The organism is Pandoraea sp. (assembly GCF_041919235.1).
Classification (GTDB): Bacteria; Pseudomonadota; Gammaproteobacteria; order Burkholderiales; family Burkholderiaceae; genus Pandoraea.
Map to the genome: position 1 here is coordinate 111,546 of NZ_JAYRUC010000001.1, position 93,847 is coordinate 205,392.

At 64.6% G+C, this 93,847-nt stretch carries 74 protein-coding genes and 4 pseudogenes; 36 read left to right on the forward strand and 42 right to left on the reverse strand.

The window, feature by feature from the left end; translation table 11 throughout:
• On the forward strand, positions 1-930 hold a 930-nt coding region (locus tag ACE3UG_RS00510), incomplete at its 5' end, for an MBL fold metallo-hydrolase RNA specificity domain-containing protein (protein WP_374618296.1).
• A complete protein-coding gene (locus ACE3UG_RS00515) occupies positions 920-1,219 on the forward strand; it encodes a DUF1488 domain-containing protein (protein WP_374618297.1) in 300 nt (99 codons plus the stop codon). The genes ACE3UG_RS00510 and ACE3UG_RS00515, both read left to right, overlap by 11 nt.
• Positions 1,220-1,274: 55 nt before the next feature.
• Here the strand turns inward: ACE3UG_RS00515 and ACE3UG_RS00520 are convergent, their stop codons facing one another.
• The 7 genes and pseudogenes from ACE3UG_RS00520 to ACE3UG_RS00550 form a co-directional block, all read right to left on the reverse strand.
• Positions 1,275-2,303, reverse strand: a complete 1,029-nt coding sequence (locus ACE3UG_RS00520; protein WP_374618299.1) for a zinc-binding dehydrogenase — start codon at positions 2,301-2,303, stop codon at positions 1,275-1,277.
• Between the two features lie 45 nt (positions 2,304-2,348).
• The gene (locus tag ACE3UG_RS00525; RefSeq protein ID WP_374618301.1) at positions 2,349-3,029 is read right to left on the reverse strand and encodes a hypothetical protein; all 681 of its coding nucleotides are present in this window, start codon (positions 3,027-3,029) and stop codon (positions 2,349-2,351) included.
• 33 nt (positions 3,030-3,062) lie between these two features.
• Positions 3,063-4,361, reverse strand: a complete 1,299-nt coding sequence (locus tag ACE3UG_RS00530) for an MFS transporter (RefSeq protein WP_374618303.1) — start codon at positions 4,359-4,361, stop codon at positions 3,063-3,065.
• Positions 4,362-4,458: 97 nt separating this feature from the next.
• Positions 4,459-5,601, reverse strand: a complete 1,143-nt coding sequence (locus ACE3UG_RS00535; RefSeq protein ID WP_374618304.1) for a porin — start codon at positions 5,599-5,601, stop codon at positions 4,459-4,461.
• Positions 5,602-5,844: 243 nt separating this feature from the next.
• Positions 5,845-6,756 carry a LysR substrate-binding domain-containing protein gene (locus ACE3UG_RS00540; protein ID WP_374618305.1) on the reverse strand — a complete coding sequence of 304 codons (912 nt, stop codon included), beginning with the start codon at positions 6,754-6,756 and terminating at the stop codon, positions 5,845-5,847.
• Between the two features lie 213 nt (positions 6,757-6,969).
• A pseudogene (narH, locus tag ACE3UG_RS00545) lies at positions 6,970-7,193 on the reverse strand (nitrate reductase subunit beta); the annotation flags it as partial.
• A gap of 191 nt (positions 7,194-7,384) precedes the next feature.
• Positions 7,385-10,546: a deaminase domain-containing protein gene (locus tag ACE3UG_RS00550; protein ID WP_374618635.1), complete on the reverse strand. Its 3,162-nt coding sequence runs from the start codon at positions 10,544-10,546 to the stop codon at positions 7,385-7,387.
• A 530-nt stretch (positions 10,547-11,076) separates the two neighbouring features.
• Here ACE3UG_RS00550 and chrA point away from each other — a divergent pair.
• Positions 11,077-12,312 (forward strand): chromate efflux transporter, encoded by a 1,236-nt coding sequence (gene chrA / locus ACE3UG_RS00555; RefSeq protein ID WP_374618307.1) that lies wholly within the window; start codon positions 11,077-11,079, stop codon positions 12,310-12,312.
• 140 nt (positions 12,313-12,452) lie between these two features.
• Here chrA and epsC read toward each other — a convergent pair whose 3' ends face one another.
• The 3 genes from epsC to ACE3UG_RS00570 form a co-directional block, all read right to left on the reverse strand.
• A complete protein-coding gene (epsC, locus tag ACE3UG_RS00560; protein ID WP_374618309.1) occupies positions 12,453-13,394 on the reverse strand; it encodes a serine O-acetyltransferase EpsC in 942 nt (313 codons plus the stop codon).
• A 652-nt stretch (positions 13,395-14,046) separates the two neighbouring features.
• Entirely contained in the window at positions 14,047-14,175 is a 129-nt protein-coding gene (locus ACE3UG_RS00565; RefSeq protein ID WP_374618311.1) for a hypothetical protein, read from the reverse strand.
• Between the two features lie 180 nt (positions 14,176-14,355).
• Positions 14,356-15,246, reverse strand: a complete 891-nt coding sequence (locus ACE3UG_RS00570) for a LysR substrate-binding domain-containing protein (protein WP_374618313.1) — start codon at positions 15,244-15,246, stop codon at positions 14,356-14,358.
• 94 nt (positions 15,247-15,340) lie between these two features.
• Between ACE3UG_RS00570 and ACE3UG_RS00575 the strand changes: the two genes are divergently transcribed.
• From ACE3UG_RS00575 to ACE3UG_RS00585, 3 genes are all read left to right on the forward strand, one after another.
• A complete protein-coding gene (locus tag ACE3UG_RS00575; protein ID WP_374618315.1) occupies positions 15,341-16,642 on the forward strand; it encodes an aspartate aminotransferase family protein in 1,302 nt (433 codons plus the stop codon).
• Positions 16,643-16,917: 275 nt separating this feature from the next.
• Entirely contained in the window at positions 16,918-17,265 is a 348-nt protein-coding gene (locus ACE3UG_RS00580; RefSeq protein ID WP_374618317.1) for a hypothetical protein, read from the forward strand.
• Between the two features lie 96 nt (positions 17,266-17,361).
• A complete protein-coding gene (locus tag ACE3UG_RS00585; RefSeq protein WP_374618318.1) occupies positions 17,362-19,560 on the forward strand; it encodes a TonB-dependent receptor in 2,199 nt (732 codons plus the stop codon).
• A gap of 75 nt (positions 19,561-19,635) precedes the next feature.
• Here the strand turns inward: ACE3UG_RS00585 and ACE3UG_RS00590 are convergent, their stop codons facing one another.
• Together ACE3UG_RS00590 and ACE3UG_RS00595 are read right to left on the reverse strand one after the other, a co-directional pair.
• Positions 19,636-19,857 carry a 4-oxalocrotonate tautomerase family protein gene (locus ACE3UG_RS00590; RefSeq protein ID WP_374618319.1) on the reverse strand — a complete coding sequence of 74 codons (222 nt, stop codon included), beginning with the start codon at positions 19,855-19,857 and terminating at the stop codon, positions 19,636-19,638.
• Between the two features lie 80 nt (positions 19,858-19,937).
• The gene (locus ACE3UG_RS00595) at positions 19,938-20,672 is read right to left on the reverse strand and encodes an SDR family NAD(P)-dependent oxidoreductase (protein WP_374618320.1); all 735 of its coding nucleotides are present in this window, start codon (positions 20,670-20,672) and stop codon (positions 19,938-19,940) included.
• Positions 20,673-20,813: 141 nt separating this feature from the next.
• Here ACE3UG_RS00595 and ACE3UG_RS00600 point away from each other — a divergent pair, with 141 nt between their 5' ends.
• The 12 genes from ACE3UG_RS00600 (at position 20,814) to ACE3UG_RS00655 (ending at position 34,297) form a co-directional block, all read left to right on the forward strand.
• The gene (locus ACE3UG_RS00600; protein ID WP_374618322.1) at positions 20,814-21,788 is read left to right on the forward strand and encodes a LysR substrate-binding domain-containing protein; all 975 of its coding nucleotides are present in this window, start codon (positions 20,814-20,816) and stop codon (positions 21,786-21,788) included.
• A 61-nt stretch (positions 21,789-21,849) separates the two neighbouring features.
• Positions 21,850-23,133 (forward strand): MFS transporter, encoded by a 1,284-nt coding sequence (locus tag ACE3UG_RS00605; protein ID WP_374618324.1) that lies wholly within the window; start codon positions 21,850-21,852, stop codon positions 23,131-23,133.
• Between the two features lie 206 nt (positions 23,134-23,339).
• Complete coding sequence (gene hutC, locus ACE3UG_RS00610; protein ID WP_374618326.1) at positions 23,340-24,095, forward strand: histidine utilization repressor; 756 nt, start codon at positions 23,340-23,342, stop codon at positions 24,093-24,095.
• Positions 24,096-24,235: 140 nt separating this feature from the next.
• Positions 24,236-25,915 (forward strand): urocanate hydratase, encoded by a 1,680-nt coding sequence (gene hutU / locus ACE3UG_RS00615; protein WP_374618327.1) that lies wholly within the window; start codon positions 24,236-24,238, stop codon positions 25,913-25,915.
• Positions 25,916-25,933: 18 nt separating this feature from the next.
• Positions 25,934-27,490 (forward strand): histidine ammonia-lyase, encoded by a 1,557-nt coding sequence (gene hutH, locus ACE3UG_RS00620; protein ID WP_374618329.1) that lies wholly within the window; start codon positions 25,934-25,936, stop codon positions 27,488-27,490.
• Positions 27,491-27,684: 194 nt separating this feature from the next.
• Positions 27,685-29,064, forward strand: a complete 1,380-nt coding sequence (locus ACE3UG_RS00625; RefSeq protein WP_374618331.1) for an amino acid permease — start codon at positions 27,685-27,687, stop codon at positions 29,062-29,064.
• A 7-nt stretch (positions 29,065-29,071) separates the two neighbouring features.
• Positions 29,072-30,289, forward strand: coding sequence for an imidazolonepropionase (hutI, locus tag ACE3UG_RS00630; protein WP_374618333.1), 1,218 nt, complete (start codon positions 29,072-29,074; stop codon positions 30,287-30,289).
• Between the two features lie 26 nt (positions 30,290-30,315).
• Entirely contained in the window at positions 30,316-31,278 is a 963-nt protein-coding gene (gene hutG, locus ACE3UG_RS00635) for a formimidoylglutamase (RefSeq protein ID WP_374618334.1), read from the forward strand.
• A gap of 129 nt (positions 31,279-31,407) precedes the next feature.
• Entirely contained in the window at positions 31,408-31,695 is a 288-nt protein-coding gene (locus ACE3UG_RS00640) for a YciI family protein (RefSeq protein ID WP_374618335.1), read from the forward strand.
• A gap of 367 nt (positions 31,696-32,062) precedes the next feature.
• Positions 32,063-32,566 carry an inclusion body family protein gene (locus ACE3UG_RS00645; RefSeq protein ID WP_374618337.1) on the forward strand — a complete coding sequence of 168 codons (504 nt, stop codon included), beginning with the start codon at positions 32,063-32,065 and terminating at the stop codon, positions 32,564-32,566.
• Positions 32,567-32,645: 79 nt separating this feature from the next.
• Positions 32,646-33,170: an AidA/PixA family protein gene (locus tag ACE3UG_RS00650; protein ID WP_374618339.1), complete on the forward strand. Its 525-nt coding sequence runs from the start codon at positions 32,646-32,648 to the stop codon at positions 33,168-33,170.
• 287 nt (positions 33,171-33,457) lie between these two features.
• Positions 33,458-34,297, forward strand: coding sequence for a bifunctional allantoicase/(S)-ureidoglycine aminohydrolase (locus ACE3UG_RS00655; protein WP_374618340.1), 840 nt, complete (start codon positions 33,458-33,460; stop codon positions 34,295-34,297).
• 56 nt (positions 34,298-34,353) lie between these two features.
• On the opposite strand, the gene ACE3UG_RS00660 is transcribed toward ACE3UG_RS00655, so the two are convergent.
• The 4 genes from ACE3UG_RS00660 to ACE3UG_RS00675 form a co-directional block, all read right to left on the reverse strand.
• Positions 34,354-35,244 (reverse strand): LysR substrate-binding domain-containing protein, encoded by an 891-nt coding sequence (locus tag ACE3UG_RS00660; protein ID WP_374618342.1) that lies wholly within the window; start codon positions 35,242-35,244, stop codon positions 34,354-34,356.
• A 139-nt stretch (positions 35,245-35,383) separates the two neighbouring features.
• Positions 35,384-37,009 (reverse strand): AAA family ATPase, encoded by a 1,626-nt coding sequence (locus ACE3UG_RS00665; protein WP_374618344.1) that lies wholly within the window; start codon positions 37,007-37,009, stop codon positions 35,384-35,386.
• 89 nt (positions 37,010-37,098) lie between these two features.
• Positions 37,099-37,857, reverse strand: coding sequence for an alpha/beta hydrolase (locus tag ACE3UG_RS00670; RefSeq protein ID WP_374618345.1), 759 nt, complete (start codon positions 37,855-37,857; stop codon positions 37,099-37,101).
• 94 nt (positions 37,858-37,951) lie between these two features.
• A complete protein-coding gene (locus tag ACE3UG_RS00675) occupies positions 37,952-38,842 on the reverse strand; it encodes a LysR family transcriptional regulator (protein WP_374618347.1) in 891 nt (296 codons plus the stop codon).
• A 96-nt stretch (positions 38,843-38,938) separates the two neighbouring features.
• Here ACE3UG_RS00675 and ACE3UG_RS00680 point away from each other — a divergent pair, with 96 nt between their 5' ends.
• The gene (locus ACE3UG_RS00680) at positions 38,939-39,973 is read left to right on the forward strand and encodes an NAD(P)H-binding protein (protein ID WP_374618349.1); all 1,035 of its coding nucleotides are present in this window, start codon (positions 38,939-38,941) and stop codon (positions 39,971-39,973) included.
• On the opposite strand, the gene ACE3UG_RS00685 is transcribed toward ACE3UG_RS00680, so the two are convergent.
• Both ACE3UG_RS00685 and ACE3UG_RS00690 read right to left on the reverse strand, forming a co-directional pair.
• Complete coding sequence (locus tag ACE3UG_RS00685) at positions 39,941-40,819, reverse strand: IclR family transcriptional regulator (protein WP_374618351.1); 879 nt, start codon at positions 40,817-40,819, stop codon at positions 39,941-39,943. The genes ACE3UG_RS00680 and ACE3UG_RS00685 overlap by 33 nt on opposite strands.
• 33 nt (positions 40,820-40,852) lie before the next feature.
• Positions 40,853-41,530 (reverse strand): hypothetical protein, encoded by a 678-nt coding sequence (locus ACE3UG_RS00690; RefSeq protein ID WP_374618353.1) that lies wholly within the window; start codon positions 41,528-41,530, stop codon positions 40,853-40,855.
• A 212-nt stretch (positions 41,531-41,742) separates the two neighbouring features.
• Here ACE3UG_RS00690 and ACE3UG_RS00695 point away from each other — a divergent pair, with 212 nt between their 5' ends.
• A complete protein-coding gene (locus ACE3UG_RS00695; RefSeq protein WP_374618354.1) occupies positions 41,743-43,005 on the forward strand; it encodes an MFS transporter in 1,263 nt (420 codons plus the stop codon).
• Positions 43,006-43,105: 100 nt separating this feature from the next.
• On the opposite strand, the gene ACE3UG_RS00700 is transcribed toward ACE3UG_RS00695, so the two are convergent.
• The 5 genes from ACE3UG_RS00700 to ACE3UG_RS00720 form a co-directional block, all read right to left on the reverse strand.
• Positions 43,106-44,977: a feruloyl-CoA synthase gene (locus ACE3UG_RS00700; RefSeq protein WP_374618356.1), complete on the reverse strand. Its 1,872-nt coding sequence runs from the start codon at positions 44,975-44,977 to the stop codon at positions 43,106-43,108.
• Positions 44,962-45,276 carry a hypothetical protein gene (locus ACE3UG_RS00705; RefSeq protein WP_374618357.1) on the reverse strand — a complete coding sequence of 105 codons (315 nt, stop codon included), beginning with the start codon at positions 45,274-45,276 and terminating at the stop codon, positions 44,962-44,964. Before ACE3UG_RS00705 ends, ACE3UG_RS00700 begins: the two co-directional genes overlap by 16 nt.
• Before the next feature lie 63 nt (positions 45,277-45,339).
• A complete protein-coding gene (locus tag ACE3UG_RS00710; protein ID WP_374618358.1) occupies positions 45,340-46,260 on the reverse strand; it encodes a 3-keto-5-aminohexanoate cleavage protein in 921 nt (306 codons plus the stop codon).
• A gap of 82 nt (positions 46,261-46,342) precedes the next feature.
• Complete coding sequence (locus ACE3UG_RS00715) at positions 46,343-47,278, reverse strand: 3-hydroxyacyl-CoA dehydrogenase NAD-binding domain-containing protein (RefSeq protein WP_374618360.1); 936 nt, start codon at positions 47,276-47,278, stop codon at positions 46,343-46,345.
• A 25-nt stretch (positions 47,279-47,303) separates the two neighbouring features.
• Entirely contained in the window at positions 47,304-48,071 is a 768-nt protein-coding gene (locus ACE3UG_RS00720) for a crotonase/enoyl-CoA hydratase family protein (RefSeq protein ID WP_374618362.1), read from the reverse strand.
• Positions 48,072-48,284: 213 nt separating this feature from the next.
• Here ACE3UG_RS00720 and ACE3UG_RS00725 point away from each other — a divergent pair, with 213 nt between their 5' ends.
• The 3 genes and pseudogenes from ACE3UG_RS00725 to ACE3UG_RS00735 form a co-directional block, all read left to right on the forward strand.
• Positions 48,285-49,202 (forward strand): helix-turn-helix transcriptional regulator, encoded by a 918-nt coding sequence (locus ACE3UG_RS00725; RefSeq protein ID WP_374618364.1) that lies wholly within the window; start codon positions 48,285-48,287, stop codon positions 49,200-49,202.
• Positions 49,202-49,345: pseudogene (locus ACE3UG_RS00730) on the forward strand (RNA polymerase subunit sigma); the annotation flags it as partial. The gene ACE3UG_RS00725 and the pseudogene ACE3UG_RS00730, both read left to right, overlap by 1 nt.
• A gap of 388 nt (positions 49,346-49,733) precedes the next feature.
• Positions 49,734-50,732: pseudogene (locus ACE3UG_RS00735) on the forward strand (collagen-like triple helix repeat-containing protein); the annotation flags it as partial.
• Between the two features lie 149 nt (positions 50,733-50,881).
• Here ACE3UG_RS00735 and ACE3UG_RS00740 read toward each other — a convergent pair.
• Positions 50,882-51,074: pseudogene (locus ACE3UG_RS00740) on the reverse strand (MerR family transcriptional regulator); the annotation flags it as partial.
• A 211-nt stretch (positions 51,075-51,285) separates the two neighbouring features.
• Between ACE3UG_RS00740 and ACE3UG_RS00745 the strand changes: the two are divergent.
• Complete coding sequence (locus ACE3UG_RS00745; RefSeq protein ID WP_374618365.1) at positions 51,286-52,071, forward strand: FRG domain-containing protein; 786 nt, start codon at positions 51,286-51,288, stop codon at positions 52,069-52,071.
• Positions 52,072-52,083: 12 nt separating this feature from the next.
• Here the strand turns inward: ACE3UG_RS00745 and ACE3UG_RS00750 are convergent, their stop codons facing one another.
• Together ACE3UG_RS00750 and ACE3UG_RS00755 are read right to left on the reverse strand one after the other, a co-directional pair.
• Positions 52,084-53,448 (reverse strand): diguanylate cyclase, encoded by a 1,365-nt coding sequence (locus ACE3UG_RS00750; RefSeq protein WP_374618366.1) that lies wholly within the window; start codon positions 53,446-53,448, stop codon positions 52,084-52,086.
• 157 nt (positions 53,449-53,605) lie between these two features.
• The gene (locus ACE3UG_RS00755; protein WP_374618368.1) at positions 53,606-53,854 is read right to left on the reverse strand and encodes a hypothetical protein; all 249 of its coding nucleotides are present in this window, start codon (positions 53,852-53,854) and stop codon (positions 53,606-53,608) included.
• 253 nt (positions 53,855-54,107) lie between these two features.
• Here ACE3UG_RS00755 and ACE3UG_RS00760 point away from each other — a divergent pair, with 253 nt between their 5' ends.
• Positions 54,108-54,581, forward strand: coding sequence for a VOC family protein (locus ACE3UG_RS00760; protein WP_374618369.1), 474 nt, complete (start codon positions 54,108-54,110; stop codon positions 54,579-54,581).
• Positions 54,582-54,720: 139 nt separating this feature from the next.
• Here ACE3UG_RS00760 and ACE3UG_RS00765 read toward each other — a convergent pair whose 3' ends face one another.
• Both ACE3UG_RS00765 and ACE3UG_RS00770 read right to left on the reverse strand, forming a co-directional pair.
• Positions 54,721-56,463, reverse strand: a complete 1,743-nt coding sequence (locus ACE3UG_RS00765; protein ID WP_374618371.1) for a methyl-accepting chemotaxis protein — start codon at positions 56,461-56,463, stop codon at positions 54,721-54,723.
• Between the two features lie 150 nt (positions 56,464-56,613).
• Positions 56,614-57,285: a glutathione S-transferase gene (locus ACE3UG_RS00770; RefSeq protein WP_374618372.1), complete on the reverse strand. Its 672-nt coding sequence runs from the start codon at positions 57,283-57,285 to the stop codon at positions 56,614-56,616.
• A 125-nt stretch (positions 57,286-57,410) separates the two neighbouring features.
• Between ACE3UG_RS00770 and ACE3UG_RS00775 the strand changes: the two genes are divergently transcribed.
• A complete protein-coding gene (locus ACE3UG_RS00775; RefSeq protein ID WP_374618374.1) occupies positions 57,411-58,337 on the forward strand; it encodes a LysR family transcriptional regulator in 927 nt (308 codons plus the stop codon).
• Positions 58,338-58,516: 179 nt separating this feature from the next.
• Positions 58,517-59,737: a YbfB/YjiJ family MFS transporter gene (locus ACE3UG_RS00780; protein WP_374618375.1), complete on the forward strand. Its 1,221-nt coding sequence runs from the start codon at positions 58,517-58,519 to the stop codon at positions 59,735-59,737.
• Positions 59,738-59,746: 9 nt separating this feature from the next.
• On the opposite strand, the gene ACE3UG_RS00785 is transcribed toward ACE3UG_RS00780, so the two are convergent.
• From ACE3UG_RS00785 to ACE3UG_RS00795, 3 genes are all read right to left on the reverse strand, one after another.
• Entirely contained in the window at positions 59,747-60,550 is an 804-nt protein-coding gene (locus ACE3UG_RS00785; RefSeq protein ID WP_374618376.1) for a helix-turn-helix domain-containing protein, read from the reverse strand.
• 247 nt (positions 60,551-60,797) lie between these two features.
• Entirely contained in the window at positions 60,798-61,595 is a 798-nt protein-coding gene (gene tam / locus ACE3UG_RS00790; protein ID WP_374618637.1) for a trans-aconitate 2-methyltransferase, read from the reverse strand.
• Positions 61,596-61,682: 87 nt separating this feature from the next.
• Positions 61,683-62,513, reverse strand: a complete 831-nt coding sequence (locus ACE3UG_RS00795; RefSeq protein ID WP_374618377.1) for a M23 family metallopeptidase — start codon at positions 62,511-62,513, stop codon at positions 61,683-61,685.
• Positions 62,514-62,916: 403 nt separating this feature from the next.
• Here ACE3UG_RS00795 and ACE3UG_RS00800 point away from each other — a divergent pair, with 403 nt between their 5' ends.
• Both ACE3UG_RS00800 and ACE3UG_RS00805 read left to right on the forward strand, forming a co-directional pair.
• The gene (locus tag ACE3UG_RS00800) at positions 62,917-63,591 is read left to right on the forward strand and encodes a phosphatase PAP2 family protein (protein ID WP_374618379.1); all 675 of its coding nucleotides are present in this window, start codon (positions 62,917-62,919) and stop codon (positions 63,589-63,591) included.
• 210 nt (positions 63,592-63,801) lie between these two features.
• Complete coding sequence (locus ACE3UG_RS00805; protein ID WP_374618381.1) at positions 63,802-65,784, forward strand: PHA/PHB synthase family protein; 1,983 nt, start codon at positions 63,802-63,804, stop codon at positions 65,782-65,784.
• On the opposite strand, the gene ACE3UG_RS00810 is transcribed toward ACE3UG_RS00805, so the two are convergent.
• Both ACE3UG_RS00810 and phbB read right to left on the reverse strand, forming a co-directional pair.
• On the reverse strand, positions 65,766-66,356 hold the full coding sequence (locus ACE3UG_RS00810) for a hypothetical protein (protein WP_374618382.1): 591 nt from the start codon (positions 66,354-66,356) through the stop codon (positions 65,766-65,768). The genes ACE3UG_RS00805 and ACE3UG_RS00810 overlap by 19 nt on opposite strands.
• A 36-nt stretch (positions 66,357-66,392) precedes the next feature.
• On the reverse strand, positions 66,393-67,136 hold the full coding sequence (gene phbB, locus ACE3UG_RS00815; RefSeq protein ID WP_374618384.1) for an acetoacetyl-CoA reductase: 744 nt from the start codon (positions 67,134-67,136) through the stop codon (positions 66,393-66,395).
• Positions 67,137-67,854: 718 nt separating this feature from the next.
• Here phbB and ACE3UG_RS00820 point away from each other — a divergent pair.
• From ACE3UG_RS00820 to ACE3UG_RS00835, 4 genes are read left to right on the forward strand one after another with little or no spacing between them, the layout of a single operon-like run.
• Entirely contained in the window at positions 67,855-69,072 is a 1,218-nt protein-coding gene (locus ACE3UG_RS00820) for an efflux RND transporter periplasmic adaptor subunit (protein WP_374618640.1), read from the forward strand.
• Positions 69,069-72,269: an efflux RND transporter permease subunit gene (locus tag ACE3UG_RS00825; RefSeq protein ID WP_374618385.1), complete on the forward strand. Its 3,201-nt coding sequence runs from the start codon at positions 69,069-69,071 to the stop codon at positions 72,267-72,269. Before ACE3UG_RS00820 ends, ACE3UG_RS00825 begins: the two co-directional genes overlap by 4 nt.
• Positions 72,266-73,876 (forward strand): efflux transporter outer membrane subunit, encoded by a 1,611-nt coding sequence (locus tag ACE3UG_RS00830; protein WP_374618387.1) that lies wholly within the window; start codon positions 72,266-72,268, stop codon positions 73,874-73,876. The genes ACE3UG_RS00825 and ACE3UG_RS00830 overlap by 4 nt, the downstream gene beginning before the upstream one ends.
• On the forward strand, positions 73,873-74,526 hold the full coding sequence (locus ACE3UG_RS00835; protein ID WP_374618388.1) for a TetR/AcrR family transcriptional regulator: 654 nt from the start codon (positions 73,873-73,875) through the stop codon (positions 74,524-74,526). Before ACE3UG_RS00830 ends, ACE3UG_RS00835 begins: the two co-directional genes overlap by 4 nt.
• A 50-nt stretch (positions 74,527-74,576) precedes the next feature.
• Here ACE3UG_RS00835 and ACE3UG_RS00840 read toward each other — a convergent pair whose 3' ends face one another.
• A complete protein-coding gene (locus ACE3UG_RS00840; protein ID WP_374618389.1) occupies positions 74,577-75,833 on the reverse strand; it encodes an MFS transporter in 1,257 nt (418 codons plus the stop codon).
• A 265-nt stretch (positions 75,834-76,098) separates the two neighbouring features.
• Here ACE3UG_RS00840 and ACE3UG_RS00845 point away from each other — a divergent pair, with 265 nt between their 5' ends.
• Positions 76,099-77,358, forward strand: coding sequence for an NAD(P)/FAD-dependent oxidoreductase (locus tag ACE3UG_RS00845; protein ID WP_374618391.1), 1,260 nt, complete (start codon positions 76,099-76,101; stop codon positions 77,356-77,358).
• A 117-nt stretch (positions 77,359-77,475) separates the two neighbouring features.
• Here the strand turns inward: ACE3UG_RS00845 and ACE3UG_RS00850 are convergent, their stop codons facing one another.
• The 8 genes from ACE3UG_RS00850 to bcsB all read right to left on the reverse strand — a co-directional run bounded on the left by ACE3UG_RS00850 (position 77,476) and on the right by bcsB (position 92,501).
• Positions 77,476-78,411 carry a universal stress protein gene (locus ACE3UG_RS00850; RefSeq protein ID WP_374618392.1) on the reverse strand — a complete coding sequence of 312 codons (936 nt, stop codon included), beginning with the start codon at positions 78,409-78,411 and terminating at the stop codon, positions 77,476-77,478.
• Between the two features lie 261 nt (positions 78,412-78,672).
• Entirely contained in the window at positions 78,673-79,671 is a 999-nt protein-coding gene (locus ACE3UG_RS00855; protein WP_374618394.1) for an aldo/keto reductase, read from the reverse strand.
• Positions 79,672-79,792: 121 nt separating this feature from the next.
• A complete protein-coding gene (gene bcsG / locus ACE3UG_RS00860) occupies positions 79,793-81,418 on the reverse strand; it encodes a cellulose biosynthesis protein BcsG (protein WP_374618395.1) in 1,626 nt (541 codons plus the stop codon).
• A gap of 142 nt (positions 81,419-81,560) precedes the next feature.
• Positions 81,561-84,218 (reverse strand): UDP-forming cellulose synthase catalytic subunit, encoded by a 2,658-nt coding sequence (gene bcsA, locus ACE3UG_RS00865; RefSeq protein WP_374618397.1) that lies wholly within the window; start codon positions 84,216-84,218, stop codon positions 81,561-81,563.
• The gene (locus tag ACE3UG_RS00870; protein ID WP_374618398.1) at positions 84,215-84,988 is read right to left on the reverse strand and encodes a cellulose synthase operon protein YhjQ/BcsQ; all 774 of its coding nucleotides are present in this window, start codon (positions 84,986-84,988) and stop codon (positions 84,215-84,217) included. The genes bcsA and ACE3UG_RS00870 overlap by 4 nt, the downstream gene beginning before the upstream one ends.
• Positions 84,989-85,068: 80 nt before the next feature.
• Positions 85,069-88,935 carry a cellulose synthase subunit BcsC-related outer membrane protein gene (locus ACE3UG_RS00875; protein ID WP_374618399.1) on the reverse strand — a complete coding sequence of 1,289 codons (3,867 nt, stop codon included), beginning with the start codon at positions 88,933-88,935 and terminating at the stop codon, positions 85,069-85,071.
• Positions 88,908-90,131, reverse strand: coding sequence for a cellulose synthase complex periplasmic endoglucanase BcsZ (gene bcsZ, locus ACE3UG_RS00880; RefSeq protein WP_374618400.1), 1,224 nt, complete (start codon positions 90,129-90,131; stop codon positions 88,908-88,910). Before bcsZ ends, ACE3UG_RS00875 begins: the two co-directional genes overlap by 28 nt.
• A complete protein-coding gene (gene bcsB / locus ACE3UG_RS00885) occupies positions 90,132-92,501 on the reverse strand; it encodes a cellulose biosynthesis cyclic di-GMP-binding regulatory protein BcsB (RefSeq protein WP_374618402.1) in 2,370 nt (789 codons plus the stop codon).
• Between the two features lie 297 nt (positions 92,502-92,798).
• Here bcsB and ACE3UG_RS00890 point away from each other — a divergent pair, with 297 nt between their 5' ends.
• Positions 92,799-93,083, forward strand: coding sequence for a hypothetical protein (locus ACE3UG_RS00890; RefSeq protein WP_374618403.1), 285 nt, complete (start codon positions 92,799-92,801; stop codon positions 93,081-93,083).
• A 6-nt stretch (positions 93,084-93,089) separates the two neighbouring features.
• Positions 93,090-93,740 carry an HAD-IB family hydrolase gene (locus ACE3UG_RS00895; protein WP_374618404.1) on the forward strand — a complete coding sequence of 217 codons (651 nt, stop codon included), beginning with the start codon at positions 93,090-93,092 and terminating at the stop codon, positions 93,738-93,740.
• Positions 93,741-93,847: the final 107 nt, after the last annotated feature.

Sequence of the window (93,847 nt, forward strand, 5' to 3'; positions counted from 1 at the left end):
TCGGGCGATCTGGGAAGGCGAGACGATCCCATCATGCCTGCACCGGCCATACCGGCCGCGCAAGTGGCGCCTGACTACCTGGTGCTGGAGTCGACCTACGGGGACCGCCTGCATGATCGGACCGACCCCGGCGCACAATTGGCCGAGATTCTGAACCGGACTTTCGCCCGGGGAGGCACGGTGATCGTTCCGGCGTTTGCCGTGGGGCGTGTGCAGAGCCTGCTCTATTGGATTGCGCGGCTGAAGGCGTCCGGAGGCATTCCGGACGTGCCGGTCTATCTCGATAGCCCGATGGCCATCAACGTCACGAATACGTATTCGGCGCATCTGGCGGATCACCGGCTTGGCCGGGCCGAATGTGCCGAGATGTGCGGCGCGGCGACGTTCGTCACCAGTGTCGATCAGTCGAAGTGGCTCGATACCCGTTCGGTGCCGCGCGTCATCATCGCCGGAAGCGGCATGGCCACGGGCGGTCGAGTCTTGCACCATCTCAAGGCGATGGCGGGCGATTGGCGCAACACGGTGCTCTTTACCGGGTTCCAGGCGCCTGGAACACGCGGAGCGACGATGGTCAATGGTGGTAGCGAGGTCAAGATCTTTGGCGATTACGTCCATGTAAACGCCGAGGTGGTTCAACTCGATACGCTGTCGGCACACGCCGACTATGGCGAGACGCTGGAATGGCTTTCGGCGTTTGCAAAGCCTGTTCGTCACATTTTCGTGAACCATGGAGAGCCGGCCGCCGCCGATAGTCTTCGCAGACGCATCGTGGAGCGCTTCGGCTGGCCTTGTCACGTCGTGGAGCCGATGGAGCAGGTACGCCTGGACGGAGCGAACGCCGTCGAGACCGAGACATCTGCCATGACCGGTGAACCTGGCGAGCGCCATCGCCGCCTTCGCGCATCCGAGGAGCCGGGTCATGAAGATTGAGTTTCCACACATTGCGCCGATTTATAACGCAGATGACCTGACGATCGAGTTTGCGGCCGACTTTAACCACAAGCGCGTTGTCTGTGCGATCTCTGCGGAGGCTCTCGAAGACCACTTTGGGGCCAAATCGTGCAACGCCGAAGATCTGATGGCCGCCTTCAGGGCGCATCGCGGGGCGATCGAGAAGATGACGGAGCGCTACCTCGGACTGTGCCTCGGTGCGCCCGTATTGCTGCACAGCGGGCATTTCCGTTGGGGAATGGAGTATCCTCCCTCGCGCGACAACTAGCAGGCCGCGCGCCCGGTCGCCCGCGGGGCGGCGCGGCGGAGTGCGCGAATCCGCGTCACGGAACCAACACGATCTTCGAGCCGATCTTGCGGCGCGCCATTTCAAAACCCTCGAGCGCCTGCGCAAGCGGCAACCGATGCGTCACCATCGGCGCCAGCGACGCATGATGCGCCACCAGGAAGTCGCGCACTTCATGCCAAGTTTCTCGTGACGCCCGGTACGTACCGCGAATCTGATGACGCATACGCACGAGCTTCGCACCGTCGAAGCTGATGGGCTTGCCGTGAATCCCGCAAACGACAAACACTCCCGAGGGTCGCAGGACGTCAAGCCCGGCCTGTACCGCAGCGCTGGCACCCGTCGCTTCGATCACGACATCGTACTCGCGGTCTCCGAGCAGCGCGCGCATGGCGCCTTCGGGCGCGCCTTCGATATCGAGCGTTGCATCGACGCCTAGCGTGCGTGCCGTGGCGAGGCGCTCCGCGTCGTTGTGTCCCACTATCGCCACCTGTGCGCCTTGTGCCTTCGCCAGCATGGCAATGGCTTGGCCGATCGTTCCTGGTCCCATCACCAGCACGCGGTCCCCGGCCTTCACCTGCGCCGTCTTGAGCGCTGAAAGCCCGATTGACAGCGGCTCCGCGAGCGATGCCACTGCGGCGTCGATCCCCGCCGGTAACGGCAGACAATTGCGGGCCGGCACGCGGACATGGGTCGCAAACGCGCCGTCACGCAGCATGCCGATACCGCGGCGATCGCGGCAATCGTCGAGGCGACCTGCGACGCAGTGCTTGCACACGCCGCACTCGACGGAGGGAATAACGACGACCGGTTCGCCTACGCTGAGCGAGCCGACATCGGCGCCCAGGATCGCTACTCGGCCTGCGAACTCGTGGCCGAGCGTGACGGGGAACGCGCCTCGCAGGAATTCGTAGCCACCCGACCAATCGTAGATGTGGACATCGCTGCCGCAAATGCCCGCAGCACTCACTGCCACGATGACCTCTTGCGCGCCGGGTTGTTCGGGTTCGGGGACGTCCCGCCACTCCAGGCCGAAGGCGGCGGTGATTTTTTGCAACGCTTGCATAAGGAAACTCCAGCTATCGCGGTTCGTTGCTGTCGACGCAGGCGCTTACCGTGTACGGCGCAGCGAGGCGTCGACGTCGGCGTGTCCGATCGCAAAGATCATGGAATACACGTCGACGTTGGGGGTATCCAAGACCGGTAGCGCATCGACGACTCGCGCGCCAATGCCCGCGCTCAAGTTACGCGCGACATCGATGTCTTCCGACTCGACGAGCAGGACATGTGTGGGCATTTCGGCCGCCGTCCAGCGCGCGAACGCATTCGGCTGGGCCGTGAAGACCTCGCCCAGATGGGCGGCGACTACGCCGTCGAGCGCAGCGCATGCCGCAAGCAACGTGGATACCGCTTGTGGCGCAGGCGCTGCGCCGTGAATCCGCACGCACGCGAGCGCTCCGCCCGTGCCGCTTCCCGCCGAGCCGAGTGTCCGGCACGGCGCACGCAGCACGTGGGTCAACGTCAAGCGCATGTTGACGGACCAGGGCGTGGGGTCTTCGATCACGTTCAGATAGGCCTGCGACCGGAAGACTTCGGGGGCGTTGGCGCCATAGACGGTGAAATATTCACGCTGCCCCGGCGTCGCATGCCGATACCGCCGTCCCTCGATGAAACCATCAATGCCAACGCGCTCCGGCACGTGCTCGCGGGTGTGCCAGCGGTTGTACTCGTGCGCGTGCTGCGGCGTTACGTCATTCCAGAGCGCCAGAAACGCCGGACCGGGAAATGCCATGAGTCTGCTATCCAGTTGTCGATAAGTGTGCGTTCAGGGGGTTCCGGGCGCCAGCACCGACGTTGGCTCGGTTTGGGAAGCTGGCATCGCGAACATACAGATTGCGGCAAACAGCGCGGGAACCCCGACGATCAGGAACAGCATCGGGTATGCCATGCCCGAGCCGAGCAACAGGCCGCCGACGCTTGAGCCCAGCATCGACCCGAAGCGGCCGATGCCCGTTGCCCACGCGACCCCCGTGGCACGATTCGCCGTAGGGTAATACGTCGCGCTCAGGCCATTCAGACCGACCTGGGTGCCACTGATGCAAACACCGGCCAGATAGACCAGCGGTGCAAGCATTGCGACATTGCCAAACGTCCGGCCAATGCAGACCACGGTGACAAACGCCACGACGTAGGCCGCCCCCAGCACCCGTGCCGGCCTGGCGCTATCCATCACACGCCCAAGCAGCAGCCCCCCGGTCGTGCCGCCGATGGACCACAAAGCGGTGATGAGCGCTGCATTGCGCATCGAGCCGCCGGAATTCGTGATGATGGTCGGCAGCCAGCTTGCCATCAAATACAGCACCGACAGTCCCATGAAGAACGCGGTCCACAGCAACAATGTGCCGCGCGCATACGGCGCCACGAGCAGCTCACGCACGGGCGAGCGGCTTGACTTCGCTTCGTGCGCGACGAATGTGGTCTGCGGCGAAACGTCATCGGGGGCGATCTGTCGTGCCAGTGCACGAAGGCGTACCTGGTCGTGGGGGCGGCGCAGCGCGAGAAAGCGCATCGACTCGGGCAGCAGTCCCCACAGGACAGGCAACAGCAGCAGCGGCAATACCGCACCCACGAGCACCATGGCGTGCCAGCCGTGTCGCTCGATGATTTGCGACGCGATCACACCGCCGAAGGCAGAACCCATCGAATTGCCACACATCATCAAGGTGATGATGGACAGCTTGCGCCGGCCTGAAGCGTACTCGGCCGTGAGCGTGACTGCGGCTGGCGAGGCGCCGCCAATGCCCGCTCCGGCGAGAAAGCGCAGGATCGAAAGTTCGGTGACATTGGTCGCGAACAGCGTGGCCAGTGTCGCGAGACCGAATGTCGCGACCGACGCCAGCAGCACGAAGCGGCGTCCGCGCCGGTCCGCAAGCGGCCCGAAGACCAGCGAGCCTGCCATCATGCCGAGTAGCGCGGATATGAAGATTGGCGAGAGTTCCGCGACCGACAGACCCCATTCGCGACGCACGGCGGGCGCGATATACGCCGCCAGTCCGATGTCGATGCCGTCGATGGCGACGATCAGAAAGCACAGGACGACCACGCGCCACTGCAGTCCTGACATTCGGCGCCCGTCAATAAAGGATTGCAGATCCAGCGACGCCGGCGCGTTTGGGAGAGAGATTGTGTTTCGCATGCGAGTTCAGGTCCCGTGGCTAAGGTCAGAACAGCTTGCGCAAACCGATGCGCACGGCCAATTGGTTGGGGGTGGTCGACGCGTTCAAGCCGAAAATGTCGGCCACGGCCTGTTTGCCGGTCGAATCGTGCCCGCTCGCATGCTGCCAGACGAGAATGCCGTAGACGTAGGTCAGCTTTGAGAAATTGTAGGCAGCCCCACTTTCGACCGACTGATAGTGCCCGCCCGGCGCAAAGCTGTATTGATACCCCACGCCGGCCATGGTTCTGGGAGAAAAGTGGTAGCCGTAGTTGATCTGATAGTTGTTGAAAACTGCATTGGGCGGGGCCAGGGGGTTGGCTGCGGTACGTACGATGTCGAGAAAGCGCACGTTCTCGTACATCGCCGAGATCTGAGAGCGCCCCCAGGAGTATTTCGCGCCGCCGCCGACGACCTGTTCACTCGTTGCGGTGACGTAATTCTGAAAAATCGGATTGGTGACCGGATTCGCATAGGCAGCGCCCGGCTGTGCCGCGCTTGCCGCACCGAAGATTGAAGTGCCGGGGGTGCGCATATTCATGTACGCGCCGGCGATCTGCAGGCCACCCTGCGTATACGAGCCGCCAAAGCCATACGTGCGGTCCTTCGCGAAGTCACCCGCCGTGTTGCCGAGCGAGAGCATCGTGCTGAACTTCACGCCACCGTACGTCTGGCTCTCGTATTTGATGACGTTGTTGATCTTGTTGTAATTCCAGGAGCCATCGATGTCGCCCAACGTCGCACCGAGACCGCCCGCGAACATGAACGAGCCGGAGAGCGGCACGAAGTAGTCGTTGGTCATCGAATATTGATGGCCGATCGTGAGCGTACCGAGCCGTTCGTCGGACAGCCCGACGAATGCCTGCCGGCCGAAGAAGGTGTTCGCCGGTTGGGCGACACCGCTCATGATATTGAAGCCAGCCTCGAGCGTGAAGATCGCAGACAGGCCGCCGCCGAGAGGCTCGACACCGCGCAAGCCGAACTTGTCGCCAGCGCGCCCGCCGCTGGTCGCCTGCCAGGCCGACTTGCCGCCGGTGTTGTTCACGTAGGTCATGGCGGCGTCAACCGCGCCGTAGAGAGTGACATTGCTTTGCGCGAGCGCGCTCAGCGAGCATGCCGCGAGCGGCAGGCAGGCGATCCAGTGCTTCAAGGTTGTCTCCTGTATCTCTTTTATTGTCTTGTCTGATCGCACCTGAAGGGCCCGGCGCTGCGCGCTCTGGCTGGCGGACAGACTGTCGACGGCGCCGTGCGTCTGGCTTGCCGTGCACCGTTCGGCCAGATAATGGCCGAACGCCGGGTGGCGACATAGAGGCGAAGTGGAAGTTCAGAACACGCGATTCGGAAATAATCGCGCAGCCGCCTCATGACGATCGGCGTGCCTCGGCTTGGGCGATCATAGGTAGGGGCCGTGTGCATTGAGCCGCTCAAGACCTTCGACGAGATAGTCCAGCAGGGCGTGGAACAGCTTGGGGTTGTGATGATTGGCCGGGCGTAGCACCTTGATCCAGTAGTCGGGCAGTCCAAAGCCGGGAAGTAGCTGAACGAGGCTTCCGGCCCCGACACTGCCGTTGGCGCGATATCGAGGGAGAATGGCTACCCCCATGCCGTCCACGCAGGCATTGTGCATGGCATCGATATCGTTGGTCGCGAAGCCCCCGTCCACGCTCACTTGAATGTCGCCAGAACGAGCATCGGTAAACGTCCACGTGCGCACCGTGTTCTGATACGAATAGAGCAGACAGCGATGGGCAGGCAGATCGGACGGATGCTCGGGGGTACCGTGGTGCGCCAGATAATCGGGCGACGCATAGACGTGGCGCTTGAACGGACAGAGCGGGAACTCGTCGACGCCTTCATAGGAGACAGGAAGCCCCGTGATCACAAAATCGAAGCTCTCGAGCACGGGGTCGACGGCACGGTTCGCCAGTTGCAGTTCGAGGCTGGCTTTGGGATGCGCGAGGAAGAACTCATTGAGCAGCCTGCCGAGGAAGTGGTTCGTGAACGACGCGGGCGCCTTGACGCGCAAACGCCCCCCGAGCGAACGTTCATCGGCCGAAGCGCGCTCCGACAGGCGCTCATAGGCGGCCAGGACGTCACGCGCAGCACCCAGCATTTCACGGCCCGAGGCGGTCAGACTGAGGCTGCGCGTGGTGCGTTGAAAGAGTAGCGTCTTCAGTTCCTTTTCCAGCGCACTGACCCGCTTTGTGACCACTGGCGCCGAAACGTCAAGTCTGCGCGCCGCGGCGGTGAAACTGCCCATCTCGGCGACCGCGAGAAAAGCTCGCACATTCTCTACACTGTCCATTGCTCCCCACCCTGTTTCGCTGCTTGTGAAGATCAATTGTATAGATTGAACCGTTCCGGTCGGCTCGCGAACGCCGACGCTCGAACAGAGCGTTGTGCCAAGCCACATCACGACGCGTGCGTCGCACTTCGAACAGATCGATCACGATCAGCGACACCCACACGATCCCGTAGATGAACACGAAGCATGCTCGCGCGGATCTTGAGGGCGTCGAGCAATGCGCCAGTCGACCGCCATCGTGGAGACGGGCGACGCCTGTGCGCCGTCGATCCATGCGTCCAGCACGCCGTCGCGCTTCGTCTGGTCGATCAGCGCCGGATCGATGGGGTCGAGAAAAACCGACAACTGGCTCCGTCGCGATCCTTCCCATCGAGCACGCCGGCCGCGTCGCCGATGCAGTCCGCGTCATACAGCAACACGCCGAGATAGCGAATGCGCCACCCGCGACGTCCGTAGTTCGCAATGAACAGAACGGGCACGACCTCGTCGTGCCCCCTCCACCCGCGTGAGATTCGACATAGCCCGCAGCGCACCGCAAGACGCCGTGAAGGGCGAAATGCGGCACACGGACGCGCCGGGCGTGGCGTCAAATGCGATCAATGAACGGAGGGTTGATCAAACGTCCCGATCATAACGAGGCGTGCTCATGGGGGTCTGCGCCGGCATTCGAACGCGCCCAGCTTTGCGCTGCGCCATGCGCACTTGCCGTCGTCGACGTCGACGGCCCAGTGCTTGCTACCGCTCTGCGGTCGCGCGGCGACGGTGCCACGTAGTAGAACCGCAACTCAGCGTCGGGATAGTGATAAGGGGCCATCGCGAGATTGACGGCACATGAGTCGCAGAACGGCAGCCGCGAACAAAGCACAATCGAGCGAACGACATTCTCACCCAACGGATGGTCCGCGTAGATCTGGGCCAGAATCATCCGTTCGGTGTCGAGCGTGCGGGACTGCGATCCGCCGGTCGCGGCGTTGTATGTCGGCAGATCGGCATCGGCCATCGCGAACCGCAGTTCGGGTGGCTCTGTGAAAATGCGATCGTCTTCGGAGCCCGATGCTTTTTCGTGTTGGTCGATAATGCTTTGCTCGCGCTGCGCATAGGCCCTGCCCGCATCCACGAACCGTACAGTCGGCGCATTCGTGGGCAATGGTGTTCGCTGAAGGCCTGACAGGCAGTAGTAGATCGTTCGGGAGCCGTCGACGAGTGTCACTTCCGCAACGGCAATATTGGCGTTGCGCGAAACGGCGCGTATCCGCTCGCCCACATCGCGCGCCGAGCGCGCCGTGCCACGCGCCAGCGCTTGCAGACCCGACATCCCGGGGAGCACCGTCTCGAAGATCGAAAGAACTTCGCGTGTTGTTTGCACGTCCCCGACGAACGGCAGTTGCGACCATGCCGCGAGCGGCGCGGGTCGCGAGACGAAGGCCCTTGAAACCGCGTTGATAAATGCCTCCGCATGCGCCGGATAGTGCTGCCAATGACTCCATAGGCGATTGAACATCGGCATCAGTGCTGCATCAACATCGGGCGCGGGCGACGATTCGCTTGCGTCCGGCGACGCCCGGAAAGCCGCCACCCGATGCTCGATGGCTTGCGTCAGGTCGCGAATCGCTTGCCTGGCCTGCACTACGGACAGCGAAATGTCCTCGAGGCCGCGCCATACATCCGCCGGCGACGGCGCCTGCTCCCAAACCTTCAGATACAGCTGAAGCAACGTCCGTGCCTCGCCGTAAGAAATCGTTGGCAGCACGATCGCGCTTTCCGCCGCCGCACGATGATGCTGCGCAATCCGATATGCGCGAATGTCGCGATGCGTCGCTGAGCGATAGTGCAGACGAACCTGATGTGCCGAATCACCGGCATCGCCATCGGGCAATGCAAATCGGTAGTACACGTCGGGCGAGAGTTGCACCACACCACGCAGCGCGTTGCTGCGGCTTCGATAGGTGCCGAACGGCGCCGAGACGCGCATGTTGCCGAGCGTAAGACTCACGCGACGCCCACCGACCGGGCCTTCGGTCGTCGGCTGTTCATAGTAGGTCAGTTCGCCATTGAGCACCGGCGTATAAACCGACGGATCGACGTGCGGCGAGTCCGCCGATACACGGGGTGTGCCCTGTGCATCAAGACTGCCTAAGCGCCCGAAGGCGAAAAACGTCGAACTGCCGTCCGCCGCCTGAAACAGTTGCGAACTGACGACGACGCGCAGCCGCACCAGCGGCGACGTTTCTACCACCTGATGCTGAGTCAGCGTTGCGCCCTGCTCCGTGACCGTCATCTCGCCTTCGCGCTCGGAGTGACATTCGAGACACATACCGTCGACATCGGCCCCCATGCCGCGCGAAATGCGGCACAGCGACTCTGGTCCCATTTCGCGACGAATGTCCTCGAGCGGCCGAAGATCGGAGGCATGCTTGCGGGTGCGCGCGACCATCGCACCGTAGCGCACGCCGTCGATTTCGAAGACTTTCACGCCATTCTGCGTCAGATCGGGAAGGTATTCGACGTAGACATCCGGCGGCAACACCCATTGCACGCCTCGGCCCAACTCCCCGGAAAACGATTCGTGCTTGATGACCGGCGGCAATGGCGTTTGCCGGAGCGCCACATCGCTGGATGGCTCGACCGATCTGGCGGGCCATAGGTGTTGCAGCAATGCGATGGCGTCCTCGTGGAGCCTATCGGCACGCACCACTGCGGCAAGACACTCGAGCCCCGCGCGCGTCAAACGCGAGGCCAAGGCTCCGAGCCGGCCGGCATCGCTCGCCGCTTGTCGGCGAGATCGCCCGCCGAACGTGTCGCCCGCCACCTCGCGACGGTCGCGAGGGGCGCGCTTCGTCACCGTATCGATCAGAAGCTCGGCGATTTCATTCAAATCCGGCGAGTCAAGGACCGACGAGTCGGGCGATGGCCACCCGGGCGAGATCGTCGCACCGGCGACATGGAAGGAGAATTTCGCCTCGTCGCCTTCTTCGATCCGTGACCGGATCGACGGCCAACGCTCGCCCCATAGCACCGGCCCATAAGTCGCGGCATAGCACCCGAGCGGACTGCACGACACCATCGGTATGACGAGTGCGGGCGCTTCGCGGGCGAGCGAAAGTGCGTATGCGCGCCATTTCCCCTGCTCGTCCCTGAGATGCAAGGAGATCGCGTGCGAGGCGGTGTGACTGGAGCGCGTCGGCGGCGACCCCGACTTCCCTGCACGCACAATAGTCACCCATGCACGTCCGGGAATCAGGACCTCGGCATCGGCAAATGCCGCACGCGTCTCCTCATCGGTGGCCGCGACCGCCTCTCGGATCATCGAGACAATGGCGCGCTGGATATCGCCGTGAAAGGCCGTCAGCCCCGTTCTCAGTGCTTCGCGGCTTTCCGCCGGCGCTGGCGAGACGCCAAGCGCTCTGGTGTTCGGCGCCGGGAGGCACTGCGCCATCACACCGCCGCCGTCGCGACGCGTTGGCCATACGCGCAACATCGCGCGAACGCCTGACACCGCCTCCGAATGAGACGGTGCGATGGGCGCGGCGCTTACCGGCGGCCCGATGCGTGCAGTTCTGCGAGCGAGCGAGCGCAGTCCGGTCGCGGGGCCGCCTGGCGCGACGGTCCCGGCAGCCACCCCGGTCGTACAGACAACGGCCAGCAGGCCCAGCGCGAACGCCGCATTGGACATCTCGCGGCGGGCTGGCGCAGCAGCACCGACATGCACGTCGGTGGCCCGCGCGGCTTGCGAGATCGAGCGTCGGTTCGTCTGCGAACGGGCATCGTTCCGGGATGCCCGCGGCGGCATCGGCACACTGGCGCGCCAATCTTCGGCGAACGCGCGGCGTTCAACGCGCGGTCTACCGGTGTGCACATGAACAGCCGGTCGATGGGCATGGTGCGACATTGCGTGGTGCAATCGTGTCATTGAGCGTATCTCCGTGAATTCTGCTGCGTTATGCCATTGCGCTGACTCGCAACCGCAGGGGCAACACTTGCAGCGAGGAGGAGAACGCTAACGCGGCACGACGCCGCGCGATTCCTGAAACGAACCGGTGACTGTGGCAGTTTCGACGACTCCCCCTGTCCTGGCGCAGAATTCGGAAATGGACGCGGCGGATGCGACACGTCAAGCGTGGCGAGCGAAGCTCACCGGCTCGGCGGCGGGCGCACGTCGACCTTTTACACGACGCACACACCGTCCGGAGGCAAACATCTTGCGTGCCCAAAATAGCGTGAACCGGCTGGTGATCGGCGCAGCAGCAGGTCACGGCGACGTCACCGCATTTCGGCTAAGCTTACGGCGCTGTCACGTTCCGCTAACGATCGTTGAATCCATTGAAAACAGATATCGAGACCGTTGTTTCCCCCTGCGTAACGAGACCGCGCGCCGTACTGGAAGTGCTGGGTGCGTTTCTCGTGCTGGGGCTCACGAGCTTTGGTGGGCCGGTCGCCCACATCGGCTATTTCCGACGTGAATTCGTGGAGCGCAGGCGGTGGCTCGACGATGAGCACTTCGTCGATCTCGTTGGACTGTGCCAGTTTCTTCCCGGGCCGGCGAGCAGTCAGGTCGGCTTCTCCATCGGTCTGCTGCGTGCTGGATGGCTCGGCGGCATTGCCGCGTGGTGCGGGTTCACACTGCCGTCGGTGCTGCTCCTGCTCGTATTCGCCATCGTTGCGCCGCACGTGGGTGGTCCGGTCGGCGACGGCGTGCTGCATGGGCTCAAGCTGGTGGCGGTCGCCGTTGTGGCGCAGGCCGTCTGGGACATGGCGAGACGGCTCTGTCCTGATACGCGTCGTGCGGGCATTGCGTTGACTGCGATGGCCGTGCTCGCGCTGGCAGCCACCCCATTTGCTCAGCTCATAGTGATCGTGCTCGGCGCGGGGCTCGGCTACTTGCTGCTGCGATCGGCTGATCGGAAGACGCCCGCATCGCCGCTGGCGCCGCATCGATTCCAGGTCTCTCGCACAGCGGGCGGGGTGGCGCTCGTACTCTTCTGCGCGATGCTGGCCGGACTTCCGGTACTGCACCAGATTACCGGCGACCGGACAGTGGCGATATTCGACGGTTTCTACCGCGCTGGAGCGCTGGTGTTTGGGGGCGGACATGTGGTGCTGCCGCTGCTTCAGGCGCAGACCGTCGCGACGGGGTGGGTAACGACAAACGACTTCCTTGCAGGATATGGTGCGGCGCAAGCCGTCCCGGGGCCGCTCTTCACATTCGCGGCGTTTCTGGGGTGGCTATCCGGGGGGCCTGCGCATCCGTGGCTCGGTGCTGCGCTTGCGACGGCGGGGATATTCTTGCCTGGGTTGTTGCTCGTGATTGCCGCTTTGCCGCATTGGCAGGCGCTACGCGCGCGCGCGCCTGCGGCGGCCGTGCTCGCTGGGGTAAATGCCGCCGTTGTGGGGATTTTGGCTTCGGCGTTGTACTCGCCTGTGTGGACGAGTGCTGTACACAGCCCTGCCGATTTCGCGGTCGCCGCCATTGCGTGCGTCCTGCTGACGCGCTGGAAAGCGCCGCCGCTTGCCGTGGTTGCGTTATGCGCCATGGCGGGCGCGACGGGGCTCGTGTGAGTGGTGGAGGTGCGGGACGGCGCGTTTTGCCGCCGTTCGAGCGCGGGGCGTTGAGCGACCTCCCCGCGCTATTCGGGTCATTTGCATCGTGGCGGGGAGCCGCGCAGCCGAGCTGCGTATGAGTGTGGAATGCGGGGGGTTCAGGACGGATCGTTATCGCAGCCGGATACTGGAGGCGATCCTGCTTCCGTGCGGGATCTGGCTTGTGTGATGTTGCTGTAAGGGGGCACATCCTGGGTCAGCCAGACGTTACCGCCGATGACGGAACCTTGGCCGATGGTGACTCGGCCGAGAATGGTTGCACCGGCGTAGATGACGACGTTGTCTTCCACGATGGGGTGGCGCGGGAGACCTTTACGGGGATTGCCGTCGTCGTCGGCCGGGAAGCGTTTGGCGCCGAGGGTGACGGCTTGATAGACGCGCACGCGTTCGCCGAGGATTGCGGTTTCGCCGATGACCACACCGGTGCCGTGATCGATGAAGAATCCGGCGCCGATCTGGGCGCCGGGGTGAATATCGATGCCGGTTTCCGAGTGTGCTTGTTCGGCGATGATACGGGCGAGCAGTGGCAATTTCAGCCGGTAGAGTTCGTGGGCGATGCGGTGGTGAATCATGGCGTGGATGCCTGGATAGCAGATCAGCACCTCGTCGACGCTGCCTGCGGCCGGATCGCCTTGATAGGCTGCGAGCACGTCTTGATCCAGGAGTTCGCGGATTTCCGGGAGTTTTCGTGCGAATTGTTGGATGGCTGCGTGGGCACGTTCTTCGGTGAGGGAGGACGTGATGCTTGGATCGTGGCGTGCTTTGTGGCGCCATTCGAGGCGGGCTTGTTCCGCGAGGCCGTTGAGGACGCTGGTGAGCGAATGGCCGACGAAATAATTCTCGCCTTGTTGGTGCAAGTCGGGTGGGCCGAGGCGCATCGGGAAGAGGACGCCTTTGATTTGGGAGATGATTTCTGCCAGCCGTTCGCGGGACGGCAGATCACGGCTGCCTGATTCGAGGGGGCGTCGTTGGCCGTCGCGCCAGCGCAGGCGAGCCGAGTGCAAGGAGGAGACAATATCGTCGATGTCGAAAGCGGCCACGAGGGGGGGCTCCTGAAAAGCGGGTGCTGGGGGCGGTATTGTCGCCGAGAGCAGGTGCGAACGAAGGGGGCGCGTGGGCGCCAACCGACAAAGGATAGCGGGTTTCCAAAGCACCGATGGCGATGTGGTTTTAGGGGGAGCCGGCGGAGCGATGGCGTGCGGTAGGCGGTAGACGTTGGGTGTTGGGTGTTGGGTGTTGGGTGTTGGGTGTTGGGTGTTGGGTGTTGGGTGGAAGTGGGGGAAGGCGTGGAGGGGGATGGACCGGAGCCCCTTTTTGCAGCGAGTTGGGTTTATGTCTGAGCGGCGGAAAGGGGCTGCGGTCCGTCTGGGGGGAGGTGTGGGGAAATCGGATTGACCGCCGCGAATCATGCGTGGCCAAAGGGGGGGGGAGTTCTGTTGGGAGATGGTCGGTTGATGTCTGACTTGCTGCAAGGTGCGTGGCGAAGGAGCTGGATTCGACGTGTGACGTTGGCCAAGGCGGAGACGATCGCCTGCGCGTAACATACGTCACGACGATTCGAGGGTTTGCTCGAAGACGAGTGCAGCGCGGGCAGGCGGGAATATCAAAGCGGGCGATCCAGCGTTTCAAACGAGTGGAACGGCCTATTGCGCTGATACGTCAGCCGGGCGACGCGTCACCCGGCGTGGGGCATTATAGCGCCCGCTTGACCGTGCGCGCCGCGCCCGAGATATCCTGCCCGACGCCGTCGACGGTATTGCAGCCAGCCAGAGAAAGCAGCGAACCGATTACCAGGAAAAACGCCACGAAACGCGCCAACATATCGACCTCGATACAAAAAAACGGAATAACCACGAGTCCACAGCCGCCGTTGGACCATCCAAAGGCCTGAGACCCGACTTTTTTGAAGGGCGTGAATGCCGCCCACGCCGCAAAACAACGCGCAATTGTGCTTCAAATTCGCCCGGATCGGCGCAGACTCGAATGCCCGACGTCTCCCCCCTACAACACCGCCAGCGTCCGCCGGATGTGATCGGCAAACGCCACGCTCAGATGGTTCGGGCGCGCGCGATCGAACTTTACCGTAATCCCAACCGATGGCAACGCCGGCAACGTATCACCTGTAACAATGCGTAAATCTGCAGGCACAGCGGTCTGCGTCATGACCGCAAACGCCTGCCCCGAGCGTGCCAGCGCCGTCAGCCCGGCCAGATTACTGCTTGCATAGGCAATACGGTACTCCCTCCCCACTCGGGTCAACGCCTCGCACGCCGCCATGTGGTCGAGCGTATCGGCGTCCGACAGCGCCAGCGGCAGTGGCACGTCCCGGTTGGCGCCCGCCGCCTCCAGTCCAGGCGTTGCGATCCACACCAACGGCTCCCGTCGAATCACACTGCCGTCCTCAACACCGTCCGGCACCGAAATCAACGCCAAATCCAACGCGTGGCGCGCCAGTTGCTCCAACAAACGCGGCGTCGGCTCGCAAATCACCTCGACCAGCGCATGCGGGTGCGCCACCGCAAACTCGCGCAACAAATCAGGCAGAAACGCGGCCGCATAGTCGTCCGGACACCCGAACCGAATCGTACCGCTCAGCCCTCGGCCCGACATATCGGCCATCGCTTCGTCGTGCGCTCGCAAAATACGCCTGGCATGCCCCAAAAGGCGCTCGCCCGAATGCGTCAACACCACGCCGCGACCGGTTCGCTGCAGCAGCGGCTGGTCGACAATCGCTTCCAGACGCTTCATCTGCTGACTTAATGCCGATTGCGTTCGCGCCATCCGCTGCGCCGCGCGGCTGAGCGAACCCGCTTGTGCAATCGCAACAAAGGAGCGCAGCAGATCGATTTCAAGCATCAAACTCACGATATTAGTCTCACTTATATCTTTCATTAGCATTATTCGCTTCTATGAAAGCAGAGCGATGCATAGACTGCAAGCGATGGTTGCGTATTCCCTGTCGCTGTTGTCTAACGGAGCTTCCCACGTGTCCAAGAACCAAGACCCTGACTTCTGGCGCAATGTTCAGCAACACCTGATCCGTTACGGCGGCACGTTCGAGCCGATGATTATCGAGCGCGCACAAGGCAGCTTCGTCTTTGACGCCGACGGGCGCGCGATCCTTGACTTCACGTCAGGTCAGATGAGCGCAGTGCTTGGCCATTGCCATCCCGACATCGTCGCGGTCGTCACCGAGTCCATCGGCAAACTCGACCACCTGTTCAGCGGCATGCTCTCGCGTCCGGTCGTCGATCTCGCCAAACGGCTGGCCGACATCACCCCCGAGGGCCTTGATCGGGTCATGCTCCTGAGCACCGGCGCCGAGTCGAACGAGGCCGCCATTCGCATGGCCAAGCTCGTCACCGGAAAGTTCGAAATCGTCGGGTTCGCGCAATCGTGGCACGGCATGACGGGCGCCGCTGCGTCTGCGACCTACAGCGCAGGACGCAAAGGTGTCGGACCGGCCGCCGTAGGCTCGTTTGCGATTCCCGCCCCATTCCCCTACCGCCCTCGCTTCGGCCCGGCCGATCAGTACGACTATCTCGCCGAACTGGACTACGCTTTCGACCTCGTCGATCGCCAGTCGAGCGGCAATCTGGCCGCCTTCATTGCAGAACCGATTCTCAGCTCGGGAGGCATCATCGAACTGCCGCCGGGGTATCTCGCCGCCCTCAAGCGCAAATGCGAAGAACGCGGCATGCTGCTGATTCTCGACGAAGCACAAACCGGCATCGGCCGCACCGGCACAATGTTCGCATTCGAGCGCGACGGCGTCACCCCGGACATCCTCACGCTCTCGAAAACCCTCGGCGCAGGGCTTCCGCTCGCCGCCATCGTAACGTCTGCCGAAATCGAGGAACGCGCGCACGCACGTGGCTACCTCTTCTACACCACGCACGTTTCCGACCCGCTACCAGCCGCCGTCGGCCTGCGCGTGCTCGACGTGGTCGCCCGCGACGCGCTCGTGGCACGCGCCAACGTCATGGGCGAACGCTTGCGCAACGGATTGCTTGGCCTGATGGAACGATTCGACTGCATCGGGGATGTGCGTGGTCGCGGCCTGCTGCTCGGAATGGAGATCGTCAAGGACCGACACACCAAAGCCCCCGCCAACGAACTCGGCGCAAAAATTACCCGCGAATGCATGAACCTCGGCCTCAGCATGAACATCGTGCAATTGCCCGGCATGGGCGGGGTCTTCCGCATCGCCCCGCCGCTCACGGTCAGCGAGGAAGAAATCGATCTCGGACTGTCCCGGCTCAGTCAGGCCATCGAACGCTCACTGTAACGCTCACCGCAACGCCCACCATCCCGCACTACGGTTCGCGTGGCCAACGCCGCGCGAACCGCGCCCATCCGATAACTCCCCCGCTCCCCCCCCCCCCCCCCGTACGCGCGCCCCCGCTGTGCGCACGTGGCCAAGCCCCCGCGGTTGTGACAGAATTCGCAACTCAGTTGCAATGCAATTGAGTTGCATTTGTTATTCCTGCCACGCGCTGCCCGCATCGATGTGCGGTGCGTCGTTGCTTTCGCGTCTCATTGTTCCATCGTCACCGTCAATTCATGCGTCGTCGCTGGTTACCGCTCTGGCTCGTCGTCTGCGTGCTGATCTCGCAGACCGCCCTTGCACGGCATGTCGTGTTGCACACGGTGGCCGCGCTTACTGGCGCCGTGTCCGGGGACTTGACCGATCTGCCCGCGCCACCTGATCGCGACCGCAGCACCGTGTGCGAGCAATGCCTCGCATTGATCGCCGTCGATGCGGCACTGCCGACGCTGCCGTTCTTCGCCCCGCTTCGCGACGCTTCCCCGTGGCGCTATCCGCCGCCTGTGCCGATGCGCATTTGCTCGGTCCCACCGGGGCCGACGCATATTCGCGATCCGCCCCGCCGTCCAGTCGCGCCCGTCTGAATCAGAACATTCGCCGTCGCCGCAACCGGCGCGCCCGCGTTCGCGTGGGCACGCGGGGCGAACGGCATCCACACGCAAAGCACAATGAGGATCGGCATGCTTGCCAACCCCACACGCCCGCGCTTCGGCGCGCTCACCCGTCACGCCCTCGCTGCTGCGGCGGCTTCCGCATTTGCCGTCAACGCGTACGCCCAAACTGCTTCGCCATCAACGGTTGCCGACGCCGACACCACGCCGGCGGACAAGACGAGCACGTCGCTCACGGCCACGACCGTCTCGGCCAGGCGCCTCGACGCAGCGCGCAATGCGCTCTCGCCCGAGACCGGCAGTTCCGTCTACAACTTCGACCAGACAGACATCCAGACGCTGCCGCTCGGCGCGAACACCCCGCTCAATCAGGTCATGCTGCAAGCGCCGGGCGTGGTGCAGGACTCGTATGGCCAATTGCACGTGCGCGGCGACCACGCCAATCTGCAGTACCGCATTGACGGCGTAATCATTCCGGAAGCCATCAGCGGCTTCGGACAAGCCATCGATGCGCGCATCGCCTCACAAATCAACCTGATCACCGGCGCGCTCCCCGCGCAGTTCGGGTACCGGACGGCAGGCATCGTCGACATCCGCACCAAAGGCTCGCCCGGCCTGGACGATGACACGGGCGAGCCCCCCAAGGCCTTCGCAGGCGAAGTGGGTGTCGTGTTCGGCAGCCATGCAGACCGCGAGGTCAACACACAGCTTTACGGGACCAAAGGAGCGCTAAGCTACTACCTCAGCACCCGAGTGTCGGCGAACGACATGGGTATCGAGAATCCGACAGGTGATCGCAACGCGATTCACAACCACACGAACCAGACGAACGCGTTCGGCATGATGTCGTATGTGCTCAATGCCGATAACCGCGTCTCCTTCATGTTCGGCACGGCCAACAACCGCTTCGAGATTCCGAACGTGCCGGGCGTCGCACCGGCGTATACGCTCGACAACGCCGCGATTCCCGATTCGGCGAGTCTCAATACCCATCAACAGGAGCGCACCGATTTTCAGGTGCTGTCGTGGCAAAGCCACCTGTCGCCGAAGCTCGACGCGCAGATCTCGCTATTCCACCGCACGAGCCGCGTCGATTACACCCCCGACCCCATCGGCGACCTCGTGTACAACGGCGTTGCGGCCGATATCACGCGGCGCAACGAAGCCTACGGCTTGCAAGCCGACAACAGCTACAAGCTCACCGATCGTCATACATTGCGTTTTGGTCTGTTCCTGCAGCAGGAACAGTTCGGCGTGGACAACACGTCGAGTGTGTTCCCCGCACTGGACGGCCAGCAGACGAGCGGCACCCCGCTGACCATTGTCGATAACGCCAGCGCGCGTGGCACCACCTATGGCATGTATCTGCAAGACGAATGGAAGGCCACCGAACGCCTCACCATCAACTACGGCGCGCGCTACGATCACGTCAACACAGTCACCGACGAGGGGCAGCTATCGCCGCGATTGGGTCTGACCTACGACCTGACAAGCCGCACCCGGGTTCATGCAGGCTACGCCCGGTACTTCACGCCACCGGCCACCGAGAAAATCGATACGACCTCGGTCTCGAAATTCCTCAACACCACCAACGCGTTGCCATCCGACGCGAACACCGCAGTCCTTGCCGAACGCTCCGACTACTTCGATCTCGGCATCTCGCATCAGTTGACGTCGTCGATCACCGTCGGCCTCGACGCCTACTATCGCCGTGTGCGTCATCTCCAGGACGAAGGGCAATTCGGCAACGCCCTCATCTATTCGACGTTCAACTACAACAAAGGCCGCATCTACGGCGTAGAAGGCACGCTCAACTATCGGCAGGGCAACGTCGGCGCGTATCTGAACGTGGCGATCTCGCGCGCCATGGGACAAGGCATCGAGACAGGCCAGTTCAACTTCGACGCCGACGAACTGGCCTACATCAACGGCCATTGGGTGCACCTGGATCACGACCAGCAAGTGACGGCGTCGGCGGGCGTGTCGTATCAGTGGGGGCGGACACTGCTCTCGGCCGACGCGCTTTTCGGCTCCGGCTTGCGCAGCGGGTTCGCCAACGCGGAACACCTGCCCGCCTACCTCCAGATCAACCTCGGCGTCGGGCAAAAGGTGAACATGCCGGGGCTAGGCCGCTTCAACGTGAAGCTCTCCGTCATCAACCTCTTCGACCGGGTCTACGAGCTGCGCGACGGCACCGGCATCGGCGTGGGCGCGCCGCAGTTCGGCCCTCGTCGTACGTTCTATCTGGCCATGTCCAAGCCGTTCTGATCGTTCTGATCGTTCTGATTGCGCACGCGCCGCTGCCCGCCACTTGGGCGGCGGCGCGTTGCGCAGCCCGTCTCGTCACGACATCGCTGACGCATCGGGTGGCGACTGTCGAATGACCGTCGTGGTTTGGCCGGCGTAGCCCCAGTTGTCAGTGTCGATCTCTTCGATCACGATGTGCGTGAGGTGCGGCGGCTTGTGCAACACGCGTTCGAGCGTGTCGGTGACTTCTCGAATCACCTGGGCTTTTTGTTCGGCGGTATTACCCTCGCGGGTGATACGAATGCTGACGAATGGCATGTCTGACTCCTTGAATCGGTGCGGGCGGCGCAATCGCCGCGCCGTGCTCCGCTGGGAATGACGGGAAGACCCCGTGTCGATCAGCGCCCGGCGCTGAAGCCGCCGTCCACCGGCAGAATCGTGCCGGTCACGAAATTGCTTTGCACGAGAAAGCGTACCGCCCGCGCGATGTCGGCAACGGCAGCAATGCGCCCGAGCGGGTGCATCCGGCCCAGCGCATCGTGCGTCTCGGGGGCGTGCATGGGCGTGTCCACGACGCCGGGCGCCACCGCGTTGACCGTCACACCGTAAGGCGCCAGCTCCAGCGCCAGCGCGCGCGTCGCCTGATTCATGCCGCCCTTGAGGGCCGCCGCCATCAACGCAGGCACGCCAGCGTGCGCCTGCAAGGCAATCGCCGCCGTCACGTTCACGATCTTGCCGCGACGGCGCTCGCTCATGTGCCGTGCCGCCGCCTGCGAGAAGTACAGCGCACCCTTGAGATTGGTGGCGATCTGCTCGTCAATCTCGTCCGGGGTGAAATCCACGAACGGCTTCGCAGTGAAGATGCCCGCGTTGTTGATGAGCACGTCCACATGTCCGAAAGCCTCGATGGCCTTGGCGAACACGACGTTGGCGACCGCCGGGTTGCCGACGTCCCCCGCGACCGGCAGGAATCGTTCGCCTGCCGCAAGACGCGTCGCCGTCTCTTCAAGCCGCGCACTGCTGCGCCCCGTGCCGACGACGTTGAAGCCGTCCTTCAGAAACGCTTGCGCCAGTCCGAGACCGATGCCGCTCGTGGCGCCCGTAATGATGACCGTGTGTTCCGACTTGCTCATGATGTCTGTCCTCGTCTTGAATCGCCCCGCCGGGACGGCGGCGTATCCGGGCGCCCCGCAGGTTGAGCACCACTCTATTCGTGATTCGAGACGCGAAAAACACATGCGATTACACTTGTCTTTTTACATCGTGTAATAAATATGCAACGCCAATTCGACGACGTTCTGCTCGGCAGCATCGAACTGTTCTGTCTGGCGGCCGAAGCGGGCAGCTTCACGGCGGCGGCCAATCTTGCGGGCGTGACGCCCGCCGCCGTGAGCCGGTCGATCGCCCGGCTCGAACAACGGCTGGGCGTCCGTCTGTTCGTGCGCTCGACGCGCAGCATCCGCCTGACCGAAGGCGGCGGCGCGTACTTCGACGAATGCCGGACCGCCCTCGCGCTGCTGGCCGAGGCCGAGCGCCGAGTCTCGGGTGCGCAGTCGCAGCCGTCCGGCACGCTTCGCATCAGTGTGCCGACGACCTATGCGCACTTCCGTCTGCTGCCGCTGTTGCCTGCGTTCCGGGCGCAATACCCGCTCATCAAGGTGCATGCCCACGTCGACAACCGGAACGTCGACCTGCACGAGGAGCGCTTCGATTTCGCCATCCGCTTTCGCGCCCAGCCCGAATCGCGCATGGTGGCACGTCATCTCGAGGATGCGGCGCTCGTCGTCGTCGCGCACCCCGACTACCTGCGTCGCGCCGGGATTCCGCAAACGCTCGACGATCTGGCCGCACACGATTGCATCGAATTCGATCTGCCAAGCACGGGCCGTGCGATACCGTGGCTGTTCCGCGAAGCGGGCCGCGACATCGAGCATCAGGCCCATGGCAACTTCCGTTGTTCGGACGACGTGCTCTCGGGAGTCACGCTCGCCAAGGCCGGCGCCGGCCTTTTCCAGACTTACCGCTTCATCGTCGAGACGGATCTGGCCGACGCTCGCCTGGTGGAGGTGCTGCCCGGCTATGCGGGGCGCTCGCGTCCGGTCAGCCTGATATATCCGCACGGCAAGTCGCTACCGTCGCGTGCGCGCGTCTTCGTCGATTTCCTGATGCAGACGTTGGCGCATTCATCCGCATCGCGTAAGAGTGACTTCCGCACAACGGCCATTCCGGCATCTCCGCACGCAGACTAGACTCGACGTACGGGCCATCGATGCCCGGTCGCGAACGCATTGCGCAACGCAGAGGTTTTTTGTGAGTCACCGCCCCGACGCAACACCGCACACCACGGCAGATGTCAGTGCCGCAAGTTACGCAGACCGTAACGCACCGTACTGGCGCCGCAATCTGGCCATCGCCGTTTTCGGCTCGTTCACCACGCTGGTGAGCCTGAGCATGTTGCTGCCGTTCTTGCCGCTCTACGTCCACCAGTTGGGCGTGGAATCGGAGGCGGCCGTGATTCAATGGTCGGGCGTCGCGTTCAGTGCAACGTTCCTTGGCACGGCCGTGACCGCGCCCCTCTGGGGCCATCTCGCCGACCGGTACGGCCGCAAGCCCATGCTCATCCGCGCGGCCGTGGGCATGGCGATCGTGATGTCGCTCATCGGCGTTGCGCACAACATCTATCAACTCGTGGGGCTACGCCTGATCGCGGGGCTGATCGGCGGCTACGCGTCGGCTTCGACCGTGATGGTGGGCACGCAGGCGCCACGCGAACGCGCGGGCTGGGCGCTGGGCGTGCTGTCGACGGGGGCGCTCGCAGGCAATTTGATCGGGCCGCTGGTCGGCGGGTTGCTGCCGCCGCTGCTCGGAATACGCGGCACTTTCTTCGCAGGCGGCGCGATGATCGCAATCACGGCGCTTCTAACGACCTTCGGGATTCGCGAAGCGTTCGATGCCTCGCGCGACGGCAATCGCCGCGCCGCCGCAACGACGCTCACGCCCATACATCGCGCACACCCCGGCATCATCGCCGCCATTCTCGTCACGGCGATGATGGTGCTGCTCGCGAACATGTCCATCGAGCCGATCATTACCGTCTATATCGGGCAATTGGGCGTGGACAGCGCGCATCTGACGCGCGTGGCCGGCGTCGTCATGGCCAGCTCGGCACTGGGCAGTATGCTGAGCGCCGCGCGATTGGGCGCACTGGCCGACCGTGTCGGAAGTTGGCGCGTCATCGTCGGGTGCCTCATCGCGACGGCACTGGTCATGGTGCCGCAGGCGTTTGTCACTTCCTGGTGGCAGTTGGCCGCGCTGCGCGTGTTGATGGGCATGACGCTGGCCGGCCTGCTACCGGCCATCGGAAAGCTCGCACGGCACGCCGTCGACGAACGCAGCACCGGCAAGATGCTCGGCTATCTCCAGTCGGCACAATTCAGCGGTCAGGTGGTCGGGCCCGTGATCGGCGGGCAAATTGCCGTGGTGTTCGGTCTGCCGGCGGTGTTCTTCGTGACGGCTGCGCTGCTGATGGCTTGCAGCTTGTTGGCGAATGGCGCCCGAGCGATGAGCGCCAGGTACGCCGCTCAACCTGCCTGAGCCATCCCGGCAACCTCGGCCACCTCAGCCACCTCAGCCGCTTTAGCCACTTGAACCTCCTGCCCCCCTGAACACGCGACACCGGACGCAGCGGCACCCACGCACCGCATTTGCAGGCGCGCCGCATTTTTCTCCTCTGCGGCAAGCGATTGGCTTATCCTTCAGGCTTTCCCACCTGCACATTCGTGACCGGAGAGGCCATCAAGGTGCCACGTCAAACCGCCCAGCCGAGCGTCGATACGCTTAACGAACAAGGGCCGGCGCCCCGCTATCTGCAGATAAAGCAATACATCTGCCGTCAGATCGACAGCGGCGCCTGGCCGCCGCATCACCGGGTGCCCTCGGAGAACGAACTGGTCGACGTCTCGGGCGTGAGCCGCATGACAATCAACCGGGCGCTCCGAGAACTCACCGCCGAGGGGCGACTCGTGCGCATGCAGGGCGTCGGGACTTTCGTCGCTGAGCCGAAGTCGCATTCTGCGCTGCTGGCCGTCAACAATATTGCCGACGAGATCGCCGAGCACGGCCACCGCCATCACGCCGAAGTGAAGCTGCTTCGCGAGGAACTCGCCGGGCCTGAACGCGCCCTCGCCATGGGCCTGCAGGAACGCGAGAAGCTGTTCCACTCGGTGATCGTCCACTATCAGGACAATGTGCCCGTACAGATCGAAGACCGCTTCGTCAATCCCGTGCTCGCACCGCACTACCTCGACCAGGACTTTACCCAGCTCACCCCGAACGCCTATTTGCAGCGTCTCGCACCGCTCACGTCGGGCGAGCATGTCGTCGAAGCCGTGACCGCCACGCCGGACGAAGCGCAATGGCTGCATATTCCGCGCGCCGAGCCGTGCCTGCTTATTCGCCGTCGTACGTGGTCGGGCAAACGCATCGTCTCCGTCGCCCGCCTGCTGCACCCCGGCTCACGCCACCGACTTGAAGGCCGCTTCGGCGAAGCCGTGTAAGCGAGTCCGCCCCGAAGTCCCTCGCCGTTCCTCTACACCGTCCGCCTCGATGCGCAGCTGTGCGTGAAAACCCTAGTTCACGATGACTTGTATATACAATACTGTACAAGCCAATATCTGCTCCGAACCCGAGGAATGTTGTGAGCCAATTCTCCCGATATCGCGACGCCACGATCCGCGCTCCGCGCGGCACGAAGCTCAATGCCCGTAGCTGGTTGACCGAAGCCCCGCTGCGTATGTTGATGAACAATCTCGACCCGGACGTCGCCGAAAACCCGAACGCGCTCGTCGTTTATGGCGGGATCGGGCGGGCCGCGCGTAACTGGGCGTGCTACGACACGATCGTCGAAACGCTCAAGACGCTCGGTGACGACGAGACGTTGCTCGTGCAGTCGGGCAAGCCCGTGGGGGTGTTCAAGACGCATGCCGACGCGCCGCGCGTGCTCATCGCCAACTCGAATCTGGTGCCGCACTGGGCCAACTGGGAGCACTTCAACGAACTCGACGCCAAGGGGCTGGCCATGTACGGCCAGATGACCGCCGGATCGTGGATCTACATCGGCAGTCAGGGCATCGTGCAAGGCACTTACGAGACGTTCGTCGAAGCCGGCCGCCAACACTATGGCGGCAACCTGAAGGGCCGCTGGGTACTCACCGCCGGTCTGGGCGGTATGGGCGGCGCGCAGCCGCTGGCGGCTACGCTGGCCGGCGCCTGCTCACTGAACATCGAGTGCCAGCAGTCCAGCATCGACTTCCGCCTGCGCACGCGTTATGTCGACGAACAAGCCGACGATCTGGACGACGCCCTCGCCCGTATCGCCAAATACACGGCCGCCGGCCAGGCCGTCTCGATCGCCCTGTGCGCCAATGCGGCCGAGATTCTGCCGGCCCTGGTGCGGCGTGGCGTACGCCCGGACATGGTCACCGACCAGACCAGCGCGCACGACCCGCTCAATGGCTACCTGCCGATCGGCTGGACATGGGACGACTACCGCGAACGCGCTCGCACCAAGCCCGCCGAGGTCGTCAAGGCGGCCAAGCAGTCGATGGCCGTGCACGTGCGCGCCATGCTCGACTTCAAGGCGATGGGTGTGCCGACGTTCGACTACGGCAACAACATCCGTCAAATGGCCAAGGACGAAGGGGTCGAGAACGCGTTCGATTTCCCCGGCTTCGTGCCCGCCTATATCCGCCCGCTCTTCTGCCGCGGCGTTGGCCCGTTCCGCTGGGTTGCCCTCTCGGGCGATCCGCAAGACATCTACAAGACCGATGCGAAGGTCAAGGAATTGATTCCCGACGACGCGCACCTGCACCGCTGGCTCGACATGGCGCGCGAGCGCATCCGCTTCCAGGGCCTGCCCGCACGGATCTGCTGGGTTGGGTTGGGGTTGCGCGCGAAGCTCGGACTGGCGTTCAACGAAATGGTACGCTCGGGAGAGCTTTCGGCACCAATCGTCATCGGCCGCGATCACCTGGACTCGGGGTCGGTCGCCAGCCCCAATCGCGAAACGGAAGCCATGCGCGATGGCTCTGACGCCGTCTCCGACTGGCCGCTGCTCAACGCCCTGCTCAACACCGCGAGTGGCGCGACCTGGGTCTCGCTGCATCACGGCGGTGGTGTCGGCATGGGCTTTTCGCAGCACTCGGGCGTGGTGATCGTGTGCGATGGCACCGACGCCGCCGCCGCGCGCATCGCGCGTGTGCTGAACAACGACCCGGCCACCGGGGTCATGCGCCATGCCGATGCGGGCTACGACGTCGCCGTCGAGTGCGCCCGCGAGCACGGCCTGAATTTGCCCATGCTGGGCACCGCGAAGTAAGCGAGATACCCCCCGAATATGTCGAATCAAGGAAATCCGTCCATGGCAAAACTGTTTGTGACGCCCGGCACGCTCACGCTCGCGCAACTGCGCGAGGTCTATCAGCACCCGACCACCGTCACGCTCGATGAGACCGCCTATGCGGCCATCGACAAGAGCGTAGCCTGCGTGGAAAACATCGTGGCCGAAGGCCGCACCGCATACGGCATCAACACCGGCTTCGGTCTGCTCGCCACGACGCGCATCGCAAAAGACGATCTCGAGAACCTGCAACGCTCTCTCGTGCTGTCGCACGCCGCCGGTGTCGGCGCCCCGCTTGACGACGCACTCGTGCGTCTCATCATGGTGCTCAAGATCAACAGCCTGGCGCGGGGCTACTCGGGCATTCGCCGCAAGGTCATCGATGCCCTCGTCACGTTGGTGAACGCCGAAGTCTATCCATGCATCCCGCTCAAGGGCTCGGTCGGCGCCTCGGGCGATCTCGCCCCGCTCGCCCATATGTCGCTGCTGTTGCTGGGCGAGGGCGAGGCGCGTTATCGCGGTCAGTGGATGAGCGCGCGTGAAGCGCTCGCCGTGGCCGGGCTCGCACCGCTTACGCTCGCCGCCAAGGAAGGGCTCGCGCTGCTCAACGGCACGCAGGTCTCGACGGCCTATGCACTGCGCGGCCTGTTCGAAGGCGAAGATCTGTTCGCCGCCGCCAGCGTCTGCGGCGCATTGACAGTCGAAGCCATGCTCGGCTCGCGCGCCCCGTTCGACCCCCGCATTCACGCCGCCCGAGGTCAACGCGGACAGATCGATGCCGCAGCGCTGTACCGTCATCTGCTCGGCGAGACGAGCGAAGTCGGCCAATCGCACGCCCATTGCGAAAAAGTCCAGGATCCGTATTCGCTGCGCTGCCAGCCGCAGGTCATGGGGGCCTGTCTCACGCAGATCCGTCAGGCCGCCGAGGTGCTCGCCGTGGAAGCGAACGCCGTGTCGGACAACCCGCTCGTGTTCTGGGAACAGGGCGACGTGATCTCGGGGGGCAACTTTCATGCCGAACCGGTCGCGATGGCCGCAGACAATCTCGCCCTGGCCATTGCCGAAATCGGCGCCCTGAGCGAGCGCCGCACGTCCCTCATGATGGACAAGCACATGTCGCAGTTGCCCGCATTTCTTGTGGCCAATGGCGGCGTGAACTCCGGATTCATGATCGCGCAGGTCACGGCCGCTGCGCTCGCCTCGGAGAACAAGGCGTTGGCGCATCCGGCCAGCGTCGACAGTCTGCCGACCTCGGCCAACCAGGAAGATCACGTATCGATGGCCCCGAATGCCGGGAAACGGCTTTGGGAGATGGCCGATAACGTAAAGGGCATTCTCGCGATCGAATGGCTTGGCGCCTGCCAGGGGCTTGACTTCCGCGAGGGTGTCAAATCGACGCCGGTCCTCGAGCGCGCCCGCGCCCTTCTGCGCCAATCGGTTCCGTTCTACGATAAGGACCGCTACTTCGCCCCCGACATCGAAGGCGCGAGCACCTTGATTGCACAGCGGCATCTGAGTGCGCTCGTGCCGTCCGGTACGTTGCCAAGCGTTTAACTCGCCTCGACTTTCCGCCCTGCCGGGGCGAAACGAACTGCGATTCGCGTTCCGGTGACGGGGTATATCGGGTCGTCCCCTCGTCCCTCGTCCGGCGGCCCATCGGTGCGCCGGTCCGAGCGTCGGACGGCCTTCCCGGAATTCACTTGCCGCCCGCGCGCGCGGGCAGGCTCATCACGCCTTCAGGAGACAGCTTGAAAAACCTGCAACGCAATCTGAGCGCACGGCACATCCGCTTTCTGGCGCTCGGCTCGGCCATCGGCACCGGCCTGTTCTACGGCTCGGCCTCGGCGATCCAACTCGCCGGTCCGGCGGTGATCCTGGCCTATATCGTGGGCGGTGCAGCCGTCTATATGGTAATGCGCGCGCTTGGCGAGATGGTCGTGCGTCAGCCGGTGTCCGGCTCGTTCGGCCGCTATGCGCGCGACAATCTCGGACCGCTGGCCGGTTTCCTCACGGGCTGGACCTACATCCTGGAGATGGCGATCGTTTGTCTCGCCGACGTGACGGCGTTCGGCATCTATATGGGATTCTGGTTCCCGGACGTGCCGCAATGGATCTGGGTGCTCGGCATCGTCATGCTGATCTGCGGGCTGAACCTGTGCAACGTGAAGGTGTACGGGGAGATGGAGTTCTGGCTGGCGCTGGTGAAGATTCTCGCCATCGTCGCCATGATTGTGGGCGGCGGCGTAATTTTGTTCGCCGGCGTGCAACTGCATGCGGAGCACGCCCCGGCGGTGAGCAATCTGTGGTCGCACGGCGGCTTCCTGCCCAATGGCTGGGGCGGACTTGTGGCGTCGCTGGCCGTGGTGATGTTCGCGTATGGCGGCATCGAGATCATCGGCATCACCGGTGGCGAAGCCAAGCATCCGGAAACGGTGATCCCGCGCGCCATCAACGCCGTGCCGGTGCGCATTCTGCTGTTTTACGTGCTGACGATGTGCGTGCTCATGGCGATCTTCCCGTGGACCGGCATCGGTCGCCAGGGTAGCCCGTTCGTGCAGATCTTCTCCGGCCTGGGCATCAGGTCGGCAGCGGCGATTCTCAATCTGATCGTGATTTCGGCCGCCATCTCCGCCATCAACAGCAATATTTTCGGCGCGGGCCGGATGATGTTCGGCATGGCCGAACACGGTCAGGCGCCTGCCGCCTTCTTCACCACGTCGCGCCATGGCGTACCCTGGGTCACGGTGCTCGTGATGACGGCCGCGCTGCTCGGCGGCGTCGTGCTCAACTATCTGATTCCGGAAGGCGTGTTTCTGATCATTGCCTCGATTGCCACGTTCGCGACCGTGTGGGTCTGGCTGATGATCCTGCTCTCGCAGGTCGCGATGCGCCGCCGCCTGTCGGCCGAGGAAGTCGCAGCCCTCAAGTTCAAGGTGCCGCTGTGGCCCGTCGCGCCAGGGCTGGCCATCGCGTTCATGCTCTTTGTGATTGGTGTGCTCGGCTATATGGACGACACCCGCATCGCGTTGTACGTCGGCGCAGGCTGGATCGTGCTGATGTCGATCGCCTATCGGTTCGGCGTCAAACCCAAGGAAGCGCAGGTGCGCAGCCAAATGAGCCTGGAATGAGCCTCACATGAAACGTACCTATTGGAAGCACTGCCACGTTGCCACCATGCGCGACGGCCGTTACCACGCCATCGAGGATGCAGCGATCGTCACGCTTGGCAAGCAGATCGAGTGGGTCGGCCCTCGCAGCGAGCGCGCCGCCGCCGGCGCGGATGAGTGCGTCGACCTGCACGGCGCCTGGGTCACGCCCGGCCTGATCGATTGCCATACGCATCTGGTGTTCGGCGGCAACCGCAGCCTCGAATTCGAGCAACGGCTGCAAGGCGTGAGCTATGCCGAAATCTCGGCGGCCGGTGGCGGCATCAAGCACACGGTGAGGCACACGCGCGACGCCACCGAAGATGCGCTCTTCGTGGCAGCGCGCAACCGTCTGCTGGCGCTGATGCGTGAGGGTGTCACCACGGTCGAGATCAAGTCCGGTTACGGTCTCGACCTGAACAGCGAACGCAAGATGCTGCGCGTGGCGCGTCGCCTCGGTGAAGCGCTGCCGGTCACGGTGAAAACCACCTGTCTGGCCGCGCACACGGTGCCCTCGGAGTTCGCGGGCAAACCGGACGAGTATGTGAACTACGTCTGCGCCGAGATCCTGCCGACGCTCGCCGAAGAACGTTTGGTCGACGCCGTCGATGCCTTCTGCGAAACCATCGCCTTCACACCGGCGCAGGTCATGCGCGTGCTGCTCCGCGCGCAGAAGCTGAAGTTGCCCGTCAAGCTGCACGCGGAGCAACTCTCCCCGCTCGGCGGCGCACGGCTGGCGGCGGAACTCGGCGCGCTCTCGGCAGACCACCTGGAATACATGACGGCCGACGACGCCGCCGCGATGGGACGTGCCGGCACGGTTGCCGTGCTGCTGCCCGGCGCGTTTCATATGCTGCAGGAGGCGCGGCGCCCGCCCGTCGATCTGCTGCGCCGCCACGGTGTCGATATCGCGGTGGCGTCCGATCTGAACCCCGGCACGTCCCCAGCACTGTCGCTGCGCCTGATGCTCAACATGGCCTGCACACTCTTTGGCCTCACGCCCGAAGAAGCGCTGGCCGGTGTCACGCGCAATGCAGCAAAAGCGCTGGGCATGCTCGCCACGCACGGCACGCTCGAAGCCGGAAAGGTGGCGGACTTCGTGGCGTGGGAGATCGAGCGCCCGGCAGAACTCGCTTACTGGCTGGGCGGCGAACTGCCCTCGCGCACGGTGCGCCACGGACAGTGGCGCGACGCCACCGCGAATTGAGCCCACCCCGCAAACAGGAGACGCTCATGGCGACCCCACTCAATCCCATTACCGGCGAGCCCCCGGTCTGGCACGGCCGTACCGATAGCGGCGAGCGTGGCGACACGCGTCGCCTCTTCAACGTCGTGCACCAGATCGACCCACCCACGGGCGCCTCGGCCCGAGGCGCGTCCGTGCTGCTTGGCTTTGTCTGCGATGCGGGTGTGAAACGCAATCAGGGGCGCATCGGCGCCGCGCAAGGGCCGCAGGCCATCCGGCGTGCGCTGGCGAACCTCCCTGCGCACGGCATCGCATGCTTGTTCGATGCGGGCGACATCGCCTGCGAAGGCGACGATCTGGAAGCCGCGCAAGCGGCGCTGGCCCAGGCCGTGCGCCGTCAGCTCGACGCTGGCGCGCATCCGGTCGTGCTTGGCGGCGGTCACGAAATCGCGTGGGGGACGTGGCAAGGATTGCGCGCGCATCTCGACGCGGCCGGCGACCGCTCGCGCGTGCTGATTCTGAATCTGGATGCACACTTCGATTTGCGCACGGCGCGTCCGGGCACGTCGGGAACGCCGTTCGACCAGATTGCGCAGGCCTGCGCGTCGGCCGAACGCCCGTTCGACTATGCGTGCATGGGTGTGAGCCGATTGAGCAACACAGCGTCGCTATTCGAACGAGCGCGCGAGCTAAAGGTGACGTACGTGGAGGACACCGATATGCAGGAGCGTCATCTGGAGGCCCGCCTCGCACAGATCGATGCGCTGATCGACGACGTCGCCCATGTCTATCTGACGATCGATCTCGACGTGCTTCCCGCATCGGTCATGCCGGGCGTATCTGCGCCCGCCGCGTATGGCGTGCCGATGTCCGTCGTCGAGGCCATCGTCACGCACGTACGGCGTTCGGGCAAGCTGCGTGTGGCCGATCTGGCCGAGTACAACCCGCACTTCGACGCGCAAGGCACTGGCGCGCGCGTCGCTGCCCGACTCGCGTATCGTCTGCTCTGAGGGCAACGTCGTTGTCGTGGGCGACCGTGGAATCGCAGACCGGTGCCGCTTGCCGCGCACAAAATACGCCGCGTTGCTACACTATCGTCAAGCGGCCAGAGGCCGCGCTTTTTTGACAAGGTCCGCAGCATGTACATCGTCGAATTGACTTACACGCAACCCATGAGCGCCATCGACGCGCATCTCGAAGCCCATCGCCAGTTTCTCGCCACGCAGTATGAGCGCGGTCTGTTCCTTGCGTCAGGGCCAAAGCAACCGCGCAATGGCGGTGTCATCATCGCCGCCGGCAAGGTCTCGCGCGACGAGCTCGATGCGATCCTCGCGCAGGACCCTTTCCACATTCATGGGTTGGCCGATTATCGCGTTGTCGTATTCGATCCGGTGAAGTCTCATCCCCAGGTCACGGCGCTGCTCTGATCCAACCAAGCGCTCCACGCGTTCCGACGGCGCGCCGGCCTCCAGCGAAGGCCGGGCGCCCGACACCTCCAGAACGGTGACGCAGCCCATGCACGCAGTGCGCGCATGGGCTGTTTTGGTTGCATGCCTCCAATTCTCCGATTGGTGAGTCCCGGCGCACCCGTGGCAACGCCAGTCGCGACGCCACTTTGCGCGCAATGTCACTCATATCGCGCAGCCCGCGCGAGGTTGAACATTCTCCCCCGCCTTTCTACGCTCGATCGGTGAAACGCACGCGAGCGTTTCGCACGCGGCCGACGAGCCGCGGCCTTTGAGGCCGTCATCGTCCGATCGACGGCATTCACCTTAGTCTTTCGTGGAGAATCTCATGTCGCAAATCACCGATGTGCTGGTCAGCATCGACACCAAGACGATTGTCGACCGGTACGGCAGGAACTCGAGCATGGCGAATCCGCCGCTCATCGACTTCAAGCACGTCTTCATGATCGTCACGCAAGGCAATGTGGTGAGCGGGCAGGCAGGCGGCGAGCTGGACGTCGCGGCGACCGTCGGCGACGTTATCCGGTGGCGCGAATGCTCGCTCTCGCTCGGCTTCGAGCAGTCGTGCATCTTCTACAAATTCGTCGGCAATCAGGGCAACGAGCTGATCTCGCCGCCGTCGCCGCGAGAAGCCGAAGTCACGATCCCGGTGCCGAACCCGCCCGATCCGACCCATCCGAAGAAGCAACAATGCTCGAACTACTTCTGGTCTTGCGAAACGCTCAAGACCGGCCGCGTCACCTACCACTTCCAGTTCATGATCCTCGATCGCAGCGGCAATCTGTGCGGCTGCTATCAATGGGATCCGTTCATCTCCATTCGCAACCATTGAGCAACGCCACGCCGCGATCCACGACGCCCAGGCATGGGCGCCGGATTGCGGCAACAGCGGCCCACGGCAAGGAATCCCCATGTCCGACGCACACACCTCCGACGCCGGTGGCGAGCGCCCTGCCATCGTCGATGTTCTGCTCGTCATCGATACGGTGACGCTGCTCGACCGGCACCCCGAAGCAGCAGACAACCCCGTGACCGTCGACGGCGACGGCTGCTACGCACTCGCGCCCGATGCCAATGCACTCGATGGCGTCAACGCAGCGCCATGGCCTGTCGATGTACACACCGGAGACCGTTTGCGGCTGCGCTGGACGCCTCTGGCCATGCGTGGCGAACATGCGGTACTGCTCCAGCTCTCGCTCGCCGACGCGTCGTCCCTGAGCGGCTTGCAGTTGCACGTTCATGAGCACGCCACCCGCTACGCGCCTCAGCCCGGCGACCCGCAGGTGAGCGTCGCCCGAGCAGCGCCCGATGCCTTCTGGCAGGCCGATGTCGTGGCCAGCGGCACGGCGCAGGTCGACGTCGAGGCGATCGTCACGGACCGCGATGCGAACGTCCTCGCCCGCTTGCGTTGGCCGCTGCGTGTCGTTGTGCCGTAATCATGCGCAGCGGCGCCGTCAACCGCCGTCAACCCCGTCAACCCCGTCAAAAGCGTCGCGCCCTGACTTGCACCGCGGCGCTTTTTGCTACCGACGCCGCGCCGCGGCAAGTCCGGCGCCCAATTATTCAATAAACGAATGATGGGCATTTTTATATTTAATTTGTCGATGCTTGACCGGTTCGCTATCTTGCTTTCGTGGGCGTGAACGACCGCCCACAATTCACCTCAGAACACTGCAAGGTCTCTCTGATCCGACGGATCGGAACGAGACAGGAGCCATCAGGTATGTCGAAGACCCCCTACTACGCGCCGCACGGCGGGCACCCGGGCCAAACGGAATTACTCACCGACCGCGCCATGTTTACCGAGGCGTACGCCGTCATCCCGAAGGGCGTGATGCGCGATATCGTCACGAGCCATCTGCCATTCTGGGACAACACCCGACTTTGGGTGCTCGCCCGTCCGCTCTCCGGCTTCGCCGAAACGTTCGCGCAATACATCATGGAAGTCGGCGCGGGCGGCGGCAGCGACAAACCCGAACAGGACGCAAACGCCGAAGCCGTGCTGTTTGTCGTCGAAGGCGAGATCACGGTGACGATCCAGGGCAAAGCGAACCCGCTCACCCCTGGCGGCTATGCGTTCATCCCGCCCGAGACCGACTGGCAACTGCGCAACCACAGCCAGAGCACCGCTCGCTTCCATTGGATTCGCAAGCGCTACCAGGCCGTCGCAGGTCTGGCACACCCCGAGCCGTTCGTGAAGAACGAGCGCGACGTCGAACCGATTCCGATGCCCGGCACCGACGGCCGGTGGGTCACGACGCGCTTCGTCGATATTCAGGACATGCGCCATGACATGCATGTGAATATCGTGACGTTCCAGCCGGGCGGTGTCATTCCGTTCGCGGAAACGCACGTAATGGAGCACGGCCTGTATGTACTGGAAGGCAAGGCCGTCTATCGCCTGAATCAGGATTGGGTGGAAGTCGAAGCCGGCGACTTCATGTGGTTGCGCGCATTCTGCCCGCAGGCCTGCTACGCCGGAGGCCCCGGACCGTTCCGCTACCTGCTGTACAAAGACGTCAACCGCCACATGCCCCTGACGCTGGGCACGCCGCCGAACTGAGCCCACGCCGCTCGCGCGCCGCCGTCATCGCGCGAACGCCGTCCCCGGCGCGTCGCTCACTTCGGTGCGCGCGGTGTCGGCGCGAGCATGCCCACCAATACTTTGGCGAGCGCCACCACCATCGGATCGGCGCTCGGGCGGTGAAACACGGCGAGTTCGAATGCGTCGATGACCGGCAGCCCCTGCGCCCGGCCAAGCACCGCATGCCCCGGCAGCACAGCGCGCTGGGGTACGAGACTGATCCCCATCCCGTCGGCAACCGCGCCCTGAATGCCGCTCAGACTGGAACTGGTAAAACTGATGCGCCAGTTGCGCCCCATCGTCTCGAGCGTGTGGATCATGTCGTCGCGATACAGCCCGCGGGTGGGAAAGGTCACGAGCGGCACCGGATCGCGCCCGAACGAGGGATGCGTTGCGCTGTCGATCCACGCGAGCTTTTCGGGGCGGGATACGACCGACTCGCGACTATCCCGGCGTTGCTTGACCAGCACGAGATCGAGGGCGCCACGATCGTAACTGCCCAACAGATCGCGGCTCAGGCCACTCGTCACTTCGAGCTTGACCTGCGGATATTGCCGATTGAATCGCGCAAGCACCTGCGTCGTGGCGCCGGTCGCGAAGTCTTCCGGCACGCCCAGACGCACCGTCACGCCCCCGACCGCGCCGGAGAGCGCTTCGAACATCTGGTCGTTGAGCGCGAGCATCTGGCGCGCGTGTGCAAGCAGCATCTCGCCCGCGTCGGTGGCGCGGACTTCTCGATTGCCGCGATCGAGCAACTTGTGTCCGACCATGTCTTCAAGACGCCGGACCTTCTGGCTCACCGTGGATTGGGTCGAATGCAGACGCGCCGCCGCCGTGGTGAAGCTGCCGCAATCGGCCACCACGATGATCGAGCGCAATAGATCCAGATCGAAGAGCGGTCGATTCGATTTCGGCCTGCCAGCCATAAACGGTATTGGAATGTGCGATGGATGGCCGACCTTTTATCACGCGCGGCGAGCGCCCGGCAACTGGGGTTTGCGGCGTCGCCCGGCACGGCCCGTCGCGTGGCAGGCCGACGCTGCCGCCAGCGCCGGCCCGGGCGATTCACGCGTCGTAGCCTCGGAATAGCCCGCAGAGCCGGAACACGTCTTCCGTGTAGGGCATGTCCCTGACCTTGCAATAGCGGCTCGCGAGCTTCATCAGCTCCTTGATGTCGCGACCGCTCACGTTCGGATACCGGCCGGCGAGCGTGTCGATCAGGGTCTCGTCGAGATACGCTCCGACCTGCTCGGCCTGCATGCGCCAGAGGCGCCGCGCGTCGGCCGGGCACGGCGTCTCATAATGGATCGTGGCGATGCAGCGCGACAGAATGGCGTCGTCGACGTCGCCGATACGATTCGTCGTCATGAACAGCAGGCCGTGAAAGTATTCCAGCGAGCGCAGAAATTCCGCCACGATGGCGTTGTGTTCCAGATCGTTGTCGCGCCGGCGGATGTACACGTCCGCCTCGTCGAGCAACAGGATGGCATTCCAGCGCATGGCACGCCGCAGAATGCCCGTGAGCGCTGCGCCCACCGACGCCGCCGTCGTCCCCAATTGCCCCGAATGCACACGGTACAGCGGCTTGCCGACGACCTCGGCGTAGATCTCCGCCGTGAGCGTCTTGCCCAGTCCCGGCGCGCCCTGGCAGAGAATCGTCGCACCGCCCGACTTGCCGGGGACAAAGTCCGGCATCATCACATCCATGTTCGATGTCAGGATATCGATCAGATCGTGATGGTGCGACGGCAGAACGAGCTTGTCGCGCAGGCCAGGTTGATATTCGTACTCCGTCATGTTCTGCACGTGCACCCAGAGATTGCGGTGCCAGTCCAGATGGAACACATGTACATAGCAGTGCAGCGGAATTGTCTCAAACGCCTGATCGATCTCGGCGTTACGCCAGAAGTCGGCGTCGCACGCCACCTCGAAATTGCGCTCGAGGCGTTCCTCGTCGTTCACGCACTTCGCCGCCGCGCCGTCCACTACACGAATCAACTCCGTCGCGCCCTTCGGATCCACAGAGAACGCCGCGCGGCGCAGCACGAACTGCGCACCGAACGCCCGCTGCACGCGCAAGAAGCGCTGCGCATGCTGCTCGTATTCATGCTTGAACTCGGCGCATTCCTTGTAGAAGCCGAACTCCGCAAGCAACGCCGGAATCGTGCGATTGGCAATGTCGTCGCGAGTAAAGACGAGCGACGTCGTCATTCCCGAGCGACGCAGGCGATGCTCGGTCAGCGTCGAGTTGGCCGACTGCATCGTGTTCGCCAGCATGTCCATGACGACGTAGGGCGAGCCCTGCTCCGGCTCGACGTAACGCAGGCGACGCACGAGCCACGGCAGCAGTGCGCCGTCGCGGTGGCGTTGATACACCCAGCCGTCGATGACATCGCGTGCAAGATACGCCACGAGACCCGGCACGAGCTTGTCCAGACTCGGAATCACTCGCGCTTGCGGCGCGTTGTAGACGTTGTCGAGCGCAAGCATCTGAAACATCAACGCGCGTTCGTTCTGGGTCTTGCTCAGGACGTAGAGCGTGTTGAGCGACTTGGCGTCGAACCATTCGCTCGAGACCCGCATGTTGCCTCGGCACACGCCATAAGTCGTGAGCTGTTTGCCCAGCGGAGAATCGGCGCCGATCAATTGCAGCAGCGGATGAATCAGTGATTCGGGAATTTCGAAATCCATGAACGGCACTCCCCGTAAGGCGTAAGACGTAAGAGGTAAGACGTAAGAGGTAAGGCCCGTGCGTACTTTGCCCCTTGGCTGTGCGCGTTTCAGGCGAGGAAGAAGTCGATGGCACGGGCCACGACGCCCGGCTCGATGATGTGCAGCCCGTCGAATTCGACGTACTGCACGTCGTAGCCCGCGGCCTTGAGCTTGTTGGCGTTCTGACGGCCACTTGTCTCGATGGGCAATTGTTCGTCGTCGCGCCCGTGCGCGATGAAGATCCGAGGCTGACCTTCCTGAACGAAGACCGACATGAATCCGCCCGAGAAAGCGATGACATGACTCGCAATGTCGCCGTTCGTCACGCCGATGGACAACGCGTAGCTCGCGCCGTCGGAGAAGCCCGCAAACGCCACGCGCCCGGTATCGATGCGATAACGCGCGGCAAGCGCGCCCAATGCGTGTTGCAAACGCTCCAGATCGGGACCGCTGCCGCCGATCACGATGTCCCACGTCGGGAAGGTCGAATGCGGTGCGAGCACGAGAAACTTGTGACGCTGCGCGTGTGGCTCGATGAACGGCAGCACCTTTTCCGGAAAGCCCCCCGCCCCATGAAACATCACAAAAATGGGCACCGGCCTGTCGGTGGGCAGATCCGGCGGTACGTAAAGCACCGCGTCGCGGGCCTCACTGAGTCCGAGTGAATGACGGCCGGCAGGCAACGGGAACTGGAACGAGGATGGGGACGAGGACGAGGACGAGGACAGCCCGGTTGCCGATTCAGACACCGGCGGTGACACCCGCACGGCAGAGGCAGACACAAGAACGTCCGGTGGCATGCGGCCGAACAAGGAAGGGTCGAGCATGGCGCGGTGATGGTCTCGTGATTGTCGATATTATTGATATATTGTATATCATTCAATTTCCCTGCGGTCATGCGGCGTTGTCGCGGGCCCGGCCTTATTCAGCCATGTAGGTGGACAATCCGGCCACGAGCGCGTCGAACGTGACTTTGCAGCGTGGACTCGTGCGGAGATCTTCATGCATCGTCACCCACGTCTGCAGCGTGAAGCGGAAGGCCTTCGGCAACACGCGCACGAGCCGTGCATCGCGCCGCGCCAGCGGTGCCTGACATGCGCCAATGCCGTAGCCGGCCCGAGTCATCGCCAGTTGCGCCAAGTCGCTATCGGCGCGAAACGCAAAGGCCTCGCGCGACCAGGCCGGCGTGCCGCGTGTCGCCTCCCGGAGGAACGGCGTGATTCGATCGAAACCGATCACCGTGTGATGCGCAAGATCGTCCATCGAGGTCGGCGCGCCGTAGCGCGCCAGGTAATCTTGGCGCGCATACAGGCCAACGTCGATGTTGCCCACCCGACGCGCAATCAACGCCTCCTGCTGCGGTGAGGCCATTCGGACCGCAATGTCGACTTCGCGATGCAGCAGATCCTGGATCCGGTTCGTGGGCACGAGTTCGAGCACCAGCTCCGGATGCGCGCGGCGCAGCGCGCTCAGGATCGGCGGCAGCACTTCTACACCGACGACCTCGCTCGCCGAGATACGCACGACGCCGTTCACCCCTGCCCCGTCGCTCGCTGCGGCCCGCTCGAAGGCAAGCGCCGTGTGCTGCATCGCCTGCGCATGTGGGCGCAGCGACGCCGCCGCCTCCGTTAGCAACAAGCCCGTCTGCGAACGCGTGAAGAGCGTTTGTCCCAGCGCGGCCTCCAGCGCGGCGATATGCCGGCCTGCGGTCGGCTGCGTGATGCCCAGCGCCCGCGCCGCGCCCGAGAGCGAACCCTCGGTCAGCACGGCGAGAAACGTGCGGTAGAGATCCCAGCTCAGATTGTTTGTCATACGAAAATGTATAGCCGATAGATGATTTTCGGCAATTTTATTTGAATCGCCTCACGCGGAGAATAGCGTCACTCTCAACGTTCAAGGAGCGACATCATGACCGACAGGTCCCAATCTCAGGGGTCTCGCGCGCTGGTACTCGGGGCGACGGGCGGTATCGGCGGCGAGGTGACGCGCCAACTGCTCGCCGAAGGCTGGCACGTACGTGCCCTGCGCCGTGGCGGGGCGCCGCGCCCCCCTTTTTCGGAGCCGGGTGTCGAGTGGCTCGACGGCGACGCCATGCGCACGAGCGACGTACTCGCGGCGGCACGCGACTGCGATGTGATCGTGCATGCTGTCAATCCGCCCGGTTATCGTCACTGGGACACCCAAGTGTTACCTATGCTCGATAACACGATCGCGGCCGCCACGATGCATCACGCTACCGTCGTCCTGCCGGGCACGGTCTACAACTACGGTCCCGAGACGTTCCCGTTGCTCCGCCACGATTCGCCGCAACAGCCGCGCACGCGCAAGGGACGCATTCGGGCGACGATGGAACGCCGTCTGCTGGACGCAAGCCGCAATGGGGTGCAGACGATCATCGTGCGCGCGGGAGACTTCTTCGGCCCTCAAACCCGCAATAGCTGGTTCGCACAAGGCTTGGTGAAGCCGGGACAGACGGCGCGCATCGTGCGGGTGCCGAATGCTCACGGCGTGGGTCATCAATGGTCCTATCTGCCTGACGTGGGCCGCACGATGGTCATGCTCATTGCGCGCCGTGGCACGCTCGACGCCTTCTCCAATTTCCACATGGCCGGGCATTGGGACGCCGACGGCACGCAGATGGCTGCCGCGATCGCCCGCGTCATGACGAAATACAACGTCGACGTCAAGACGCGCAGATTCCCGTGGTGGCTGGTGCGGGCGGCATCGCCCTTCGTCACGACCCTGCATGAATTGCGCGAAATGCGCTACTTGTGGCAACAACCGGTGCGCATGGATAACACCCACCTCGTCGAGACCCTCGGGCACGAACCCCACACGCCGCTCGACCTCGCGGTGCATGCCACGCTCGACGGGCTCGGATGCCTGCCCGGCAAGCCGGGCGCGAAAGGGTCAGTCCGCGCGAGCGCCGCCGAGCAGGCGTGAGATGCGCCGGGCGGCGTCGGTGAGCGCCGCCACGGTTTGCGGATTCGGATGCGCCGGCAGATAGTGAATCGAGCCGACGATGGCGAGCGTGCCGAACAGCGAACCGTCATCCTGCACGATGGGGGCGGCGAGCGCATTGACACCGAGGAATACTTCCTCGGGCGCATCGGCCCAGCCCCGCTCGCGCACCAGCGCGAGTTCGTGCGAGAGCCGCATCGGATCGGTAATGGTGTGTGGCGTGCACGCTTCGAGCGGACCCGCGAGCACCGCTTCGCGACGCTCCGCCGGACCGTAAGCCAGCGCGATCTTGCCCTGCGCTACGCTGTGCAACTTGAACTGCGTGCCCGGGTGCAGCAGGATTTCCAGCGGACTGCGCCCACGCATGACGTCGAGCACGACCACATTGGACTCGGTAAACGAGCTGATGACGATGGTCTGACCGACGGCGTCGCGCAATTCTTCCATCACCGGACGCGCAAGCCCCACCACGTCGAACTGCTTGACCAGCTTCTGCCCCAAGAGGAAGAGCCGCCAGCCGATGCGATATCGGCTGGTGCGCGGATTCTGCACGACGTAACCCTCGTGGCGCAGCGCCGTCAGATGCCGGTGCACGCGTGCCTTGGGCACGCCGAGCGCCTCCGCCAGATGGGTCACGCCGCACTCGGCATTGCGCTCGGCCAGCAACTCCAGAATGCGCAGGGAAATGACCGAAGTCGACGAGGTGTTGAGTTCGTCGCCGCCCGGCTCGCCTCGTTCACCTCGTTCACCTCGCTCGCCAGTCGCTGGCGCCGCAGCGACGCTCGCGCCGAGAATGACGTCGTTCGGGGTGTCCTTCGATCGTTTCACTGTGTGTCCTTTGTGACTGTCGTCGCGCCGAAACTATTGAGCGTCGAGCGTAATGAAGCGCTCGCCGAACACGTGATAGCGCTGCGGCTTGTTCCTGTTCGCATCCTCCGGGCGCACATAACGAATCGAGCTGCGATTACGGCACGCCCGCGGCAGGATGAAGCACCGGACGAAGGTCGTGTCGCGCGACTCGGTCGTCGGTGCGAGCACCGGCGCATGGCCGAGTTCGAGCCACGCCTGTCCCGGCCCGTGCGTGTGCGACGCCCCAAGCGTCTCGATCGTGATCTCGCCTTCGAGCGTGCAGCGCACGCCAGGCCCTTGATGCACATGCAGGTGCGCCACGCCGCCGGGGGGGAATTGTACCTTGTCGCAACGCATGAGCCAGCGTTGGCGCGGGTCGAGCTCGATCGGGGCCGCCAACTTGAGCGTCGACGATGCCCCCGGCGCCGAGGCAATTTCTCCCGGCATCGGCGTATCGCCCGACATCAGTTCCCAGCGCCACAGGGTTGCGCCTTCGTGTCCGGCACTCAGCGCCACGTCGTCCTCACCGAGCCACGCGCTCTGCGCCCCATGATGCTGCGCGCCCGTCTCGAACTCGATGGCGACGTCGCCATGCACAACATAAATCGCCCGCCGCGCGGCCGGCAGATAGACAGGCGCATGGTTCGGCGCGATGACATCCTCGTACAAACGCAATTGGAACGGCTTCACTTCTCGATCTCCTGTAACCAGTCGATTGCCCCGACCATCGAGACAACCCCGGAACGAAGTATCGATGATCGATACGCAAAGCACCATTTATCGTTTACCACGAGACAAAACGTCGAACAGGTTTGCTACCATTCAAACGAAATCATTTCCATGCGTATCGTTTATCGATACATAGGCATGACACTCAACTGAGTTCCATGAAGGAGACAAGAATGGACACTGGCACGACCGCTCTGAAGGCGGCGGGCACGGCACGTCGGCCGTGGTATCGCGGCGCGAGTCCGGCGCAATGGCGGGCATTTGGTTCGGCGTACATCGGCTGGATGCTCGACATCATGGATCTGATGCTGTTCGCGATGGTGATTCGCTACATCAGCGCCGATCTGCATTTCGACAAAGGCATGGCGGGCATGATTGCCTCGCTCACGCTGCTGGCGACGGCCTTCGGAGGCCTGTTCTTCGGCTTCCTCGCCGATCGTATCGGCCGCACCCGGTCGATGATTCTCTCGATCCTGTGCTACTCCATCGGTACCGCCTTGTGCGGCTTTGCCGACTCGGTGACACAGCTTCTCGTGTTTCGTTTCCTGCTCGGACTGGGCATCGGCGGCGAGTGGTCGGCCGGCGCGGCCCTCATCACCGAGACGTGGCCCGCCGAGCATCGCGCGAAGGTCATGGCCTGGGTGCAGAGCGCCTTTGCGCTCGGCTACGCGGTGGCGGCCATCGTGGCGGCCGTCATCCTGCCGTACTTCGGCTGGCGCTGGGTGTTCGCATTCGGACTTCTGCCGACGGTGCTCGCGTTCTGGGTGCGCCGCCATGTCGAAGAGCCGGCCATCTGGCGCGAGCAGCGCGTACGCCTCACGCTTGGCCAGACACTGGGCATGCTGTTCGGCCCCTATGCACGCAGTACGATGGTCGGGCTCGCCTTCACGGCAGCGGCCATGTGCGGCTACTGGGGGCTGTTCACGTGGATTCCTGCCTACCTGGCCACCCCGGTGGCGCAGGGCGGACCGGGCTTCGATCTGCTGCGCTCGACGACGTGGATCGTCGTCATGCAGGCCGGCGCAGCGGCAGGCTTCGTGTGCTTCGGCTACATTGCCGATCGCATCGGGTGCCGCAAGTCGTTTCTGCTCTTCTTTATCGTGTCGGCGGTCACGGTGCCGCTCTATGTCGTGATTCGCGATCCGATGCTATTGCTGGCGTTCGGCCCGGTGGTGGCGTTTTTCGGCACGGGCTTCTATAGCGGCTTCGCACCGACGTTCGCCGAGATGTTCCCGACGCAGGTGCGCGCCACCGCGCAAGGTTTCATCTACAACACGGGCCGCGCCACCAGCGCGCTCGCGCCCGCCGCCGTCGGCTTGCTCTCACGCGGCGAGAACGTCAGTGCCGCGTTGGGCGCAACGGCCGGCTTCTTCCTGCTCGCGGCGCTCATCGTGTACTTCTTCCTGCCGGAGAGCCGCGGCGAGGCACTCGCCTGACCCACCCCCTCCCCTCATCAAGCGACGTTGCGCGCCAGTGGTCCCTTAAACCACCGGCGCGCGCGCTCTCTCGCATCCACGACCTGCGCCTTCGTGGCCATCAACTTAACGGCAACGGCAGGCGGATGACCGACGGGCAATCCGAGTAAAGCCGCGCCACGTCGTCGGCACGCAAGGCCAGTACAGCCCGCTGATTGACATAACCCTTGTCGGTAATCTCCCCTTCTTCAAGCGACGGCGGCGACGCCAGAATCACGGCGCGCGCGGCCCGTTGGGAACTGCCCGCGTCCTGCGCCAGATGCGAGAGGGCCTCGGCCACCGCCGCGCGAACATCCGCTCGCATCGCCATCGCCTTGCCCGCATGCGGCGCGTCGATCGGCGCGGCCGTGGCCCGCCAAGCCGCGCCTGGGAAGATCAACAGCCCGATCTCGTCACGGTCGTGCCCCGCAATCACCACGTCCGACGCGTACCGTGTCAGCGCCGTCAAGGCGCGCAGGCGTAGTGCGCCGACCGACACCCAGGTCCCGCTCGTCAGCTTGAAATCTTCGGAGACGCGCCCATCGAAGATCACGCCCGCGCCCGGATCGTCCGGATCGGACAATCGGCCCGCATCGCCCGTGCGGTAGAACCCTTCCTCGTCGAACGCGCCGGCCGTGGCATCGGGGTCGCCCGCATAGCGCCGAAACACCGACGGGCCACGCACGCGCATCTCGAGCTTGTCGCCGTTGGGCACGAACTTGAGTTCGTTGCCCGGCGCCGGCACACCGATATTGCCCGCGCCCGGAATCGGGAAATGCACACTGGTGATGAGCGGCGCCGTCTCCGTCGCGCCCCACGCCGAGGTAAAGAACGGCATCGTGTCGCAGTGCCGCGACGCCAGCCGCTCGAAACGCTGCCACACCGCCGGCGGCAGGCTCGCCGCCGCGTAGAACAACACCTGAAGGCGGCCGAAGAAGCGCGCGGCGAAGGCGTCGTCCGCTTCCAGGCACGGCGCGAGCGCTTCGAAGCCCTTGGGCACGTTGAAGTGAAGCGTGGGTGACACGTCGCGAAGATTCTCGACGGAGCGGCCGATCAACTCGGGCACCGGACGCCCATCATCGACGTAGAACGCACCGCCGTTGCGCAGCACCATGTGGAAGTTGTGATTCGCCCCGAACGTATGACTCCACGGCAGCCAATCGACCACCACCGGCGCCGCCTCGTCGATGAAATGCCAGCATTGCGCGATCATCTGTTGGTTTGCGGCAAGCATTCCGTGCGTGTTGACGACGATTTTCGGCGTTCCCGTAGAGCCCGACGTCAGTAGCAACTTGGCCGTGTCGTCCGGACACACCTGCGCGAACGCCGCATCGACCGCGGGCGATGCAGGCGTTGCGGCGAGCGTGTCGAAGTGCAGCCAGCCTGTGCGGACATGGCGGGTGGCGACGATCGGACATCGGATCGGTGCGCCCGCCAGCGCCCTCGCGTAGGCCTCGCCGTCTTCCACGTACACCAGCGCCGGATCGAGGCGCGCGACAATCCCGTGCAGCTTGCCCATGTCCTTCGCCACGCGGGAATACGCCGACGATACGATGGCCGTCTGGCGCCCCGCCATCATCGCGCCGAGCACGAGCAACGCATGATTGACGCTGTTGTCCGACAGAATCACCACCGGCCGGTCACGGGGCACGTCAAGGTCGAGCAACGCTTGCCCGATGCTGCGCGTCAGGGTCAACGCCTCGCCGTACGTCACCCGCTGCCATAGATCGTCGGCGGCGACACGCTCGCCGGGGTGACGCCGTTGCGCAATGAATACCGCATCGGGCGTGCGCGTGGCCCACTGCACGAGCCAGTCGACCGGGCTGCGTGCGAACGCGCCCAGCGCCGCACGCGAGCGGATCACGAAGCTGCCGTCGGCCCGGGTCTCGCGCTCGATGTCCGGCACGGCGAGACGGCGCGCCCCGAATGCTGCTGCGCTTAGTCGATCGTCCACTTGCCGCCCTTCACGGTGACGAGCACGCAACCGTCTTCGCCATAAGCCGAATGGTCCTGTGCGCTGACGTTGATCATGCCGTGCGTTGCCGCAAGGCTGCGGGTCTTCTCGATGGCACCGACCAGGGCATCGCGAAACGCTTGCGTGCCGGGTTGCGCCTGCTTCGCCGCCACGCCAACGGCGCCGCGCTTGAGCACCCGATAGGTGTCGTAGGCATAGCCGGCAAACAGACATAACGACCATGCGCCGCGCCGGGCGCGCGAAGCAGCCAAACTGCGTGTGAACCTGCGTGCCGCCATGTGACATGTCTCCTTGTCTTCTCATTTTTGGGGGCTGTACAGCTTGCGACGCACGACCTGGGATCACCGCACCGCGAACTCCGGCAACACGTCGCGATTGCGTGGCAGGCCCATGATTTCTCGGGCTTCGGCGGGTGTGGCCGGCTCGTAGCCCATCTCCCGCACAAGCCGCACCACGCGCTCGGTCAGTTGTTGGTTCGTCGCCAGCACGCCTTGCTCGTAATACAGGTTGTCCTCGAGGCCGACGCGCACGTGGCCACCGAGCAGCAGGGAATTCATTGCCGACGGGAGTTGCGCGGGGCCGATGCCACTCACGCAGAAGATGCTGCCCTTGGGCAGCAGATCGACCATCGATTGCAGCACGCGCGGCGTGTACGGCATGGCGTTCTGAAAGCCCCGATGCACGCCGAGTACGAGGTTGACGAAGAACGGCTCGTCGTCGAAGCCAGCGGCGGTGAGCGTGGCGAGATCCTGCACGATATGGGTCGGACTGAAGACTTCCCACTCCGGCTTGATGCCGCGCTTCTTCATCTCGATGGCGAGATGCTTCGAGCGCTCCGGCGACGTATGCATGAGCAGTTCGTTGCCACCGAAGCTCGCGATGATCGTGGTGGCATCGAGCGTACACATCTCTGCACCGGCATCCATGCCCTTGAGCCGCTCCTCCCAGAGGATCTCCCAGTAACCGTTCTCGGCCTGACCGATCATGTCGCCGTGCACGCCACCGCCCGTCGAGTTGTTGATGACGATGTCGCACTTGTCGCGAACGCGGCGGTTGATGTCGCGGTAGATCGCCGGGTCGCACGTTGCACCGTCGTCGCCCGGGCGCCGTGCATGAATCGCCACGACGCTCGCCCCCGCGTTGTAGCAGTCGTAGACATCGCGCGCGATCTCGTCGGGCCGGGTGGGCAGATGAGGATTCTGCGATTTGTACGCCATGCCGCCTGTCGGCGCGATGGTCACGATGACTTTCGGTTTGCTCATGCCAGTCTCCTTGGGTCCTTGGGTCCCTGAATACGAGGGCTTCGAATGGAAAATTAGGTACGCCGAGGCGTGTTGGCGGCAATCACGAAGACGACGGCTTGCTCGCGAGAATGCCGAGAATGATGGCGTCGCGCTGCGCTTCGAGCTGCGCGTTGTCGCGCCCGGCGAGTTCGTCGCTCACGCCAGCCGTAATGCGCGCCTTCAGATCGTCGGTCAGCACCGGCTGACCGAGATCGGCCCACCACGATTCGATGGGCGGGCCGAGATGCTCCAGCAAATGCGCAATGCCGCCGGCGCCGCCCGAGAGTTGCAGGTTGAGGAACGGACCGAGCGCCGCCCAGCGCAAACCGGGCCCGTAGGCGATCGCGTCGTCGATGTCGGCCACCGACGCGACACCCGTGTCGACCAGGTGGATCGCCTCACGCCAAAGCGCGGCCTGCAGCCGGTTCGCGATGTGCCCCTTGACCTCTTTCTTCACGTGAATGGCGCGCTTGCCGATCGCGCGGTAGAACTGCATCGCCGTGTCGATGGCGGCCTGCGACGACTGTGCGCCGCCGATGACTTCCACCAGCGGAATCAAATGCGGCGGATTGAACGGGTGCCCAAGCACCACGCGCTCCGGATGTACGCACACCGACTGCACACGGCTCATCAGCAATCCCGAGGAGCTCGAGGCAATCACGACGCCGGGCGCCAGCGCAGCGTCCATCCGTCGAAAAAGATCCTGCTTCAGGTCCTCGCGCTCGGGACCGCTCTCCTGCACAAAGTCGGCGCCCGCCAGCGCGGCGTCGAGCGTGTCGTGAAAAGTCAGCGCGTCGCGCGAGGCATTCGCCGACAGGCCGATCCGGATCAGCGTGGGCCAATGAGCATCGACCGCCTCGCGCAAGCGCTCGCGCGCCCCCGGTGCCGGATCCCAGGCACTCACGCGCAGACCGCGCGCGAGGAAGTAAGCCGCCCAACTCGCGCCAATGACGCCGGTGCCGATGACGGCCACCTGTTCGATGTTGTCGTATTTCACATTCGTCTCCGTGGGGGCCGGGCGGCTACCGTGCCGCGTGGCCCAAAAAGCGTTCCATGCGCTCGCGCGCGTCGGGGGTGGCCAGCATCAGCGCACTCGTCACCGATTCGGTGAACAGACCGTCGGCCATGGACATATCGTGAATGCGCGAAAGCGCATGAATCGTCGCCCAGTTCGACAACGCACTGTTGGCCGCCGTCTCACGAGCGAGCTGCGTGGCGAGTGCCAGCCCCTCGCCCACTTCGGTCAGGTAGTGGCCAAGGCCCAGACGCTCGCCATCGACGGCATTGTAGCGACGGCCGGTGAGCATCATTTCCGTCATGCGGTCCGGCCCGAGAATACGTGCCACACGCACCGATGCACCGCCACCGACGAAAATGCCGCGCTTGCCTTCGGGCAACTGAAAGAAGGCGCTTCGTTCGATGACGCGCACATGGGCTGCCAGCGCGAGTTCCAGCCCCCCGCCGATAACCGCGCCATGCAGCAGCGCGACCACTGGCCGGGTGCCGAACTGGATCTCGTGGAACACCTTATGCCAGCGTTGCGAGACGCGCAGCACGTCGAACGGCTCGCGCGTACTGTTCTCTGACAAGTCCAAGCCGGCGCAGAAGTGCTCGCCCTCGCCACGCAATACCACGGCGCGCACGCTGTCGTCGAAATCGCGAAACGCCGCCTCAAGCGAGTCGATCGCCGCGTCGCAAAGGGCGTTGCGCTTGTCTGCGCGATCCAGTGTCACGAAGGCGATGGCGTCTTCAACGCTTACGCGCAGGTAGGGATAGGTCATTGTCTGCATTCACTCCAAGTCGTGAAAAGTATCTTATAAGATATTTTCAATGTTGCGGCGTTTGTGCAATGCGATTCAAGGTTAACAGGGATTAACGGGCGAAATAGGCAATTTACTGCATATCTTTACCCTGACGGTTCCTCGCAATGGGCGATGCACGGCCCCACGACGGGTATCTCATAGTATATTTATCGCTCACCTGCCTGCGCGCCATAGCCGTCCATGATCCAACCGCCTGCCGACAGCCTTCCCCCGGATCCGGCCGATGAAGCCGATGCCGGCGCGTCGTCGCATCTGGCGTCGCTGGCGCGGCAGGTGCGCACGTTGCGAGCCCAGCGCGGCATGACGCGCAAGCAGCTCGCCGGGCAATCGGGCGTCTCGCTCCCCTATCTTGCGCGCGTGGAAGCGGGCACCGGCAACGTGTCGCTGGCCGTTCTGCACAAGCTTGCAGACGCGCTGAACGTCGGCGTGGAGGCGCTCGTGGCCGAGCGCACCGCCTATGACGGCGATCTACTGATTCTCGTCGAGTATCTTCGTCAGCAACCGCCGGACGTCCTCGCCCGTCTGCGGCGCCAGATCGTGATGCCAGGTGCGGCCGATGCCCGCCGCACAGGACAGCGCATCGCCCTCATCGGGTTGCGCGGCGCAGGCAAGTCGACCCTCGGGCCGCGCTTGGCCGACGCCATCGGTGCACCGTTCATTGAACTGGACAAGGAAGTCGAGCGGGCGGCGGGCATCGCCATCGGCGAAGTCATCACACTCTATGGCCAGGCGGCGATGCGTCGCATCGAGCTGGAATGTATCGAGCGGATCATTGCGACGCACGAACACGTCGTGCTTGCCACGGGCGGCGGGATCGTGTCAGAGGCGCCGACTTACGAGCGTGTGCTCAGGGCGTTTCGTACCGTGTGGCTTCGCGCCCGCCCCGAGGTTCACTTCCAGCGGGTGATGCAGCAAAACGATGCACGTATCGCCACAGAAGCACTGCGTAACGAGGCGCTCGATCACATCCACCGCATGCTCGATGCCCGCGAGTCGCTCTACCGATTGGCCGACAGCACGCTCGATACCTCGGACCTCACGCCGGACGCGGCCCTCGCGGCACTCAAGCACGATCTATCGCCCGCACGAGCCGCTTGATCGTCACGCCTATTACGTCACCTAGCGACCATCACGGGTGGCTGCTCGGTTGGTTGCGCGGTTGGTTGCTCGGTTGGTTGCGCAAGAAGCTGGGCAATGGATTCGACGCAGCCGATCTCGCACATGACACCGGCCTTCGCGTGCAACGTTTGGCCAAGTCAGCGAGTTGCGAATATGAAATCGCCGTGAGACGACATGACGCGACGCGCGTAAGGCATGTCCTACTACCGTAACGTAACGTTACGTTACGGTACGTGCCCGAAGGCGAGGCCACGTTTCGTAACACGGCGGGGTCAAGCGGACCTGTCGCGATGCCTGGCTTTCACTCCATGGCCTTGACCGGAAAGGGAGGACGTTTTCCCGCCGGGCCGTGATGCCCTAGGCATCGAACTTGCTCATCACCCTGCGTTGTTCCCACAACGGAGGAAAGGAATCATGAAACATCAGTTCAGAATGACGGCTATCCTCATGGCCGCGACTTCAGTGACGGCTGTCCCAGTTCATGCCCAATCATCGCAGATCGTCGGCGTCAATGATCTCGGCACGGTCATCGGTAACGCGGGCAGTGTTGTCGATAGCGGCGGCTCGACGGTCTCGGCACTTGGCTCCGTAATCGGTTCGCAATCGCTTCCGGGTGTCGGCTCGGCCGTCCCTCAATCGTTCGGGAGTATGGTGCAGAATGTCGGCGCCGGCGTCTCCACATTCGGTAGCGGTGTCTCTCAAGGTCTGGGGCAACTCGGCACAGGCGGAAATGCGCTCGGAACCACCCTTTCGAGCCTGGGCGGCGCGATTGGCAATACCGGCGGCGCCGTCATCGACGGCGGCAGTCTCATCGCCAACCTGACCAACGGTCCACTGGCTCCGCTCAGTGCGATTACGACACCGCTCGGTAACGCGGTCAGAACGCTCGGTGGCGCCATCACCAACGGTGGCGGCGCGCTGACGTCAGCCCTATCGACCGAGCCGGTCCAACAAATCACGCAAGCCATCAGCACCGCCATTACCCCGATGACCTCAACGCTCGCCGCCACAACGCAGACCGTTGGCTCGGCAACGGGACTTGGCGCTCCGGTGAGCGCCCTGCTATCGACGCTCGGCGGTGGCTTCGGCACAGCGGGTGGAGTCATCGTCGGGACCGGCGGTAACCCCATCACCACCGGTCTTGGCAGTGTTGTATCGAGAGTCGGCACGACGGTCGCTTCGATCGGCGGGCTAGTCGCCGGCGGAACCCCTGGCGGCGGTGGTCCGCTCGCGCCGGTCACGGGTTTGCTCTCGAGCGTCACCGGCACCTTGGGCGGCGCGACCAGCGGCGGCGGCAGCCCGCTCGCGCCGGTCACGGGTCTGCTCTCGAGCGTCACCGGCACCTTGGGCGGCGCGACCAGCGGCGGCGGCAGCCCGCTCGCGCCGGTCACGGGTCTGCTCTCGAGCGTCACCGGCACCTTTGGCGGCGCGACCAGCGGCGGCAGCAGCCCGCTCGCGCCCGTGACCAACCTGCTGGGTGGCGTGACGTCGGGCGCAGGCGGCGCCTCGGGCGGCCTGTTGGTCGGCCTTGCATCGAAAAAATAAAGTGAGCGCGTAAAGCGCAACACTCGGGAGGCGGCGGCCCCGACAACGGGTCCGCCGTCTTTTTATTGGGCCGACGTAGGTGACGTACTACGCCGGGGAACAGATCGTTTGCCCGCAATGTCATCCAGCGAAATCCCGGCAGCACGGCCGAGCGCGACCGGCGCCAAAGTCTGCAAAACCCACGCACCGTACTGACTTCGCAACCCGCGACGCGCCGTCGCCGCAATCCGTCCCTTCTCTTCGTAACAGCGCATCGCGGACGGCCCCCCCCGCGCGCTGCACGACTTCGCCAATGTCCAGTCGCACCGCGTCTTTGGTCTCGGCCTCTACGCGGGAGCCTGGCCGGTGAGCCTCGCACAATGCACAACACCAGGGTAAGGTGGCCCGCACGAGGCGCGCTTGAGCTGTCACAGACGCCGTACTATAGTGACCGACACCATGCATCGCTTGCAGTGCCTTGGCGTCCTCACAAAACGGCATGGCGGCGTTGCCCGCCAACTCAAGGATTTTGCCCACCATGGACACCACCGTCGTCGAAAGCTGGAAGGATTTCATGGAATTGTCCTCCCGCTTGGAAGGGTGGGCCTTTCGCGGACAGCAGGACGCGCGTTGGCACCTGCAAAGCTCACTCTCGCGGTATCTGCACGCCTATGTCTCCGACAAGGAACAGTGGCGCAGTCGCGAGGCACGCGCCATCCGCATCTTCCGGCGCAAGGCGCATAACCATGTGCCCTGGCCCGCGCTGTTGCACGACGACTTGCGGTGCCTCGGGCTGATGCAGCACCACGGCGCCCCCACCCGTTTGCTGGACTTCACGAAGTCGCCCTTCGTCGCCGCCTTCTTCGCGCTGGAGCGCGCCACGAGCGATTCGGCCATCTTCGCTCTGAATACCCCCGCGCTGTACGACGACCGCGCCCGCCCGCGCCATGCGCCCTGGCTCACGCGCGATACGATCGATCCGCGCGTCAAAGGGAACATGGAGAAGTACTTTCTCGGCAACGACAACGAAGTGGTCTGGTTCGGCGAACCCGAAGAGATGGACGGCCGGCTCATCGCGCAATCGGGGACATTGGTGGTGCCGGGGGTGATCGACCGGCCGCTGCATCGCATTCTCGAAGGTTACGAGAGCGATGAGCCGTTGCTGCGCAAGATCGTACTGCCGATGACGCTACGCGCGGACGCCATGAAATGGCTTTATCGGATGAACGTGACGAACGCTTCGTTGTTCCCGGACCTCGACGGCCTGGCGCGCTCGATTGCCGTCGAGATCGAAATGGTCTGGCCGACGCAGACGTTGGGATGAGCGCGCGTCAGGTCAGATCAAGCCCTTCAGGAAACCGGCTCCGCCGGATTTCCGCTCGGATTTGTTCGCATACATGCGCCGGTCGGCGACGCGAATGAGTTCGCTCATCGATTCGCCATCGTCGGGAAAAACCGCCACACCGACACTCACACGCACGCTCACGCTGGCGTCGTTCAACGAGACCACCTGCTCGATCTCCGCGCGCAGACGCGTGACGGCAAAGTCGATGCGCTCGACGATCTCCGCGTCCTGAACGATGGCAACGAACTCGTCGCCGGAGTGACGCGCCACAAAGCCGCATCCCGTGACCCCGGCCTTCATGCGCTGGCCGATCTCCTTGAGCAGCAGGTCGCCGACCGCGTGCCCGAGACTATCGTTGACCCCCTTGAATCCGTCGATATCGGCAAACAGCAGGGCCAGCTTCGCGTTGGTGCGCTGCGCACGGCGCACCGCTTCGCTCGCGAATTCACCGAACGTGCGGCGATTCGGCAAACCGGTCAGTTCGTCGAAGCGTGCCGCCTTGTAGAGATCGTCGATCAGTTGCTTACGCTCGATGGCCAGCGCCGTCTGGTCGCACACGAAGGCCAGCAGCCGCTGCGCCGCCTCGGCCTGCAACGCCCTCGCCGGCCCGTAGATCATGAGCGCGCCCACCGCGCGCCGCGCCGTTTGCATTGGAAAGACCACCAGTGCATGCTTGCCGGGCGGGACGACATCGTCCGGCAAGAACGGTTCGGCATGCACCTGGGCAGACGATTGGCCCGCCCCGTCGCCGGGTACGGCATCGATCAGCCGCCACAGCGATTGCTGCGCATGCGCGGCGTGCGCCGACAGATGTTGGGCCTGTGGCCAGTCAAGCACCGGGACCCCGGCGCTGTCGCGGTATTGATACACCCTTTCCCATCTCGCCTGCTCCGCGTCGCAGGTGGCCACGACGATGGCGTCAATGGGAAACAGCGTGCACAGCGTATCGTGCACGGCCTTGCAGAGCGTGCGGACGTCAGCCGCGTCGTGGGCGGCTTCGGAGATCGAGTACGTGGCACGCTGCAATGCTTCGGCCTGCTTCTTCGCCGACACGTCGCGCGCGACGCCAATGCGCAACCCATGCTCATCGGACCAGCGAGCGGACCACATGATGTGGACGAAGTGGCCGTCCTTGTGAATGTAGCGATTCTCGAAACCGATCCGGGGATGGCCGGCCATCACGCGCTTCGACTCTTCGATCGTGCGCTCGCGGTCTTCCTTCGCCACGAAATCGATCATCGAGCGCCCCACCAACTCTTGCGCCGAGTAGCCGAGAATAGCCTCGCAGGCCGGGCTCACATAGACGAGAGCGCCAGCCTTGTTGACGAGAAACACCGCGTCCAGCAGCAACCCCATACAGCTCGCCAGGACGTCTTTTGTTACGAATTCCATTGATTTTGAACGGACATGAAGCATCCGCGCAGTATAAGGCAATCTCACTATGTGAACATTTCACCACCGTGACAACACATCATTTGCGATCGCCCGCCTGCTTCGAACCACTCGGCGTCGATCAAAAGATCAATTGTTTGACCCAGCCTGGCGTTGCGACATTTGCCGCGCACTCCTTACGGACTTGCCGGCATGCGATGTCGTATTCGCTGCGAAGCAGACGGATTCTGGCCGCTACGAGATTGCGGAATTCCAACTCGCGGTGGCTGAACCCCACCCGATCCGAATATCTCGTGCCGTCGGGCAAAGCCCCTCGAATTTCGTAATAAATCACCCCGTCACGCGAATACTTCACGACTTTGGCTACCATCTTGTTCCAATGCTCATCAGTTTTCCCACCCGAGTTTTCCCTGTATTTCGCTTCGATTCCGGGATGTGATGCCGATTGTCACTTGGACGATTCAAATTGGCAACCACGCGCGCATGCGCCGGGCCGTCGGCATCGCGGCCGTCGGTCTCCGATCGAATGACGTGCGGACCTTTCCGATCGGGCCAGCGTCGATTAGCATGGGGAATATGAACGGCTGGACGATGCACGCCGCCCGTCACGACAGGAGACAGCAATGACGAAGCTCGTCACATGTGTATGGTTCGATCAGGGCAAAGCGCGTGAGGCGGCCGAGTTCTACGCCGCCACATTTCCCGACAGTCATGTCGACGCGAGTCACGCCTCGCCGATTCCCGGCATCGGCCAGGGCACCGAGTTGACGGTTGAATTCACCGTCCTCGGCCAACACTTCGTCGGCCTGAATGGCGGACCGGAATTCAAGCCGAACGAAGCCGTCAGCTTCATGGTGACCACACACAGTCAGGAGGAGACCGATCGCTACTGGAACGCCATCGTCGACAACGGCGGCGCGGCGTCGGCCTGTGGCTGGTGCAAGGATCGCTGGGGCTTCTCGTGGCAGATCACACCGCAGCGACTGCTCGATGTCGTCACGGGCCAGGATGTTGCGGCGGCGCGGCGCGCGATGCAGGCCATGATGACCATGCACAAGATCGACATCGCCGCCATCGAGCGCGCTGCGGCCGGCTGACGCAAAGCCGCGCTTGCGTCACGCGACCTGCTTGACATTGATGTGAGGTGCGACGGGTGCCAGCCGTCGCTGTCATCGGCACCCCATTGGGCGGAACGACGGCGAACGCAGCCTGACAGCCGAAACGCCGCGCTGCATGTCAGGCCGCGGCACTCAGTCGCTGCGGCTCCCGTGGTCCCGACAAGTCGCGATCCTCATGGGACGACTTGCCAACCGGGGCCGAGCGCGCATACGTGGTCATGCGCCGGGGCCCATCATCCTCGCGCGCCACGCGGAATTTCCCGGCTTCGTTGACCAGGTCGGCGGCCTGCTGGCGCAGGTGATCCGCCGCAGCCGCCGCCTCTTCGACGAGCGCGGCGTTCTGTTGCGTCACCTGGTCCATCTGCGTCACGGCCTGACCCACCTGCTCGATGCCGCGCGCCTGTTCGTCACTCGCGGCGGCGATCTCGGCAATCAACTCGCTGACACGCCGCACCGACACGACGATCTGATCCATCGTGCGGCCGGCGACTTCCACGCGCGACGTGCCGTCCTCGACCTGCTGCACGGATGCGGCGATCAATTCGCGAATCTCCTTGGCCGTGCCAGCCGAGCGTTGGGCGAGCGTGCGCACTTCCCCCGCCACGACGGCGAAGCCACGCCCTTGTTCGCCCGCGCGAGCTGCCTCCACGGCGGCGTTGAGCGCGAGGATGTTGGTCTGGAACGCGATGCCTTCGATGGCCTTGATCATGTCGCTCATGCGTGCAGACGCGCTGGCCATCGACTGCATCGTCTCGACAACGGCACGCACGCTTTGCGCCCCGGCATCCGCCACCCCGGAAGCCTCCTGAGACAGGCGTCTCGCCTGCATCGCATGTTCCACGTTCTGACGCACGGTCGACGTCAGCTCTTCCATCGACGCGGCCGTCTCTTCCAGCGACGCCGCCTGCTCTTCGGTACGTTGCGACAGGTCGGCGTTGCCTTGCGCAATCTCGCGTGCCGCATTGTCGATGGCCCCCGAGGCGCCCTGAATATTGCGCACCAGATGGCTGAGTTGTTCAATGGCCGTGTCGAGCGCAAGCGCCATCTGACCGATCTCGTCGCCACGTTCCGCGTGCACGCGATGCGTCAGATCGCCGCGCGCGAGCGCCGAAGCCCCCTCGACCGCGGCGCGCACCGGACGCGTGACCGAGCGCGTGATCGCCACCGCCGACATCACAGACACGGCAACCGACGCGAGCATCGCCGCGAGCAGCCACAACCGGGCTGCCGTATAGGCCGCGGTGGCATCGGCGGCTTCTGCCGCGCTCACCGATTTGCCGACCGTCATCAGGCCGTCGAGAGGGGCAAAGTGCGCCACCTGCGCCTTTTGCAGCGGCCCCATCAACTCCGATTTGGCTTCGGCGAAGTTGCCGCTGCGAACCAGCGCAACAACGGCGTCGAGCCGCTTTCCGTACGCCGCGTTCGTTTCGGCCAGCGTGCGGTAAAGCGCCTTGCCCTTGTCGGTGTAAAAGAGCGTCGCCATGCCGGCGATGCTCTTGTTGTTGGCTTGCCGAAGTTCGTCGATCTGGGCGAGGCGTGCGTCGAGCTGCGTGGCGTCTTCAGACATCACGATATCGCGCAGCATCACGGCGACGTGCGCCGCCCGATCCTTCAGACCGTGGAACTCGAGAATCTTGGTGTTCAGGTCGGAGACGATGAGTTGGGTGTTCGTATCCATCGTCGCCATTTTCGTCACGGCCACCACCGCCACGACCAACAGCATGAACACATTGACGGAAAAGGCGACGGCGAGCCGTTTGCTGATACTCAGATTCTTGAACATTGCCTTGCGCGCGTTGAGCGATTCGTCCTGCGGTGTTGTCGGTATTTCAGCCTGCTGCGGGCAAGCGCGGCAGGCCACTCTCTCTCGGTACCTATGAGAAGACTTAACGAGTGCTTTTGACGAAACTTGAGCGGCCACGCGAGAAAATCCGCGAAGATCGCGCGATGACCCGCCGGACAGGTGCTCCCCGGGCGAACGCCTGCCCCCCAACATCACATATGTTGTATATCAACTCAGCAATTCGTACGGGCCGCCGCGCGCGAGTGCGCGCTGATAGGCATCACGGGCATGAATGCGTTGAAGGAAGTCGGCAATCGCTGGCCATTGCCCTGGCGCCGTGCCACGCGCGGTCGCCGCTTCGAGCGGAAAGCTCATCTGAATATCCGCCGCACTGAAGCACTCGCCGACGAACCAGCCGGTCTTCGTCAGCGCATCGTTCACATAGTCGAAATGCAGGCGCAGTTGCGGGTCGACGAAGCTCGACTGCAGCGTTTCGCTGATTTTGCGCGCAATGGGGCGCACGAAGAACGGCATCGGCGCGCTTGCAATGCGCAGCGCCACGAGCTTGAGCAACAGCGGCGGCATGGCCGAACCCTCGGCGTAATGCAGCCAGTAAGTCCAGCGCAGCCGCTCCGGCGTGTCGCGTGGCGGCGCCAGCCGCCCCTGACCATAGCGCTCGACGAGATACTCGATGATGGCGCCGGACTCCGCCAGCGTCAGATCGCCGTCCGTCACCACGGGGGACTTGCCCAGCGGATGCACCTGGCGCAGTTCGGCAGGCGCAAGCATGGTCTTCGGATCGCGCTCATAGCGGCGCACGTCGTAAGGAACCCCCAGCTCTTCGAGCATCCACAGCACGCGCTGCGAGCGGGAGTTGTTCAAGTGATGAACCGTCAGCATGGTGTCTGGCTCCGGCGGGAAATCCGCCCGACATTGTCGCCGCAATGCCGGGTTTGAGGGTAATCTTGTCCATCGGCCTCGCCGGGGTTCGCGCCGGGCCACCCACCCACTCTCCCTCATCTCTCATGGACAGAATCGACGCCATGAAGGTCTTCGTCGCCACCGTCGACGAAGGAAGCCTCGCCGGTGCGGCCCGGCGTCTCGGGCGCTCGCCTGCCGCCGTCAGCCGCGCCATCGCCTTTCTCGAAGCACATACCGGCACGGCCCTGCTCCATCGCACGACCCGCACGCTCAAACTGAGCGTCGCGGGCGAGCGCTACGCCGCCGCGTGCCGCCGCATCCTGCTCGATCTGGACGACGCCGACGTGATCGCCGCCGGAGAACGTTCCGCCCCGCGCGGCATGCTCACCGTGTCTGCACCGCTTGCTGCTGGCGAAACCTTCATGCGCGAGATTGCCGACGCCTTCATCGAGCGCTACCCCGATGTCGTTGTCCGCTTGCAACTGAGCGACCTGCCCGTGAGCCTGATCGATGAAGGTGTCGACGTCGCGATGCGCGTCGCCCATCTGCCCGACTCCTCGCTCGTCGCCACGCAGGTGGGCGAGGTTCGGCGCATCGTTGCGGCCTCGCCGGCGTATCTCGCCGCCCACGGCCCCATCGAGACCCCGTCCGATCTCGCCAAGCAGCAGATCGTCTCGATGACGTACTTCGGCATCGACTCGTGGCGCTTCCCCGCCACCGGGCGTAATGCCGTGCCGCAGGTCGTGCAATTCATGCCGCGTCTGATCGTCAATTCGATTCGTGCCGCGATTGCGTCGGTCGTTGCCGGACACGGCGTGGCGCGCATGTTGACGTATCACATCGTCGACGAGTTGGAGCGCGGCGCGCTGAGCATCGTGCTGCAAGACCATGAGCACCCTCCCATGCCGGTTCACATCATCACCCCGCAAGGACGGCTCGCTGTGCCCAAGGTCCGAGCGTTCGTCGACTTCGCGGTACCCCGTCTACGCAAGCACTTCGCACGCGTGCACAAGCTGGCAAGCCGGGCCTGAGTCACGCATCGCGCCCGAGGATTGCCGCTCGCCCTCCGGGCGATTGTTACGCCGCACGGAAGAATGACTTCCGTGACATGACCGTTCTCCGATGCGACGCCTCAACCTAAACTGACCGCATTGCTGCCGCGCGACGCTTTGGCCGACGCCGAGACGCACGCAGCGCTCCCGGAGAGACCATGTCGAATGCAGTGCTTGGCGGCACCACGGCTGCCGCGTTCAACGCGTGGCGCGCCACGCTCTCGGCCGCATGCGCCAGCCTCATCGGTATCGGCTTTGCCCGCTTCGCCTACACGGCGCTGCTGCCCGCGATCATCGGTTCGCATTGGTTCGCCCCCGCTACCGCGGCCTATCTGGGGGCGGCCAATCTCGGCGGCTATCTGGCCGGTGCGCTGGGCGCACGCGTGCTCGCACGCCGCGCATCGAGCGTCGCGATCCTGCGTGCGATGATGCTGCTCGCCGTCGCCGCATTCTTCGCTTGCGCATGGCCCGTCTCGTTCCTCTGGTTCTTCGGCTGGCGCTTCGCGTCCGGCTTTGCGGGCGGTGTATTGATGGTGACCGCCGCGCCTTCGGTACTGGCGCATGTGGCGCCCGCGCGACGTGGCATCGCGAGCGGGGCAATCTTCGCGGGCATCGGTCTGGGCATCGCTGCCTCGGGCACGCTCGTACCGTTGTTGCTGCGGCAAGGCCTCGCGCAGGCATGGAGCGGTCTTGGCCTGCTCTCGCTCGTGCTCACCGCCGTCGCGTGGCGCGGCTGGCCGGGCGAGGTCCCTGTCGCGGTCCCTGTCGCGGCCAATGCGCGCGCCGCTGCGCACCCGCAACGTCGGACGGCCAGCCCGCTCGCGCTGCGGTCGCTTTACGTCGAATACGCGCTCAATGCCGTGGCGCTGGTCCCCCATATGATTTTCCTGGTCGACTACGTCGCGCGCGGGCTGGGCAAAGGGCTCGATGCTGGCGCGAACTATTGGGTACTGTACGGGCTGGGGGCGATTGTCGGGCCGCTCTTCGTTGGGCATCTCGCCGATCGGATCGGCTTCGCACGGGCCTTGCGCGTGGCGTATGTCACGCAGATGTGCGCGGTTCTGCTGCCGGTACTCGGCCTCGGCCTGCCCGCACTGATCGTCTCGAGCATGGTGATGGGTGCGTTCACGCCAGGCATCGTGCCGCTGGTGCTTGGCCGCACCAACGAACTGCTCGCCCATCACCCCGGCTCGCAGAAGGCGGCGTGGAGCACGGCAACGACCAGCTTTGCAACACTGCAAGCGGGCGCGGCATACGGAATGTCGTTCCTGTTCGCCGCGACGTCGGGCAACTATTCGCTGCTGTTCATGGTGGGCGGCGCGGCCATGGCGACCGGGTTGTTGATCAACGTGATCTCCGCCCGCCTCGCGCGCGCGTGAAGTTCGGCGTTATCTCGACGATCGGCCCGCGCCCCACTTCCCGGGCGACACGCCAAACGCGCGCCGAAAGTAGCGGGTGAAGTGCGACAGATCGTTGAAGCCTTGGGCAAGCGCCACCTCAGTGGCCGAGGCGCCGCCACGCAAGGCTGGCAAGGCCCGCACCACACGCAACTGATTGCGCCATGCGTGCGGCGCCAACCCTGTGTGGCGTGAGAACAGGCGTGCCGCGTGAAATGGCGAAAGCTCGACCGCCTCGGCCAATGCCGTGAGCGAGAGCGGCTCGGTGAGATCGGCCGAGAGTCGTGTCTTCATGGTCTCGACGCGCACCGCGTCACGATGCTCCTGCGCCTGCGGTGCCCGCGCCTGCGCGTGACGAACCAGCATCGTCGACACGGCCTCGATCAGCACGCTCTCCGCCAGCAGCGGATCGGCGCCACCCTGGAGTAGACGATGCGCGGCAACCAGACGCCACATCGCGTGAGCGTCGTGGATCACGCGCTCGCCAAACCACGGCAGTGCGTCGCCGGCCCCCGCGCCTTGCGCCACGTGGGCCAGCGGGCACATCAACTGGCGCTGCACACCTTGCACGAAACCGACCGGCAGGTAGAACACACGATAGCGCCACCCGAAGTCGGTTTCGCGCGCCCCCGTATGGACTTCGCCCGGGTGGATGATCGCCACGGACCCGGCATCCGCGACGTGCTCACCGCCCCGATAGGCATAGCGCTCCGCGCCTTCCACGATGCACGCAAACGTATAGGCGTCATGCCAGTGCGGCGCGAAGGTATGGTCGTTGTATTCGGCCGTGACCATGTCACCGCCCGGCACGAGCGGCGAACGCCAATACCGAGGTGCATTGCGAAATGGTCGAAATGGTCGAAATGGCCTAAGCGGCTGAGGCGGCTGAAATGCCTGAAGCGGCTGAATCGGCGGGTCAAGGGTGTCCATGCCCGCTACTCTACACCGGCCGACGCCCGTTTCGCCGCCCCGTCGCCCACGCAAACGGACTCGGCAACTCAGCCCCGCCCCAGTCGCGTGCAATCGCTGCCGGGCGATCGACTCAGCGCGTAGCGACCACGAAGAGCCGTGGAAACGGCAGCAGCACCGTACCGTCAGCCAGCGTCGGATACGCCTTGGCGATTTCGTCGGTGTAACGCGCCAGGAAAGTGTCCCGCGACGCGTCGTCGAGCGCCGCGAGGAATGGCCGCAACGCGCTGCCCTTGAACCACTCCACGACAGCGGGCGCCCCGCCCGCGAGCGGGTGATAGTAGGTCGTGCGCCAGATGTCGACGCGCGAGCACAGCGCGCGCAGCAGCGGGTAGTAGAACGTGGCGCCATGGCGCGCCGTACGCGCCACCCCTTTGAGCTGCGCCGCCCAACGTGCATCGGCCGCGACTTCCCGCATCAGTCGGTGCGCAGGCTCGTCGAGATTGTCCGGCGTCTGCACGGCCAGCGAGCCGCCGGGGGCGAGACATTCGACCAGGCGCGGATACAGCGTCTCGTGATCCGGTAACCATTGCAATACGGCATTGGCGAGCACTACGTCGAACGGGCCATCTTTCCAGTTCGCGATGTCGGCCAAATCGAAGCGGCATTGCGGCAGACGCGCGCGCGCCGCATCGACCATATCCTGCGAACTGTCCAGCCCGAGCACGTCGGCCTGGGAATAACGTGCGGCAAGCACCTCGGTGGAATTACCTGGGCCGCAGCCGATGTCGACGACGCGTGCAACGCTGCGATCCGAAAGGTTCGGAATCGCCGCAACGAGATCGCGCACGGGGCGCGTGCGTTCGTCTTCGAACTTGACGTATTGTGCGGCTTGCCACGCAGGATTCACCGGGGCGTGTGGCGACGACATTTGCGACATGACGGACTCCAGGGGGTCTCAGGCGATAGTCGTCACAATATCAGGTCGTCGCCCGCGCGGCGGGCGAGAACGTATGCGTCAGAGCGGGGAGTATTGCCAGCGCGTGGCCGCGCCGATCCCCCCGTGGAGGTGCCATGACGTCATGCCATCGAGTACCCGCTCGCAACCCTGCGCCGCGATGGGATCCGGCGCGCTCACCCTGCCCGTGCGGCGAAGCAACGGGCGCGGATCGACCGGGACACCCTGCCGACGCAGCTCGAAATGCAGGTGGGCGCCCGTCACCATGCCCGTCTTGCCGACCGCGCCGATGATATCGCCCGCTGCCACCGTCTCGCCGACGCGCAAACCCCGCGCCGTGGCGGACAAGTGAGCGTAGATCGTCTCACTGTCGTATCGATGCGAGACCACGATGTAGCGGCCGAACCCTCGACGCTCGAAGCCGATCGACTTCACGACGCCCTGCGCCACCACGCGCACCGGCGTTCCCGACGGCGCGACGAGATCGATGCCGGTGTGTCGATGCTTCACGCGTCGCACAGGGTGCTTGCGCGTGCCGAAATCGGACGAGACGCGCGAATAGGTCACCGGCATCACGAGCGGACCCGATGCACGCCCCGTCACTGACGTGGGGTGCAGCGGCGTCGCTTTGCCGCACGCGGATTGCCGAAGCGCCGCGCCCGTCAGCGGCACCGAGGATACCGCCGGTGCGAGAACGCTCGGGGGCGAGAAAGCAAACGACGGCGTCAGGCGCGGATGCAAACGCAACGCGTCATTCGGGGCGCTGCCTTCGGCCGCTGCGGCAAACGGCATGACCATGCACAACACGAGCCACACGGCTCGCCAGCGGGAGCGGCCACCCTCGCCCTGCTCCCGCAGGCCTCGTGCGCCGCCGTCCAACGCGTTGCACATGCGCCTGATGGAAGGAGAAGAGAAAGACATCGCTCGAAAAGTAAATTCGGAAACGACGCAGTCTACGGGGCAATAGCCCGCCAATTAACGGGAAATCACACAAAACATGCGGCAACGGCAGTCAAAGTGACGTCATTTGGGATGGCGCCTACGCAGAGGGCACGCAGGACGCGTTCCCATCCGATGCGATCGCCATCGTAGTGCGTCATGACGCGCGGCCTTGCCGAAGCGTCAGCGGTTGGCGGGCAACCGTTAGCCGCCCCGTCGAACAAACGCTCGCCGACATTGTCCGATGCCTTGAGTCCGCGCCGCCCGACGTCAGAATGTGTTCACACCAGGGTAGCGCGCGTAAGATAGCGTCTTCGCCCGGTGTCCCCTGGCATCGGGCCGTTATTCGGTAGTCATGTCTAGCGCCTGGATCACTATTACCAACTTCGGTGGTGCCGCCGTCACGGTGCCCGCCGCCGCCGCCCTCACTCTCTGGTTGCTCTCGGCCCGTGCATGGCGCATGGCCGTCACATGGGTCACCCTGTTTGCGGCTGGCGCGACGATCGTCGCCGTCTCCAAGATCATGTTCCTCGGCTGGGGAATTGGCGTACGCGAAGTCGATTTCACCGGCGTGAGCGGGCACACGATGCTCGCCGCCACGGTCTATCCGGTCATTGCGTGGTTACTGCTGCGCCATCAGGCGTGGCCATGGCGCGTGCTCGGCATGGGCGCGGCGACGCTCGGCAGCGCGGCGGTCGGCGTGTCACGCGTGGCGCTGTCGGCGCACTCGATTTCGGAGTCGGTGGCCGGCTGTGCGGTGGGTTTCGCCGTCTGCGCCGCCTTCGCGTGGCTCACGCGGCGCGACGATACGCCCAACCTCAAAACCCTGCCGATGGCGGCGAGCCTGTTCGTGCTTGTGATGTGGCTGCACGGTGAGCGCGTGCCGACGCAACGCTGGATCACGCATCTTGCGCTCTCGCTCTCCGGCCACGAACAACCCTTCCGCCGCATAAGCTGGCACGCCCGCAAGCATGTGCCCTCACCGGCAACCTCCACCGTCGCGCCAGCGATCCGAGTCCCGGCCCCCTGAGCCCTGTCTGTTGGCAATGATCGACAGTCCGCCCGCGAGTTGTCTCAGATCACGGTTCTTTCAAGCGGTGTGCGTTATATTCGCTGAAACGTCCTATGACGCATTGACATAACGGCAAGGCGCGCAGGTTTCCGGCCATTGCCGTCTCTCCTTTTTTGCCGCAGATGGCGCGCGTTTGCGTGTCGGCGGCAAGCCAGAACGGAGTCCGACATGCCTGCTCGCAGTGCCAAGACGTCCGCGCCCGCGTCCGCGTCCCCATCCGCCCAAGCGTCGCGCTCGCGCGGTACCTCCAAGACCGCCAATCCACCGACGCGTCGTGCCACGCCGCAAGGCCCTGCGCCGGTCGCGGTGGCAGCGGCCGATCCACCGTCGTCCGCCGAGGCACGCACGCCTGAGCAAAGGGTGACGCCCGAGGCAGCCTCCGCTTCGTCTGCTTCGTCTGCTTCCTCCGCTCCTCCCGCGTGGTCGTTCACCGACGGCCTGGATCGGGCGGCGATGGCTGCGACCGCGCGGTTTACCGGCAATGTCTCGCCCGCCGCGGTCTTGCTCGCCTGGACCGACTGGGCAATGCACGCCGCGACGGCGCCCGGGCATCAGCTCAACGTATTCAAGGCCTTCGCCGCCATCGACAAGCCGGGCGCTGGCCACGTGTCGAATGCCGGCGGTCCGCCCACCGCCGACCGGCGTTTTCACGATCCGCTGTGGGACCAGCCGCCGTTCGCCTGGTGGCGCGAGCGTTTCCTGCGTACGCAAGATTTCGTCGATGAGATGACCGGCGAGATTCCGGGCGTCGATCCGCACCACCGCGATGTCGTTCGGTTCATGGCACGACAATGGCTCGATGTGTTCTCGCCAAGCAATCTTTGGTATCTGAATCCCGAAGTGCTCGCCGCGATCCGCGAGACGCAGGGACAAAACCTCGTTCAGGGCGCGCAACGCTGGTGGTCCGACCTGCGCGACATGGCGGCGGGCCACGCCCCGGGCGCCGGACCGCAGGCGTGCAAAGCATTCTGCGTCGGCCACGAGATCGCCGCGACGCCCGGCAAGGTTGTCTACCGCAACGCCTATTTCGAACTGCTGCAATACGCGCCCGCAGAGCCGCAGACGTGGCGCGAACCGGTCCTGATCGTGCCGTCGTGGCTGCTCAAGTACTACATTCTCGATCTTGAGGCGCAGCACTCGCTCGTGCGCTATCTGGTCGCGCAGGGCCATAGCGTCTTCATGATTTCGTGGCACAACGCCGGGCCGAAGGACCGCGATCGGGGGTTGGATAACTACCTCAACGACGGACTGCTCACCGCTTTGCAGGAGGTGCGTCGGCTCACGGGCAACGTGCCCGTGCACGCATGCGGTTACTGTCTCGGTGGCACCCTGCTCGCCATCGCGGCGGCGACGCTTGCGCGCGAGGGCGGAAGCGGAGAATCAAACGGAAAAGCAAGCGGAAAAGCAAGCGACGTGCTCGCCAGCGTGACGTTGCTCGCTGCGCAGACCGACTTCAGTGAGCCTGGAGAGTTGGGGCTGTTCATCGACGCCAGTCAGGTCGCGTATCTCGAAGCGATGATGTGGCGGCAGGGATATATCAGCGGCGAGCAGCTCGCGGGCACCTTCCAACTGCTCAATTCGCGAGACCTGATCTGGTCGCGGCTCATGGGTGACTACCTGCTCGGCAAACCGGCACAGACGACCGACTTCACGGTGTGGAACGCTGACACCACGCGTATTCCTGCGCGGCTGCACAGCCAGTGCCTACGCGAGCTGTATCTGAACAACGCGCTGGCGACGGGTACGCTCAAGGTCGCCGGGCAGCCGATCGCGCTCTCGGATATTCGCGTGCCGATGTTCGTTGTAGCGACCGAGCGCGACCATATCTCTCCGTGGCGCTCCGTGTACAAGATGCACCTGCTCTACAACGGCGATCTCACGTTTGCGCTCGTCTCGGGCGGGCACAACGTGGGCGTGGTGTGTCCACCCGGACATCCTCACAGTCACCATCGGGTGGCCACCCGCACGGTGGGGTCGGCATACCGCGATCCGGACGATTGGTTCGCCACGACACCCGCCATGCAGAGCTCCTGGTGGCCGGCATGGCAGGCGTGGCTTCTGGCGCAGGGCAGCGGCAAATCCGTTGCCGCGCCCTGGCCCCCTGCACGGGGGCTCGACGATGCGCCCGGCGCTTACGTGCTTGAGCGCTGAGCTGGCGCTGCGCCGCGCTTGGGCGGCACGCGGCCGTTAAGCGGCGACTGCTGCGACACCGCCGCCTCGGTCGCCTGCGCGGCTTCCGCCGACATGCGACGCCAAGCGTCCATCGTGCCTTGCGTTGCGTCGTTGAACGCCTGGAACCACTTCTGCAGCGGGGCCTCGGCCGCCCTGGCGGCTTCACCGGCGGAGGTCCCCGCCCCCATCAGATCGGGCAGCGTCATTGCGCCGGCCATGCCGTGCTGGAGTTCTTCGCCGGTCTTGCGAACATGCTCCGCCCACAGCAGTTGATTGTTGGCGCACACCGCCAGCCACTCGCGCCAGAATTCGTTTTGCTGCGCGAGCTGTCCGTTGAGCAGTTGCAGGTGCGCGCTCAGCAGTCCGTTGAAGTCGTGGGCGCTCCCGAGCGACTTGGCCGCTTCAGAATGCGACTTGAGCAATTCGGTATCGCGCGCCGCCTGCAATTGGTGCATGCGTTGTGCGGCCTCCAGCAAAATGCCGTAGGCCCCCAATGCGCTCGCGGTGCCAAGTTTGGCCATCGACAGCGCCGGATTCGTTTCCTTTAACATTGCGACTCTCCAAAACAAAGGGTGGGTAGCGGCGCGTCACTCCATATGCATGCCGCCGTTGATGGCGAGGTTGCTGCCGGTAATGAAGCCTGCGTCGTCCGACACGAGAAAGGCGACGAGGGCGGCCACTTCATCGGGGCGCCCCAACCGGCCGACCGGAATCTGCGGAAGAATGCGCGACTCAAGCACGTCCTGCGGTACGGCGGTGACCATCTTCGTGGCGAGATATCCCGGCGATATCGTGTTGACCGTCACGCCGGATTTGGCAACTTCCAAGGCCAGCGACTTGGTGAACCCGTGCATGCCCGCCTTCGCCGCCGCGTAATTCGCTTGCCCAAAGGCGCCCCGGCTGCCGTTGACCGAAGAGATGCTCACAACACGCCCCCAGCCGCGCGCCACCATGCCGCCGAAAATCGGCCGGGTCATGTTGAATACGCTATCGAGGTCCGTGCGCAATACCGACTGCCAGTCTTCGGAAGTCATCTTGCGCATCGTCGCGTCGCGCGTAATGCCTGCATTATTGATGAGAATGTCCACTGGGCCGGTGTCGGATTCGACGGCCTTTGCGCAAGCCTCGCACGAAGCAAAGTCGGCCACATCGACCCGATAGGCGGCGAATTCACGGCCGGTCTCGCGCATGCGCGCGACCCACCCTTCGCAATCATGATTGCTGGGGGAGCAGGTGACTGCGACCCGATATCCGGCGTCGGCAAGTCTCAGGCTGATCGCCTCGCCCAATCCTCCCATACCTCCTGTAACCAAAGCGACTCGTGATGTCATGGCTCTGCGTCTCTGATAAACGTCGATCGTTAAACTACAGATACATCCAGCATAGTCGCGAACGCCCGAATTGCTGCGACGCCAGGCGCTCCGGCAAGCCTTGGGCTTGACCTCGATCAAGCTCGCGCACTCTGGCCGCGAAAGCTGACCGCCGGCCGCTGCCCGCTGTGCCGCCTGCGTCACGAACTGCCAGATGTCTTCGCTTCGGTGTCGCCTGTCGTTGCAACTGACCCGAGTGCGACTCCACGTGCGGCGCAACGTTCCTCGGTGATGACGGCTTTCCCCGGTCCATCACCCTCCATGAATGTGCAGTGCCTCGCATTCGTCACATTGTCGATTGCATGCAATGCCTTGAATACACTGCATTCGTGGCCGAATGACATCGTACTCCAAAATATTTCGACGGTTGAGCTTTCCCGGCACATCAACAACATTCCAATGGCGCGTTTCGAGCGATAGCCACACGGGCGATTGAAGCACCCCGCCCCTCTGTTGCAGCGCGCTGGCAATCCATATATCATCGCCCGTAGATTTTTCCCGGATCGTGCCGTTTCGCCGGTCGTCGCCGGTCGTCGCCGGTCGTCGCCGGTCGTCGCCGGTCTTACCGTCCAATGTTTTCGCTCGCCCGTCTTGGCACGCCGTCCTCACGTGCAGCCAACGTGTCGCGAACGCATTGCTCTCGTCTCGGATTTCTCACTTTGTGAGTCATGAGCGCATGATGACCCTTCTGCCCGACGCGGCGCCGCGCCGCCGCCGGCTGGCACTGGCCGTTGCCGCCACTGCCATTGCTGCCGCCAACCTCGCCGCGTGTTCGCGCAAGGCGCCGCCGCAGGCGCCCCCCCGCCCGGTCGTGGCCGTTGCCGCCAAGCTCGCCGAGCGCACGCCCATCGCGTCGCTGCCCGCCCAGATCGAGGCGCGCTACGCCACTCCGCTGTCGTTCCGTGTCGCGGGCAAGATCATCGACCGCTCGGCGCGACTCGGCGATGCAGTCAAGGCCGGGCAGATCGTCGCACGGCTGGATCCGGCCGATCTCTCGAAAAACGCCGCCAGTGCCCGTGCGCAGCTCGACGCTGCGCAGCATCAACTCGAGTACGCGACGCAAACCGTCACGCGAGACCGCGCGCAAGCGAAAGAGAACCTGATCGCGCCGGCGCAGCTCGAGCAGTCCGAGAACGCGTATGCGAGCGCACTGGCCCAGCGCAATCAGGCGAGTCAGCAGGCCGCGCTGGCCGCCGATCAATTGAGCTATGGCAATCTCAAAGCCGATCACGATGGTGTTATCACCGCCGAGCAGGCCGAAACGGGGCAGAACGTCAGCGCCGGCCAACCGGTGTACCAGTTGGCATGGAGCGGGGACATCGACGTGATCGTCGACGTGCCTGAAAGCGTCCTCAGTGCATTGCGCGTCGGGCAGACGGCAACCGTGTCGTTGCCCGCCGTGCCGGGCCGGACCTGGCAGGCGCGCGTGCGCGAAGTTGCCCCGGCAGCCGACCCGATGAGCCGCACCTATCGCGCCAAGCTTTCACTGCTCTCGCCCGGCCCCGACGTCAAACTCGGCATGACTGCCAATGTCGCCTTCGCGCAGCCGCTGGCGATTTCGACGACTTCCACCGCGCCGTCCACCCCGCCGACCGCTGCGGCGTCCGCGGCGTCCGCGGCGTCCGGCGCGAGCGCCGTCGCCGACGCTCGGCCGATCACGCTGCCCTCGACCGCGCTCTTCCACGACGCAAACCAACCCGCCGTGTGGGTCGTCAAGCCGGACGACACGCTGGCGCTGCGACGCGTGACGATTGCGCGCTACGGCGAGCGCACCGTCACGGTCGCGGGCGGCATTCAGCCCGGCGAGCGCATTGTCTGGCAAGGTGTCCACACCGTCACGGCAGGCGAGAAGGTGCGCGTGATTGCGCCGCTGCACCCGGAGGACTTCGCGTCATGAACACGCCGGACGGGAAGCCGCCCGTGCCCCAGACATCCCCCGCCGCGCCGGCGTCCGAACCGAACGACTATCGTCACGAGGAGGGGCGCTTCAATCTCTCCGCGTGGGCATTGCGGCACCGCTCGCTCGTGGTCTTCCTGATCGCGATGGCCACGATCTTCGGCATTCTGGCCTACTCGCGCCTCGCACAATCGGAAGATCCGCCCTTCACGTTCCGCGTGATGGTGATTCGCACGTTCTGGCCAGGCGCGACCGCCAAACAAGTGCAGGAGCAGGTCACCGATCGAATCGCGCGCAAGCTCCAGGAGATGCCGTCCATCGACTTCCAGCGCAGCTATTCGCGGCCCGGCGAGTCGTTGTTGTTCTTCTCGATGAAGGATTCGGCGCCCGCGAGCGAAGTGCCGGAAGAGTGGTATCAGGTACGCAAGAAGGTGGGAGACATCGCCTACACCTTGCCGCAAGGCGTCCAAGGGCCGTTCTTCAACGACGAGTTCGGCGACGTCTACACGCATATCTTTGCGCTTGAAGGCGACGGCTTCGGCCCCGCCCAGTTGCGCGACTATGCCGACGCACTGCGCACTGTGCTGCTGCGGGTACCGGGCGTGGCGAAGGTCGACTACTTCGGCGATCAGGATCAGCGCATCTACGTCGAGATCAGCAATACGCAGTTGACGCGCCTCGGCATCTCGCCGAACCAGATCGCACAGGCGGTGGACGCTCAGAATGCGGTCTCGCCCGCGGGCACCGTCCAAACGCCCAACGACCGTCTCGTCGTGCGCCCGAGCGGGCAGTTCCGGAGTGTCGAGCAACTCGCCGACACGCTCATCCGCGTGAACAACCGCACCTTCCGGCTCGGCGACATCGCGACGATCAAGCGCGGCTACGTCGACCCACCCGTGTCGGAAATGCGCTTCGGTGGCAAGCCCGTGCTCGGCATTGGCATCACCATGCAGAAGGGGTACGACGTCATTCACCTCGGCAAGGCCCTGGCCAGCACCATGGGTGAGCTGCGCGCGCAGTTGCCCGCAGGTCTCACGCTCACCGAAGTTGCGAGCATGTCGCAGTCCGTCTCGCATTCGGTCGACGACTTCCTCGAAGCGGTGGCCGAAGCCGTCGCCATCGTGTTGATCGTGAGCCTTGTCTCGCTGGGATTTCGAACCGGCATGGTCGTGGCGATTTCGATTCCGGTCGTCCTCGCCGTGACGGCGCTGTTCATGTACATCTTCGACATCGGCCTGCACAAGGTTTCGCTCGGCACGCTGATCCTGGCGCTCGGGCTGCTGGTGGACGATGCCATCATCGCCGTCGAGATGATGGCGGTGAAGCTCTCCCAAGGCTGGGAGCGCAAACGCGCCGCCGCCTTCGCCTATACGAGCACGGCATTTCCGATGCTCACCGGCACGCTTGTGACCGTGTCGGGCTTTCTGCCGATCGCCCTGGCGAAGTCGAGCACCGGCGAGTACACGCGCTCGATCTTCGAGGTCTCCGCCATTGCGCTGCTCGCCTCGTGGCTGGCGGCCGTGGTGCTTATCCCGCTGCTCGGCTACAAACTGTTGCCCGAACGCGCGCGAGAGGCGCATCACGGCGACGATCACGAACACGAGGTCTACGACACCCGTTTCTATAACCGCTTGCGCGGCTGGCTGAGTTGGTGCATCGAGCGCCGGTTCATCGTGCTCGCCATCACCGTCGTGCTGTTCCTGATCGCCATGGCCGGCTTCTCGCTCGTGCCCCAGCAGTTCTTCCCCAGTTCCGACCGGCCCGAGCTGATGGTGGACCTTCGTCTGCAGGAAGGGGCGTCGTACCAGGCGACGTTGCGCGAGACGCAGCGTCTGGAAAAGCTGCTCGAAGGCCGTAAAGAGATCGATCACACGGTGAGCTTTGTGGGCACCGGTGCGCCTCGCTTCTACCTCCCGCTCGACCAGCAGTTGCCGACACCGAACTTCGCGCAATTGGTCGTGACCGCCAAGTCGGTCGAGGCGCGCGAGGCGCTCGCTCAATGGCTCGAGCCGAAGCTGCGAGAGGCCATGCCCGGAGTACGCACGCGCCTGTCGCGACTGGAAAACGGGCCGCCGGTCGGCTTTCCGGTGCAGTTCCGCGTAAGCGGCGACGACATCGGCAAGGTGCGCAAGATCTCCGAGCAGGTCGCGGACGTCATGCGGGCGAATGGCGATACGGCAGACGTTCAGTTCGACTGGGACGAACCGTCGCAGCGCTCGGTTCGTTTTGAAGTGGATCAACAGAAAGCCCGCGCGCTTGGCGTCAGCTCGGCGGACATCTCGAACTTCATCGCCATGACGCTTACCGGCTACGACATCAGCCAGTACCGCGAACGCGACAAGCTGATCTCGATCACCCTGCGCTCGCCCAAGGCGGAGCGGGTCGACCCGGCAAAGATCGCCTCGCTCGCCATGCCGACCCCGAACGGCCCGGTGCCGTTGGCTACGCTCGGCCATGTGGTCAACGATCTGGAATACGGCGTGATCTGGGAGCGCGACCGGCAGCCGACCATCACCGTGCGCTCCGACGTGCGCGCGGGCAAGCAAGGCATCGACGTGACCGAAGCCGTCTACAAGTCGCTCGGCGATATTCGCCGGGCGCTTCCGGTCGGGTATCGGATCGAGATCGGCGGGTCGGTCGAAGAGTCGGGCAAGGGACAGGCGTCGATCATGGCGCAGATGCCGATCATGATTATCGCGGTGCTCACGCTGCTGATGATTCAGCTCCAGAGCTTTGCGCGCACTCTGCTCGTGGTGCTCACGGCCCCGCTCGGCATGATCGGCGTGGTCGCCACGTTGCTGCTGTTCGGCAAGCCGTTCGGCTTCGTGGCCATGCTCGGGGTGATCGCGATGTTCGGCATCATCATGCGCAACTCGGTGATCCTGGTCGATCAGATCGAGCAGGACGTGGCGGCCGGACACCCACGCTTCGACGCCATTGTGAGCGCCACGGTGCGGCGCTTCCGGCCGATCACGCTCACGGCCGCCGCCGCCGTGCTGGCGCTGATTCCCCTGCTGCGCAGCAACTTCTTCGGCCCGATGGCTACGGCGCTCATGGGTGGCATCACCAGCGCCACCATCCTGACCGTATTTTTCCTGCCCGCGTTGTACGCCACGGCGTTCCGCGTGCGCCACGATGAACGTGCGTCGCATGCCAGCGAGGCTCAGGCCGCCCGCTCGCAAGGAGATCGCTCATGACCTCGCGTCTCGCCCAGCGCTGGCGCACCCCGCTGGCGCCACTGGTTCCACTCCTCCCGCTCTGGCTCGGTGCCTGCTCGTTCACACCCGGCGACCTGCCGCCCGCCATGCCCTCGCCGGCTCACTATGGCGCCAGCGCGCTGCCGCAGCGCACCGTCACGGCGCAAGGGACAGCGCAGCAGTTCGACGTGGGCGCCACCCCGGTGAAAGCGTGGTGGCATGCCTACCGCTCGGAACCCCTCGATGCCCTCGTCGACGAAGGCCTGCGAAACAGTCCGACCCTCTCGTCGGCGGAGCATGCCTTGCAGGCGGCGCGTGAGCAGTTGAAGGCACAAATCGGGGCGTCGCTCTTCCCGTCGATCGATCTCGGCGGCGAGGCAGCGCGCGAGCGCAATCTCGCCATTCCGAATCTCGGCCCACCGACCGCGCTGTACAACATGTTTGTGGGACAAGTGCAGGCACGCTATACGTTCGACTTCTTCGGCGCATCGCGCTTTGCCAATGCGTCGCTGGCAGCCCAGGTCGATCAACAGGCGTTCCAATTGGAGTCCGCCCGGCAGGCGCTCGCGGCAAACATTGTCTCCGGCGCGATCGGCGCATCCGTGCTGGGCGCGCAGGTCAAGGCGACGGAACGCCTCGTGGCACTCGCCCAAGCCGACGCCACGGATATGGCGCGCCGCGAGGCGCTTGGCGCCGTCTCGCGCGCCGACGCGCTCGCCTCCGAACAGAATGCCGAGTCGCTCGCGGCGTCGCTGCCCGGCCTGCGTGCGCAGCACCAGTCCACGCGTCACGCGCTGGCCGTGTTGCTCGGACGCACGCCCGATCGCGCGCCCGACGATCTGCCGCTGGGTGCGCTGAAGGTACCGGATCGGGTGCCCGTCGTCGTACCGTCGACGCTGCTCCAATCGCGGCCCGACATTCAGGCAGCCGAGATGGCCCTGAAGGCGGCATCGGCCGAGGTCGGCGTGGCGACCGCGCAAATGTTCCCGAGTCTGTCGCTCAGTGCCTCGATGGGTAAAGGGGGGTTCAACTGGACGACGGTGATGTCCAACGCCGGGTCGTTGTGGAGCGTGGCGGCGTCGATCACGCAGCCCCTGTTCCACGGCGGCGCGTTGCTCGCGCAGCGGCGTGCCGCGAAGGCCTCTTACGAGGCCGCCGTCGACCAATACAAGCAGACGGTGCTTGCCGCGTTCAAGAACGTCGCCGATACGTTGGCGTCGCTCGAAGCGGACAATGCGTCGCTGCTGCACGCCGACAACGCCAGCGCGGCCGCCGAGCAGATCTATCGCGACGCGGCCGCCCGCGTGCGCCTGGGCGCCCTGCCGGTCTCGGCGGCACGCGGGCGCGAGCAGCAATACTGGAACGCCTATATGACGACCGTGCGCGCAACCGGCGCGCGTTTGTCGGATACTGCCCTGCTGTTTTACGCGATGGGCGTGCCGCCCGAGGCCGAGACCACTATGCCTGCTTCGGCGGCTTCGGCGGCTTCCGCGGCTTCGGTTGCTTCGTCCGCGTCACCGGAGACGGTGGATCGAGGCCGGGCACAGGCGCCGAGCGCGACTACAGCGCAACCCGCAAGCCCCCCGCATGACATTGCCCGACGATGACTGCCACGCCGAACACACGGGGCCGACGCCCCAAACACCTGCCCGACGGCCGCGCGGCGCTGCTTGCCGCCGCCGTCGATGCGTTCTCGCGGCTCGGCTACGACGGCGCCAACCTGCGCGGCATTGCCCGTGCGGCAAAGGTCGACGCCAGCCTCGTGCGCGTGCACTTCGGCTCGAAGGAGCAAATGTGGCGCGCATGCGTGGACACCCTCGAGGCGGCACTCGTGGCGCCGGGCGAGCGTCTGCGCGCGCTCTCGCTCGACACCGCGCGCCCGGTGACCGAGCGCCTCAAGGAAGCCATTGCGATCATCGCGACCCACGCGGCCAACCATCCGGAGCACAAGCAGTTCATCGCCCAGCATGCATCCGAGACGGGGGAGCGCGGCGCAATTCTGCACCGCCATCTGGTCATGCCCGTGTATGACTGCATGGAGCCGCTCATCGTCCAGGGAATACGCACGGGCGTGGTGCGTGCCGAACATCCCGCCATGTACTTCTGCCTGCTCGTGCACGCGTTGCACCCACCGCCCGGCTCGCCGGTGCTGATGCAATTGATCGCGCCGCAGGTCGGTGGCGACGCGTTCGGGCCCGCGCTGGTCAAGCAGGTTGAAATGCTTTTCTTCGCTACGCCGGGCGAAAAAAAGGGCTGACGCGCGTCAGCCCTCATCGTCATCCCGGCGCGGGGCGCCAGGTGCCCGGGTTATCTTGCTGCCGAGGTGCCCGGCGGCAGGCCGCTGCTCCCCGACACCTCTGCCCCGGTGTGCAGCGACACGCCGCGACGCTCGCGTCCGAAGTAGATCAATACCGCGATCACCACCGCCACCGTCCCTGCCACGAGCGCCATCGCCAGGCCGAAATTGCCGCCATGCGCCTTGGCGATGCTCGTCTGCAGGTTGGCGTTGACCGATGCGAACAGATTTCCCAGTTGGTAGACCAGGCCCGGGAACGTCGCGCGAATCTCGTCGGGCGACAACTCGTTCAAATGCGCCGGGATCACACCCCAAGCACCTTGCACCGAGATCTGCATCAGGAAAGCGCCAATCGCGAGCAGCACGGCGCCGCTGGAGAACGCCCAGAGCGGCAACACCGGCAACGCGATGAGCGCGGCGATGATGATGGCCCGGCGACGGCCGATCTTCTCCGAAATCGCCCCGAAGAACAGCCCGCCGATGATGGCGCCGACGTTATACGTGATTGCGATCCAACTGACCGTGTGCGTATCGAACTTGTGCTGCACCTGCAGGAAGGTCGGATACAGATCCTGCGTTCCGTGCGAGAAGAAATTGAACGCCGTCATCAGCACGATGGCATAGAGCGCGAGCTTCCAGTCTCGCGCGAGAACCTGCACGAAATTGGCGCGCGGTGCGGCGCGCTCGGCCGCGCCCTGCTGCCAAGCAGGCGACTCCGGCACATGCCGCCGGATGTAGAGCACGAGCAGCGCGGGCAGCACGCCGACGAAGAACATGCCCCGCCAGCCGATGCTGTCGTAAAACAGGCCATACACCACCGATGCCAGCAGGTAGCCGCTGGGATAGCCCGCCTGAAGCAGCCCCGAGACGATGCCGCGCGAGCGCGCCGGCACGCTTTCCATCGTGAGCGCGGCGCCCACGCCCCACTCGCCTCCCATCGCAATGCCGAAGAGCGCTCGCAGCACCAACAACACCGTCAGACTCGGCGCAAAGCCCGACGCCAGCTCCAGCAATGCATAGAGCAGCACGCTCGCCATCATCGCCGGACGTCGCCCGAACTTATCTCCCATCCGCCCGAAGATGAACGCGCCGACCGGGCGCATCGCCAGCGTCAGCAGCAGCGCGAACGCCACGCTGCCAAGTTCGGTGTGGAATTCCTTGGCGATGTCCTTGAGCACGAACACCATCAGAAAGAAATCGAACGCGTCGAGCGTCCACCCAAGATAGCTTGCCGTTACCACATGCTTCTGTTCGCGTGTCCAGGCCATGGCGTCTCCTCCCTCTTCGACAGAGTTGTGCGACGCGCCCACTCTACGCCTGAACGCGAGACGCCATGCAAGTCGCGTCAAAACCGCCCGCAAACCCGCATGAATGCTGGCAACACGGCATTGCAACGGAGGTTTTGTCTGACACAACGCCGCGCGGCGGCGAGCGACGTGCGCACTGCGCAAGTGCCATCTTGCCGGTATCCGGGACGCGATCTGCACGCCGATGCATTACACTGGCGGCCGCATTCTTCCGCTTTCACGCTCAATGTCCGAAGCTACTTCCACTACTGTCATTCTCGGCGCGGGTCAGGCCGGCGGCGAGACCGCCCTCGCGCTGCGTCAACTCGGCTACACCGGCCGCATCGTGCTTGCCGGCAGCGAGGCCCATCTGCCCTATCGCCGTCCGCCGCTCTCGAAGGCGTTTCTGGCCGGTCAGGCCGATGAAGCCAGTCTGCTGATTCGTCCAGCGGACGCCTGGGTGAAGGCCGACATCGACGTGCGTCTGGGCGTGAGCGCCACCGCCATCGACCGCACTGCGCGCACCGTCTCGTTCGACGACGGCCAAACGCTCGCCTACGACCATTTGGTGCTGGCGCTTGGTGGCCGCGTGCGTCCCCTGCCAATTCCGGGCGGCGATGCGCCGAACGTCTACTATTTGCGCAACATCGCCGACGCGCAGCGACTGCGCGATGCGCTCACGCCGGACAAGCGAGTCGTTGTGGTCGGAGGCGGCTACATTGGTCTGGAAGTGGCGGCAAGTGCGGTCAAGGCCGGCGCCCGCGTCACCGTGCTCGAAGCCGCACCGCGCTTGCTGGCGCGCGTGGCGGAAGCCGATCTCGCGGAATTCTTCGCGACGCTGCATCGCGAGAACGGTGTGGATGTGCAGGTCGGCGTCGGTGTGACGGCGCTGGCGCAGGATGCCGCCGGTCAGGTCGTGGCGGTCGTGGCGGGAGACCAGCGTCTGCCGGCCGACGTCGTCGTCGTGGGCATCGGACTCATTCCGAATACCGAACTGGCACAGGCGGCGGGCCTGGCCGTCGACAATGGCATCGTTGTCGACGAGTTTGCGCGCACGAGCGATCCGAACATTCTGGCGGTGGGAGACTGCGCGCACCACGAGCACCCCGCGCTAGGCCGACGCATTCGGCTGGAATCGGTGCCGAGCGCCAGCGAAATGGCCAAGGTCGCCGCGAGCGTGGTCCACGGCGACGCGCCCAAGCCCGTCGCGACGGCACCCTGGTTCTGGTCCGATCAGTTCAACGCGAAGTTGCAGATGGTGGGCATGACCGAGGGCCACGACACCATGGTCGAGCGCCGTCTGCCGGATGCGCAAGGCGCCGCCGTGTTCATGCGCTTCTACCTGCGCGAGGGTGCGGTGGTGGCGGCGGCGAGCGTCAACCGGGCGCAGGAGTTTCTGGCCGCGCGCGAACTCGTCGGCCGCCGAGCGGTGATCGACCCGGTACGACTGGCCGACCCTGCCACGCCGCTCAAGACACTTCTCGCGGAACTCGGCCCAGCCACCTGAGGTCGATCGCGCGCCCAAGTGTGCGGGCTAGGGCCGGTTTGGGTCGGAGATTGTGCCCTTCCCCCGCCTGCCGTCACGCACGCCCGGCGGCGGTTGCCCATCCGGCCATCGTCGCCGCTAAGCGGCCGGGGCGTGCGCGGGCAGCAGCAGCACCGGGCGGCCCGCGTGACGCGCCGTATCCTCGGCCACGCTGCCCAGCGTGAAGCGCCGGAAGCCTCGGCGGCCGTGCGTGCCGAGCACGATCACGTCGGCGTCGACCTCCTTGCCCGCTGCAATGATCTGATCGGCCACGCCCTCGCCGACCGGCTGAATCTCCCGCATCTCGACGTCGCCCGGCACACCGGCGTCACGCAGGCGCTGCGTCGCCCAGGTCAGCGCCTGCTCGCCCACGGTACGCACTGCATTGAGCAACGGTGTCGGGTCGAAGCCCTCAGGAAACGGGCCTGGCAAATCCAGTACGTGCACGATGCGCAACGACGCCCCATGCGTGCGCGCAAGCGACAGCGAGTATTCAAAGGCGCGGCGAGACGTTTCACTATCGTCGAGTGCGACGAGAATTCGCTCGTAATGGCCACCGGAACGCAGCGGTGAATGCGGACGCGCCTCGCCCGCCACCAGCATCACCGGCACCTCCGCGCTGCGCAGAATCTGCTCCGCAACGCTGCCCAGCATGACGCGACGCACGCCGCTGCGACCGTGCGTGCCGACGATGATGATGTCGGCCCCCCATTCGCAGGCCTCGCGGGTCATGGCCTCGGGCACCGTCTCGCCGGTGGTGCGCAGATCGAGCAGATGGGCCTGTGCGTCGAACCCTTCCTCCCGCAGATACAGCACTGCGCGCGCCAGATGCTCTTCGCCTTCGCGCTGCATGTCGCGGCGCACCTGTTCAAGATCGATGAGCTTGCCGAACGCCGTCGTCAGCAAATTGACGGGATCTTCCACCGTATGGATGACGCGGATCATGTCGCCATTGCGCGCGAAGGCAGCGGCCTCGCGCAGCGCACGGCGCGACGATTCGCTACCGTCGGTCGCCAGCAGGATGCGTTTTGTCATGAACAGCCTCGCATTGGGAGGGGAAAGAAAGCCGCGCACGTATTCGGCGGGACTGGCGTCCGGTGACGCCCCAGTCGTTTCAGCGATTGAACCGCCGCACGACATTCTTACTATAGCGCGCTCATACGGCCGCGCCCCCTCTTTGTCGGCTTCGTCATCGCGCCCCAACGACAATGTTTGACCCAACGCAAACGCCACAGGCCCGACGCAGCGGGCCTGTGGGCAGATGCATTCCCGCCTGAAACCGGCGGGACCGTGCGCTTAGCGGGCGGCGTCGCCCCAGCGATAGGCATGCGACGCGTCGTCGAGCTTCGCCTTGAGGCTCGGGTCGAGCGTGTAGTCGACGGTACCGAGCGTTTCGGTCAGTTGTTCGACGCGGCTTGCGCCGATGATCGCCGACGTGACCACCGGGTTCGCGAGCACCCAGGCGAGCGACAGGCGCGTCAGCGACTCACCCGCGTCCTTCGCAATGCCTTTGAGCGACTCGATAGTCTCGAATTCACGCTCGTGCCAGTAGCGTTGCTGATACATCGACCCGGCTTTGCCGACCGTCGCCGTGGTGAATCGCCCTTCGCTCGGCGCGGCGTCGTGGCGGTACTTCCCCGTCAGCAACCCGCCCGCGAGCGGGTTGTACGGAATGACCGCCAGACCTTCTTCGCCGGCGAGCGGCAGCAGTTCGCGTTCGATCTGGCGAAACAGCAGGTTGTAGCGTGGTTGCACGGACACGAAGCGCGCTACCCGCAGTGCGTCGGCCCGGCCCAGTGCCCGCGCAAGGCGATAGGCAAGGTAGTTCGACACGCCGATATAGCGGGCCTTGCCGGACTTCACGATGGTGTCGAGCGCTTCGAGCGTCTCGTCGATGGGCGTGTCCGTATCGTCCGAATGGAGCTGGTAAAGATCGACGTAGTCGGTACCCAGGCGACGCAGCGACGCGTCGATGGCATCCAGCAGATGTTTGCGCGACGCGCCCTTGTCCCACGGTGACGGTCCCATCTCGCCGCACGCCTTGGTGGCGACGATGAAGTTGTGCCGGCGCCCCTTGAGCCAGCGCCCGACGATCTCTTCGGTGCGTCCGACCAGCGAGGTGTCGGCGCCGAGCGGATAGACGTCGGCCACGTCGATGAAGTTGACGCCCGCGCCGGTCGTGCGGTCGAGGATAGCGTGGCTCGCGGCTTCCTCGGTTTGGAGACCGAACGTCATGGTACCCAGGCACAGACGGGAAACGGTCAGGCCGGTTCGGCCGAATTTCGTGAATTGCACGGTAGCTCCCGGAGGTTTCGAATCAAGCGATATCAGATCTCGATACAAGACTGCGCTGCCCGCTCGCGCGGGCAAGACGCACAGTATGCGCGATTCCGGGAAAACGCGTGCACGGGTTGCGCTACTCCATGGATTTCAGGTCCAGCCAGACGCCGTCCACACCGCGAATGAGCGTCTTGCCGTCGTACTTCATGACAGTGGTCTGCTCGTTGGCCGACACGAATGCCGTCTGCGGCAGATCGTTCGCATACTGCGCGAGATCGGGCGTTCCCGCGAACGGGTTGTTCGCGATCAGATGCGAGACGAGTGTCATCAATGCGAGATAGCTCGTGGGCGTGGAAATCGCGATGGGGGTGCCGTGCGCGGACGCCGCTCCCTTGCCAAAGCCAACGAGCTTGACCGCCACCGGCACGTCGGTGAGCTCGGGCAGCGGGATCTCGCGCATGCCCGAGATCTGCAGCTTGCTGCCTCGCAGCGCAGCCCCGTGCTCCGGCACAAACACCACGACGGCCTTGCGGCCCGACTGGGCAATAGTGTCGATGAACTGGCCGAAGTCGTCGAACAGCGTTTTCGTTCGGATCGGGAAGCTCTGCTCGCTGGTGAGCGTGGAGCCGTCGATGCGGTTGCCGTCATGCAGCGAGATGGTGTTGTAGTATAGCGCCACGCGTTTGTCCGGCATGGCGGTGCGCTGCTTCCACCAGGATTGCAGCACGTCGCCATCGGAGCGGATCGGCGTTTCGTCGAATGCGCGCATGGAGACGCGCGTGCGCGTGATATCGAACGGCGTGACACCCTGCACGTTGAAGTTCTGCTTGACTTCCTGCATGAAGTTATCGAAATGGCCGTCGTGATTCATTGCGAGCGCCGGCGTAAAGCCGAGACGCTTCAGGTCGCTCATCACGTAGCACTGCGGCCCGGCGGGATCGTAGAGCGCCTTGTGCGTCGGCTGGCCGCAGTTGCCGCGCAGCAGTCGAATGGCGGCTGGGCCGCTATAGCTCGCTGCCGAATTGAAGTGCTTGAAGACGAAATCGAAGCGCGACAACAAAGGCAGATTGGCGAGATTGTCGACGTCGAGATCGTCCTGCGCGAGCGAACAGATATGCAGGAAAATGATATCGAAGTCCGGGCCGGCCCCGACCTGGGACGGCATTGAGACCGAGCGCGTCAGTTCGCGTGTATAGAAGGTGTCGAGCGCCGCATTCGGATTCGCGCCCAACGGCACCTCGCCGTCGCCCGACACGAATTCGCCCGCGCCCGGTGCCGCAGCGCGCGCACTCGACTTCGCGACGGCCGCCGTATCGCCCTGCGCCGCGACCACAGGCGCGACCGACGCCCACGTTCCGAGACGCAGCACGGCGGGCACGATCAGGAGCGAGAGCAGCACAAAGGTCGTCACGCGCACCCAGCGATTCACGATCCAGAAAACGAGCACCATGATCGCGAGCAGCAGCCAGTATCTTGCCGGCACGAAGCGTCCGAGCAGCTCAACGATGTACGAGAACCGGAATTGCAGTAGCTCGGGCAATTGCTCGACGAAGCGGGCGAACGGCGGCAGGTTCGAATCGTAGTAAAGCAATGCCGCCCCGGCCGGCACAGCGATCACCTGTCGCGCGATACGCGCCCAACGCGGACGCAGCCGGATCGTGAGCAATACCGCGAAGATGAAGTTCGGCAGCACGTGAAAGCCGATGGTGCCGGCCCACAGCAGCAAGAGCTTCAGGATGAAATAGAGGTTCCAGATGCCCATCGTATGGTTCCCTTGGCGCCGGTTCCGTCCGGCTCAGATCTCGCTCGCTTTCGTTTTGCCGCGCTCATGCGCCGTGCCCCGGCTGCCTCACGTCTTCCGCATGTCTGCCTCACGTCTGCCTCACGTCTGCCTCATGGCTGCCTCACGTCTGGCGCATGCCGCGCAGGCGATTCTGCCAACGCATCACGAGCTTGCTCAGCAGATAGTTCGCCAGCACCTGATAGCCACGCAGGCCCATCACCAGCATATCGAAAAGCGCCTTGATCGGCTCGTCGTGAGGGCGCTCCGCGTCCCAGTCGCGCCAGGCGTCGGCGCGTCCGAATGTGAATTGCACGAGATGCTTGTCCTGCTCCGGTGTGAGCGGCATGAACGCGAGATAGAGATCATGTCCGCGCGCGCCGACCACGCTCACCGGAAAGCCGTACTCGTTCACGCCCCGCGCCAGGGTGACCAGCGCCTCGCTGCCCACGCTCAGATTGAGCGTCACGGGCAACCGTAGCCCAAGGCCGCCTCCCGAAAAGTCGCGCGTGTGGCACGCCAGCGTGCGTCCGTCCGGCAGTGCCAGCGTGGCTGGCATGCGCATCGATACCCGATGCGTGCGCCGCACTTGCTTGACTTCGGTCGCCACCGCGACCGCAGCGCCCAACACCGCCAGGTTGAACGTCACCCATGCCAGGTTGAAGATCAGGGCCCCCGTCTCGTGCGAAGGTCCATAGAAGAAGCGTGCGATGCCGGCGAGAAAGCCCAGCAGATTGAAGCCGAGCAGCACGAGATACGGCTTCGAGATGTTCCAGTCGAAGAAGCTATGCTCGATCAACCCGCCCTTGGCCGTCACGTTGAACTTGCCATAGCGCGGGTTGAAAAACGCCACCGTGGTCGGCAGCGCGACATACCACGCCAGCACGGCTTCATAGACATCCGACCAGAAGGAGTGACGATACTTGCCTTGAATACGTGAGTTCGCGATATTCGCGTGCGCAATGTGCGGCAACACGTAGGCACAGATGCTCAGCGCGGCGGCCTGCACGATATGCAGGCCGAAGAACAGATAGCAGATCGGCGCCAGCAGAAAGATGATGCGCGGAATGCCATAGAAGAAATGCAGCATGGCGTTTGCGTAGCAGATGCGCTGTCCGAACTTCAGTCCGCGGCCGAAGAGCGGGTTGTCGACACGGAAGATCTGGGCCATGCCGCGCGCCCAGCGAATGCGTTGACCCACGTGTCCGGAAAGCGACTCGGTCGCGAGACCGGCCGCCTGCACCACCTTCAGGTAAACCGTGTTCCAGCCCCGGCGGTGCATCTTGAGGGCCGTGTGTGCGTCTTCCGTCACCGTTTCGACGGCCACGCCGCCGACTTCCTCGAGCGCCGTGCGACGCAACACCGCACATGACCCGCAGAAGAACGCGGCATTCCAGAAGTCGTTGCCGTCCTGCACGATCCCGTAGAACAGCCGTCCCTCGTTGGGGACGGCGCCGCGCGTGGCGAGGTTACGCTCGAACGGATCGTCCGAGAAGAAGTGATGCGGCGTTTGCACCAACGAGCAGCGCGCGTCCTTGAGGAAGGCGCCCATCGTCGTCTGCAGGAACGAGCGCACGGGAATGTGATCGCAGTCGAAGATGGCGATGAACTCACCCTGCGTCATGCCGAGCGCGTGGTTGATGTTGCCCGCCTTGGCATGCCGGTTGTCGGGGCGTGTCACGTAATGCACCCCCGCGTGAGCGGCGAATTCGCGCATCACTTCGCGGCGTCCGTCGTCGAGCAGATAGATATTGAGCTTATCCGACGGCCAGTCGATCCCGCAGGCGGCATACACGGTCGGGCGCACCACATCGAGGCCCTCGTTGTACGTGGGGATGTAGATATCGACGCTGGGCCACTCGCGGGTGTCCGGCGGCAGCGGTACGATGCGGCGCTGTAACGGCCAGACCGTCTGGAGGTAGCCCATCAGCAGGATCAGCCAGGTGTACATCTCGGCAGCCACGAGCGTATAGCCAACCGCCGCTTCGGCCACCGTATCGAACGCCAGCGATTGCGTGAGACGCCACCAAACGTAGCGAATCGTCGAGATCAGCGACAAGCCGATCAGCACGAGCACCGAATACTGACTGTCGAGACGACGGAACACCAGCGCCAGCGTCAGGGTGCAGATCGAGAACAGCAATTGCTCGAACGGATCGAACGGCGTCGTCACGATCCAGAACACACCGATCAGCCCGAGCAGTGCGACCACGGCCGACGTCACGCGCCACTGCATCACGCGCGCCAGGTGCACGTCGAAGCGGTGCGCGAGCTGCGCGGGCGTGTCGGGCGGAATGCCGAAGAGCGTATGCACTATCCACAGGCGCGCGCGGTCATAGTTGTCCCGGAACGCCAGCCATGCCACATAGGGCGGGAAGGCCGGCCGGCGGTCGCCCCGGCGCCACACCAGCGCGCGGACGATCTGCCAGAAGCCTGCACCCGCCGGCACCTCGAGCCGTTGCGTGACACGTTCGTTGACCCACGCCAGCGCACGCCCCGGATAGTCGGGCCGTCCGGTGCGTGCGGGCTGAAACAGGATACGCAGCCACCAGTCGCGCCACTCGTCGACCTGGCGGACGTCGAGCCGCATCGCCAAACGCGCCACGACTTCATCGCTGAACTGCAGGATCCACCGCCGGTGCGCCGGCGAGCGCAAGGTCGCGGCAAGCATCCATTCAAAGGCACCTGGCGAGCGTCCGCCCGGCCGCTGCAGCACCGCGAGACGTACTGCCAGAATCTCACTGCCCAGTCGGTAGACGGAGTGCAGCGCGTCGCGAATCATTCGCCGGCCCTCCCCGTGCGCGTCGCGGCATCGTCCACTGTCGTCGCGCGCAGCAACCACGCGGCCAGATGCACGAAATCGAGCGCCGCCTGTGAGCCATGCCCCGCCTGCACCAACGTTTGGCCGCTGGCCGCGACCGTACCGATCGCTTCGTCACGGTGAATGCGCAGCGGCACGACGGCGTCACCTCCGCGCGTCTGAATCAGATGCAGGAGATCGTTATTGAGCGGCGAGCTGGCCGCCGCCAGATTCGGCACCATCTGTGCGCGGCCCGCGCATGCCGCCATCATATTGGGCTGCGTAACGTAGCCGGTCGTCGTGGCGGGCACCACGCCGATCACCAGATCGGCCGCTGCAACGGCCGCTTGCGCCACCACATCGGGCAAGCGTTGCGTGTCGATGATGACGCGTGTGTCTTCGGGCATCCCGAGCGCGTCGAGTTGGCGGCGCAGCCCACCGACGTCCTGCCGCAACCATTGACCGATGGCGGCCACACTGGCTGCGTCGGCGCGGCCTGCCGGCAGCAACGGCACCCCCGAAGGGGTCTCGCACAACACGCGACGCCAGGCGTCCGGCGCGACCCCCGGCGAAAGCACGCCGATCTCGCAGGTCTGACGCAAGCCAAGGAGCGCGCCGATGCTGTTCTGCGCGTCGAGTTCGAGCACCGCGACCGGATGCGACGTGTGGGCGAGTTGCGCGGCCAGATGGGCCGTCACCGTGCTGCGCCCCGCGCCACCGGCGCCGGAGACGATGGCGATGAGCGTCAACATGTGCGCGCCTCCGTGGCCCTGATCTCGGCCCCGTGTGACACGACAGCGATGAAAGCGGAATCGACGCGAGCGCGCATGGGTCAGTAACTCCAGATTGGGCGTACTGGCGAAGGCGGCATCGGCACGTCGCCACGACGGGCGTCGAAGTGATACCGCAGATAGACGAGGAAGCGATTCGGTGCGTAGTAGTCGGAACGTTCGAACTGCACCTGGGTGCCGACCACCCAATGGCGGTTGACCCAATACTCTGCGCGCCCGAGCACCGAGAAGCCGACACCGAAGCCACCGCCCGAGCCGTACGTCAAGTTGCCGCTGGCCGCTTGCAACGCGCCGTCTGTCGGGAAGTACGGCATCGACTTCTCCTGACTCTGCGAGACCGACACCGAGCCGCGCAGATAGTACGACCAGCGCTGCATGCGTCCGTACCATTCCAATGGCAGTGTCAGCGACACATAGGTTTGCGGGCTGTAGTAACCCCCGTGTCCGAAGGTGTAATAGCGCTCGTTCTGCGCGAAGCTATCGAAGAACAGCGTCAAGCCGGTGTTCATGCGCATGTCGCGCTTGTAGATGAGCGGCAGGTCGACGCCGGCACGCGCCGAGACCTCCGAATTGTTCAGCACATTCTCACCCGTGAGCCGCGCCACGCTTGCTTCGCCGAACACACCCCACTTGGCAAAGTCGCGCGAAGCATGGAACGTGAGCGCATCGCGCCGCACGCCGCCCCATTTGCCGTCGCCGAAAATGTCGGGCAGCGGCAGATACGACCCGGCGTACGACAGCATGCTGCCGGTCATCGGCCGGCGCGATGCGTCGACCCAATAGTTGTAGCGTCCGAGATCGCCATACAGGCGCACGCCGCCGGTCACATAAGAGATTGGGAAGCCGACGGGCGTATGGCCGATGTCCGCCCGAATCCAGTCGTTCGTATAACCGATCATGAGCGCCTGGCCGTGCGCCTTCTGACGCTTCGTGCCGTAGTCGCCCACGACCCCCGGATGGGCAGCGCGGAACGCGGATACGTCGAGAAACGGCAGCGTGCCGAATTGCGATGTGCCGTTGAGCGGCAAATCGCCGGAATCTGCGCTGACATAGTCCGTCTGGGCGAACACGTGGCCGTCGTAGCCGATCGCGTACTGGCCGTAGAGCGGCACGGCTCGCGCGTTGAACATCGAGATGCCGCCGTCGCCCTTCTTCTGGTCGATTTCGTAGCCCGCCGCAACATAACTGTTCCGACGCGACTCGAGCGAGTCGATTGCCGACTCGGCCGATGTCATGCCGTCGTAGCCGGGCAGCGCGCCTTGCACGATTTCCTCCTTGCGCGCCTGGTCGTACCACCGCTTCGCCTCGTTGTAGTGCCGCTGCGACTGTGCGATGCGCCCGCGCTGCACCGTCACTGCCGGCGTGTCGGGGAATTGTGTGCGCAGCTTGTCGTTGAGCGCGATGGCTTCGTCGAAGCGCTGCATGGCGCTCAAACGCCGGACGGCGGCAAGCTGCGTCCAGACATCGTCAGCCGACGTCTCGGCCAGGGCGCGGTCGAGTTCGCGGTTGGCGGCGGCATCGTCCTGCATCTCGTAGAGCACGCGCACCAGCGACAGGCGCGCATCCTGATCGTTCGGGTCCTGGCGAAGCTGCGCTTCTGCGATCTTGCGAGCGTCGTCGAAACGGCGTTCGTCGAAATAGAGGTCCCCGAGCGCCGACAGAGCGCGTTTATCCGACGGCTGTCGCGAAAGCAAAGGTGCAAGCTTGTCGCGCGCGGTCTTGAAGTCACCCAGCGCCCGTGCGCGATCAGCCTCGCGCAGTGCGAGACGGTCCTGCAAATCTCGCCACTCATCGCGTTGATCCGTCCCGAGTGTGGCGGGATCCATGCTCGCCAGGAACGTTCCGAGTTCCGTGTCACGCTCGGCCGTGTTGAGCAACTCTGCGTAGCGCAGTTGCGCGTCGGGGTGGGGTTTGTCCGCGTGCGCCGCGAGCCAGTTGCGCATGAGCGCGAGCCCTTGCTCCGGCTGCCCCGCCGAGACGCGTGCACGGGCGACTTCGCCGATCAGATCGGGGTCGTCGCCCGCCATCGCCAACGCTTCGCTGTAGCGTCGTTCGCTCTGCGCTTCATCGCCTGCCGCGCGCGCCTCCCGAGCCTGACGCGCCGTATCGCGAATTGCCAGCGTCGCCTGCATGCGTTTGATCGACGGCGTAACGTTCGCTGCGGGAATCTGCGCGAGCGAGGCCCGCGCGCCGGCTTCGTCGTCGATGACATTCAAGTAGAGCGCCTGGGCGTACAGCATCTGCGCGCGGTCGTCGGGCTTGAGCGGCTGGCGCATGCCTTCGGCCATGACTTCACGGCCGATCTGCGGCAGACGCAGCTTCCGGTAGAGGCTTGCGAGCGAGTAGCGTGTCCAGGCGTTGCCCGGATCGAGCGCGACGGCGCGCTCGAGCGCCGCGAGCGCCGGGCCGTTGTGTCCTTGCGCAATCAAACGGTCGGCGTCGTCGGCCAACGCTGCGGCCTCGGCCCTGTCCAGGCGCGCCTTGTCCTGGGGGAAGCGTCGCCGCAGATCGCCGAGCAGGTTCGACAGTTCCGTGCGGCGCTGCTCACGCGAGTACAAGGTGATCATGCCGCGCAGTGCCGTGTCGTTATCCGGCTCGATCTTCAGCACCTGTTGAAAGAGCCGCTCGGCGTCATCGTTGCGCTTGTCGTCGAGCGCAATGTCGCCGAGGAGCGCCAGGCCGTCGGGATTGCGTGGGTCGCTCGCCAGCGCACTGCGCACGAGCCGGTCCGCCTCGTCGAGACGGCCGGCGTCACGGGCATCGCGCGCCGCTGACATCGCGCCCCAGAACTGCGACGACTTGAGTAGCGCGCGCCACTTGCCCGCGTTCCCGGGGTCCTCACGCAACGCCTGCGCAAACAACGCCTGCGCGCCCTTGTGATCACCCTGACGCATCTTCACGAGCCCCAGCGAACCGGCCAGCTCACCGTCGTTTGGACGCTTGGCGCGCGCCGCGTCGAGCGACTTTTCGGCATCGCTCAGGCGCCCCTGGTCGAGCGCACGAATGCCTGCCTGCCGTGCCTTGTAGGCCGGGTCGTTGAGCATGCGCGTGCGGGCGGCCTGTTGTGCGTTGAGTTTGTCGTACGCCGCACGAATGTCGGTATCGTTTGGCGCCAACGCCAGATAGCGTTGATACAGCGGCAGCCATGCGAGGTCGCCGTCTGCGCGGGACAACCCCTTCTTCCAGAGCGGCAGCAAAGCGTTCATATCGGCGTTGGGGCGGGCCGCGAGTTCGGCCACCATGCGCGTGCCTGCCAGGCGGCTCGCCGGCCGGTCGATCATCAACTCGGCCAGCGACTGCGAAGCGCGCGTATCCTCGCGCGCGCCCTTCGCCAGATTCGCCAACCCTTGTTGCGCCGCCGGCCAACCGTTCGTGGCGTTGGCTTGCGCCCGATAGTACTCAACGCCAAGATCGCCACTCGGCGGGCCATCCGGGAAGAGTGCGCGGTACTCGGCAAACGCGGCATCGGCTTGTCCGCTTCGCTGGAGCAGACGGGCGCGCGCCATGCGGGCCTTGTCGACCGTATTCACACGGATCACGTCGGCCAGCGCCTTCGTCGCAGCGGCGTTCGGATAGCGCGCGCGTAACGTCTTCAATGCCTTGTCCGCTTGCTGCGGATGATTCTCTTCGATCTCGATCTGTCCGAGCAGCGAAAGCGCGTCGGGCTGTTCCGGCTGCACGAGCAGCGCCTTTTCGAGGGCGGCACGGGCGAGATCGTTGCGATGACGCGAATGCCAGAGCGCCGCGCTCGAGAGCAATTCGCTCACATTGCGATTCGCGGTCGTCGCACCAGGCGAGCTTCCGGCGTTTGGGGCCGGTGCGGCACGCACATGCGTCCCGCCTGCGGCCATCAGCGCACAGGTCATGCACGCAGAGCGGATCAGCGTGTCGCGCAAGTCCCCTCCCATGGCACTTGCAACGTGCCGTCGGCGGCGAAACGGAAGCGTCCGTCCTGCCAGCCAAGCCCGAACAACGAGAGCACCGAACTGTAGTATCCCGGTGCCGATTGCGCCTCGAGCGAACGCACTCGCGCGACTTGCGCCTGTGCCTGCGCCGTATCGCCCACCGCTTGAAGCAGCGGGACGAGTGCCGCCGAAAATCCCGACCCGCCGTTCTGTCGGGCGGTGCCGTCGCGCGTATTGACCCGTTCGGGCGGTGCACCATGGGCTGCCACATACTTCAACATGCCGCCGAAGGTGTGCTTCAACGCACGAAAATCATCGCCACCGGGGGCGAGCATGCCCGCCCAAAGATAGACGCGAATGGCGTTGTAGCTGCCTTCGCCCTGGGTCTCGGGATCGATCTCGAAACCGCGGCTCGCACGAAACATCGCCCATTCCGGAGCGAATCCCAGCGGCGCGGCGCTCAGCGTGATTTGCTTGAGCGACGACGCGATCATTTGTGCCCACCCGCTGTCCGGAAACAGCCCAGCCAGGCGACGGACCACCTGCATCGGCACGTAGCTGGGATTGAGCCGCCACAGGTCCTTCGCGGGATGAAAGCCGACCGGTGCGGGGAGCAACGTGGGGCCGAGCCCGGGAATATAGTCCGACTCCTCCGCCGCAACCCGGCGTGCCAGGAGCGCACCGAGCGCCGAGTAGCGCCGCACGTTCCACAATCGCCCGGCCTCGCCCAGCGCGTAGGCGATCCACATGTCGGCGTCGCTCGCGGGGTTGCTGTCGAGCACGCCCCACTGGCCGTCGTCCTTCTTGCCCCAGAGCCAGGCGGGCAGATGCGCCGTCAGATCGCCCTGAGCCAGATTGTTGACGGTCCAGTCGAGAATCTTGTCGAACAAAGCGGCATCGTTGGCGATCAGTGCGAACGTCAACCCATACGCCTGGCCCTCCGACACCGTACGTTGATCGTTCATGCCGCGATCGATCACACGTCCGTCGTCGCTCAGAAATCCCGCCTTGAAGCGGGTCCAGTCAGGCCAGTCGACAGGCGTGCACTTCCGCGCGGCGGCGGCGGGCACAGGTGCGGACTTCGACGGCGCGCCGTGAGCCGTGCGCGTGAGACCGGCGAGCATCGGCACGGTGCCGCATGCGGCGAGCGCACGCAGCACGGCACGACGGCGCCGCCCGCTGACATCGGCGCGTTCCATCTACTTCTCCAGGCGACGTGCAGCGCGGCGCTGCAACCAGCCGAAGCACTTGAGCGCAATCGCAAACGCCGCAAGCAACGCCACCAGACCGACCAGAATCGGATGACTCGAGAGGTGATAGCGAATACGCGTCCACCAACTCACGTCGCCGACGAAATACGTCTGACCCAGTCGGAAGGAATTGACACGGTCGCCGCTGACCACCGCCAGATCGCCATGAATGGCTGTGCGGCGGGTGGTGTCGTCGATGGCATCGACCACACTGCGCAAGGCGTCGTCGCTCGACGCACTGATCGCGACCACCGAGCGCGTGCGGCTCACAGGCGACTCGAATCCAACGAGCGCCGCGAGCGGTCCATCGGACGACGCGTCCATGTGCGCCGGACCGACGCGGCTTGCCGCAAGCGCCGAGCCGGTCGCGCCATCGCCCCGATAGCCTTGCGGCTGGGCCGTCATCACGCGCCGCGACTGGTCGATGATCAGCGGCAAATTCTTACCCCACTGAGTCAGAAGGCCGGCCACATCCTTGCCTCCGACGATCAGCAGGTCACGATCCTTGAAGCGGTCGGTCTGGGTCGGGTCGAGCACTTCGAAGCGGTCGGCATAAACTCCGGTCGAACGACCGAACTGGCCCAGCGCCGAGAATACGGTCTCGAGTTCCGCCGTGTCGGGCGTCTTCGACATCACGACTGCCGTCTGCGCGAGATCGGCGTACTTCGTGAATGGAAATCCGCTGCCGACGAAGAAGCCCAGGTTCGGCATTTCGGCGTAGTGCGGCAGACCGCTGAAATCGATCGTCGAGTCGGCATCGATGGCCGAGCGTGCCGCGTTCGTGATCGACTGGCTGCACATGCCGTCCTTGTGCGGCTGCATCGCGAACTGGAACGACAACGCGTTGCGCGAAGCCACCTGAAACGCAGGGATGCGCACCGACTTATGCTCGGCCATCGTGCCGTCGGCAAGCAGTTCGACCAGCATGTGACTCTTGTCCGTGCTGTCGCCTGCCGCGCGCAGACGATAGGCTCGCACGAACTGATCGTTGATCGACACGCTCATCGACGAATCGTCGGGCTTGACCGGCGGCGTGTAGCGATACTTCAGATCCATCGGCACGCCCGTGTTCTGCCAGGTGAGCAGATCGGCGGGCAGATTGAGCTGGATGCGGATCGGCCAAGGCATATAGCCGTTCGCTTGCAAGTCGCTCGGGTTATCGACCAGTTCACCGAACTTGACCGGGCGGTCGGTGCGCACCCAACGCGGTGCGTCATAGGCCGGCCGAGGCGGCAGGGGCTTGAGCGACGCGATTCGTGTCACATCGCCCGAGAGCGCGGCACGTCCCGAGACGAGGGCGAGCGCGGCCGTCTCCAGGTCCTTCGCGTCACGTCCCTGAACCACCAGCAGCTTGAGCGACGGATCGTTAGGGTTGGACATCATGCGCAGCGTCGGCGCGTCGACCTTGGGTACATCGAGCCCCGGCACCATCGTGTCGTTCGTGACGAACACAATGGCGTGCTTCGACGGCAACGTCTTGACGCTTACGGGGAAGCGCGTACGGCGATAGTCGCCGAAAGCACCTGCCCATGTCGCGACCACGCCGGCGGCATGCACCACGGCGAGCGATGGCGGTGCCCCGAACACGAACGGAACCGTCTGGTCGCGGTTGTCGTGGCGATCGAAGAACGGTGCGGGCAGCGATGCCAGATCGTTGCGCAGCGTCAGTGGCTGGGTGCTCGTGACGATCTCGCTCTGCGGGCTGATGTCAGCCCACAGGCTGGAGTGCATCGGGTCCTCGCACTCCATCGTGTAGTGTCCGATGAGTACCAGGCGCACACGATTGAAGTCGGAGAGCATGCGCGGGTCGAGCGGGATATCTCGCACGAGATTCTTGCCGCCGTCCTGCTTGTTGAATGGCAGTGTGGCGATCAGCTCTTCGTTGAGATAAACCTTGATTTGCGACAAATCGGGAATCAGCGCGGGCGAATAAGTGTAGCGCAGCCGCAACAGCGCCGACGCGACCGTTTGATCGAGTCGGATTCCGAAGTTGACGTCGCCCGTTCCCTCGGTGCCTCGCAGGCGCAGCCCGTCGGTCTGCCCCAACTGGGCAAACGTGACGGTGCGCTGGCTTGTGCCGGGGGGTGTCGTGAGGGGGGGGACAGCGACGGCGTTGGCTTTCGAATCGGGTGAAGCGGCGGCGCCGGGTGGTGAGAGCGGCGCGGAAGCGGCGTCTGACTGCACTGGGGTTTTGCCCGTGCGGGCCGTTGCGGGCGCGGCGCCTGCGGGCCTGACGCCCCCGAGGTCCATCGCTGCGGCGACCAGCAGGCAGATGGCTGCGACCTTTGTGTAACGTGAACACGACGCTCGAAGCTGCATGTGCGATGCCTCTCATCTGTTCTTGTGCTGAATTATGGTCACTTCCGCACGAGCCTCACCCGATCGACCCGACGCCTCACCTCGTCGTTGACAGGCGATCGCAAGATCGCCAGGGTCCAGCGGGACAATGCAGCTCGTGAGCCCGAGAGCGACACGATGTCCCATGCTAGCGCTCCTTGACACAAGTGCACAAGTAATCAAGTCAACAAATTCGTCGGTGTTGATAGCCGGGTGCACCGGATGACCGGTTGGCAGGCCAATTGCCCTGTGCATGACGCAACGTATAGAATGCAAAGCATGAACCAGAACGAACTTTCGTCCTCCGCTGCCGCTTCGTCCCTGGCACGCGTCGCGCCTAGCCCGCAGGCAGCCGACATGGCAATCGAGCGTCGCTATCCGTCGGATATCGATCGATTGCGCGAGGTCGTCGGCGCCGACGTGCTGCCGTTCTACCGTGACGAGCAGGCCGTCATTGCGAGCGAGCAGGCTGGCGAGCGTTGGCCGCATCTGGTGGCCTTTGCGGACTCACGCGTCGCGGCATTGAGCGATTCAGCGTCATCGCTGCCGTTGGGCGCGACCTGACATCGCATGCGAGACGCTTCCATCGTTGCCGCTTTCGATTTCGACGGGACGATTTCCACCACCGACAGTCTTCGTGTATTCGTGCGTAGCACGGTGGGCACGGCGCGTTTCGTTGCTGGCGCGGTGCTCGCTTCGCCGTGGTTGATTGGTGCGGCGCTTGGCGTGGTCGAGCGTGGCACTGCCAAGGCAGCGTTCTTGCGGGCGTCGCTTGGTGCACGCACGCGCGGCCAGCTTGAAGACGATGCCGACCGGTTCGTCACGCAACGTTTGCCCGAACTGATTCGTCCGGAGATGATCGCGCGGTTGCGGCAGCACCGGGCGATGGGACACCGGCTCGTTCTTGTCAGTGCGTCGCCGGGCTTATACCTTAGGCGTTGGGCGGCCACGGTCGGATTCGATGCAGTGTTGAGTACTGAGTTGGCCTTTGATGGTCGAGGGCGATTTGCGGGTCGATTTGCGGAGCCGAATTGTTGGGGGCCGGAAAAAGTGCGGCGTCTTGAAGCTTGGTGGGTGGCGTCGCCGCCGCGCGTCCTTTTCGTCTATGGCGACAGTCGGGGAGACAAGGAGATGGCCGAGCGTGCCGATCGTGTCTGGATTCGCGGCCGGGGCAAGCTCATGCCGTTGATCGATGTCGACACCACTTCGCGTGTAATCTGAAGACGATCCTTTTCCGTCATGTCGCCGTCGCCGGGATCTTTGGTTGCCGCATTGGGGGGATGGGTGAGTGTGTGGGGGGGGGGGGAAGTCATTTGGGCGGAGGCGAG

Coding starts and splice junctions, on each gene's coding strand:
- ACE3UG_RS00645 (WP_374618337.1), top strand. CDS start 32,063: ATGTCGCAAATCACCGATGTGCTGGTCAGCATCGACACCAAGACGATT.
- ACE3UG_RS00755 (WP_374618368.1), bottom strand. CDS start 53,854: ATGGTAGCCAAAGTCGTGAAGTATTCGCGTGACGGGGTGATTTATTAC.
- ACE3UG_RS00640 (WP_374618335.1), top strand. CDS start 31,408: ATGTACATCGTCGAATTGACTTACACGCAACCCATGAGCGCCATCGAC.
- ACE3UG_RS00850 (WP_374618392.1), bottom strand. CDS start 78,411: ATGACAAAACGCATCCTGCTGGCGACCGACGGTAGCGAATCGTCGCGC.
- ACE3UG_RS00840 (WP_374618389.1), bottom strand. CDS start 75,833: ATGGCCTGGACACGCGAACAGAAGCATGTGGTAACGGCAAGCTATCTT.
- bcsA (WP_374618397.1), bottom strand. CDS start 84,218: ATGATTCGCGACGCGCTGCACTCCGTCTACCGACTGGGCAGTGAGATT.
- phbB (WP_374618384.1), bottom strand. CDS start 67,136: ATGACATCACGAGTCGCTTTGGTTACAGGAGGTATGGGAGGATTGGGC.
- ACE3UG_RS00775 (WP_374618374.1), top strand. CDS start 57,411: ATGGACAGAATCGACGCCATGAAGGTCTTCGTCGCCACCGTCGACGAA.
- ACE3UG_RS00655 (WP_374618340.1), top strand. CDS start 33,458: ATGTCGAAGACCCCCTACTACGCGCCGCACGGCGGGCACCCGGGCCAA.
- ACE3UG_RS00565 (WP_374618311.1), bottom strand. CDS start 14,175: ATGTTGGCGCGTTTCGTGGCGTTTTTCCTGGTAATCGGTTCGCTGCTT.
- ACE3UG_RS00770 (WP_374618372.1), bottom strand. CDS start 57,285: ATGCTGACGGTTCATCACTTGAACAACTCCCGCTCGCAGCGCGTGCTG.
- ACE3UG_RS00780 (WP_374618375.1), top strand. CDS start 58,517: ATGTCGAATGCAGTGCTTGGCGGCACCACGGCTGCCGCGTTCAACGCG.
- ACE3UG_RS00710 (WP_374618358.1), bottom strand. CDS start 46,260: ATGAGCAAACCGAAAGTCATCGTGACCATCGCGCCGACAGGCGGCATG.
- ACE3UG_RS00585 (WP_374618318.1), top strand. CDS start 17,362: ATGCTTGCCAACCCCACACGCCCGCGCTTCGGCGCGCTCACCCGTCAC.
- ACE3UG_RS00665 (WP_374618344.1), bottom strand. CDS start 37,009: ATGGATTTCGAAATTCCCGAATCACTGATTCATCCGCTGCTGCAATTG.
- ACE3UG_RS00745 (WP_374618365.1), top strand. CDS start 51,286: ATGGACACCACCGTCGTCGAAAGCTGGAAGGATTTCATGGAATTGTCC.
- ACE3UG_RS00590 (WP_374618319.1), bottom strand. CDS start 19,857: ATGCCATTCGTCAGCATTCGTATCACCCGCGAGGGTAATACCGCCGAA.
- ACE3UG_RS00835 (WP_374618388.1), top strand. CDS start 73,873: ATGACTGCCACGCCGAACACACGGGGCCGACGCCCCAAACACCTGCCC.
- ACE3UG_RS00550 (WP_374618635.1), bottom strand. CDS start 10,546: ATGCCGCCGCGGGCATCCCGGAACGATGCCCGTTCGCAGACGAACCGA.
- ACE3UG_RS00705 (WP_374618357.1), bottom strand. CDS start 45,276: ATGGCGGCACGCAGGTTCACACGCAGTTTGGCTGCTTCGCGCGCCCGG.
- ACE3UG_RS00680 (WP_374618349.1), top strand. CDS start 38,939: ATGACCGACAGGTCCCAATCTCAGGGGTCTCGCGCGCTGGTACTCGGG.
- bcsB (WP_374618402.1), bottom strand. CDS start 92,501: ATGCAGCTTCGAGCGTCGTGTTCACGTTACACAAAGGTCGCAGCCATC.
- hutH (WP_374618329.1), top strand. CDS start 25,934: ATGTCGAATCAAGGAAATCCGTCCATGGCAAAACTGTTTGTGACGCCC.
- ACE3UG_RS00580 (WP_374618317.1), top strand. CDS start 16,918: ATGCGTCGTCGCTGGTTACCGCTCTGGCTCGTCGTCTGCGTGCTGATC.
- ACE3UG_RS00695 (WP_374618354.1), top strand. CDS start 41,743: ATGGACACTGGCACGACCGCTCTGAAGGCGGCGGGCACGGCACGTCGG.
- ACE3UG_RS00805 (WP_374618381.1), top strand. CDS start 63,802: ATGCCTGCTCGCAGTGCCAAGACGTCCGCGCCCGCGTCCGCGTCCCCA.
- ACE3UG_RS00800 (WP_374618379.1), top strand. CDS start 62,917: ATGTCTAGCGCCTGGATCACTATTACCAACTTCGGTGGTGCCGCCGTC.
- bcsZ (WP_374618400.1), bottom strand. CDS start 90,131: ATGGAACGCGCCGATGTCAGCGGGCGGCGCCGTCGTGCCGTGCTGCGT.
- ACE3UG_RS00810 (WP_374618382.1), bottom strand. CDS start 66,356: ATGTTAAAGGAAACGAATCCGGCGCTGTCGATGGCCAAACTTGGCACC.
- ACE3UG_RS00820 (WP_374618640.1), top strand. CDS start 67,855: ATGACCCTTCTGCCCGACGCGGCGCCGCGCCGCCGCCGGCTGGCACTG.
- hutG (WP_374618334.1), top strand. CDS start 30,316: ATGGCGACCCCACTCAATCCCATTACCGGCGAGCCCCCGGTCTGGCAC.
- ACE3UG_RS00895 (WP_374618404.1), top strand. CDS start 93,090: ATGCGAGACGCTTCCATCGTTGCCGCTTTCGATTTCGACGGGACGATT.
- tam (WP_374618637.1), bottom strand. CDS start 61,595: ATGTCGTCGCCACACGCCCCGGTGAATCCTGCGTGGCAAGCCGCACAA.
- ACE3UG_RS00515 (WP_374618297.1), top strand. CDS start 920: ATGAAGATTGAGTTTCCACACATTGCGCCGATTTATAACGCAGATGAC.
- ACE3UG_RS00520 (WP_374618299.1), bottom strand. CDS start 2,303: ATGCAAGCGTTGCAAAAAATCACCGCCGCCTTCGGCCTGGAGTGGCGG.
- ACE3UG_RS00570 (WP_374618313.1), bottom strand. CDS start 15,246: ATGAAAGATATAAGTGAGACTAATATCGTGAGTTTGATGCTTGAAATC.
- ACE3UG_RS00825 (WP_374618385.1), top strand. CDS start 69,069: ATGAACACGCCGGACGGGAAGCCGCCCGTGCCCCAGACATCCCCCGCC.
- ACE3UG_RS00875 (WP_374618399.1), bottom strand. CDS start 88,935: ATGGGAGGGGACTTGCGCGACACGCTGATCCGCTCTGCGTGCATGACC.
- ACE3UG_RS00830 (WP_374618387.1), top strand. CDS start 72,266: ATGACCTCGCGTCTCGCCCAGCGCTGGCGCACCCCGCTGGCGCCACTG.
- ACE3UG_RS00650 (WP_374618339.1), top strand. CDS start 32,646: ATGTCCGACGCACACACCTCCGACGCCGGTGGCGAGCGCCCTGCCATC.
- ACE3UG_RS00890 (WP_374618403.1), top strand. CDS start 92,799: ATGAACCAGAACGAACTTTCGTCCTCCGCTGCCGCTTCGTCCCTGGCA.
- ACE3UG_RS00540 (WP_374618305.1), bottom strand. CDS start 6,756: ATGGACAGTGTAGAGAATGTGCGAGCTTTTCTCGCGGTCGCCGAGATG.
- ACE3UG_RS00675 (WP_374618347.1), bottom strand. CDS start 38,842: ATGACAAACAATCTGAGCTGGGATCTCTACCGCACGTTTCTCGCCGTG.
- ACE3UG_RS00600 (WP_374618322.1), top strand. CDS start 20,814: ATGCAACGCCAATTCGACGACGTTCTGCTCGGCAGCATCGAACTGTTC.
- ACE3UG_RS00660 (WP_374618342.1), bottom strand. CDS start 35,244: ATGGCTGGCAGGCCGAAATCGAATCGACCGCTCTTCGATCTGGATCTA.
- bcsG (WP_374618395.1), bottom strand. CDS start 81,418: ATGGGCATCTGGAACCTCTATTTCATCCTGAAGCTCTTGCTGCTGTGG.
- ACE3UG_RS00760 (WP_374618369.1), top strand. CDS start 54,108: ATGACGAAGCTCGTCACATGTGTATGGTTCGATCAGGGCAAAGCGCGT.
- ACE3UG_RS00720 (WP_374618362.1), bottom strand. CDS start 48,071: ATGCAGACAATGACCTATCCCTACCTGCGCGTAAGCGTTGAAGACGCC.
- ACE3UG_RS00785 (WP_374618376.1), bottom strand. CDS start 60,550: ATGGTCACGGCCGAATACAACGACCATACCTTCGCGCCGCACTGGCAT.
- ACE3UG_RS00750 (WP_374618366.1), bottom strand. CDS start 53,448: ATGGGGTTGCTGCTGGACGCGGTGTTTCTCGTCAACAAGGCTGGCGCT.
- ACE3UG_RS00530 (WP_374618303.1), bottom strand. CDS start 4,361: ATGTCAGGACTGCAGTGGCGCGTGGTCGTCCTGTGCTTTCTGATCGTC.
- ACE3UG_RS00870 (WP_374618398.1), bottom strand. CDS start 84,988: ATGTTGACGCTCATCGCCATCGTCTCCGGCGCCGGTGGCGCGGGGCGC.
- ACE3UG_RS00595 (WP_374618320.1), bottom strand. CDS start 20,672: ATGAGCAAGTCGGAACACACGGTCATCATTACGGGCGCCACGAGCGGC.
- ACE3UG_RS00670 (WP_374618345.1), bottom strand. CDS start 37,857: ATGCTCGACCCTTCCTTGTTCGGCCGCATGCCACCGGACGTTCTTGTG.
- ACE3UG_RS00795 (WP_374618377.1), bottom strand. CDS start 62,513: ATGTGCAACGCGTTGGACGGCGGCGCACGAGGCCTGCGGGAGCAGGGC.
- ACE3UG_RS00525 (WP_374618301.1), bottom strand. CDS start 3,029: ATGGCATTTCCCGGTCCGGCGTTTCTGGCGCTCTGGAATGACGTAACG.
- hutI (WP_374618333.1), top strand. CDS start 29,072: ATGAAACGTACCTATTGGAAGCACTGCCACGTTGCCACCATGCGCGAC.
- ACE3UG_RS00725 (WP_374618364.1), top strand. CDS start 48,285: ATGATCCAACCGCCTGCCGACAGCCTTCCCCCGGATCCGGCCGATGAA.
- ACE3UG_RS00845 (WP_374618391.1), top strand. CDS start 76,099: ATGTCCGAAGCTACTTCCACTACTGTCATTCTCGGCGCGGGTCAGGCC.